101 protein-coding genes, 2 pseudogenes and 1 riboswitch are annotated in these 115,343 nt (G+C 71.6%); of the genes and pseudogenes, 47 read left to right on the forward strand and 56 right to left on the reverse strand.

The annotated features are described in order from the left end of the window. The 4 genes and pseudogenes from ABGB14_RS30460 to ABGB14_RS30475 all read right to left on the reverse strand — a co-directional run. A pseudogene (locus ABGB14_RS30460) lies at positions 1–226 on the reverse strand (cytochrome P450); the annotation flags it as partial. A 357-nt stretch (positions 227–583) separates the two neighbouring features. Beyond that, entirely contained in the window at positions 584–1,777 is a 1,194-nt protein-coding gene (locus ABGB14_RS30465; RefSeq protein ID WP_347647267.1) for a cytochrome P450, read from the reverse strand. Positions 1,778–2,084: 307 nt separating this feature from the next. Continuing rightward, the gene (locus tag ABGB14_RS30470) at positions 2,085–2,759 is read right to left on the reverse strand and encodes a YoaK family protein (RefSeq protein ID WP_347647268.1); all 675 of its coding nucleotides are present in this window, start codon (positions 2,757–2,759) and stop codon (positions 2,085–2,087) included. A 121-nt stretch (positions 2,760–2,880) separates the two neighbouring features. Further along, positions 2,881–3,513: a TetR/AcrR family transcriptional regulator gene (locus ABGB14_RS30475; protein WP_347647269.1), complete on the reverse strand. Its 633-nt coding sequence runs from the start codon at positions 3,511–3,513 to the stop codon at positions 2,881–2,883. A gap of 101 nt (positions 3,514–3,614) precedes the next feature. Between ABGB14_RS30475 and ABGB14_RS30480 the strand changes: the two genes are divergently transcribed. After that, positions 3,615–5,336, forward strand: a complete 1,722-nt coding sequence (locus ABGB14_RS30480) for an ABC transporter ATP-binding protein (RefSeq protein ID WP_347647270.1) — start codon at positions 3,615–3,617, stop codon at positions 5,334–5,336. Further along, positions 5,333–7,180, forward strand: coding sequence for an ABC transporter ATP-binding protein (locus tag ABGB14_RS30485; protein ID WP_347647271.1), 1,848 nt, complete (start codon positions 5,333–5,335; stop codon positions 7,178–7,180). The genes ABGB14_RS30480 and ABGB14_RS30485 overlap by 4 nt, the downstream gene beginning before the upstream one ends. Before the next feature lie 87 nt (positions 7,181–7,267). On the opposite strand, the gene ABGB14_RS30490 is transcribed toward ABGB14_RS30485, so the two are convergent. The 3 genes from ABGB14_RS30490 to ABGB14_RS30500 form a co-directional block, all read right to left on the reverse strand. Next, complete coding sequence (locus tag ABGB14_RS30490; protein ID WP_347647272.1) at positions 7,268–7,954, reverse strand: CHAP domain-containing protein; 687 nt, start codon at positions 7,952–7,954, stop codon at positions 7,268–7,270. Between the two features lie 12 nt (positions 7,955–7,966). Continuing rightward, positions 7,967–8,103: riboswitch (cyclic di-AMP (ydaO/yuaA leader) on the reverse strand. A gap of 117 nt (positions 8,104–8,220) precedes the next feature. Next, complete coding sequence (locus ABGB14_RS30495; RefSeq protein ID WP_347647273.1) at positions 8,221–9,174, reverse strand: Gfo/Idh/MocA family oxidoreductase; 954 nt, start codon at positions 9,172–9,174, stop codon at positions 8,221–8,223. 19 nt (positions 9,175–9,193) lie between these two features. Next, positions 9,194–10,015: an aldo/keto reductase gene (locus ABGB14_RS30500; RefSeq protein WP_347647275.1), complete on the reverse strand. Its 822-nt coding sequence runs from the start codon at positions 10,013–10,015 to the stop codon at positions 9,194–9,196. Between the two features lie 97 nt (positions 10,016–10,112). Between ABGB14_RS30500 and ABGB14_RS30505 the strand changes: the two genes are divergently transcribed. Both ABGB14_RS30505 and ABGB14_RS30510 read left to right on the forward strand, forming a co-directional pair. After that, entirely contained in the window at positions 10,113–11,069 is a 957-nt protein-coding gene (locus ABGB14_RS30505) for a hypothetical protein (RefSeq protein WP_347647276.1), read from the forward strand. Further along, the gene (locus ABGB14_RS30510; RefSeq protein WP_347647277.1) at positions 11,066–12,256 is read left to right on the forward strand and encodes a DUF6716 putative glycosyltransferase; all 1,191 of its coding nucleotides are present in this window, start codon (positions 11,066–11,068) and stop codon (positions 12,254–12,256) included. The genes ABGB14_RS30505 and ABGB14_RS30510 overlap by 4 nt, the downstream gene beginning before the upstream one ends. Positions 12,257–12,276: 20 nt before the next feature. On the opposite strand, the gene ABGB14_RS30515 is transcribed toward ABGB14_RS30510, so the two are convergent. From ABGB14_RS30515 to ABGB14_RS30535, 5 genes are all read right to left on the reverse strand, one after another. After that, positions 12,277–13,521, reverse strand: coding sequence for a polysialyltransferase family glycosyltransferase (locus ABGB14_RS30515; protein WP_347647278.1), 1,245 nt, complete (start codon positions 13,519–13,521; stop codon positions 12,277–12,279). Next, a complete protein-coding gene (locus tag ABGB14_RS30520) occupies positions 13,518–14,516 on the reverse strand; it encodes a glycosyltransferase family 2 protein (protein WP_347647279.1) in 999 nt (332 codons plus the stop codon). The genes ABGB14_RS30515 and ABGB14_RS30520 overlap by 4 nt, the downstream gene beginning before the upstream one ends. A gap of 12 nt (positions 14,517–14,528) precedes the next feature. Next, complete coding sequence (locus ABGB14_RS30525; RefSeq protein WP_347647280.1) at positions 14,529–16,565, reverse strand: N-acetylneuraminate synthase family protein; 2,037 nt, start codon at positions 16,563–16,565, stop codon at positions 14,529–14,531. Positions 16,566–16,868: 303 nt separating this feature from the next. After that, the gene (locus ABGB14_RS30530; RefSeq protein ID WP_347647281.1) at positions 16,869–18,212 is read right to left on the reverse strand and encodes a HAMP domain-containing sensor histidine kinase; all 1,344 of its coding nucleotides are present in this window, start codon (positions 18,210–18,212) and stop codon (positions 16,869–16,871) included. 53 nt (positions 18,213–18,265) lie between these two features. Then, a complete protein-coding gene (locus tag ABGB14_RS30535; RefSeq protein ID WP_347647282.1) occupies positions 18,266–19,771 on the reverse strand; it encodes a glycoside hydrolase family 13 protein in 1,506 nt (501 codons plus the stop codon). A 304-nt stretch (positions 19,772–20,075) separates the two neighbouring features. Here ABGB14_RS30535 and ABGB14_RS30540 point away from each other — a divergent pair, with 304 nt between their 5' ends. Together ABGB14_RS30540 and ABGB14_RS30545 are read left to right on the forward strand one after the other, a co-directional pair. Then, on the forward strand, positions 20,076–21,323 hold the full coding sequence (locus ABGB14_RS30540) for a right-handed parallel beta-helix repeat-containing protein (RefSeq protein WP_347647283.1): 1,248 nt from the start codon (positions 20,076–20,078) through the stop codon (positions 21,321–21,323). Positions 21,324–21,358: 35 nt separating this feature from the next. Continuing rightward, the gene (locus tag ABGB14_RS30545; RefSeq protein WP_347647284.1) at positions 21,359–21,658 is read left to right on the forward strand and encodes a hypothetical protein; all 300 of its coding nucleotides are present in this window, start codon (positions 21,359–21,361) and stop codon (positions 21,656–21,658) included. Between the two features lie 6 nt (positions 21,659–21,664). On the opposite strand, the gene ABGB14_RS30550 is transcribed toward ABGB14_RS30545, so the two are convergent. Further along, positions 21,665–22,231, reverse strand: a complete 567-nt coding sequence (locus ABGB14_RS30550; RefSeq protein ID WP_347647285.1) for a TetR family transcriptional regulator — start codon at positions 22,229–22,231, stop codon at positions 21,665–21,667. Between the two features lie 55 nt (positions 22,232–22,286). Here ABGB14_RS30550 and ABGB14_RS30555 point away from each other — a divergent pair, with 55 nt between their 5' ends. Next, positions 22,287–25,409 (forward strand): cytochrome P450, encoded by a 3,123-nt coding sequence (locus ABGB14_RS30555; RefSeq protein ID WP_347647286.1) that lies wholly within the window; start codon positions 22,287–22,289, stop codon positions 25,407–25,409. A 63-nt stretch (positions 25,410–25,472) separates the two neighbouring features. On the opposite strand, the gene ABGB14_RS30560 is transcribed toward ABGB14_RS30555, so the two are convergent. Next, a complete protein-coding gene (locus tag ABGB14_RS30560; protein WP_347647287.1) occupies positions 25,473–26,552 on the reverse strand; it encodes a serine hydrolase domain-containing protein in 1,080 nt (359 codons plus the stop codon). Positions 26,553–26,754: 202 nt separating this feature from the next. On the opposite strand from ABGB14_RS30560, the gene ABGB14_RS30565 reads away from it, so the two are divergent. The 6 genes from ABGB14_RS30565 (at position 26,755) to ABGB14_RS30590 (ending at position 32,875) form a co-directional block, all read left to right on the forward strand. Continuing rightward, positions 26,755–27,378: an amino acid-binding protein gene (locus tag ABGB14_RS30565; RefSeq protein WP_347647288.1), complete on the forward strand. Its 624-nt coding sequence runs from the start codon at positions 26,755–26,757 to the stop codon at positions 27,376–27,378. Positions 27,379–27,428: 50 nt separating this feature from the next. Beyond that, positions 27,429–27,941, forward strand: a complete 513-nt coding sequence (locus tag ABGB14_RS30570; protein WP_347647289.1) for a MaoC family dehydratase — start codon at positions 27,429–27,431, stop codon at positions 27,939–27,941. Between the two features lie 36 nt (positions 27,942–27,977). After that, positions 27,978–29,141 carry an acyl-CoA dehydrogenase family protein gene (locus ABGB14_RS30575; RefSeq protein WP_347647290.1) on the forward strand — a complete coding sequence of 388 codons (1,164 nt, stop codon included), beginning with the start codon at positions 27,978–27,980 and terminating at the stop codon, positions 29,139–29,141. A 57-nt stretch (positions 29,142–29,198) separates the two neighbouring features. Beyond that, entirely contained in the window at positions 29,199–30,512 is a 1,314-nt protein-coding gene (locus ABGB14_RS30580; protein ID WP_347647291.1) for an acyltransferase, read from the forward strand. Between the two features lie 425 nt (positions 30,513–30,937). After that, positions 30,938–32,131 carry a hypothetical protein gene (locus tag ABGB14_RS30585; RefSeq protein WP_347647292.1) on the forward strand — a complete coding sequence of 398 codons (1,194 nt, stop codon included), beginning with the start codon at positions 30,938–30,940 and terminating at the stop codon, positions 32,129–32,131. Between the two features lie 99 nt (positions 32,132–32,230). After that, entirely contained in the window at positions 32,231–32,875 is a 645-nt protein-coding gene (locus tag ABGB14_RS30590) for a Uma2 family endonuclease (protein WP_347647293.1), read from the forward strand. A 59-nt stretch (positions 32,876–32,934) separates the two neighbouring features. Here the strand turns inward: ABGB14_RS30590 and ABGB14_RS30595 are convergent, their stop codons facing one another. After that, complete coding sequence (locus tag ABGB14_RS30595; RefSeq protein ID WP_347647294.1) at positions 32,935–34,215, reverse strand: ATP-binding cassette domain-containing protein; 1,281 nt, start codon at positions 34,213–34,215, stop codon at positions 32,935–32,937. Positions 34,216–34,445: 230 nt separating this feature from the next. Between ABGB14_RS30595 and ABGB14_RS30600 the strand changes: the two genes are divergently transcribed. From ABGB14_RS30600 to ABGB14_RS30620, 5 genes are all read left to right on the forward strand, one after another. After that, positions 34,446–35,915, forward strand: a complete 1,470-nt coding sequence (locus ABGB14_RS30600; RefSeq protein ID WP_347647295.1) for a glycoside hydrolase family 13 protein — start codon at positions 34,446–34,448, stop codon at positions 35,913–35,915. After that, positions 35,912–36,937: a LacI family DNA-binding transcriptional regulator gene (locus tag ABGB14_RS30605; protein WP_347647296.1), complete on the forward strand. Its 1,026-nt coding sequence runs from the start codon at positions 35,912–35,914 to the stop codon at positions 36,935–36,937. The genes ABGB14_RS30600 and ABGB14_RS30605 overlap by 4 nt, the downstream gene beginning before the upstream one ends. Continuing rightward, the gene (locus tag ABGB14_RS30610) at positions 36,934–37,809 is read left to right on the forward strand and encodes a PfkB family carbohydrate kinase (protein ID WP_347647297.1); all 876 of its coding nucleotides are present in this window, start codon (positions 36,934–36,936) and stop codon (positions 37,807–37,809) included. The genes ABGB14_RS30605 and ABGB14_RS30610 overlap by 4 nt, the downstream gene beginning before the upstream one ends. 20 nt (positions 37,810–37,829) lie before the next feature. Further along, positions 37,830–38,741 carry a dihydrodipicolinate synthase family protein gene (locus tag ABGB14_RS30615; RefSeq protein WP_347647298.1) on the forward strand — a complete coding sequence of 304 codons (912 nt, stop codon included), beginning with the start codon at positions 37,830–37,832 and terminating at the stop codon, positions 38,739–38,741. 62 nt (positions 38,742–38,803) lie between these two features. Then, the gene (locus tag ABGB14_RS30620; RefSeq protein WP_347647299.1) at positions 38,804–39,517 is read left to right on the forward strand and encodes an FCD domain-containing protein; all 714 of its coding nucleotides are present in this window, start codon (positions 38,804–38,806) and stop codon (positions 39,515–39,517) included. A 53-nt stretch (positions 39,518–39,570) separates the two neighbouring features. On the opposite strand, the gene ABGB14_RS30625 is transcribed toward ABGB14_RS30620, so the two are convergent. Further along, positions 39,571–40,899: an MFS transporter gene (locus ABGB14_RS30625; protein WP_347647300.1), complete on the reverse strand. Its 1,329-nt coding sequence runs from the start codon at positions 40,897–40,899 to the stop codon at positions 39,571–39,573. 106 nt (positions 40,900–41,005) lie between these two features. Between ABGB14_RS30625 and ABGB14_RS30630 the strand changes: the two genes are divergently transcribed. Together ABGB14_RS30630 and ABGB14_RS30635 are read left to right on the forward strand one after the other, a co-directional pair. Next, positions 41,006–41,758, forward strand: coding sequence for an IclR family transcriptional regulator (locus ABGB14_RS30630; RefSeq protein WP_347647301.1), 753 nt, complete (start codon positions 41,006–41,008; stop codon positions 41,756–41,758). Beyond that, complete coding sequence (locus ABGB14_RS30635; protein WP_347647302.1) at positions 41,755–42,660, forward strand: D-isomer specific 2-hydroxyacid dehydrogenase family protein; 906 nt, start codon at positions 41,755–41,757, stop codon at positions 42,658–42,660. Before ABGB14_RS30630 ends, ABGB14_RS30635 begins: the two co-directional genes overlap by 4 nt. 274 nt (positions 42,661–42,934) lie before the next feature. Here the strand turns inward: ABGB14_RS30635 and ABGB14_RS30640 are convergent, their stop codons facing one another. The 8 genes from ABGB14_RS30640 to zwf all read right to left on the reverse strand — a co-directional run bounded on the left by ABGB14_RS30640 (position 42,935) and on the right by zwf (position 52,891). After that, a complete protein-coding gene (locus tag ABGB14_RS30640; protein WP_347647303.1) occupies positions 42,935–43,447 on the reverse strand; it encodes a DUF4352 domain-containing protein in 513 nt (170 codons plus the stop codon). Further along, complete coding sequence (locus ABGB14_RS30645; protein WP_347647304.1) at positions 43,429–44,865, reverse strand: protein kinase; 1,437 nt, start codon at positions 44,863–44,865, stop codon at positions 43,429–43,431. The genes ABGB14_RS30640 and ABGB14_RS30645 overlap by 19 nt, the downstream gene beginning before the upstream one ends. A 152-nt stretch (positions 44,866–45,017) precedes the next feature. After that, on the reverse strand, positions 45,018–46,163 hold the full coding sequence (locus ABGB14_RS30650) for a cytochrome P450 (RefSeq protein WP_347647305.1): 1,146 nt from the start codon (positions 46,161–46,163) through the stop codon (positions 45,018–45,020). A 219-nt stretch (positions 46,164–46,382) separates the two neighbouring features. Continuing rightward, positions 46,383–47,201, reverse strand: coding sequence for an IclR family transcriptional regulator (locus tag ABGB14_RS30655; protein ID WP_347647306.1), 819 nt, complete (start codon positions 47,199–47,201; stop codon positions 46,383–46,385). A 196-nt stretch (positions 47,202–47,397) separates the two neighbouring features. After that, positions 47,398–48,012 (reverse strand): bifunctional 4-hydroxy-2-oxoglutarate aldolase/2-dehydro-3-deoxy-phosphogluconate aldolase, encoded by a 615-nt coding sequence (gene eda, locus ABGB14_RS30660; RefSeq protein WP_347647307.1) that lies wholly within the window; start codon positions 48,010–48,012, stop codon positions 47,398–47,400. 113 nt (positions 48,013–48,125) lie between these two features. After that, positions 48,126–49,091: a glucokinase gene (locus ABGB14_RS30665; RefSeq protein WP_347647308.1), complete on the reverse strand. Its 966-nt coding sequence runs from the start codon at positions 49,089–49,091 to the stop codon at positions 48,126–48,128. 147 nt (positions 49,092–49,238) lie between these two features. Next, entirely contained in the window at positions 49,239–51,182 is a 1,944-nt protein-coding gene (edd, locus tag ABGB14_RS30670) for a phosphogluconate dehydratase (protein WP_347647309.1), read from the reverse strand. Positions 51,183–51,355: 173 nt separating this feature from the next. Continuing rightward, a complete protein-coding gene (zwf, locus tag ABGB14_RS30675) occupies positions 51,356–52,891 on the reverse strand; it encodes a glucose-6-phosphate dehydrogenase (protein ID WP_347647310.1) in 1,536 nt (511 codons plus the stop codon). Positions 52,892–53,032: 141 nt separating this feature from the next. Here zwf and ABGB14_RS30680 point away from each other — a divergent pair, with 141 nt between their 5' ends. Continuing rightward, on the forward strand, positions 53,033–54,238 hold the full coding sequence (locus ABGB14_RS30680; protein WP_347647311.1) for an ROK family transcriptional regulator: 1,206 nt from the start codon (positions 53,033–53,035) through the stop codon (positions 54,236–54,238). On the opposite strand, the gene ABGB14_RS30685 is transcribed toward ABGB14_RS30680, so the two are convergent. Next, positions 54,235–55,809: an ATP-binding cassette domain-containing protein gene (locus tag ABGB14_RS30685; RefSeq protein ID WP_347647312.1), complete on the reverse strand. Its 1,575-nt coding sequence runs from the start codon at positions 55,807–55,809 to the stop codon at positions 54,235–54,237. The two genes, ABGB14_RS30680 and ABGB14_RS30685, sit on opposite strands and share 4 nt — an antisense overlap. Before the next feature lie 74 nt (positions 55,810–55,883). Here ABGB14_RS30685 and ABGB14_RS30690 point away from each other — a divergent pair, with 74 nt between their 5' ends. After that, the gene (locus ABGB14_RS30690; protein ID WP_347647313.1) at positions 55,884–56,564 is read left to right on the forward strand and encodes a TetR/AcrR family transcriptional regulator; all 681 of its coding nucleotides are present in this window, start codon (positions 55,884–55,886) and stop codon (positions 56,562–56,564) included. A 134-nt stretch (positions 56,565–56,698) separates the two neighbouring features. Here the strand turns inward: ABGB14_RS30690 and ABGB14_RS30695 are convergent, their stop codons facing one another. Continuing rightward, on the reverse strand, positions 56,699–57,724 hold the full coding sequence (locus ABGB14_RS30695; RefSeq protein WP_347647314.1) for a hypothetical protein: 1,026 nt from the start codon (positions 57,722–57,724) through the stop codon (positions 56,699–56,701). An 83-nt stretch (positions 57,725–57,807) separates the two neighbouring features. After that, positions 57,808–58,509 (reverse strand): DUF2470 domain-containing protein, encoded by a 702-nt coding sequence (locus tag ABGB14_RS30700; protein WP_347647315.1) that lies wholly within the window; start codon positions 58,507–58,509, stop codon positions 57,808–57,810. A 79-nt stretch (positions 58,510–58,588) separates the two neighbouring features. On the opposite strand from ABGB14_RS30700, the gene rpsD reads away from it, so the two are divergent. Further along, on the forward strand, positions 58,589–59,203 hold the full coding sequence (gene rpsD, locus ABGB14_RS30705; RefSeq protein WP_347647500.1) for a 30S ribosomal protein S4: 615 nt from the start codon (positions 58,589–58,591) through the stop codon (positions 59,201–59,203). A gap of 1 nt (position 59,204) precedes the next feature. Here rpsD and ABGB14_RS30710 read toward each other — a convergent pair whose 3' ends face one another. Further along, positions 59,205–59,993 carry an ion transporter gene (locus ABGB14_RS30710; RefSeq protein ID WP_347647317.1) on the reverse strand — a complete coding sequence of 263 codons (789 nt, stop codon included), beginning with the start codon at positions 59,991–59,993 and terminating at the stop codon, positions 59,205–59,207. Between the two features lie 112 nt (positions 59,994–60,105). On the opposite strand from ABGB14_RS30710, the gene ABGB14_RS30715 reads away from it, so the two are divergent. Next, positions 60,106–60,408: a DUF4190 domain-containing protein gene (locus ABGB14_RS30715; RefSeq protein WP_347647318.1), complete on the forward strand. Its 303-nt coding sequence runs from the start codon at positions 60,106–60,108 to the stop codon at positions 60,406–60,408. On the opposite strand, the gene ABGB14_RS30720 is transcribed toward ABGB14_RS30715, so the two are convergent. Next, a complete protein-coding gene (locus tag ABGB14_RS30720) occupies positions 60,405–61,040 on the reverse strand; it encodes a TetR/AcrR family transcriptional regulator (RefSeq protein ID WP_347647319.1) in 636 nt (211 codons plus the stop codon). The genes ABGB14_RS30715 and ABGB14_RS30720 overlap by 4 nt on opposite strands. A gap of 67 nt (positions 61,041–61,107) precedes the next feature. Here ABGB14_RS30720 and ABGB14_RS30725 point away from each other — a divergent pair, with 67 nt between their 5' ends. Together ABGB14_RS30725 and ABGB14_RS30730 are read left to right on the forward strand one after the other, a co-directional pair. Beyond that, positions 61,108–61,863: an ATP-binding cassette domain-containing protein gene (locus ABGB14_RS30725; protein ID WP_347647320.1), complete on the forward strand. Its 756-nt coding sequence runs from the start codon at positions 61,108–61,110 to the stop codon at positions 61,861–61,863. Then, positions 61,863–62,588: an ABC transporter permease gene (locus ABGB14_RS30730; protein ID WP_347647321.1), complete on the forward strand. Its 726-nt coding sequence runs from the start codon at positions 61,863–61,865 to the stop codon at positions 62,586–62,588. Before ABGB14_RS30725 ends, ABGB14_RS30730 begins: the two co-directional genes overlap by 1 nt. 46 nt (positions 62,589–62,634) lie before the next feature. Here the strand turns inward: ABGB14_RS30730 and ABGB14_RS30735 are convergent, their stop codons facing one another. After that, a complete protein-coding gene (locus tag ABGB14_RS30735) occupies positions 62,635–63,993 on the reverse strand; it encodes a S8 family serine peptidase (RefSeq protein ID WP_347647322.1) in 1,359 nt (452 codons plus the stop codon). A 183-nt stretch (positions 63,994–64,176) separates the two neighbouring features. Here ABGB14_RS30735 and ABGB14_RS30740 point away from each other — a divergent pair, with 183 nt between their 5' ends. From ABGB14_RS30740 to ABGB14_RS30760, 5 genes are all read left to right on the forward strand, one after another. Then, entirely contained in the window at positions 64,177–66,216 is a 2,040-nt protein-coding gene (locus ABGB14_RS30740; protein WP_347647323.1) for a spermidine synthase, read from the forward strand. 130 nt (positions 66,217–66,346) lie between these two features. Further along, positions 66,347–66,589 carry a hypothetical protein gene (locus ABGB14_RS30745; RefSeq protein WP_347647324.1) on the forward strand — a complete coding sequence of 81 codons (243 nt, stop codon included), beginning with the start codon at positions 66,347–66,349 and terminating at the stop codon, positions 66,587–66,589. Next, entirely contained in the window at positions 66,586–68,688 is a 2,103-nt protein-coding gene (locus ABGB14_RS30750) for a hypothetical protein (RefSeq protein ID WP_347647325.1), read from the forward strand. The genes ABGB14_RS30745 and ABGB14_RS30750 overlap by 4 nt, the downstream gene beginning before the upstream one ends. Before the next feature lie 9 nt (positions 68,689–68,697). Then, the gene (locus tag ABGB14_RS30755; RefSeq protein WP_347647326.1) at positions 68,698–69,282 is read left to right on the forward strand and encodes a hypothetical protein; all 585 of its coding nucleotides are present in this window, start codon (positions 68,698–68,700) and stop codon (positions 69,280–69,282) included. A 109-nt stretch (positions 69,283–69,391) separates the two neighbouring features. Continuing rightward, complete coding sequence (locus ABGB14_RS30760) at positions 69,392–70,609, forward strand: cytochrome P450 (protein WP_347647327.1); 1,218 nt, start codon at positions 69,392–69,394, stop codon at positions 70,607–70,609. 19 nt (positions 70,610–70,628) lie between these two features. Here the strand turns inward: ABGB14_RS30760 and ABGB14_RS30765 are convergent, their stop codons facing one another. Both ABGB14_RS30765 and ABGB14_RS30770 read right to left on the reverse strand, forming a co-directional pair. Next, a complete protein-coding gene (locus ABGB14_RS30765) occupies positions 70,629–72,035 on the reverse strand; it encodes an LCP family protein (RefSeq protein WP_347647329.1) in 1,407 nt (468 codons plus the stop codon). Positions 72,036–72,345: 310 nt separating this feature from the next. Continuing rightward, entirely contained in the window at positions 72,346–73,371 is a 1,026-nt protein-coding gene (locus ABGB14_RS30770) for a neutral zinc metallopeptidase (RefSeq protein WP_347647330.1), read from the reverse strand. Positions 73,372–73,990: 619 nt separating this feature from the next. On the opposite strand from ABGB14_RS30770, the gene ABGB14_RS30775 reads away from it, so the two are divergent. Continuing rightward, complete coding sequence (locus tag ABGB14_RS30775; RefSeq protein WP_347647331.1) at positions 73,991–74,860, forward strand: LysR family transcriptional regulator; 870 nt, start codon at positions 73,991–73,993, stop codon at positions 74,858–74,860. 341 nt (positions 74,861–75,201) lie between these two features. Here ABGB14_RS30775 and ABGB14_RS30780 read toward each other — a convergent pair whose 3' ends face one another. Beyond that, positions 75,202–76,548 (reverse strand): HAMP domain-containing sensor histidine kinase, encoded by a 1,347-nt coding sequence (locus ABGB14_RS30780; RefSeq protein ID WP_347647332.1) that lies wholly within the window; start codon positions 76,546–76,548, stop codon positions 75,202–75,204. Further along, positions 76,541–77,215: a response regulator transcription factor gene (locus ABGB14_RS30785; RefSeq protein WP_347619003.1), complete on the reverse strand. Its 675-nt coding sequence runs from the start codon at positions 77,213–77,215 to the stop codon at positions 76,541–76,543. The genes ABGB14_RS30780 and ABGB14_RS30785 overlap by 8 nt, the downstream gene beginning before the upstream one ends. Positions 77,216–77,359: 144 nt before the next feature. On the opposite strand from ABGB14_RS30785, the gene ABGB14_RS30790 reads away from it, so the two are divergent. The 3 genes from ABGB14_RS30790 to ABGB14_RS30800 are packed head-to-tail and all read left to right on the forward strand — an operon-like array spanning position 77,360 to position 80,485. Continuing rightward, positions 77,360–78,508, forward strand: coding sequence for a DUF2092 domain-containing protein (locus tag ABGB14_RS30790; RefSeq protein ID WP_347647333.1), 1,149 nt, complete (start codon positions 77,360–77,362; stop codon positions 78,506–78,508). Then, a complete protein-coding gene (locus ABGB14_RS30795; protein WP_347647335.1) occupies positions 78,505–79,491 on the forward strand; it encodes an ABC transporter ATP-binding protein in 987 nt (328 codons plus the stop codon). The genes ABGB14_RS30790 and ABGB14_RS30795 overlap by 4 nt, the downstream gene beginning before the upstream one ends. Then, positions 79,478–80,485: an ABC transporter permease gene (locus ABGB14_RS30800; protein ID WP_347647336.1), complete on the forward strand. Its 1,008-nt coding sequence runs from the start codon at positions 79,478–79,480 to the stop codon at positions 80,483–80,485. Before ABGB14_RS30795 ends, ABGB14_RS30800 begins: the two co-directional genes overlap by 14 nt. A 112-nt stretch (positions 80,486–80,597) precedes the next feature. Here the strand turns inward: ABGB14_RS30800 and ABGB14_RS30805 are convergent, their stop codons facing one another. After that, positions 80,598–81,326 (reverse strand): YcnI family protein, encoded by a 729-nt coding sequence (locus ABGB14_RS30805; protein ID WP_347647337.1) that lies wholly within the window; start codon positions 81,324–81,326, stop codon positions 80,598–80,600. A gap of 43 nt (positions 81,327–81,369) precedes the next feature. Then, the gene (locus ABGB14_RS30810) at positions 81,370–81,909 is read right to left on the reverse strand and encodes an MFS transporter (RefSeq protein ID WP_347647338.1); all 540 of its coding nucleotides are present in this window, start codon (positions 81,907–81,909) and stop codon (positions 81,370–81,372) included. 130 nt (positions 81,910–82,039) lie between these two features. Between ABGB14_RS30810 and ABGB14_RS30815 the strand changes: the two genes are divergently transcribed. After that, entirely contained in the window at positions 82,040–82,513 is a 474-nt protein-coding gene (locus ABGB14_RS30815; protein WP_347647339.1) for a hypothetical protein, read from the forward strand. On the opposite strand, the gene ABGB14_RS30820 is transcribed toward ABGB14_RS30815, so the two are convergent. The 3 genes from ABGB14_RS30820 to ABGB14_RS30830 are packed head-to-tail and all read right to left on the reverse strand — an operon-like array spanning position 82,510 to position 84,867. Next, positions 82,510–83,259, reverse strand: coding sequence for an ATP-binding cassette domain-containing protein (locus ABGB14_RS30820; protein ID WP_347647340.1), 750 nt, complete (start codon positions 83,257–83,259; stop codon positions 82,510–82,512). The two genes, ABGB14_RS30815 and ABGB14_RS30820, sit on opposite strands and share 4 nt — an antisense overlap. A 2-nt stretch (positions 83,260–83,261) precedes the next feature. Next, positions 83,262–84,050: an ABC-2 family transporter protein gene (locus ABGB14_RS30825; RefSeq protein ID WP_347647342.1), complete on the reverse strand. Its 789-nt coding sequence runs from the start codon at positions 84,048–84,050 to the stop codon at positions 83,262–83,264. Further along, positions 84,043–84,867, reverse strand: a complete 825-nt coding sequence (locus ABGB14_RS30830; protein WP_347647343.1) for an ABC-2 family transporter protein — start codon at positions 84,865–84,867, stop codon at positions 84,043–84,045. Before ABGB14_RS30830 ends, ABGB14_RS30825 begins: the two co-directional genes overlap by 8 nt. A 157-nt stretch (positions 84,868–85,024) precedes the next feature. On the opposite strand from ABGB14_RS30830, the gene ABGB14_RS30835 reads away from it, so the two are divergent. The 3 genes from ABGB14_RS30835 to ABGB14_RS30845 all read left to right on the forward strand — a co-directional run bounded on the left by ABGB14_RS30835 (position 85,025) and on the right by ABGB14_RS30845 (position 88,674). After that, positions 85,025–86,002, forward strand: coding sequence for an alpha/beta hydrolase (locus ABGB14_RS30835; RefSeq protein WP_347647344.1), 978 nt, complete (start codon positions 85,025–85,027; stop codon positions 86,000–86,002). Positions 86,003–86,097: 95 nt separating this feature from the next. Next, on the forward strand, positions 86,098–86,934 hold the full coding sequence (locus ABGB14_RS30840; protein WP_347647345.1) for a siderophore-interacting protein: 837 nt from the start codon (positions 86,098–86,100) through the stop codon (positions 86,932–86,934). A gap of 192 nt (positions 86,935–87,126) precedes the next feature. Continuing rightward, on the forward strand, positions 87,127–88,674 hold the full coding sequence (locus ABGB14_RS30845; protein WP_347647346.1) for a serine/threonine-protein kinase: 1,548 nt from the start codon (positions 87,127–87,129) through the stop codon (positions 88,672–88,674). 100 nt (positions 88,675–88,774) lie between these two features. Here the strand turns inward: ABGB14_RS30845 and aceA are convergent, their stop codons facing one another. Both aceA and ABGB14_RS30855 read right to left on the reverse strand, forming a co-directional pair. Further along, positions 88,775–90,064 (reverse strand): isocitrate lyase, encoded by a 1,290-nt coding sequence (gene aceA / locus ABGB14_RS30850; protein ID WP_347647347.1) that lies wholly within the window; start codon positions 90,062–90,064, stop codon positions 88,775–88,777. A 254-nt stretch (positions 90,065–90,318) separates the two neighbouring features. After that, entirely contained in the window at positions 90,319–92,256 is a 1,938-nt protein-coding gene (locus ABGB14_RS30855) for a hypothetical protein (protein ID WP_347647348.1), read from the reverse strand. 394 nt (positions 92,257–92,650) lie between these two features. Here ABGB14_RS30855 and ABGB14_RS30860 point away from each other — a divergent pair, with 394 nt between their 5' ends. From ABGB14_RS30860 to ABGB14_RS30880, 5 genes are all read left to right on the forward strand, one after another. Further along, entirely contained in the window at positions 92,651–94,642 is a 1,992-nt protein-coding gene (locus tag ABGB14_RS30860) for a PQQ-binding-like beta-propeller repeat protein (RefSeq protein ID WP_347647349.1), read from the forward strand. A 180-nt stretch (positions 94,643–94,822) separates the two neighbouring features. Next, on the forward strand, positions 94,823–96,262 hold the full coding sequence (locus tag ABGB14_RS30865; RefSeq protein WP_347647501.1) for a helix-turn-helix domain-containing protein: 1,440 nt from the start codon (positions 94,823–94,825) through the stop codon (positions 96,260–96,262). A 33-nt stretch (positions 96,263–96,295) separates the two neighbouring features. Beyond that, a complete protein-coding gene (locus ABGB14_RS30870) occupies positions 96,296–97,222 on the forward strand; it encodes a glucosyl-3-phosphoglycerate synthase (protein ID WP_347647350.1) in 927 nt (308 codons plus the stop codon). 76 nt (positions 97,223–97,298) lie between these two features. Then, entirely contained in the window at positions 97,299–98,507 is a 1,209-nt protein-coding gene (locus ABGB14_RS30875) for an acyl-CoA dehydrogenase family protein (RefSeq protein WP_347647351.1), read from the forward strand. A 519-nt stretch (positions 98,508–99,026) separates the two neighbouring features. Further along, positions 99,027–99,191, forward strand: a complete 165-nt coding sequence (locus ABGB14_RS30880) for a hypothetical protein (RefSeq protein ID WP_347647352.1) — start codon at positions 99,027–99,029, stop codon at positions 99,189–99,191. A gap of 278 nt (positions 99,192–99,469) precedes the next feature. On the opposite strand, the gene ABGB14_RS30885 is transcribed toward ABGB14_RS30880, so the two are convergent. Then, on the reverse strand, positions 99,470–99,946 hold the full coding sequence (locus ABGB14_RS30885; protein WP_347647353.1) for a CHRD domain-containing protein: 477 nt from the start codon (positions 99,944–99,946) through the stop codon (positions 99,470–99,472). 165 nt (positions 99,947–100,111) lie between these two features. Here ABGB14_RS30885 and ABGB14_RS30890 point away from each other — a divergent pair, with 165 nt between their 5' ends. Next, positions 100,112–100,375, forward strand: a complete 264-nt coding sequence (locus ABGB14_RS30890) for a transposase (RefSeq protein WP_347647354.1) — start codon at positions 100,112–100,114, stop codon at positions 100,373–100,375. Positions 100,376–100,385: 10 nt separating this feature from the next. On the opposite strand, the gene ABGB14_RS30895 is transcribed toward ABGB14_RS30890, so the two are convergent. From ABGB14_RS30895 to ABGB14_RS30910, 4 genes and pseudogenes are all read right to left on the reverse strand, one after another. Beyond that, entirely contained in the window at positions 100,386–100,982 is a 597-nt protein-coding gene (locus tag ABGB14_RS30895) for a hypothetical protein (protein WP_347647355.1), read from the reverse strand. Positions 100,983–101,689: 707 nt separating this feature from the next. After that, positions 101,690–102,625, reverse strand: a complete 936-nt coding sequence (locus tag ABGB14_RS30900; protein ID WP_347647506.1) for a hypothetical protein — start codon at positions 102,623–102,625, stop codon at positions 101,690–101,692. A 155-nt stretch (positions 102,626–102,780) separates the two neighbouring features. Further along, positions 102,781–102,918, reverse strand: a pseudogene (locus ABGB14_RS30905) (helix-turn-helix transcriptional regulator); the annotation flags it as partial. A 1,160-nt stretch (positions 102,919–104,078) separates the two neighbouring features. Continuing rightward, complete coding sequence (locus ABGB14_RS30910) at positions 104,079–104,225, reverse strand: hypothetical protein (RefSeq protein WP_347647356.1); 147 nt, start codon at positions 104,223–104,225, stop codon at positions 104,079–104,081. A 242-nt stretch (positions 104,226–104,467) separates the two neighbouring features. On the opposite strand from ABGB14_RS30910, the gene ABGB14_RS30915 reads away from it, so the two are divergent. Next, a complete protein-coding gene (locus ABGB14_RS30915; protein ID WP_347647357.1) occupies positions 104,468–104,758 on the forward strand; it encodes a hypothetical protein in 291 nt (96 codons plus the stop codon). A 126-nt stretch (positions 104,759–104,884) separates the two neighbouring features. Here the strand turns inward: ABGB14_RS30915 and ABGB14_RS30920 are convergent, their stop codons facing one another. From ABGB14_RS30920 to ABGB14_RS30935, 4 genes are all read right to left on the reverse strand, one after another. Then, complete coding sequence (locus tag ABGB14_RS30920; protein ID WP_347647358.1) at positions 104,885–105,460, reverse strand: hypothetical protein; 576 nt, start codon at positions 105,458–105,460, stop codon at positions 104,885–104,887. 580 nt (positions 105,461–106,040) lie between these two features. Further along, positions 106,041–106,589, reverse strand: a complete 549-nt coding sequence (locus tag ABGB14_RS30925; RefSeq protein ID WP_347647359.1) for a hypothetical protein — start codon at positions 106,587–106,589, stop codon at positions 106,041–106,043. A 112-nt stretch (positions 106,590–106,701) separates the two neighbouring features. Then, positions 106,702–107,322: a TetR/AcrR family transcriptional regulator gene (locus tag ABGB14_RS30930; protein ID WP_347647360.1), complete on the reverse strand. Its 621-nt coding sequence runs from the start codon at positions 107,320–107,322 to the stop codon at positions 106,702–106,704. A 4-nt stretch (positions 107,323–107,326) separates the two neighbouring features. After that, entirely contained in the window at positions 107,327–108,310 is a 984-nt protein-coding gene (locus ABGB14_RS30935; protein WP_347647361.1) for an aldo/keto reductase, read from the reverse strand. 147 nt (positions 108,311–108,457) lie between these two features. On the opposite strand from ABGB14_RS30935, the gene ABGB14_RS30940 reads away from it, so the two are divergent. Further along, on the forward strand, positions 108,458–108,988 hold the full coding sequence (locus tag ABGB14_RS30940; protein WP_347647362.1) for a pyridoxamine 5'-phosphate oxidase family protein: 531 nt from the start codon (positions 108,458–108,460) through the stop codon (positions 108,986–108,988). Between the two features lie 22 nt (positions 108,989–109,010). Here ABGB14_RS30940 and ABGB14_RS30945 read toward each other — a convergent pair whose 3' ends face one another. The 6 genes from ABGB14_RS30945 to ABGB14_RS30970 form a co-directional block, all read right to left on the reverse strand. Continuing rightward, positions 109,011–110,003, reverse strand: coding sequence for a magnesium and cobalt transport protein CorA (locus tag ABGB14_RS30945; protein ID WP_347647363.1), 993 nt, complete (start codon positions 110,001–110,003; stop codon positions 109,011–109,013). 18 nt (positions 110,004–110,021) lie between these two features. Beyond that, positions 110,022–111,026, reverse strand: coding sequence for an NAD-dependent epimerase/dehydratase family protein (locus ABGB14_RS30950; RefSeq protein ID WP_347647364.1), 1,005 nt, complete (start codon positions 111,024–111,026; stop codon positions 110,022–110,024). A gap of 89 nt (positions 111,027–111,115) precedes the next feature. Further along, a complete protein-coding gene (locus tag ABGB14_RS30955; RefSeq protein ID WP_347647365.1) occupies positions 111,116–111,787 on the reverse strand; it encodes a response regulator transcription factor in 672 nt (223 codons plus the stop codon). Further along, positions 111,784–113,169, reverse strand: coding sequence for a sensor histidine kinase (locus tag ABGB14_RS30960; protein WP_347647366.1), 1,386 nt, complete (start codon positions 113,167–113,169; stop codon positions 111,784–111,786). Before ABGB14_RS30960 ends, ABGB14_RS30955 begins: the two co-directional genes overlap by 4 nt. Next, positions 113,153–114,325, reverse strand: coding sequence for an acyltransferase (locus ABGB14_RS30965; protein WP_347647367.1), 1,173 nt, complete (start codon positions 114,323–114,325; stop codon positions 113,153–113,155). The genes ABGB14_RS30960 and ABGB14_RS30965 overlap by 17 nt, the downstream gene beginning before the upstream one ends. Before the next feature lie 37 nt (positions 114,326–114,362). Further along, entirely contained in the window at positions 114,363–115,316 is a 954-nt protein-coding gene (locus ABGB14_RS30970; RefSeq protein WP_347647368.1) for an alpha/beta hydrolase, read from the reverse strand. Positions 115,317–115,343: the final 27 nt, after the last annotated feature.

A 115,343-nucleotide genomic window follows, 5' to 3' on the forward strand; every position in this document is an offset into this window, starting at 1 on the left:
GATAGCCGTCATTGCGCCGGTCGGAGGAGAAGCGGGGGTCGGCGAGGACGGCGCGGGCCTCATCGTGCCGGGACACCCACCACGCCTCGCCGCCGCTGGTCAGGCGGACCTTGCTGATCGGCGCCTGCTCGCGCAGTTGCTCGTAGGCGGGGGGCGGGGCGAACGGGCAACCACGCTCGACCGGCAGTGCCAGGTCGGTGGGTTCGCCGGTAACGCTGTTCGGCACGAAGGACCTCCTGGCTGAAGATCTGGCTGAAAGTGTTCGGGGATGAAGCCCGGCGCGATGTCCGGTCAGGTGGCTGTTCCGTCGCCGTGTTCAACGCGATAGCAGGTTGCGGTGGGCGAGGAACGCCTCGGTGGCCGAGCCCATCCGGCCGCCACCAGCCATCGGCTCGGCCGCGCCCGTCGTTGCGTCCCCGCGCTCGTCCATACCTGACTCCTCGCCTGCTCACCCGCGATTCCGGCTCTATGCACAAGACGCCGGAGCCCACCACTGTGTGACACCTGAGACCGGTGACACACGTCATATGCCCGCACGATCCGTTCATCGTCGCGGGCGGTGTCAACCTCAAGACCCGTGGGTTCACCAGGTCACCGGCAGCGTGTGCACGCCGTACACGAGGCTGAAGGCGCGGAAGTCCACCTGCTCGTACGGATCGGCCAGGGCGAGGCCGGGGAAGCGGCGAAGCAGCGCGGGGAAGGCGATGCGCATCTCCATCCGGGCCAGCGGCGCCCCGAGGCAGTGGTGCACGCCATGGCCGAACGCGACGTGGCCGGCGGCTTGCCGGGTGACGTCGAGGGTCTCGGGATCGTCGGCGAAGGCGGGGTCGCGGTTGGCGGCGGGGAACGAGCAGATCACGAGCGAGCCCGCCGGGATGGCATGCCCGGCGATCTCCACCTCCGTCGTGGTCGTGCGTGGCAGCAGCGACTGCACGACGGACAGCCAGCGCAACAGCTCCTCGACGGCGGGCTCGACCTGGGCCGGATCCTCGCGGATCATCGTCAGCTGGTCAGGGTGCCGGAGCAGGGCCAGGGTGCCCAGGCCGAGCATGTTCGAGGTCGTCTCGTGCCCGGCCAGCAGCAGCAGGCTCGCGATGCCGATCAGCTCGTCGGTGCTGAGATCGTGGCCGTGCTCGCGTACCAGCATGCCGAGCAGGTCCTCGCCCGGGTCGGCCTGCGCGCGGCCCACCAGGCCGGCCATGTAGGCGCGGTCCTCCCGCTGCGCCGCGACGCGCTGCTCCATCGGCAGGGAGGTGTCCAGCATGCGGGCGGAACGCTCCTGGAACTCGTCGCGGTCGGCATGCGGCACGCCCAGCAGCTCGCAGATCACCAGCGAGGGCACCGGCAGCGCGAAGTGCGCCACCAGATCGGCCGGCTTGCCCGCCCGCTCCAGGTCGTCCAGAGCCGCCTCGACGATCTCGCTGATCCGCGGCTCCAGCCGGCGCATCCGCCGTACCGTGAACTCCGGGGTGAGCATCCGGCGCAACCGCGTGTGCTCGGGCGGGTCGAATCCCATCAGCTGCCCGGCCTGCATCTTGGCCAGCTCGTCGGCGTTCATCTGCCCCGATCCGGGGAACGGCGTCAGGGCGCTGCTGAACCGGGCCGGATCCGCCAGCACCCGGCGCACCTCCTCGTGGCGGCAGACCAGGTACGCGGGCAGGCCGAACGGCGTCTCCACCCGCACCACACCCTCGCCGTCGCGAACCCGGGCCAGTTCCTCGACCGGGTCAAGCCCGTTCCGCCGCATGTGCAGCGGCAATTCCAGCGCTTCCGTCATCGTCCGTCTATCCGTCCTGTGATTGGCACTCAGCGTCTTTGCGCGGTTGGTGGAACGCTCCGCCAGGCGTTCGGTCCCTCGAACACGCCGTCCAGCTTCCGGGGCAGGATCCGCGCGGCGTGCGCACCGACCAGGCGAGCGTTGACCCGGTCGTCGGCCTTGGCCGCGGTCGGGGCGGAGCGTGGCTGTGCCACCCGCGCGGAAGGCCAGAGAAGTTGTCGCTCATATCCAGGTGACGAAGGGGCGGTTTTCCCGGGGGACACCTCGGACCCGGGAAACAGAGCTGTTCGAGCCGGCTGACGCTCGCCTAGCGGGCCGCGAAGGCGACGACGGCGAGCAGGACGGTGGCCGCGGCCAGCGCGGGCACGGGCCCGGCGGCGACGTGCAGCGCGGCACCGCCCAGCGCCCCCAGGAACATCGCGGCGATACCGGCGGCCCGGCGCCGGGCCGCCCGCCCCGGGCCTTCGGCGAAGAGCGCGGTGAGGGTGGTGGTCAGAACGTTCGTGTTCATGTCGGGCACCGCCAGCTCGCGTACGGACGCGCTCTGTATGCCCATGCCGCCGGCGAGCAGCGCGATGAGCGCCGCCTGCGCCGGCGGCTCGCGGAATCCGGCCAGCTGGGCCGTCACCAGGGCGACCGCCACGAGCAGCGCGTGCACGGCGGTGAGCAGGACGAACGCCCGGCTCTGGTCCGTCACCCGCCCGGTCGCTCGTCCCGTGGCCCAGGCGCCCGCCGTGAAGGACAGCAGGGCCACCGGCGGCCCCCACAGGGACAGCCGCTCCTCCCCGGCCAGGGCGAAGCCCACGAAGACGATGTTGCCCGTCATGTTGGCGGCGAAGACGCCGTGCAGGCCGAGAAAGCTGACGGCGTCCACGATCCCGGTCACGACGGTCAGCAGGACCAGCAGGGCGGGCACGGTGTCGTGCGGGTTCGCGCCAGGAGGGAAGAGCCGGTCGGCGAACCACCGCAGCCCTCTGCTCACCCGCTCGCCCCGGCCGGCCGGCCGGGGGTCTCTCTCGTGCTCGTCGCCGGGGCGGGACCTCTCGACTCCGTCACAGTTGGATACTCTCCGTAACCGCGCGGCTCCCGCAAACCCGACACGCTCAGGAGCGTGACGGCGTCGTGCGATAGAGATCGTCGACGGCCGCCAGGACACGCTCGCGGGCCGCGCCCGCGGGGACGACGTCGATGAGCACGTACGCGGCCAGCCCTTCGGCCAGCGCCACCAGGGCGGGCGCGGACCGGCCGGCGTCCACGGCGGCGGCGATGCGCCCGGCCCTCTGGTCGGCGCGGATGAGGTCGGCCATCTGGCGGTGGAAGCCGTCGTACAGCACCCGCAGCCGGGCCGCGATGCCCTCCTCGGCGAACGCGAGCGCGTGGAAGGACTGCCGCACGCGCATGTGGGCCTCGGTCGCGGGGTCGTGGGGGATGAGCTCGGTGAGCACGGTGACGAGCACGACGCGCGGCTCGGCCGCGTCGAGGTCCTGGCCGACCCGCCGCCTGATGCGGGCGCTGCTCTGCTCGTTGCCGCGCTCGAAGGCGGCCTCGACGAGCTGGCGCTTGGCGGGGAAGTAGTGCTGGACGCGGCCGGGCGAGATGCCGGCCTGGGCCGCCACCTCGCTCAGCGACACGGCGGCGAGGCCGCGGTCGGCGACGATCGCGAGGACGGCGTCGGCGATCTGCCTGCGCCGCTCCTCGTGCTGAGCTCCTGGTCCACGGGTGCGCCGGTGTGCCATGCCATCCCTCTTATCGATGTGATCACATCGGTTTGACCGGTTCAGTGTAGCCGGGTTACGGTCGTGCGCATGGCAGATCAATGCGATCACATTGGATTGGTGTGAGGGCGGTCCGGCTCGCCCGACTGCTGCCGCTGGCCGGCTCCCGCCGCCTGCTCGCCCTGGGAGTGCTCAGCGCGGGCGCGGCGGTGCTCGGACCGCTCAGCACGATCCCGCTCGGCCTGCTGATCGACCACGGCGGCGCGGCGCAGGTGATCGCGCTGCTGCTCGTGCTGCTGGGGCAGGAACTCTGCACGGCGCTGCGCGAACCGGCCGGAGCCGCCGTCGCCCGGCACGTCGACGGCGTGCTGCGCGCCAGGGTGCGCGCCGCCGCGACGGCCATGCCGCTGGCGCGCCTGGAGCACCCGCGGGTGCAGGCCGACGTGCGGCTGGCGCTGACCGGACACCGCGGGCGGACGGCGGGCACGGCGGCGGTGGCGCTGGCCGGCGAGGCGAGCAGGGCGACGTCGGCCCTGTTCGGCGCCGTGGTGCTGGCCGTGCACGTGTGGTGGATGGCCCCGGTCGCGCTGGCCCTGTCGATCGCGCAGAACCGGCGCATCACCGCGATGCTGGTCGGCCCCGGCGGTGCGGAGTCGCTGGCCGACAGCCCCGAGCAGGTCATGCGTCTGCGCCGGGCCGGCTACCTGGCCGAGCTCACCGGCGGTCCCGGCGCAGCCAAGGAGATCCGCGTCTTCGGCGTGGACGGTTTCCTCATCGGCCGCTACGTGGCGGCCATGCGCGAGTTCCTGACCCCGCAGGCGCGCGGGCGCCGCGCCGTCGTGCGCGGGTACGCGGCCGTGCTGGGGCTGCAACTGGCCGGGGCCGCCGCGACGTTCGGGACGCTGGCCTGGCTGACCGCCGCGGGCGCGCTGGGGGCCGCCGCCCTGGCGCAGAGCGTGCTGGCGGCCCTGCTGGTCTTCGCGTACGGTGCGGGCGGCCACCAGATGTTCGAGATCGCCCACGGGAGCAAGCCGTACGAGGCGACCCTGCGCCTGCTCCACCCCCCTCTCAGCGCCACGCCGGCGATCGCCGGGCCTGCCGACCGCGACGGCGAGGGGCCCGGGCTGGTCAGGGTGACGTTCGCCTACCCCGGCCGCGCGGAACCGGTGCTCAAGGAGCTCGACCTGCGGGTGCGGCCGGGGGAGCGGCTGGCCGTGGTCGGGCTGAACGGCGCGGGCAAGACCACCCTGGTCAAGCTGCTCACCGGCCTCTACACCCCCCAGAGCGGCACCGTCAGCGCCGCCGGGGACGCCGCCGTGGTCTTCCAGGACTTCGCCCGCCACCCGCTGCCGCTGCGCGACAACGTCCGCCTGGGCGCGCCCGCGTACGCGGGGACGGACGCCGACGTGCTCGCCGCGCTGGCCGCGGTCGACGCGCTCGACCTGCTGGAGGTGCTTCCCGGCGGGCTGGACACGCCGCTGTCGCGGTCGTTCACCGGGGGCCGTGACCTGTCCGGAGGGCAGTGGCAGAAGGTGGCGCTGGCCCGGGCCGTGTACGCGCTCGACGCGGGCCGGCGGATCCTGATCGTCGACGAGCCCACCGCCCATCTGGACGCGCGGGCCGAGCAGGAGGTGTTCGAGCGGCTGCTGGACCGCACGCGCGGGCGCACCCTGGTGCTCATCTCGCACCGGTTCGCCACCGTACGGCGGGCGGACCGGATCGTCGTCCTCGACGGCGGCGCCGTGGCCGAGCAGGGCGGTCATGCCGAACTGCTGGCTCTGGGCGGCCGTTACGCGCGCTGGCACCGCCTCCAGACCGCCCTGATCGCGCAGGCGGGCCGGTGACCGCGACCCTCCGTACGCTGCTGACCCTGGCCTGGCGCACCGACCGGCGGGCCTTCCTCGCCCTGGCCGCCTTCCTCGCCCTGGGCGCCGTCAGCCAGGGCCTGGTCGGCGTCTTCCTGCGGGCGCTCACCGACGCCGCCACCGCCGGCCACGGCGCGCAGGCGTCCCTGTGGGGCCTGGCCGCCGGGGCCGCGCTGGCCACCGGTGTGGCCCTCGGCCGCGCGGAGCTGGCGCTGATGGAGGAGCTGGCCGAACGCATGGGCCTGTCCGTGCAGGAGGAGATCCTCACCCTCACCTCGGGCGTGCCCACCATCGAGCACCTGGAGCGGCCCGCGTACCTGGACAAGCTGGCGATGTTGCGCGACGAGAGCCGCCAGCTGTACTTCGCGGTGTGGGCGCTCGCGCTGGTCGCCGAGCACGCCGTGCAGATCGGGCTCGGCGTCGTGCTGATGGCCGCCGTGCATCCGCTGGTGACGCTGCTGCTGGGCGGCGCCGTGCTGCCGTCGCTGCTGGTACGCGGCCGCGCGGCCCGCCACGTCGACGCGGCCACCGGGCGCACCGCCGAGACGGCCCGGCTGGAGCGGCACCTGTCCGAGTCCGTCACCACGCCGAGGACGGCCAAGGAGATCCGGATCAGCCGCGCCGCGCCCGCCCTGGAGGCGATGGCCGCGCACCGGTGGGAGGAGGTGTCGGCGGGGTTGTCGCGGGCCGGGGTCCGGGCCGCGCTGCTCACGTTCGCGGGGTCGGGCACGTTCCTGGCCGGGTACGTGTCGGCGCTCGGCTGCGCGGCCTGGCTGGCCGCCCAGGGACGGGCCACGGCGGGCGACGTGGTCCTGGTGGCCACGGTCGGGGTGCAGTTCGTCACCCAGGCCTCCCGGCTGGCCTTCCACCTCGGGTCGGTGGCCGCGGGCCTGCGCGCCGCCGCGCGGCTCGCCTGGCTCCGCGCCTACGCCCGCACCCACGACCCGGCCTTGGCGGAGTCCGGCGACGACGCACTCCGCGCCGGGACGAGGGCGCCCACGAGTGACCACGGCCGCGAACGCGTCGCCCGCGGGGCCGAGCCGCCTGAGAGCTTCGCGCGGGGCATCACGCTGCGGAACGTGACGTTCACCTACCCCGGCACCACCCGGCCGGTGCTGCGCGGGATCGACCTGAGCCTGCCCGCCGGCGCGACCGTCGCGCTGGTCGGGTCGCACGGCTCGGGCAAGACCACCATGGCCAAGCTGCTGTGCGGCCTCTACCAGCCCTCCGGCGGCGAGATCCTGCTGGACGACGTCCCGCTGCGGGACGTGCCGGCCGTGCGCTGGCGGCGCAGGATCAGCGCCGTGTTCCAGGACTGGGTGCCGTTCGAGCTCACCGCCGCCGAGACCGTCGGCATCGGCGACCTGCCCCGTATGGACGACCGCCCCGCCGTGGAGCAGGCGCTGGCGCGGGCCGGCGCCGCGGACGCGGTGTCCGATCTGCCCAGGGGCCTGGACACCGAGCTGGGCGACAGCTTCGAGGGCGGCGTGACGCTGTCCGGCGGGCAGTGGCAGAGCCTGGCCCTGGCGCGCGCGTCGATGCGGGAGGAGCCGCTGCTGCTCGTGCTGGACGAGCCGACCGCCTCCCTGGACGCTCCCGCCGAGAGCGCCGTCTTCGCCCGGTACGCGCAGGCCGCCCGCCGCCACCGCGCCGCCATCACCCTGCTCATCACCCACCGCTTCCCGACGGTGCGCATGGCCGACCTGATCGTGGTGCTGGACGGCGGGCGGATCGCCGAGCAGGGCGCTCACGGCGAGCTCATGGCCCGCCAGGGCCGCTACGCCGAGTTGCACGCCATCCAGCGGGCGGCGGCGGACGGTTAGGCCGCCGGCCGCCCGGGTGGCCGGCGGCGGAAACGCGAGCGAGCGCGCGTTCCGCACGGGATGCGCGCTCGCTCGCGGTGATCGGGGTCAGGCGGCGTACTCGGGGTAGCCGTAGCCGACGACCTGGGACTTCGGACGGGTCCGCTCCTCGACCTTGCCGTTGCCGGTGTTGCCTTCGATCGTGGAGATGGTGCCGTCGCCGTTGTCCTTCACGACGAAGCCGACGTGCTGGATGTCGGTGATCTTCTTGCCGCCGTCCCAGGAGAAGAACACCACGGCGCCGGGCTTGGCCTTGGTGCCGAAGCGGTCGTTGGCGGCGAACCACTTGGCGTGGGTGACGGTGTAGGCGTCCCAGCCGATCTGCGGGCGGGCGCCGGTCTGCTCGCCGACCCAGGAGACGAACATCGAGCACCAGGCGGCGTTCAGGTACGCGGCCCGGTTGCCGCCGTCGCGGGCGATGGTCTCGGCGGCGCGCTGCGAGTCGGCGTACCACTTCTGGTACGGGGTGCCGCCGCCGGCGGCGTTCTCGGAGGTGCCGACCTGGGACTTGGCGAAGTCCAGGACCTGGGAGGCGGTCACGTTGACCGTGGTCTCCTTGGCCGCGCGCTTCTTGGAGTCGGTCACCGGGGAGACGGCGGCCGGCTTGTCCGCGGGCGGGGTGTCGGCGTTGGCCGCGGCGACGTTGACGCCGAGGGCCGAGGCGAGGACGCTGGCGCCGAGCGCGGCGCAGGTGATGGTTCGCTTGGGGATTGCGGTAAGACGGAACGTGGCCATCGAGGGGGTAACTCCTTGCTTCCATGCCGCTTACCGGGTTAGCTGACGGGTTCGGGCGTGGAAGCTGCCCTACGGCACCGGAGTGCCGATTCACCCCAAAGGACTTGGGTCCCCGGTTCCGCGTGATGCGGATTCAGCGGTCACAGGACGATCCTGTGATCTATCGTGCGATGGTCAGACATAGCCGGACAAACCGGACGTATGCCGTAAGATGCCCCACAAGGTAATACATGAGGCAAGAGGATTACAACTGCATAAAGGCCCAGCTAGGCGAGTTGCCGGCGAGCGTCGGCCAGAAGCCCTGACATGGCAAGGGATTCGTCAAGGGGCATGATCGGGGATTCGGTCCTGCCCTCGGCCGTGGCGGCGCGGACCTCGCGGAGCTCACCGGCGTATCCGTTGTCGGCCGGATCGAGCACATGCTCTTCCGGCTCCATGGAAGGCCCGGTGAGGACGATCCGCTCCGGCGCCCAGAACGGCGCGTGGATGTCCGCCCGCATCCGCGTACCTACAACACAGGCCTGGTTCGGGTAATTCCCCAGCAAGGAGGTTTCCACGAAAGCCCGCCTGCCGCCGGGATAGAGCAACACCCCGCCCGCCTCCGCGTCAACCCCGCTCGGCGCCAGGGAGCCCGTCATGCGCAGGCCGGTGGGCATGCCCAGAAGCAGCTGGGCCAGGCCGAACGGGTAGACCCCCAGGTCGAGCAGCGAGCCCCCGCCCAGCTCCGGGGCCCACAGCCGGTGCGCCGGATCGTACGGCATGGCGAAGCCGAAACTGGCCTGCACCGACCGGATGTCGCCGAACCGCTCGTCGGCGGCGATGAGGCGGATCAGCGGGTTGAACCGCATCCACATGGCTTCCATCAGGAACACGCCCGCCTCGCGCGCCAGGCGTACCATCTTCTCCGCGTCGTCCACGGTCGCGGCCAGCGGCTTCTCGCACAACACGGCCTTGCCCGCGGCGATGGCGGCCTGCGCGACCCGCAGGTGCTCGGTATGCGGCGTCGCCACGTAGATCGCGTCCACCGCAGGGTCCGCGCACAACCGCTCATAGGAGCCGTACGCCGACTCCGCGCCCAGCGCGGACGCCAGGGCCTGCGCCCGCCGCAGATTCCTGGAGCCGACGGCGCCCACCCGCATCCCGGGCTCGGCCACGATCGCCGCTCCCACAGTCCGCGCTATGACGCCCGTCGCCGCGATGCCCCACGTGAAGTCCCGCACGCGGAAGATGCTAGACGCATCAGATCAAATTGAACGTGTCAGGATCGCCTCCGATGCGAAGGCCCCTGTTCAGCGCGCCGACGGCGGCCATGCTCTCCGGATCGAGGATGAAGTCGAACACGTCGACGTTCTCGGCGATCCGCGACGGCGTCACGGACTTGGGAATGACGACGTTGCCGAGCTGCAGGTGCCAGCGGAGCACGATCTGCGCGGGAGTCTTGCCGTGCTTGTCCGCCAGCACCGCGAGCGCCGGATCCTCGAGCAGCCCCTTGCCCTGGCCGAGCGGGCTCCACGCCTCGGTGAGGATGCCGTTGGCCTCGTGGAAGGCCCGCATCTCCCGCTGCTGGAAGTACGGGTGGAGCTCGATCTGGTTGATGGAGGGTGTGATGTCGGTCTCGTTCATGAGCCGGGTGAGCGTGCCGACGGTGAAATTGGACACGCCGATGGCCCTGGCCCGCCCGTCACGGTAGATCTTCTCGATCGCCTTCCACGCCTGTACGTACTTGTCCTGCTTCGGCACCGGCCAGTGGATGAGATAGAGATCGACGTAGTCGAGCCCCAGCCGGGCCAGGCTCTCGTCGAAGGCCTGCTCCGTGCGGGCGTGGTCGGCGTTGCGCAGCTTGGTGGTGACGAACACCTTCTCGCGGCGCAGGCCGGACGCGCGCACGGCACGCCCCACGCCCTCCTCGTTCTCGTAGGCGGCGGCGGTGTCGATGTGCCGGTAGCCGGCCTCCAGCGCCGTCGTCACCACCTGCTCGGCCTCGCCGGCAGGCACCTGCCAGACGCCGAAGCCGAGTTGCGGGATCTGCACGCCGTCCGTGTTGAGCATGAGCGAGTTCATGGTCTCCATTGTTCACGCACCGTTTCTGGCCGCTTAAGGCGGCCGGGCTAGCTTGAAGCGGTCGTGAACGCGCCATCACCCGGCTGGGAGGACTGGAGTGGTCGAACAGGCGTCGGCCTGGGTGGAGTCACCGCTCCAGATGCTGTGCGCCGTCGAGGCCCACCACGCCGGGCTCCTCGGGACCGCCACGGCCGTCGTGCCGCGGGCGGGGCTGCGCCCGCTGACGGCGACCCGACGGGAGCTGCGTGCTCTCGGGCTGCCCGACGGGCTCGAACTGGCCGAGCCGCGCGAGAACATGCCGAGACGACTGCACGCCGTCGGCGACGCCTTCTCCGGCAAGGTCCAGCTGCGCTGGCTCACCTCCGGCACCGGCATCACCTCGGGACGCATCGTCATCGTCGACGACGGCCTGGCCACGCTCCGGCTGCTGGAGCTGCTGGCCGCCGGGCCTTCGCGGCCGCTGCTGCGGGCCCGCGCCAGATCCACCGTGCCGCGCTCGGCGCTCGGCCTGGCCGCCGCGCTGCGGCTGCGCATGAGCGAGGTCTCCGTCTTCACCGCGCTGCCCGTGAGCGGCGAGCTCGCCGCCGCCGTCCGCCGTGCCGGTGTCGACCTCGTACGCCACGACTTCGCCTGGTTGCGCGCCCAGCCGCCCAGCGCGGAAGGGCCGGACGAGCGCACGATCGTGCTCGGCACCTCGCTCGTCAGGAACGGCCTCGTGCACCGCGACCACTACCTGCGCTGGCTGAGCGAGCTGGCGGCGCGGGAACCGCTCGCCTACTACCCGCACCGCCGCGAGGACCCGGTGGACGTGGCCCTGATCCGGGAGCGTCCCGGCATCACCGTGCACGACGCGGGCGTGCCCGCCGAGCTGGCGTTGCGCGGGCTGGACGCGGGCCAGCGCGTCCTCAGCCTCCCCTCGACGGCGATCACCTCGCTGCGGGTGCTGCTCAGCCCGCGCGGTGTCGCCATCGAGCCCGTGAACGTTCCCGATGACTGGTGGACCAGCAGGGCGGAACCTGCCCTGCGCTCGCATTTGACTGGAGTGTCTGGGTGAGAGTGCTGGCGGTTGCCGACTCCGACTCGTACCTGAAGTGGGCGGCCTGCCTGCTCGGCGACCTGCCCACCGGGAGCGTGACGGAGCTGGCGGTGGTGCGCACGCCGATCGCGCCCTCGCCCGAGCAGATCGCCGCGGCGGTGAGCGGCTCGACAGAGGGCCGGGCGGGCCGGGGAGACGCGCCGCCGGTGCTGTCGGCGCGGTCGGTGCGCAGGCTGGCCGAGCGCACGCAGCCCGACGTGATCCTCGTCGCCTGCACGGGCCCGGTCGTGGACGTGCTGGTCTCCGAGGTGTTCGCGGGGCTGAGACCGAGGCCCGTGTTCGTCGGCGGGCTGCCGGGCATCTCGGTGCCGGCCACGGAGAAGGCGTGGGTGTTCCGCAGCGGCTGCGACCTGTTCGTGGTGCACAGCGAGCGGGAGGTGGCCGAGTTCCGCGACATCGCCGGCCGGCTCGGCGGGGGAGGGGCGCTCGGCCTGGCCAGGCTGCCCTTCCTGCGTCCCGATGCCGTGGCCGAGGGCGGGAACCGGATCGTGTTCGCCACCCAGGCCAAGGTGCCGCGCCCGCGCGAGGAGCGCGAGCGCGTCCTGCTGGCGCTCGCCGAGCTCGCCGGGCGGCGGCCGGAGCTCGACGTGGTGGTCAAGCTGCGCGCCCTGGAGGACGAGCGGCAGACGCACAACGAGCGCCACCACTACCAGCGGTTGTGGCGGGAGATGGGCGAGCCCGGGCGGCTCGCCTTCGCCGCCGGGCCGATGCACGACCACCTCACGCGGGCGGCCGGGTTCGTCACGGTGAGCTCGACGGCGGCGCTGGAGGCGATCGCGCTGGGCGTGCCCTCGCTGGTGCTGAGCGACTTCGGCGTCAGCGCCGAGATGATCAACCTGGTGTTCGAGGGCAGCGGCCTGCTGGGCACGCTGGACGACCTGGCCAAGGGAGACTTCCGCACCGCCTCGGCCGAGTGGTGCGCGGCCAACTACTTCCACCCGCCGGAGCGCGACGCCTGGGCGGGGCTGCTGGCCGGGCTGGTGAGCGACCGGCCGGGCACGCCCGCCCGGTCGCTGCTGGACGGGCCCGAGCACGCCGCCGCCCGGCGCAGGGCCCGGCTGCGGGTGGAGGTCCATCCCACGATGTTGCGAGCGGGCTACCGCGCCAAGCGCCGCATGCGCCGCTATCTGAAGGCCCTGTCCTAGCAGCGCTGTCCTAGCCGGGCTCAGATCGTTGATCTGAGCTTCCTGCGCAGCCTGGTCAGCGCGCCGGACCTGGCGGGAGGGGCCACCAGGTCCAGCGCCTCGAGCCGCCTGCGCTTGAAGTAGCGGGCGTCGAACGTGATGGCGTCCGGCCGCAGCTCCGGATAGGTGCCTGCCTGCATGCAGTAGCCCACGGCACGCACGAGGCCGGGCAGGTCCACGGCGGGCGGCTCTTCGATCACGCCCTCCGCCGACAGCCGGGGCAGCAGCGCGTCCACGATCGTGACCGGGACCCTGTTGCTGTTCTCGTACGGCGTCAGCCGCTCCAGCACCATGCCGGTGCCGTACGACGCGACCCGCAGCCCGAAATAGCGCCGCGCTGTCACCAGCCCGGTCGAGAAGCAGCCCACGACCAGCTCGGGCCGCAGCGCCGCGAAGCACACCTCGGCGGGCACGCTCTCGGCGGCCACCGACAGCTCCACCCCCAGAGGCCCGGCCGCGGCACGCAGGAGCCTGGCGTGCCGGCGCCCGGCGGCAGGGTGCGGTTTGAACACGACGTGGGTGCAGCCGCGGGCGGCCAGCGCCGCCAGCATCGTCTCGTGCAGCGCGGCCTCCTCCTCCGGCGTGACGATCTCCAGCGCCGACAGGTACTGGCCGAGGATCATCGCCTGTCCGGCGGGCGGCCCGGGCGCGGCGGCGGCCACCTCGTCCAGCACCGACAGGAAGCGCTCGCCTGGCAGGAGCTCGGGCGCGACGCCGTACTCGCTGAGCAGCAGCGGCGTCAGCCCCGGCACGAGGTCCAGGTGGAGCAGCCGCCCCACGCGGCGGAAGATCTCGGCGGGCAGCGGGTCGCGGGTCGGGCCGTAGCTCATCAGCCCGTCGGAGTAGACGGTGATCGGGCAGTCGCGCACCAGCCCCGCGATCGTGCGGGCGGGCGGCACCGCGATCGACTCCACCACCAGCTCCTCGACTCCGTCCAGCCCCCAGCGGGAGCGGATCAGACGCTCCATCATGGGCACCTCGACGACCCGCGCCCGCCAGTCGGACGGATGCAAGGGGGCGATGAGCTCGTTCCACGAGACGACCTCGTCGAAGCGGCCGCGCAGCGGCGCGAAGCCGGGCGCCCCGTCGAGCGGCGTCGCCACCTCGGGCACGGCCGCGTTGTTCGACACCACGAGCACACGCCGGCCGGTTCCGAACCGGCCGTCGTCGACGGCGGCGGCCAGCGACATCGCCCCGAACAACGTCGAGGCGTAGAAGACCTTCACGGGGGCTCCTCCCGGTCATGGCGGACCCGGCTGTGCCGGCTGAAGGGCGGGCTGGGGGGCAGGCCGGGCACCAGCGCGCGCAGCAGCGCCTCGCGGTCGCGGGCCATCCCCGCCACCGATTCCGCCACCAGTTCCGGGGGCAGCCCGCCCACCATCCCCGCGCCGCGCTCCTCGAAGCGGGCGCGCAACTCGGGCGTGAACCGGTCGCCGATGTCCAGGTGGTGGGCCAGCAGCGCGCAGAAGTTCCGCACCGCCTTGGGCAGGAACTCCGGCTCCACGTCCTTGAAGACCAGCTCGAACGCGTCGAAGAAGTGCAGCTGGCGCTCGTCGCCCACCTGCGTCAGCGACCCGGAGACCATGCGCCGGTAGAACACGCCGGCCAGCGACACCACCGCGAACGTGGCCGCCTCCCTGTGCAGCCGCCAGATCCACGGACGGTCCTCGGCGGTGTGCAGCGAGCCGGGGAAGTGCAGCAGGTCGCCCAGGGAGCGCCGGTAGATCCCGGCCCACGCGTACGGGTAATCCACCATGGTCCGGACCCCAGCGGGCATGATGGCGCCGCGCGCGTCGAGCACCGCGCCCCTCGGGGTGGCCAGCGGGGCCCGGTGCACGACCCGCTTGCGGCCCTCGACCTGGACGTGGTCGGTGCGGACGAAGTCGCACCCGAGCCCGTCGACCACCTCGACGAGCCGCGCCAGGTAGCCGGGGGCCAGCCAGTCGTCGCCGTCCAGATACGTGACGTACCGGCCCGACGCGGCCGACAGCCCCGTGTTGCGCGCGTCGGCCAGCCCGAGGGGAGCGCGGTTGCGCACCAGGCTCAGCCCGGGCAGATCGAGGAGGAAGTCCTCCACGATGTCGCCCGTGGCGTCCTCGGACCCGTCGTCCACGACGATGAACTCGAAGTCGTGCCGGGCGTTGCGGCGGAGCGAGGCGAGCGCGTCGGCGATGAAACGCTCGCCGTCCCGCACCGGCACGATGACGGAGAGAGTGATCACTGAGGGGACCGGTCAGACGGTCACCCGGCGCAGGCGGGCCTTGGGGGCCTGCTCGCCGGGGAAGACGCGCTTGACGCCGTCGCCCATGGCCTGCTCGATGATGCGGATGTCGCGTACGAGGTGCTCAAGGCCCGCCGGCTCCAGGGAGGCGGCGTGGTCGGAGCCCCACATGGTCCTGTCGAGCGTGATGTGCCGCTCGACGCAGACCGCGCCGAGCGTCACGGCGGCCAGCGAGATCTGCAGCCCGCGCTCGTGCCCGGAGTAGCCGACGGGCACGCCGTAGCGCTCCTTGAGCGTGGTGATCGTGCGCAGGTTCGCCTCCTCGGGAGGCAGCGGGTACGTGGACGTCGCGTGCATCATGATCAGCTTCTCGGTGCCGAGGATCTCGACGGCCCGGTCGATCTCCGGCAGCGTCGACATGCCGGTCGACAGGATGACCGGCTTGCCGGTGGCGGCCAGGACACGCAGCAGCTCGTGGTCGGCGACGCTCGCCGAGGCCACCTTGTGCGCCAGGACGTCCATCTCCTCCAGGAACTCCGCCGACGGCACGTCCCATGGGGAGGCGAACCAGTGCAGCCCTCGCTCGTCGCAGTATTTCGCGATCTGGCGGTACTCGTCGTGGCCGAACTCGGTCCGCTCCTTGTACTCCAGGTACGTCATCTCGCCCCACGGCGTCTGCCGGATCTGGCCCTTCTGCTCCTCGGGCACGCAGATCGCCGGGGTGCGCTTCTGGAACTTGACCGCCTGGCAGCCCGCGTCGGCGGCCACGTCGATGAGGCGGCGGGCGAGGTCGAGGTCGCCGTTGTGGTTGATGCCGATCTCGCCGATCACGTAGACGGGCTCGCCGTCGCCGACCGGCACGTCACCGATCGCCACCGGGCCGAGCCTGCGCTCGGTTCTCGCCTCGGCGACGGGTGCCGCGGGGCGGGCGGCCACGACCCGGTCGCACAGCTCGCGCACCGCGCCCGACCCGCCGGGCCTGGTCAGCACCACGCGGGCGGCGGCGCGCACGCGCGGGTGCGCGTCGGGCGTCGCGACGGGCCAGCCGACCTCGGCCATCGGGCCGAGGTCGTTGACGTCGTTGCCGACGTAGGCGACCCTGGCCGGGTCGAGACCCTCGATGTTCAGCCAGTCGCGCAGCACGGTGCGCTTGTCGGCGAGCCCCTGCAGCACGGGCACGCCCAGCTTGCGGGCGCGGGCCGCCACCACCGGGTTGCGCTCGGTCGACATCACCAGCACCTTCACACCCGAGCGCCTCAGCAGCGACACGCCCATCCCGTCGGAGCGGCTGACCAGCACCATCTCCCGGCCCTCCGAGTCGACGTAGGCGCGGTCGTCGGTGTGCACGCCGTCGAAGTCGGTGATGACCGCGTCGACGTCGATCGGCTCCGGCTCGTCGAGGAACGGGGCCAGCGCACGGACCAGCTCCAGGTCCTCGGGGTCGTCGATCTCGACGGCGTGCTGCGGCGGCACCGGCTGCACGGCGACCTCGCCGAAGAAGCGGTGCCCGCGCTCGCGCAGGCCGGAGGTGCGCATGACGTAGAAGGCGCCGTTCTCGCGGAACTGGGGTTCGCGGTCCTGGCGGCGCGGCCTGACGGCGGGGTCGTGGTTGACGCCCCCGCCGGTGGCCGTCCAGAGGAACTCGTGCGTCGGCAGCCCCGACACGACCGAGTCGGCCTGGCCGTCCAGCACCTTGCGCACCGCCGCCGACAGGTCGGCGGGGTCGATGAACGCGCTCGTGCACTGGACGAGCACCACGACCTCGGGGTCGGCGCCGAGGGCGTCGAGCGCGTGCAGCACCGCCGACTCGCTGGAGGCGGTCGAGCCGCTCAGCTCCTCGGGCCGGTCGACCACGGTCGCCCCCGCCTGCCTGGCGGTCTCGGAGATGCCCGCGTGGTCGGTGCTGACCACGACCTCGTCCACGAGCTCGGCGCGCAGGCACGCCCGCACGGCGCGGGTGACCAGGGGCACGCCCCCGACCAGGGCGAGGTTCTTCAAGGGAACGCCCGCCGAACCTCCGCGGGCGGGAATGACGGCCAGGACTCGCACGGTGGGTCTCCTCGGTACGTCGGATTGCACCCAGAAGCTAGAAGGCCGGGTTGAACGGCCAGCGTCACCGTCATTAACTTTCCATGGGGATCCGGTGGAGCAACTCTGGCCTGCCCACACCCCCGTACCGCGGCCCGCAGTTCCACAGTCCCCAGCGCCACCGCCTCCTCGGTACGGCCCCACTCCACCAGCGTGATGACCGTGTGCAGCCGGTTGGCCGCCTCGTGCGCGGCCGAGCCGCAGGAGCCCAGGTCCGCCCGCACCGGGCCGCCCGCACCGGGCGGTCCTGGCCGGGGCGCGCCGTCACTGCGCGAGCGGAAGCCGCAGGACGAACCTCGCCCCGCCCGCGCGCTCCTCGACGGCGATCCGGCCGCCGTGCGCCATCGCCACGTCCCGCGCGATGGCCAGGCCCAGCCCGGTGCCGCCCGCGTCACGGCTGCGCGCCGCGTCCAGGCGGGTGAAGCGTTCGAAGATGCGCTCGCGGTCCTGCACGGCTATCTCCATCCCGTCGTTCTCGACGGCCAGCACCGCCATGCCGTCCGCGCGGGAGACCGTGACCAGGACCCGGGACTCGGCGTGCCGCTGCGCGTTGTCCAGCAGGTTGGTCAGCACCCTGCCGAGCTGGACGCGTACCCCTTCGACCACCACCCCCTCCGCCAGCTCCACCTGGACGGGCACCTTGTCGGAGCGGGTGGCCAGCTCCTGGCGCACCAGCACGGCCAGGTCGACGTCCTCCTTGGCGGCGTCCACCTGGGATCCGATCCTGGCCAGGAGCAGCAGGTCGGTGATGATGGCCTCAAGGCGGTCGGTGTCGCGCAGGCTGCCGCTCACCAGCGACTCGACGTCGGTGTCCTCCGGGTAGAGCTGGGCGCTCTCGAGCTGGGCGCGCAGCCCGGCGATGGGGGTGCGCAGCTCGTGCGAGGCGTCGGAGGCGAACCGGCGCTGCTGCTCGGCGGAGCGCTCCAGCCGGGCCAGCGTGTTGTTGACGGACCAGGCCAGCTGGGCCAGCTCGTCGTCGCCCGGCGGCTGCGAGACCCGGTGGCTCAGGTCGCCGGCGCGGACGGCGTCCAGCTCGGCTCGCATGATCGCCACCGGCCGCAGCGCCTTCCCCGTGACCAGCCACGTGGTCCACGAGGCCAGCGCGATCAGCACCGCGACCTGGACGAGGACGATCACGTCGAGAACGCGGGTGTCGAGCACGTCGGGACTCCTGCGGCCGGCGTACACGACGGGGGAGTCGGCGAAGATGGTCACCCGTACCGCCGACAGGTGCACGCACTCGCTCGGCAGGCAGTTCGTGGTGCTGATGTCCTGGGTCTCCTGCGTGGGGCGCACGTCGCTGAGCGGCGGCAGGTTCCTGGCCGCGTCGCTCGTGGCGAGGACCTGCCCGTTGGGGCCGACGACCTGGATCAGGTCGACCGACGGGTCGACCACCGGGATGGCGGCGCCCGCGGGGAGCGCGCCGCCGCGCATCTCGGCGGCGATGCGCTCGGCGGTGTCCCTCGTCGACTGGAAGACGCTCGCCTCGATGACGGACCTGGCCACCACGATGCCGACGATGGCGAGGGGGATGAACACGAGGGCGGCAACGGCCGTCGCGATGAGGGTCACGCGTCCGCGCAGGGACCTGGCCCACCAGGGTGCCATCCCCTGAGGTTACCGAGCGTGATTGCCGCTATATGTCGGGTTAAGACAAAGATTCACCCAACCGTGGAGCGCTGGATCCAGACCGTGGTGTCCGGCGGGACGGAGCCGTCGCGCGGCAGCGGCCCGCTGGACAGCAGCACCTCGCCCGTCACGTCGGGACGCACCGGCTCCTCGCCCGTGTTGACCACCACGACCAGGCCGGGGTCGCGCTCGATGGCCAGCACGTCCTCGGGGGAGTCGAGCCACGCGAGCGTCCCGCCGCCGAGCGCCGGGTGCTCCTTGCGGATCCGCAGGGCGGCCCGGTAGAGGTTCAGCGTGGAGCCGGGGTCGTCCTCCTGGGCCTGCGCCGACAGCGCCGCCCACGAGGCGGGGATCGGCAACCACGGGTCCGTCCAGCCCATGCCCCCGGTGCCGGTCCACGGGATCGGCACCCGGCAGCCGTCGCGGCTGTCGCCGCGGCGCAGGAACGCCGGGTCCTGGCGCAGCTCGTCCGGCAGGTCGAGCACCTCGGGCAGGCCGAGCTCCTCGCCGTTGTAGAGGTAGGCCGAGCCCGGCAGGGCCAGCATGAGCAGCGTGGCCGCCCGGGCGCGGGCCAGGCCGCCGTGGCGGGTGACGTGGCGCGGCTTGTCGTGGTTGGACAGCACCCACGTGGTGGGCGCCCCGACCAGTTCCGCCTCCTTCAGCGACTTCTCGATGACCGTACGGAACGACTTGGCGTGGAAGTCGGCCAGCATGAAGTCGAAGTTGAACGCCTGGTGCAGCTCGTCCGGGCCGATGTAGCGGGCCAGCCGCTCCGGCGAGGACACCCACGCCTCGGCCACCGCCATCCTGCCGCCCGGGTAGGAGTCGAGGATCGGCCGCCACTCGCGGTAGATGTCGTGCACGCCGTCCTGGTCGAAGTACGGCACCTGCTCCCCGCCCAGCATCTCGGCCTGGCGCCCGTCCTTCGCTCCCACGTCGGGCAGTCCGGGGGCCTTGACCATGCCGTGCGCCACGTCGATGCGGAAGCCGTCCACGCCGCGGTCGAGCCAGAACCGCAGGATGCCCGTGAACTCGGCGCGCACCTCCGGGTTCTCCCAGTTGAGGTCGGGCTGCTCGGGCGCGAAGAGGTGGAGGTACCACTGCCCGTCCTCGACCTGGGTCCAGGCGGGGCCGCCGAAGATCGACTCCCAGTCGTTGGGCCGGTCGCGGAAGATGTAGCGGTCGCGCAGCCCGGCCTGGAACCACGGGTGCCGGTCGGAGGAGTGGTTCGGCACGAGGTCCACGATGACCCGGATGCCGGCCTCGTGCGCGCCGGCGACGAGCGCGTCGAAGTCGCCGAGCGAGCCGAACATGGGGTCCACGTCCCGGTAGTCGGCCACGTCGTAGCCGCCGTCGGCCATCGGCGAGGTGTAGAAGGGGCTCAGCCAGATGGCGTCCACGCCCAGGCGCGCGAGGTAGGGCAGCCGGCCGCGCACGCCTTCGAGGTCGCCGACGCCGTCGCCGTCGGAGTCGGCGAAGCTGCGGGGATACACCTGGTACACGACGGCGTCGCGCCACCAGTCGTCATTGCCGAGCATGTCTGTCCTTCCCCCGGATGTCCCGAGATGTCGGGATGGTCTGGTGAAGGATGCCGCGATCGTTCTCCGGCGGTCAAGTGCAACTTGCGGAAAGTTGCAGAGATCACCGTCCCGCGCTGGAACGGCCGGTCGCGAGGTCAGAAGGTGTGGGGATCCCGTCGCGCATTGCGCAAGTTCTTGCGGTCCCGGCGGAACCTCCAAGGAGGCTGCGGATGTCAGCGCGCATGTGGCATCCCGCCCCTTGATCACGCTACGGTTGCCCTCTGCCGTGGTCAGCATTTCAACTAGATAGTGGTGTGCTCGCATGAGGGTGTTGCCCGTAGCCGTCATCGTCTCGCTCCTGCCGGCCGCGCCGGCAGCGGCTCAGGCCCACGCCGGAACGACGTATTACGTCGACTCCCGGTCGGGCGACGACGCGGCCGCCGGCACCAGCGCGAGCACCGCGTGGAAGTCCCTCGACCAGGCGATCTCCGACCTCAAGCCCGGCGACACCGTCAGCGTCAGGCGCGGCAGCGGCTTCACCGCCCCCATCACCCTCACCGCCAGCGGCACGAAGGCCCAGCCGATCACCATCACGACGTACGGTTCCGGGGCCAGGCCCAGGATCAGCGGCTCCGGCGGCGACTGCGTCGTGGTCGAGGGCCATCACTGGCGCATCAGCGGCCTGCGGGCCTCCGCCTGCCGCTGGGCCGGCTTCCGGCTCGACGGCGACGACAACGAGCTGATCGGTGTGCAGGCCGACAAGAACATCGCCGGCGCCTTCGTCACGCCCTCCGGCGCCCGCAACACCATCCGCGACAGCGTCTTCACCGACAACAACCGGATGAGCGTCAACGACAAGGGCGGCGACAACGACTCCGGCGCCTTCGGCGTGCTGCTCAACGGCGACGACAACGTGGTGACCCGCAACACCATCACCGGCAGCTTCGCCAGGAGCGAGGACTACGGCACCGACGGCGCCGCCGTCGAGGTCTTCGGCGGCGACCGCAACCGCGTCACCCACAACACCGCCAGCAACAACGAGACGTTCACCGAGCTCGGGGCCAAGAAGGGCAAGACCGCCACCGGCAACGTGTTCGCCTTCAACGTCGTGACCTCCTCCCGCAAGCGCGGCTCCTTCCTCATCACCCGCGGTCCCCGCCACATCGTCGGGCCGGTCAAGGGCACGGTCGCCGTGCACAATTCGGTCTACCTGCCGGCCCGCGACACCGTCGGCTGGTCCTGCCACGACGGCTGCGCGCCGTCCATCCTGAAGCTGCGCAACAACGTGATCGTCGTCGGCGGCGAGACCGGATTCGAGGACGGCAAGGGCGCCGACGAGGGCGGCAGCGTGTACAAGGGCCGCAAGGCCAGGTTCAAGCTGGGCCCGAAGTCGGTCATGGCCGATCCGAAGTTCACCTCCCGCACCGACCTGCGCCCTCGCGCCGGCTCCCCGGCGCTCGGCCGCGGCATCGTCCTGCCCCCGTCGTGGTACGGCGGCAAGGCCTTCACCAAGGACATGAAGGGCAAGGCGCTGACCGGTTCGCCCGACGCGGGGGCGTACCAGCGCTGACCCGCGCCCCCGGCGCCGGGTCTAGAGTGAGCGACGTGCTGCACGATGTTCGCGGGCCTCTGGTGAGGCAGCTCGCCGAGTCCGGCGCTCCACGCCACTACTGGCACATGGGCGACGAGGACGGTCGGGCCTGGTTGTTCGAGAGCGTCGAGGGCGACGGCGAGCACTGGGCGATCAGGCAGGTGGAGGTGGGCGCCGACCGGGCGGCCCGCCGCTACTGGTGGCGGCGGCTGCAGGACGACGACGGCTTCCTGACCGACCAGCCGCTGGAGATCTGGGAGCTCACCGAGATCACCGAGGCGGCGTTCGAGGCCGTCTGGGCCGCCGCCGGCTGAGCCCGCCTACCGGGCGGAATAGCTCGCCAGGCCGTTGATCATCAGGTGGACGGCCGTGTCGAGGGTGCGGGCCGTCTCGTCGGGGTCGTCCGGCACGTGGCCCTGGATCTCGGCCGTGATCAGCCCTGTGACGAACGCGTGCAGCACGTCACTCGTCCTGCGCAGCTCGGGGTCCGGCACCCCGGCCTGCCGCAGGATGCGGTAGAGGGTCGTCCAGATCACCAGCGTCCTGTCCTCGATGATCTCCGGGTGGGCGTGCAGATGGGTCCACATGGCCGGGTGGCTGCGCGCGTGCCGGTAGTAGGCCAGGGCCAGCGTCCTGAGCTGGCCCTGCCAGGAGGTGCCGTCGTCCGGCGGGAGGTGCACGCGCTGCTGGATCGTGGCGCAGATCAGCCGGATCAGCGCGTCCTTGCTCGCCACGTGGTGGTAGAGCGACATCGGGTTGACATCGAGCTCGGCCGCCAGCTTGCGCATGGACAACCCCTCCACGCCGCCCTCGTCTATGAGGCGGAGCGCCGTCGAGCTGATCTCTTCCAGTGTCAGGGGCGTTCCTCTGCGCGCGCTCACAGCCATACGCCGTATGGTAGCGTCCGCCATACGGTGTATGGCTACTCAAGGGAGCTCTCTCATGGCACGCATCCCCGCCCCGCCGGGCCTGCCCGTCGTGGGCAACACGCTGCAGATCCCCTCGCACTCGCCGGTGGAGCACTTCGTCAAGGTCGCCTCCCGGTACGACGAGGGCATCTTCCAGCTCGAGATCGCCGGTCGCACGCTCGTTCTCGTGTACGACCCGGATCTCGTCGCGGAGGTGTGCGACGAGAGCCGGTTCGTCAAGCGCATCGGGCCGCCGCTGTCGATCGTGCGCGACTTCGCCGGCGACGGGCTGTTCACCGCCGACCGGGACGAGCCCGTCTGGGGACAGGCGCACCGCATCCTGATGCCGGCCTTCAGCCAGCGCTCGATGAAGGCGTACTACCCGCAGATGCTCGAGGTCGCCGAGCAGCTCGTCGCGTCGTGGGCCGGCCGCCAGGGGGAGGACCTGCCCGTCGCCGACGACATGACCAGGCTCACCCTGGACACGATCTCGCTCACCGGCTTCGGCTACCGCTTCCACTCGTTCGACTCGCCCGAGCTGCACCCGTTCCTCACGGCCATGGGCGGCGCGCTGACCGAGGCCATGCTGCGCAACCAGCAGCTCCCGTTCGTCACCAAGCTGCAGCGCAGGCGCGAGGAGGCCTACCGCCGCGACATCGCCACCATGCAGGAGCTCGTCGACGACGTGATCAGTCAGCGCCGTTCCGGGAGTTCGGCGGGCTGGAAGGACCTGCTCGGGCTCATGCTGGAGGCGTCCGACCCGCGCAGCGGCGCCCGCCTGTCCGACGAGAACATCCGCGACCAGGTCCTCACCTTCCTGATCGCCGGGCACGAGACGACCAGCGGCCTGCTCTCCTTCGCCCTGTACAACCTCCTGCGCGAGCCCCACACCCTGGCCCGCGCGTACGAGGAGGTGGACCGGCTGCTGCCGGACGACGAGCCGCCCTCCTACGAGACGATCATGAAGCTCGACGTGATCCCCCGCGTCCTGGAGGAGACGCTGCGCGTCTGGTCGCCGATCCCGCTGTTCGCCGTGAGCCCGATCGGGAACACGGCCGAGAACACCACGATCGGCGACTACACCCTGCCCGAGGGCGCCAGGGCCGGCGTGCTGCTGCCGGCCTTGCACCGCCACCCCAAGGCGTGGGACCGGCCCGGCGAGTTCGACATCGACCGCTGGCTGCCCGAGCAGAAGAAGGACCACCACCCGGCGGCGTACAAGCCGTTCGGCAACGGCGAGCGGGCCTGCATCGGCCGCCAGTTCGCGCTCACCGAGGCCAGGCTCGCCCTGGCGCTGATCCTGCGACGCTTCGCCGTGTCCGACCCGAGCGTCTACCGCATGAAGATCAAGCAGACGCTCACCCTCAAGCCGGACGGCTTCACGCTCAGGGTCCGCGAGCGCCGCGCCCACGAGCGGGCGGTCGTGGCCGTTCCGCAGGAGCGGCAGAGCGAGCAGCAGGAGATCGCCGTCACCGGCGTCCCCCTCACCGTCGCGTACGGCTCCAACCTCGGCACCAGCGCCGACCTCGCCGAACGCCTGGCCGAGCGGGCGGGGCGGGCCGGGTTCGCCACGACGCTGACGGCGCTGGACGAGCTGACGCCGCCGGGCGAGGGCCTGCTCGTCGTGGTCGCCTCCTCTTACAACGGCAAGGCCCCCGACAACGCCCAGCGCTTCGACGCCCTGGAGTCGCTGCCCGACATGTCCGGGGTGCGGCTGGCCGTGCTGGGCTGCGGCAACACGCAGTGGCCCACGTACCAGGAGTTCCCCAAGCGGGCGTACGAGAAGCTGACGGCGGCGGGCGCCGTGCCGCTGATCGAACGCGGCGAGGCCGACACGGACGGCGACTTCGACGGCGACGTGTCGGCGTGGACGGCCCGGCTGTGGGAGGCGCTGGCAGCCGAGTACAGCGCCCCCACCGCGGGCGCCGGCCCCCGCTACGAGATGGAGGTGCTCAGCGAGACCGAGGTCCGGCCGGCGGTCGTGTCCGAGCGGGCCTTCCCGCTGACCGTCGTCTCGACCGGGGAACTGACCGGCGACCCCGCGGGACTCTGGGACTTCTCGATCGAGGCGCCCCGCCCCGGCGTGCGCTCCATCGTGGCCAGGCTGCCCGAGGGCGTCACGTACACGGCGGGCGACCACGTGGCCGTCTTCGCCAAGAACGACCCCGAGCTGGTGGAGTGGGCGCTGGGCCGCCTGCGCGTCCCCCGGGACCGGGTCGTACGGCTGCGCGCCGCCGGAGCCACCCACCTGCCCGTCGGCACGCCGGTCACGGCGGGCCTGCTGCTGACCGAGTTCGCCGAGTTGCAGGAGGTGGCCACCAGGTCCGACCTGGAGGCGATGGCCGCGCACACCGGCTGCCCGTGGACCCGCGGCCAGATCGCCGAGCTCACCGCGAGCTACGCCGACGAGATCCTCGCCAAGCGGGTCTCCCCGCTTGCCCTGCTCGACCGCTTCCCGGCGATCGAGCTGCCGCTCCCCGCCTTCCTGGAGATGGCCGGGCCGATCAGGCCGCGCTACTACTCGGTCTCCTCCTCGCCGCTGGCCGATCCCGGCCTCGTCCGGCTCACCGTCGGCCTGGTCGAGGGGCCCGCCTGGTCCGGCTCCGGCACCTACCACGGCATGTGCTCGGCCTACCTGGCGGGGCTGAAGGAGGGCGACGTCTTCTACGGCTACGTCCGGGTCCCCGCGCCGCCGTTCCGGCTGCCCGAGGACCCGGCCACGCCGGTGATCCTCGTCGGCCCCGGCACCGGGTTCGCGCCGCTGCGCGGCTTCCTGGAGGAGCGGGCGCTGACCGGTGCGACCGGGCGGGCCACGGTGTTCACCGGCTGCCGCCATCCGGACCACGACCAGCTGTACGCGGGCGAGCTGGCAGCCTGGGCCGCGTCGGACGTGGTGACCGTGCACGCCGCGTACTCCGCAGTGCCGGGGCATCCGTACCGGTTCGTGCAGGACGCCATCGCCGCGCGCGCGGACGAGGTGTGGGAGCTGCTGGAGCAGGGCGCCCACGTCTACGTCTGCGGCGACGGCCTGCGGATGGCGCCGGCCGTGCGGCAGGCGCTGCTGGACGTCCACCGCCGGGCGACCGGCCGCGACGGCGCGGCGTGGCTGGCCGCGCTGGAGGAGGGCGGGCGCTACCAGCAGGACGTCTTCGCCTGACCCCCGGCTCGGTGGCGCGCTCCGGCTCCGCGTCCGCGCGCCGACGCTCCCGAAGGCCCTCGGTCAGCAGAACGCGGTGTCCAGGGCCTTCTGCAGGGCGTCGGCGGAGGCCGTCTCGCTGTAGGGGTTGCCGGACATCACGAGCGTGCGTCCGTCGTCCGAGCGCAGCGCGTACGTGATGTAGCCGAAGACGCCGCCGCTGTGGCCGTGGACGCTCTTGCCGCACGTCAGGTCGAACTTCTGCAGGCCGAGCCCGTACCCCATGCCGTCGGCCACCGGCTGCGTGGTGCGCATCTGCTTGAGCGCGGACGTGCTGGTCAGCTTCCCGCCCAGCAGGGCGTCGAGGAAGCGGGCCAGGTCGGCCGTGGTCGAGATCATCTCGCCTGCGCCGTACTCCAGGGACGGGTTGATCCGGGTGGCGTCCACCACCTTGCCCTTGTGGACGGCGTAGCCGCGGGCGTGCGGCTTGGGCATCGACTGGCGGTGCCCCGGCAGGGACGTGCGGGTCAGGCGGAGGGGTCGCAGGATCCTGGCGGTGATCGCGTCGGCGTACGAGCCGCCTGTCAGCTTCTCGATCAGCATGGCGGCCACCACGTAGTTCGTGTTGGAGTAACGCCAGCCCTTGCCCGGCTTGAAGTACGGCGGCTTGGACAGCCCGACCGCCAGCAGTTCCTCCGGCGTCTGGTCGTAGCGCGACTCGACCGGCCGGAAGTCGCGCACCGACCAGCCGGGGATGCCCGCGCCCGCGTAGTCGAACAGCCCGCTGGTGTGATTCAGCACCTGCCGCACCGTGATCGGGCTGCCCTCGGGCAACGCGCCGGGCAGGTGCTTGGAGATCGGGTCGTCGAGTGACAGCTTGCCCTCGTCGGCGAGTTGCAGCACGACGGTGGCCACGAACGTCTTGGTCACGCTGCCGATGCGGAAATGGCCTTCGGGGTCGGCCGGTTTGCGCGAGACCACGTCGCGGTATCCGGCGGCGGCCGTCCAGTCCTTTCCCTTGTCGCTGACCCGGACCAGGGCCGCCGACAGGGCCTTGGCCTTCACCAGGTTGTCGAGCTGTCGTTCGAGTGACGCGAGACGGTCGTCCGCGGGTGCGAGCGAGGTCAGGACGAGCGAAAGAGCGGCTATCTTCAGGGAAATCATGGGGACGACTGTAGAAATCAGGGGAGGACCCGGCCATGCGGTCCGCCATACGATGACCTGCGGAAAACCGCAATACGCTTTATCGACAATCCGGACTTAACGCTGCATGCTGGGATATAAACCGCAGCATGTGCGACACATCCGTGGAACATGCCCGACATCTCTCCACGGCACTGTGGGAGCCTCTGGAAAGGGGGGCGCGATGCTGCTGCGACTGAGGGTGTCTCTTCCGGACAGGCCAGGCGGTCTGGGGCAGATCGCCAAGGCGCTGGGGGCGCTGGGAGCCGACATCCTGCAGGTCGTCGTGCTCGAACGCGAGTGCGGCCGCGCCGTGGACGACTTCACCGTCTCCTGGCCGGGCCCGATCACTCCGTGCGAGGCGAGCGAGCGGCTGTCCTCCATGCCCGGCGTACGCGTGGAAGGGGTCTGGCAGACCAAGGAGATGCCGGGATCCGCCCCCGACTACGACCTGTTGATGCACGTCGCGGCCGAGCCCGCACGAGGGTTCGCCACGCTGGTGGACGCGCTGCCCGGGCTGTGCGGGGCGGAATGGTCGGTGGCCGTGGCCGACGGCGCCGTGCGGCACGCCTCGCTGGCCGCCCCCGCCGAGTTCGACCCGCCCGAGCGCCCGCCGCGGGCCATCACCGTCGACGCCCGCGAGCTGCGGCTGATGTTGCTCCCGGTGCTCACCCAGGGCCTGCACGTGGTGGTCGCCAGGTCCGGCGGGCCGGTGTTCCACCGCGCCGAGGTCGAACGCGCCGCGCGCATCGTGGACGTGGTCGCCACGCTCGCCGCCCGGCCCACGTCCGTACGCGCGGGTCATTGACCGGGCGATCACCTCGTCACTAACGTGATCGGTGCGAACAGGAGCCGCTCTTGACCGTTCACGAGCCCAGCATCGGCCGCTACTACGAAGACTTCACCGTCGGGGACGTCTACCAGCACCCCATGGGCCGCACGATCAGCGAGGCCGACAACACCTGGTTCACGCTCCTGACCATGAACACCAACCAGAACCACTTCAACGCCCACTTCGCCGCCAGGGCCCCCACGGGCAAGATCATCGTGAACTCCGGCCTGACCGTGGCCATCGTGCTCGGCCTCTCCGTCATCGACGTCAGCCAGACCGCGATCATGAACCTCGGCTGGGAGGGCATCCGGCTCACCCATCCCGTGTTCGTGGGCGACACCGTCTACGCCGAGTCGAAGGTCACCGCGAAACGGGAGTCGGGATCGCGCCCGTACGCGGGCATCGTCACCTGCTACACGCGCGGCCTCAACCAGGACGGCGACGAGATCATGTCGTGGACGCGCACCGTCATGGTCTACAAGCGCGGCGCGCCGCACGACAAGGACTACTTCCCGCGGGCCAGGAGCGGCCCTCTCTGACGGCCCCTTCGACGGCCCCTTGACGGATCGAGAGCCATGGACTTCGAGCTGACGGACGAGCAGAAGGCGTTCCGCGAGACCCTGCGGGCGTTCGTGGACAAGGAGATCCAGCCGGTGGCCATGGAGTGGGAGCACTCCGGCCGATACCCGGCCGAGATCATCGAGAAGATGAAGCAGATGGGGCTGTTCGGCCTCAGCGTGCCCGAGGAGTACGGCGGGATGGGCGCCGACATGGTCTCCTTCGCCCTGGTCTTCGAGGAGATCGCGCGCGGCTGGATGGGCGTGGCGGGCACCATCGGCTCCCATTCGCTGGCCTGCTGGATGATCGCCCGCCACGGCACCGAGGAGCAGAAGAGCCGCCACCTGGCTGACTTGGCCGGCGGCGTCCGCCGCACCGCGATCGCGCTCACCGAGCCGGGCGCGGGCACCGACCTGCAGGGCATCCAGACGCGTGCCGTGCGCGACGGCGACCACTACGTCGTGACCGGCACCAAGACGTGGATCACCAACGCCCGCCACGCCGACCCGCTGCCCGTGCTCGTCAAGACCTCGATCGAGGAGCCCGCCCACAGGGGCATGTCGGTGCTGCTCGTCGACCCCTCAGCGGAGGGCTTCAGCGTCAGCCGCGACCTGCCGAAGCTCGGCTACAAGGGCACCGAGACGTGCGAGGTGGTGCTCGACGCGGTGCGCGTGCCGGTGTCCTGCCTGCTCGGAGGCGTCGAAGGGCGCGGGATGCAGCAGGTGCTCGGCGGGCTGGAGATCGGCCGCGTCAACATCGCGGCCCGTGCCGTCGGCGTCGCCCAGGCGGCCTACGACGCGGCGCTCGCCTACGCCCGGGAGCGGACGGCCTTCGGGCAGCCGATCGCGGACTTCCAGGCCATCCAGCTCAAGCTCGCCGACATGGCCACCGAGATCCAGGCCGCCCGCCTGCTCACCTACTGGTCGGCCGCGCGGGCCGACAGGGGGGAGCGGGTGGACATGGAGGCGGGGATGGCGAAGTACTTCGCCTCGGAGGTGGCGCTGAAGGCCTCGCTGGAGTCGATGCGGATCCACGGCGGGTACGGCTACTCGCAGGAGTTCGTCGTCGAACGGCTCTACCGGGACGCGCCGCTGATGGCGATCGGGGAGGGCACCAACGACATCCAGCGCATGGTGATCGCCCGCGCGCTCGTCTCCGGCAAGGGCCGCCTCGGCTGGTGATCCAGGGAAGCGTCCCGCGGGCGCATCTCTTGGGCTGATACGGGTATGTTGGTGCGGGTGTCTGCAGCCGCCCCCGCCTCCGCGCCCCCTCACCCGCTTCCCTCCACCCGGCTCGCCTGGCTGGACGCCCTGAGGGGCATAGGTGCGATGGCGGTGGTGGCCGAGCACATGCTGCCCTGGTTCATCCCCCAGATCCGGCCCTACTTCTTCAACATCGGTGTCTACGGCATCCTGGTGTTCTTCCTGGTCAGCGGCTACATCATCCCCGTCTCCCTCGAACGCCACGGCGACGTGCGCACGTTCTGGTTCAGCCGGTTCTTCCGGCTCTACCCCCTCTACCTCAGCGTGATCGTCGTGGTGCTGGCCCTCGCCTGGTGGGTGCCGGTGCGCGAGGCCGTCCCCCGCGACGCGAGCGCGGTCGCCGCACACGCGACCATGCTGCTCGACGTCGTCGGCGTCGGAGGCATCGCCGACACGATGTGGACGTTGTCGTACGAGATGGTGTTCTACCTGCTGGTCACGGCGCTCTTCCTGCTGAGGGGTCACGGTCACAGCGGGCTGCTGGCGATGGTGTTCGCGGCCGGCGCCGTCGTGGTCGGACTGGTGACGTCGGGGGCGGCCATGGCGGGCGTCTGGCCGGCGTACGTGTCGTGCGCGGTGTTCGCCGTCGGGCTGGCGTGCGTCGTCACGGGTCGGTTCCGCACCACCGCCGCCTGCGTGCTCGGGGTGATGGCGCTGCTGTTGCTGCTGCTGAGCAGCCGGGTCCCGTGGCTGGGGGTGGCGGTGGTCGCGGTGATGTTCGCGGGCACGGCCATCCACCGCTGGGAGCGCGGCGACGGGCGGCTGTGGCCGGTGGCGGTCACCACGGCACTGGTCGTGATGGCGCCCCTGTGGGCCGTGACCAGCGGCTGGTGGTGGGTGCAGGGTGACGTGTGGCTGACCACGATCGTGCTGACCGGTCTCACGTTCGCGGGCGGCATGGCGCTGCGCGGGCGGCGGCTGCCCAAGGTGCTCACCTGGCTCGGGATGATCAGCTACTCGCTCTACCTGGTGCACCACCCGCTGCTGAAGTACTTCGTGGCGGTCACCGGCGACCTGCGCAAGGCGGCGCTGCCGGTGCAGATCGGCATGACCGTGCTGGTCCTGGCCCTGATCCTGGCCGGCAGCGCGCTGACCTACCGCTTCGTCGAGAAGCCCATGCAGGAGCTCGGCCGGCGCCTCTCAGGCAGGGGCGGCGACCGGCTCGAGAGCCCGGGCGATCTCCGGGCGCAGCCGGAGCGCGCGCGCGACGACGGCGTCCTCGGCGAGGAGGAGGGCCAGGTGCCTGACGGCGTGCGCGACCACGTGGGCCAGAGCGACGCGCTCAGGTGACGGCGTCGCGGGCGCCCGGCCCCGGGCGATCTCCAGCACGGGCAGCTCGGCCGCGGGCAGCCACGGCTCCGGATCGGGGCACACCGCGTACGTCAGGATGATCTCGCCGGCGGGGTCGTAGCGCCAGCTCGTGGAGTGCACGACGGTGGCCGGATCGGCGGCGGTGACCCCGCTGATCCGCCGGGCGGCCTCGTCAGGGCTTTCGCCGTGCTCCGGCTGGGTACGTGCATGCCGGTAGGACCAGCGATCGTCAGAGCCCACCCGGAGCATGAGCGTCTCAACCGAGACCATGTGTCTTCCCGTCACCGCCACCAACTTACTGCCATCCACGTGCAGATGCGTCACATGCGCATATGCGTCCCGCTCTTGAACAGCTCGGCCGTTCCGGCTGGAGTCGATGAGGTGCGAGAGAGAGGCCGACAGGCATGCCCGGTTCGCTGGTGCTGATGGGGTCGGGGGAGACGAGCCCGACCATGGTCGAGATCCACCGCGCCGCGGCGCGTACCCTGCGCGCGGGGCCGCGGGCCGTCCTGCTCGACACCCCGTACGCCTTCCAGGAGAACCGCGCCGACATCTCCGCCCGCGCCCGACGCTACTTCGCCCGCAGCGTCGGCCTGGACGTCGAGGTGGCGGCCGGCGTCACCGGGGCCGACTGGGTGTTCTCCGGCCCCGGCAGTCCCACCTACGCGCTCGACCGGTGGGCCGCCTCGGGGGTGGCCGGAGACCTGCGGGCGCGCGTACGCGCCCGCCAGGGGGTGACCGTGCTGGCCTCGGCGGCGGCCTGCACCGCGGGCCTGGCCACCGTGCCGGTCTACGAGATCTACAAGGCAGGCGCAGAGCCCCACTGGCGTGCGGGGCTCGACCTGCTGGAGCCGCTCGGCCTGCGGGTCGTGGTGATCCCCCACTTCGACAACGCCGAGGGCGGCACCCACGACACCCGCTACTGCTATCTCGGCGAGCGGCGGCTCTCGCGCATGGAGCGCGAACTGCCGCCCGGCACGGCGGTGCTCGGCCTCGACGAGCACACGGCGCTCGTCATCGACCTGGACGATGAGTCCGCGCACGTGGCGGGCCGCGGCGGCCTGACCGTCCGGCGGCCGGGCTCACAGGCCGTCCTGGCCGCGGGGACGCGCACCGACCTCGCCGAGCTCCGCCGCCTGGCCGAGGGCCGCGCCACCGTCTCCCGGCCGGCCGAGCCCGCGCCCGGGGCCGAGCCCGCGCCCGCCGGGGCGACGCTGGAGGAGACCGCGCGCGCCTGCGAGAAACGTTTCAACGCCGCCGTGACAGAACCCGACATGGTGGTGGCCGCGCAGGCCGTCCTCGACCTGGAGACCGAGATCGTCAGGTGGGCCGCCGACACCGAGGAGGACTCCGGCGGGGTCGACCAGGCCAGGGAGCTGATGCGGCTGCTCATCGCCCGGCTCGGCGAGCCGGCCTCGACGGCTCGCCTGCGCTCCCTGGGGCTGGGCGCCGTGGTGGAGCCGCTGATCGCGCTCCGCGCCAGGCTGCGCGACGAGGGACGTTACGAGCTCGCCGACTCGCTGCGCTCGGCGCTGCTCGAAGGAGGCGTGGTCGTGGAGGACACCCCCGGCGGCCCCCGCTGGACCTCCGCGTCGTGATGACGCGGCAGGTAAAGGCACGGTAAGGTGACTTCGTCACTCCGGGTGATTGTTCGACCACGCTTGGCGCTGTGCTACGTGCGTGCGAGACTCGAAACCATGGAAGGTGATGAGGACATGACCGCACTGCCTGCGGACGGCTGGCTCGAGTCCCATTCGCCTCCCCGGCGTGCGCGGCTGTTCTCCCTGCCGCCGACCGGCGAAGATTACACCGTCGAGGACTGGCTCAAGCTTCCTGAGACAGGGGAGCGGATCGAGTTGATCGACGGGAGTTACGTCGTGAGTCCCATGCCCGGCTACAATCACGCGATTGCGGCGAAACGCCTCGTCCGCATCCTTGATGACGCCCGCACCGGGGGCTACGAGGTCGTTGAGACGGGAAATCTCGAGATCGGTGACGACGGGTTGATCCCCGACATCGTGGTGGGGCACGCCGAGGCGATGCTGGCCGGGGTGGCCAAACTCGCGGCTGACGACGTCGTCTGCGTCGTGGAGATCGTCAGCCCTGGCAGGGGCAGCCACCGCCGCGACTACGACGTCAAGCCGCCCAAATACGCCGCAGGAGGCATCCCCGTCTTCATGAGAGTGGAGCTTCTGGGTGACGGGGCACCTCGCGTCGAGGTTTTCCGTCTGGCAAGCCAGGGTTACGAGTTGGCAGCGGAGGCCAAGGCGGGCGACACGCTGACGATCAGCGAGCCGTTTCCCGTCTCCTTCGACCCCGCCATCCTCGCCGGGCCACGATAGCTTCGGCCGACAGGTCCCGGCGGTCAGCGCGCGGACTCTCGCATGCCCGCCGGAGCGGGCTAGCGTCGTGGGGGGTCGATGCGGGCGCCGTCCAGGGTGAAGATCATGACACGGCTGAGGTCGACGCCCACCTTGGCGGGGTCGCCGGCACGCCAGACGGGACGGTTGCCCAGCCGGACGATGAGGTCGGAACGGCGGTGGATGCCGCTGTTGGGGTGCTGCCCCACCCGCTCCTGCTCCTGGTGCTGCTCCTGCTGCGAGAACAGCCGCTTCACCAGCCCTGTCAGCCTTCCTGATCCGTTCTTCGAGCCGTTGACGCGCCGGGCGGGGTCCGGCGGCTCGGGCACCGGCGCGAACGACATCCCCGACTCGAGGTAGGCGAGCCACTCGTGCCCGTGATATTCCAGCGCCCGCACCCGCCCGTAGAACGAGGGCCCGTCGTACGTCTCCGGCACCGGCGCCAGCCCGTCGGGGCGCAGGCCGACCAGGACCTGCCCGCCCGTGTGCTGGGAGATCGCGTACGCCCTGGGATCGCTCCACGGCATGGTCAGCCGGTGCGGGCCGAAGTCGAGCATGACGTACTGGTTCTGCGGTGTCCTGACGTTGGCCGCCAACAGGTTGAGCTGCTGGGAGTTGAGGAAGGCCGCCACGAAGGCTGTGGCTGGATCGTTGTAAATCTGGGCCGGGGTGCCGACGTCCTGGAGGACGCCGCGGTTGAGGATGGCGATCCTGTCGGCCAGGGTCAGCGCCTCGACCTGGTCGTGGGTCACGTAGATGGTGGTGACGCCGAGCGATCTGACCAGGGCCGAGATCTCCATGCGCAGTTCGGTGCGCATGCCCGCGTCGAGGTTCGACAGGGGCTCGTCCATGAGGAACAGCTTGGGCTGGCGGACGATGGCCCGGCCCATCGCGACGCGTTGCCGCTGGCCGCCGGAGAGGGTGCCGGGGCGGCGCTCGAGCGTCTCGTCGATGTGCAGGGCCTTGGAGAGTTCGGTGACGCGCTCGCGCACCATTCCCGGGTCCGCCTTGGCGATCTCCAGGGGAAAGGCGATGTTGCCGCGTACGGTCCTGTGCGGATATAAGGCGCCGTTCTGGAACACCATGGCGACGTCACGATCGCGCGGGGCCAGATGGTTGGCCATCTGGCCGTCGAGCCAGAGCTCGCCTTCGGTGATTTCCTCCAGGCCGGCGATCATGCGCAGCAGCGTGGACTTCCCGCACCCGGAAGGGCCGAGCAGGACGAGAAACTCGCCGGCTTCCGCCTGCAGGCTGAGGCGGTCGACTGCGAGGTAGTCGCCCGGATACACCTTGGTCACTTTGTCGAGAACGACCGAGCTCATGGGCCCACACCTTGCGCGCGTGTCACCTGTGACGGGGGCTGATTGATGAGGTAGTACATCGCGCCTTAACGGTACATGTCCACCCTTGATGTAAAGAATCTCGTTCAGTTGCGTTTCGGTCGGGGGTTATGGGCATCCGTAGGCATTGATTTCCGGTTATTAGGGGTGTGGAAGGGCTTGCGCAAACTTGCGGAAAGAGCTTTCATGGTCGAAACGTACCGGGGGAGACTATGACCGCATGGTGGCGCGACGCCGTGATCTACCAGGTTTACGTACGCAGCTTCGCCGACGGCAACGGTGACGGAGTCGGCGACCTGATCGGCGTTCGCGATCGCCTGCCGTATCTGGCCGGGCTCGGCGTCGACGCCGTCTGGCTGACCCCGTTCTACACCTCGCCGATGGCCGACTTCGGCTACGACGTGGCCGACTACCGCGACGTCGACCCGCTGTTCGGGACGCTCGCGGACGCGAAGGCGCTCATCGACGAGGTGCACGCCCTCGGGATGCGGGTGATCGTCGACGTCGTCCCCAACCACACCTCCTCGGCCCACCCCTGGTTCCAGCAGGCGCTGCGCGGCGAGGGCCGAGACCGCTACATCTTCCGCGACCGGCCGAACGACTGGGAGTCGATCTTCGGCGGTCCGGCGTGGACGCGGGTCGAGGACGGGCAGTGGTACCTTCACCTGTTCGACCCCGCCCAGCCCGACCTCAACTGGGACAACGACGAGGTGCGCGGGGAGTTCGAGTCGATCCTGCGGTTCTGGCTCGACCTCGGCGTCGACGGCTTCCGGGTGGACGTGGCGCACGGCATGGTCAAGCCGGAAGGGCTGCCCGACATCGGCCGCGGCAACCAGGCCACGATGGTGGGCAGGGAGCCGGTGCCGTTCTTCGACAACGACGGCGTCCACGAGATCCACCGTTCGTGGCGGCGCGTGCTGGACTCCTACCCCGGCGAGCGGATCGGCGTGGCCGAGGCGTGGGCCCCCACACCCGAGCGGCTGGCCCGGTACGTCCGCCGGGACGAGCTGCACCAGGCGTTCAACTTCCACTACCTGTTCGCCCCCTGGGACGCGGCCGAGCTGCGCGAGGTGATCGACTCCTCGCTGGCCACGGCCGGCTCCGTCGGCGCCCCCACCACCTGGGTGCTGTCGAACCACGACGTCAAGCGGCACGTCACCCGCTACGGCAGCCTGGCGAGAGCCCGCGCCGCCGCGCTGCTCACGCTCGCCCTGCCCGGCTCGGCGTACGTCTACCAGGGCGAGGAGCTCGGCCTGCCGGAGGTGCTCGACCTGGCGCCGGAGCTGTGCCAGGACCCGCAGCGGCTGCGCGACCCCGACAGCGGCCGGGACGGGTGCCGCGTCCCGATGCCGTGGACGCGCGAGTCCGGCTGGACGCTCCCGTGGTTGCCCATCCCCGACGAGTGGGGGGAGCTGAGCGTGCAGGCCCAGCAGGGCGTGGCCGGCTCGACACTGGAGCTCTACCGTACGGCGCTGCGCCTGCGGCGTGACCTCCGCGGCGAGCTGACCTGGCACGAGTCGCCCGCGGGCACGCTGGTCTTCTCCAGGGGCGCGTTCGCCTGCACGGTCAACCTCACCGCGGACCCCGTGGACTTCGAGGTCGACGGGGAGCTCCTGCTGGCCTCCGACGTCCCCGGCGCGGCCGATTCGGCGGCGTGGTGGAAAGTAAAGTGTGAGGCATGAACGGTCACGCTCGCCTAGCCGACATCGCCGCCCAGGCCGGGGTGAGTGAGGCCACGGTCAGCCGGGTGCTCAACGGCAAACCCGGCGTCTCGGCCGCCACCCGCCAGGCGGTCATGACGGCGCTCGACCTCATGGGCTACGAGCGGCCACCCCGGCTGCGGCAGCGCAGCAACGGGCTGATCGGCCTGGTGACGCCCGAGCTGGACAATCCGATCTTCCCCGCGTTCGCCCAGGCCATCGAGAAGGCGCTGACCCAGCACGGCTACACGCCGGTGCTGTGCACGCAGCTTCCTGGCGGCGCCCCCGAGGACGAGTTCACCGAGCTGCTCGTGGATCGCGGGGTCAGCGGGATCGTCTTCGTGTCGGGCCTGCACGCCGACACCACCGCGCGGATGGACCGATACACCCGCCTCACCGATCGCGGGCTGCCGATCGTGCTGGTCGACGGCTACAGCGAGCACATCGACGCCCCCTTCATCTCGCCCGACGACCGCCTGGCCGCGCGGCTGGCCGTCCAGCACCTGGTCGACCTGGGCCACGAGCGCATCGGCATCGCGCTGGGGCCCCACCGGTTCGTCCCCGTGATCAGGAAGATCGAGGGCTACAAGCAGGCCATGGCGCAGCTGCTCGCCACCTCCGACGTCGACGAGCTGATCGCGCACTCGCTGTTCTCCGTCGAGGGCGGGCAGGCGGCCGCCACGCAACTGCTGGCCCGCGGCTGCACCGGCATCGTGTGCGCGAGCGACCTGATGGCGCTGGGCGCGATCCGCGCCTGCCGGCAGAGGGGGTTGTCGGTGCCGGGTGAGGTGTCCGTGGTGGGGTTCGACGACTCGCCGCTGATCGCTTTCACCGACCCGCCGCTGACCACCGTGCGCAAGCCGATCGGCGCGATGGCCTCGGCGGCCGTGCAGACGCTGCTCGAAGAGGTCAACGGCGCCCCCGCCAGACACGTCGAGCTGATCTTCCAGCCGGAGCTCGTGGTCCGCGGCTCCACCGGCTCGGGCCCCCTGGTCAACCGGTGACCCGCGACATCCTCGTCCTCGGGGGCGCCGGGGTCGACACGACGGTCTACGTGCCCGAGCTGCCGCTTCCCTACCGCGACACCTACCAGGTGCCGCCGGTCGTCGACCGGATCGGCAACACCGGCGCGGGCGTGGCGCTGGGCTGCCACGCGCTCGGCCTCGCAGTCGCGTTCGCCGACCTGATCGGTGACGACCCGCAGGGCGCGCTGGTCCGCCGGGCGCTGGACGCGGTCGAGTGCCGCTGGGGGCACGCCGAGGCGGGCACCCGGCGCAGCGTCCTGCTCGTGGGGCCCGACGGCCGCCGCACCTCGTTCTACGACGCGAAGGTCACGCAGGGCGAGCGCCTGGCGCGCGAGCTCTACGCGGACGTACGCCCCCGGCACGTGCACGTGTCGATCATGGACTTCTGCCGCCACGCCCTCGACGACTTCGACGGCGTCCCGATCTCCACCGATCTGCACGACTGGGACGGCGCCGCCGACTACCACAAGGACTTCGCCTACCGCGCCGACCTCGTGTTCATGTCGGAGGCCGCCCTGCCGGATCCGGCCGCGGCCATGCGCGACCTCATCGCGCACGGGCGCGCTCACACGGTCGTGTGCACGCGCGGCGCCGGCGGTTGTCTCGTCCTCACGCGCGGCTCCGGCGTGCGCGCCTTCCCGGCCGCGCCGCTGCCCGGCCCGGCGGCCGACAGCAACGGGGCGGGCGACGCGTTCGTCTCCGGCTTCCTGTACGGCACGGCGCACGGCAGGCCGCTGGAGGAGTGCGTGCGGCTGGGCTCGATCGCCGGGGCGCACGCCTGCACGGTCACCGGCACGCACGAGTCGCCGATCACGGAGGCACTGCTGCTCGCGAGAGCCGCTCCTCAGTAATGTGATAGTACGATTGAGCCGTGCTCGATCTCGTACGCGGTGTCTCGCCCGTCCTGGAGGTGCCCTTCCACGACGACGGCGCCCTCGATCCCGACGGCTTCGCCAGGGTGGCCGCGGAGGTGCTGGCCACGGGCGTCACGTCGGTCATGTTCCCCGGCTTCGCCGGCGAGTTCCACAAACTCGACGACGCGGAGCGCGAGCTGCTCACCACCCTGCTGCTCGACGTCACCCGCCCGCGCGACGACGTGGCCGCGATCGTCTCGGTCCCCGACCACGCCACCTATCACGCCGTCGCGCAGGCCGTACGCGCCGCCGAGCGGGGCGCCGACGCGATCAACCTGCTCCCGCCGCACTTCATGAGCCCCTCCCGCGAGGCCGTGCTGGCGCACGTGCGCGCGGTGCTGGCCGCGGTGGCGCCGCTGCCGGTCGTGCTCCAGTACGCCCCCGCCCAGACCGGCACCGCGCTCGACGCCGGCACCCTGCACCGGCTCGCCGCCGAGCACCCCAACCTGCGCTGGGTGAAGGTCGAGTCGGCGCCGCCGGGCCGGATGGTCGCGGCGCTGGCGGAGGGAGAGCGGCCGCTGCCCGCCCTGGTCGGCTACGCCGGGCTGCACCTGCCCGACGCGCTGCGCCGCGGCGCGGTCGGTGTGCAGCCGGGCTGCTCGTTCACCGACCTCTACGTGGAGTTGTGGCGGCGCTGGGAGAGCGGCGACGAAGAGGGGGCGCTGGCCCTGCACACCCGCATGCTGCCCTACCTGTCCTACTGGATGCAGGGCGTGGAGCTGATCGTCGCCGCGGAGAAGGAGATCTCGCGCCGGCGCGGCTGGATCGGCTCGGCGCACTGCCGGGCCCCCGGCCACCGGCTCGACGAGGAGGAACACCGGATGATCGACCGGTTCGTCGAGGAGTTCGGGCTGGCGCCCGCGGCATGATCGCCGGCGGGCCGGCCCGCGTCCCTTCACATGAGCGACCTTTACCAGCGACGGAGAGCGGCGTGGAGCTACAGGGCCTGCACGGGCAGGTGGTCGACAGGATCGGCGGTTCGCTCGCGGCGGGTGAGCTGCGCGCCGGTCAGGTGCTGCGCCTGGAGGACGTCCAGGCGCGGTACGCCGTCTCGCGCACGGTCGCCCGCGAGGCCGTGCGCGTGCTGGAGTCCAAGCGGGTGGTCACCAGCCGGCCGCGCATCGGCGTCACCGTGCGCCCGATGAGCGCCTGGAACCTCTATGACCCCCAGGTGATCCGGTGGCGGCTCGCCTCGCCGGGGCGCGCGGCGCAGCTGCGCGAGCTGGCCGAGCTGCGCGCCGCGGTGGAGCCCGCCGCCGCGGCGCTGGCCGCCGGCCTCGCGGGGCAGGGCGTGCGGCAGGAGCTGATCGCCCACGCGCAGGCACTGACGAGCGCGGCGCGCGACGGCGACAGCGAGGGGCTGGTGGCGGCCGACGCCGCCTTCCACCGCGTGCTGCTCGCCGCGTCGGGCAACGGCATGTTCGCCCAGCTCGCCGAGGTGACCGAGGAACTGCTCAAGGCCCGGCGCGACCTGCTGCTCCTGCCCGAGCGGCTCGACACGGCCGCCGTCAGGCGGCACCTCGACGTGGCCGAGGCCGTCGCGGCGGGCCGCAGGGCGGAGGCCGCCGAGGCGGTGCGCTCGATCGTGGAGTCAGCCCGCGACGAGGTCGAACGCCTTCTCGACGGCGACACCACGCTCGCTTAGCCAGAGCGCCGGCGCAGGCACGGACACGCCCGCGCGGGCGGGGTCGCGGGGGGTCAGGCGGGGTCGCGCTCGCTCGGGGCGGCGGTCTCGGCGGCCAGCCGTCCGGGCGCCGTGAACGGCGCCGACGCCATCGCCACGACCGCCCCCAGGAACATGGCCCCCGCGATGACGAGCAGGGGCGCGTCGAACGACCCCGTGGCCTCCTTGATCACCCCGATCAGCGGCGTGACCGCCAGGCCCGCGATGTTGGCGACGGAGTTGATGAGGGCCACCCCGGCCGCCGCGGCCACGCCCGTCATGAACGACGTGGCGCTGCCCCACAACGCGGGCACGGCCGACCACGCGGCACCGGTGGACAGCGCCAGCAGCGCGAACCCGAGCACGCCCGGCCCGGCCAGCACACTGCCCACCAGCATCACCCCGGAGGCCGCCATCGGCACCGCCATGTGCAGCGCGTGCCTGCCCCGCCGGTCGACGCCGCGCGCCACGAGCACCATCGCCACCACGGCCAGCGCGTACGGCACCGCGGTCAGCAGCGCGCTCACGAAATCGCTCGGCTCGCCGAACCCGCCCTGGATCACCTGCGGCATCCACAGAGTCAGCCCGATGCTGTTGAAGGAGTACAGGAAGAAGAACAGCGCCAGCAGCAGCACCCCCGGGCTGGACAGCGCCTGCCGCACGGAGACCGTCCGCTGGCCGTCGATCTCCGCCTGCTCGCGCGCGAGCCGCTCGACGAGCCACGTGCGCCCGCGCTCCGGCAGCCACCCGGCCTCGCGCGGCTCGTCGGTGAGGAACCTCAGCACCACGAACCCGAGCGCGACGGCGGGCAGGCCCTCGATGACGAACAGCCACTGCCATCCGGCGACGTCGAGGAACCCGTCCATCTTCATGATGAAGGCGCTGATGGGCGCGCCGATGACGGTGGCCAGCGCGGCGCCGACGTAGAAGCGGCCCATCGCCCGCCCCCGGTGGCTGGCGGGGAACCAGCGGGCCAGATACCAGATGATGCCCGGGGTGAACCCCGCCTCGGCGGCGCCGAGCAACAACCGCACGATGATGAACGACTTCTCGCCCTGCACCAGGGCCATGCAGGCCGACACGATCCCCCAGCTGATCATGATGCGCGCGATCCAGCGGCGGGCGCCGATCCTGGCCAGCACGATGTTGCTGGGCACCTCGAAGATCACGTACGTGACGAAGAACATGCTGACCCCGAGCCCGAACTGCGCGGCGGTCAGCCCGATCGCCTCGTTCATGCTCAGGGCGGCGACCGAGACGTTGGACCGGTCGATGTAGGCCACGATGTAGCAGACGACGATCAGCGGCATCAGGCGGCCGGTCACCCGGCGCATGGTCTCTCGCTCCAGCTCGCCGACGCTCATCCCGTGACCTCCTGTGCAACATATGCACACTGCGAATTAATGGTGATACCATTACCCTGCTGCAGGTATTCGGTCGTGTCAACACCGTTGTAAAGGGCAGAGCCTGATGTCGCAGACCGTGAGCAGGGCGACCACGATCCTCCAGCTGGCGTGCGACGGCCCGCGCAGCCTCGCGGAGATCGGCGACCGGCTCGGCGTGCACCGCACCACCGCGCTGCGCCTGCTCCACACGCTCGCCGAGGCCGGCCTGGTCCGGCGGCTGCCTGACGGCACGTGGGGCGCGGGGCGCGGGCTCGCCGCGCTGGCGGCCCGCGCCGGCGGCCAGTTCGGGCTGCGCGACCTCGCCCACCCGCACCTCGCCGCGCTGCAGGAGTCGACCGGCCACACCGTCCACCTGGCCGCCCTGCGCGAGAGCACGATCGTCTACGTCGACAAACTCTCGCCGCCCGGCCCCGTCCGCATGTACGCCCGCATCGGGCGGCCCGTCCCCCTGCACACGGCGGGCGTGAGCAAGGCGATCCTCGCCCACCTGCCCGCCGCCCACGCCGACGAGGTGCTGGAGGGCTGGGAGTTCACCCCGTACACTCCCGCTACGCTGATCACGAGGGCCGCGCTCGACCAGGAGCTGCGGGCCGTGCGTGAGCGGGGGTGGGCGGCCGATGAGGGGGAGTTCGAGGAGTTCGTCCACTGCGTGGCCGTGCCCGTGCGCAACGCCTTCGGCGACGTGACCGCGGCGGTCTCGCTGACCGCGTTGCGCGCCCAGGCCGATCGCGCCGCCCTGCACGCCCTGCTCCCGCCGGTGCGCCGGTGCGCAGGCGCCATCTCCGAGCATCTCGGCTATCAGGAGGATCCATCATGACCGTCGCCGTCCACGTCGGCCCCGAGCCCGTGCCCGTCCTCATCGAGGCCGTGGAGCGGGCGGGCGGCAAGGTCGTGCCGCTGGAGCGGGCCGAGGCGATCGTCTACTACGGCAGCGACGAGCCCGCGGAGATCCGGGCGATGATCCACGGCGGCGTCCGCTGGGTGCAACTGCCGCACGCGGGCGTCGAACGATGGGCGGCCGCGGGGGTCATCACCGAGCATCCGGTCTTCACCGCCGCCGCGGGCGCCTACGGGCCGGCCGTGGCCGAGCACGCGCTGGCACTGATGCTGGCGGCCGCGCGCGGCCTGCACCGGCACGCCAGGGCCACCTCGTGGGGGCCCAACACCTCGAAGGAGTTCGCCGGCTCGACGGTCTCGATCGTCGGCTTCGGCGGCATCGGGCGGGCGCTCATGCCGATGCTGGAGCCGTTCGGCTGCCGGGTCCTGGCGGTCACCGACAGGGGAGAGGCGCCGGGGGCGGCGGAGATCGTGCCCCGCGCCCGCTACCGCGAGACGCTGCCCGAGGCCGGCTACGTGGTGGTCGCGGCGCCCGCCACCCCGCAGACCCGCGGGATGTTCGGGGCGCGCGAGTTCGGCCTCATGCGCTCGGACGCCTGGCTGGTGAACGTCGCGCGGGGCGGGCTCGTGGTGACCGAGGACCTGGTGGACGCGTTGCGCGCGGGCCACATCGGGGGCGCCGCCCTCGACGTCACCGACCCCGAGCCGCTGCCGGACGGGCATCCGCTGTGGGAGCTGGACAACGCCCTGATCACACCGCACTGCGCCAACCCGCGCGAGGCCTACTGGCGCGGCCTGGCCGAACGCGTCACCGCCAACGTGCGCCGCTTCGCCGAAGGCGCCCCGCTCGAAGGCGTGGTCTCCCCGTCCCAGGGCTTCTGACCCCTCCACCGGCGTCGCCGGGCCGCATGACCGCGGTCCCGCCATGGCCGCCCTCGTCCAGCGGCGATCGAGGTGAGTGACCACCGATGCCGCCGTCCGGCCTGCCACGCGAGGGGGAGCCTCCGGCGGACGACGGAGCTCGGCCGGCAGGCGGTGCCGGCGCAGGCGAGCGCGGGCGCTTCCGGCACATGGCGCGGGCTCGTTCTCCGGACGGTGCGCGGGCGTCGCGGTGCGGTCGGGTCCGGCAGCGGTGCGGGCTCGTGAGGCGGGCGGGTCAGGCGGGCGACGGATGGTGACGGGTGCCGGGGGCGGCGGCGTCGGGCCGGTCGCGCAGGTTGATCCGCGCGCCCGCGCTCAACCCCGAGTCGTGCACCTCGAGCCCCACGGGCGTGCGCCCCTTGGCCAGCTCGAACACCAGGGCGCCGGTGAACGACCGCCCGGCCTCGATCCGGACCGGCGTGATCTCCTTGCCCGCCTCGTCGAGCAGCCTGATGCCGGGGTGCGACGCGTCGTCCTCGTCGATCAGCTTCTGCTGCCCGGGGTAGAGCACGCGGGCGTCAGGGCCGACGTTGTCGATCGTCACGCCGATCCGGCAGACCCGTTCGGCCGCGGACTTCGCGGGCTTGGAACACTTCGTGCTCGTCACGGCGAACTTCAGCTTGCCGTCCTGCACGGGCCCGTCCGCACCGGCCGCGGGAGGAGGGCGGAACACCCAGGCGAGCACGGCCAGCAGCAGGACCAGCAGCACCGCCGCGACGACCAGGACGGTCAGGCAGCCGCCGAACACGCTGCGCTTGCGCTCGGGCGGCCGGTAGCCGGGCAGCGGGCCCTGCCCGGTCCCCGTGCCGGTGACGGGGCCGGTGAAGGTGTGGTGCGGCGGCGCCTGGCCGGTCCGGTGGTGCGGCAGCGGCCCGCGTCCGGTGGCGAGCGGGCCGGTGTGCTCGGGATGCGGCGCCTGCGGACCGCGTGGGGTGTGCGGCAGCGGCCCCACGCGGTCCGCTCGGGATGCGGCAGGTGGCCCTGGCCGGTCGCCGTGGGTCCTGTGCGTTCGGGATGCGGCAGGTGGCTCTGCCCGGTCGCCGTGGGTCCTGTGCGTTCGGGATGCGGCAGGCGGCCCTGCCCGGTCGCCGTGGGCCCCGTGCGCTCTGCCGGCGGCGGTTGCGGGCTTCGGCTGGAGCCGGGGGTGGGGCCCGTCCGCTCGGCGGGCGGGACCTGCTGCGGGCCGCGGCGGGCGGCCTCGGGATGGCGGTGCGGAGGGGGCGATCCCGGCGCGGCACGGTCGGGCGGCGGGCGGTGCGGAGCCCGCGGCATCAGCGGCCCGAACTCCGACGGGTTCCACGCGTTGGTCAGGTGCTTGGTCGCGGCCAGCTGCGCGGCCGGCTCGTCGGCCGCCTCCACCAGCTCCAGCAGCAGCTGCCTGGCCGCGGGCCGCCGCGCCGGGTCGGGATGGATGGCCGCCGCCACCAGCCGGTCGAGCGGGGCAGGCAGCCCCCGCAGGTCGGGAGGCGCGGTGCGGGCCCTGGCCGCCATCACGTAGGCGTCGCCCTCGCCGAACGGGTGCCCGCCGAGCCCCGCGTACGCGATGAGGGAGCCCCAGGCGAACACGTCGCCCGCCGGGCTCGTGCGCCCCTCGAAGACCTGCTCGGGAGCGATCCACCCGGGCGTGCCCATCACCATGCCGGCGTTGGTGTGCCGGGAGTCGACGTGCGTCGAGCGCGCCAGCCCGAAGTCGATCACCCGCGGCCCGGCCAGCGTCAGCATCACGTTGGCCGGCTTGAGGTCGCGGTGCACCAGCCCGGCAGCGTGGATGGCGGTCAGCGCGGCGGCCACGCCGACGGCCGCGGCGTGCAGCACCGACGGCGACAACGCTCCGTGCTCGATGAGGTGGTCCTCGAGGGAGATGCCGTCGATGAACTCGGTGACGAGATAGAGGCGGCCGCGGTCCTCGCCGTGGTCGAGCACCCGCGCCGTGCAGAACGACGCCACCTTGCGGGCGTTGGACACCTCTTCGTGGAAGCGCGCGCGATAGACCGGGTCGGCGGTGAAGTCGCGCCGGATCGCCTTGAGCGCCACCCGTGACCCGTCGGCGGCCTTGGCGAGGTAGACCACCCCCATGCCGCCGGAGCCGAGACGGCTGAGCAGCTCATAGGGGCCGATCGCCGGCGGATCGTCCGGCTTCAGCGGAGAGCCAGCGGAGCGCCCCAACGTCGCCGTCCTCTCGCCGTCGTCATCCCGTCTCAACCCGACCCGATCCTCCGCCCCGGCCGGTCGTCATGCCGCGACCCGCACCGTTCAGCCGCACGGCATCCCGTTTGTACCCCAAGACTCTAACGGAGGAAGGGCCTACTCGTCGGCCACTAGGCGTGAGCGGGCTTGCGGCGCGCGGGGATCATCGTCACCCGCAGCCGTGCGAGATCGAGCGTGTGGGGCAGCGGCCGGTGCGGCGAGACGAGCCGCCCGACCGGCTTGGGCCGCGAGCCGCGCAGGATGCCCGCCAGGAAGGCCGTGCCGACGACGAGGGTCAGGTGCACGCCCTCGCAGCCGGGTCTGGCCCACCACTCGCTCGCGGCGGTGCCGTCCAGCCAGATCTCGGGAGCGAAGGTGTTCGCGTACGGCAGGCGCGGACTGCGCTGGTGGACGGCCATCGGCACCATGACGGTGGTGCCCGCGGGCAGGGCGGCGCCGTACCAGGAGGTCTCCACCGTGGTGAGGCGGGTCAGCGCCGGCACGGGCGGCCACAGGCGCAGGCCCTCGCGCAGGCAGGCGCGCAGATGGCAGGGGTCGGTGCGGGCCGCCTTGCGGTGTGCCGGGTGTGCGGCCAGCAGGGCGAGGGTCTGCATCAGCCCGGGCGCGGTCACGCCGAGCCCCATCAGCCAGAACGCCGCCTGCATGAGCCCTCGCGACTCGGCCTGCCCGGGGGTCTCGGCGATCAGCCCGGCCAGGCTGCCGGGCTCGGCGCGGCGCAGGTGGTCGATGATCCGGGCGTCGTAGCGTCCGGACAGGAGCTGCTGGCGCCGCCTGGCCCGCAGCCGTCCCGCCCGCGTGAGGTCCGCCAGCAGCCGCGTGAGCTCCTCGTCGCCGGCCGCGCCGTCCCCGTAGACGCAGCGCCGGGCGACGCGCTGCCAGCGGCCGTTGAGCCGCGCGTAGTCCACCACGCCCTCGGTCAGCTCCTTGGCCTCCTCGCGGGCGATCTCGATGAACGCGGGGCGCAGCACGTCCGTCGGCAGGCCCAGGGGGCGTGTCTCGACGGCCGGTGCGTACGCCTCGTCGTCCTCGGCCAGCACGCGCAGCGCGTCGCGCTTGGACATGATCAGCAGCGCAGGGCCGCGCGGGCCGCGGACCAGGACGGGGCGGCCGCCGTACCGGGCTTCGAGCTCCGACAGCAGTGTGCGGGAGCGCAGCAGGTCGCGTCCGGGCGTGAGGTGGGGCGTGCCGGGCGGGACGAGGGCGGCCTTGAGGCGCAGGCTCTCCAGCGCGGTGGCCCTGGGCAGCCCTCTAGGCACGCGCGGCCTCCCGGAGCCCGGCCGGCGCCCGCGAGGTCCGGGCCTGGTGGGCCCTCGGCCCTGAGCCCGCGGGCGCCTCCTGGATGGCCGGAGCGGGGAGGAAGTTCATATGCCGATGTGATCGCCGCGGGGCCCCGTTCGCAATCCGGGGTTTCGGTCAACGGAACGCCTGCCGCCGCGTGCGCCGGAGGTGTTCCGGTGACCGGAACGCCTCCGGCCTCACGGGACGCGCGGCGGCCAGGAGCAGCTGGAGGGGGAGAGCGCGGCCGAGATGGCCTGGGCGGCGCCGCGCACGGAGATGCCGAGCCTGGCGAGCTGGGCCGCGTGCGCGGGCGCGGCCACGCCCAGCGCCATGCACACCGTGCCCGCGGGCCCGAACACGGGCGCGGCCACGCAGGCCACGCCCTCGGTGTACTCCTCCTGCGCGTACGCCACGCCGTGCCTGCGGACCTGGGCCAGCTCGCGTTCCAGCGCGGTCAGGGTGGTGACGGTGCGGCGCGTCCAGCGTTCGAAGGGGCCGCGCGCGATCAGCTCGTGGCGCAGCCGGGGATCGAAGGCCAGCAGCGCCTTGCCCACGGCCGTGCAGTGCAGCGGCGCCCGGTCGGTGCCGTCGGAGCGCGAGCCGACGCGGTTGTGACCGTAGAGGCGCTCGACGTAACGGGCCTCCAGGCCGGCCGGCACGGCGAGGTTCACCGTCTGCCGGGTGGCCTCGTACAGGTAGAGCAGGTACGGCAGCACCACCGCGCGGGTGCCCGGCACGAGGGCGCGGGCGGTGCCGGCCATCGTCTCCAGCAGCTCGCCGGGCACGTAGCCGTTGCCGACCCGTCGAGCCAGCTCGCGGGCGCACAGCACGCCGAGGATGCGGTGCGCGGTCGACTTGGGCAGCCCCGTGCGCCGGCACAGCTCCGACAGGCTCACCGGGCGGGCGGCCACGCTGAGCGCGAGGAGGATGTCGATCCCGCGTTCCAGGCTGCCCGGTTGCGCGGCCCGGCGGTCGTCCGTGACGTGCTGCCCGTGACCGGCCGTCTGTGTCGGCATGACTGTCCTTTCGCTTTCCGAGGAGCGAAAGGGGCTTCCCGGGGGCCGCGATTGTGCATCCTTGACCTACCCGGTTGACCACTCGTTGATACCCGGTCAACGTGGTCTGATGATCTTCGCGGATCCGTAAATGTCCACGTCACAGCGGTTTCAGGTCTTTGGTCGGGCCTGCGGGCGTACGCCCGCTTCCGGGGCGCTACCTCAGCGCGGCGGCCTCCGACGCGAGCTTCTCGATCCGGCCCCAGTCGCCCGCCGCGAGCGCGTCGGCCGGGGTCAGCCAGGTGCCGCCGACACAGCCCACGTTGGGCAGCGCGAGGTAGGCGGCCGCCGTGTCCGCCCGGATGCCGCCCGTCGGGCAGAAGCGCACGTCCGGCAGCGGCCCGCCCAGCGACTTGAGGTAGGGGACGCCGCCCGCGGCCTCGGCGGGGAAGAACTTGAGCTCCTTGATCCCGCGTTCGGCCAGCGCCATCGCCTCCGACACGGTGGCCGCGCCGGGCAGGTAGGGGACGCCGCTCGCGTCGAGCGCCTCGACCAGCGACAGGGTGGTGCCCGGCGAGACCAGGAACCTGGCCCCGGCTGACACCGATGCTGAAATATCGGCAGAAGTCCGGATCGTTCCGGCGCCCACGGTCGCCTCCGGCACCTCCGCGGCGATCCTGGCGAGCGCCTCGCGGGCGGCCGGCGTGCGCAGGGTCACCTCGATGACCGGCAGCCCTCCGGCGACCAGGGCCCTGGCCAGCGGCACGGCGCTCTCCGCGTCGTCGATCACCACGACGGGGATCACCGGGGCGAGATCGAGCAGGCTACTCATACGTTCTTCTCCTCGTCGGCCCCGCATGGGGACCTTCCGTACTGATATTTCCGGACTGATGCTTCCGGCCCGCGCTTCCAGCGAGGCCGTCCGAACCCTCGGGGGATACGGCCTCAACCCACCGGTTCCCTGCGCGCGCGCCGGCTCAGCCAGGCCGCGGCGCCCGTCAGCGCCGGCTGCGGCGCGACGATCAGCGCCGTCCCGATGGCGGAAAGGTAGTCCGCCATGTCGGGATTGGCGGTGAACCGCGTACGGAAGCCGCCGGCACGCACGCGCTCCACGATACGGGGCAGCACTCCGCCGCCCAGGTAGACCCCGCCCCTCGCGCCCAGGGTCAGCGCCACGTTCCCCGCGAAGCCGCCCAGCATCCCGCAGAACACCTCGACCGTCTCGGCGCACAACGAGTCGTCGAGCCCGGCCACGATGTCCGAGGCGGTCAGCTCGGGCGCGGCGACCCCGTTCACCTGGGCCAGCGCCCGGTGCAGCCGGACCAGGCCCGGCCCGGACAGCACGTGCTCGGCGACGACGTGCGCCAGCCCCTGCGACTGGAGGACCCGTACGATCTCGAACTCGCGCCGCTCCACCACCGGCACCGTGACGTGCCCGCCCTCGCCAGGGATCGGCGTCCAGCCGCCGTCCGAAGGCGCCAGACCGCCCACGCCCAGCCCGGTGCCCGGCCCCAGCACGGCCTTGACACCGTGGCAGAGGCCGGGGCCGCCCAGGTGCACCAGGTCATCGCCCTCCAGGTGCGGCAGCGACACCGCCAGCGCCTCGAAGTCGTTGAGCAGCCGCGCGTACGGGACGTCGAGGTCGCGCACGGACCCCGCCCACGGGGAGTTCGTGAGCCGGTAGCGGTCGCCGTCGACCGGCCCCGCCACGGCCAGGCAGACCGCCCCCGGCCGCGCCCCGGCCGCGTGCTCCGCGAGATAGGAGTCCACGGCTTCCGGCAGCGTGGCGTACGCCGACCCCGCCAGGACCGCGACGTTCGACGGCCGCGCCCCCATCGAGGTGACCAGGCCGAACCGGGCGTTGGTCCCCCCGATGTCGGCGACGAGCCAGGGAAGGTCAAAGGCACTCACGCATACCTCCGGCGTCCACGGGCGGCGTCAGGATCGCTCGCCTCACCCGGCGGGATGCCACGGCCTTCCGCGCCGGCCCTGACGGCCGCGCGCCCTTCACCGTCCCGCTTCCGCCGTCCCGTACGGTCGCGCGCCGTCGCCGGCGCGTCACCGGGCCAGTCCGGCGGGGCGGGCGGCCACGGGGGCGCCGGCCTCCAGGTGGGAGGAGCCCGCCTCGGCGGGGAACCCCAGCCCGGGGCCGTGGTGCGGCGACTCGGCGCCGCTCACCCCGAAGATGCCGGCCCCCTGCTCCGCGTGCCCCGCCATGCGGCGGAAGGCGGCGAACAGCTCGCGTCCCGTCCCCACCCACTGCGCGTCGCTCAGCGGCCGCCCCTCCGGCGTACGACCGGCCAGCTCCTCGGCGGGCACCAGCAGCTCCAGGACGCCCGCCGCCGAGTCGAGCCTGACGACGTCCCCGTCGCGCACCAGCGCGATCGGCCCGCCGTCGGCGGCCTCGGGCGACAGGTGGATGGCCGCGGGCACCTTGCCGGACGCGCCGGACATCCGCCCGTCGGTCACGATCGCCACCCGCTGCCCCCGGTCGAGCAGCACGCCCAGCGGCGAGGTCAGCTTGTGCAGCTCGGGCATGCCGTTCGCGCTGGGCCCCTGGTAGCGGATGACCGCCACGAAGTCCTGCCCGTCCAGCTCGCCCGCCTCGAACGCCTTCAGCAGATCGAGCTGGTCGTCGAAGACCTTGGCCGGCGCCTCGATCACCAGGTGCTCCGGCTTGACCGCCGACACCTTGCTGACGGCGCGGCCCAGGTTGCCCTCGACCATGTGGATCCCGCCGTCCGCGGCGAACGGCGCGGCGACGGGACGCAGCACGTCCAGGTCGGCGCTGCCGCCGGTCACCGGCGACCAGAGCAGCTCGCCGTCCACCAGGACAGGCGCCTCGCGGTAGCGGTCGAGGCCGCGTCCGGCGACGGTGAGCACGTCGGCGTGGAGCAGCCCTTCGTCCAGCAGATCGCCGATGAGCACCTGCATGCCGCCGGCGTCGCGGAAGTGGTTCACGTCCGCCTGGCCGTTCGGGTAGATCTTCGTGAGCGACGGCACCACCCGCGACAGACCGGCCAGGTCGTCCCAGGTCAGCACGATGCCCGCGGCGGCCGCCATGGCCACCAGGTGCAGCGTGTGGTTGGTCGAGCCGCCGGTCGCCAGCAGGGCGACGCAGGCGTTCACGATGGCCTTCTCGTCGACCACCTCGCCGATCGGCGTGTACTCCCCGCCGTGCGCGGTGATCCGCACCGCCCTGCGTCCCGCGGCCCCGGTCAGGGCGTGGCGCAGCTCGGTGTGCGGGTTGACGAACGTCGAGCCCGGCAGGTGCAGGCCCATGACCTCCATCAGCGCCTGGTTGGAGTTGGCGGTGCCGTAGAAGGTGCAGGTGCCGGGGGAGTGGTACGACTTGGCCTCGGCGTCGAGCAGCTCGTCCCTGCCCACCTTGCCCTCGGCGAACAGCTGCCGGGTGCGGGCCTTGACCTTGTTCGGCAGGCCGGAGGTCATCGGCCCGGCCGGCACGAAGAGCGCGGGCAGGTGCCCGAAGTGCAGCGCCCCGATGAACAGCCCCGGCACGATCTTGTCGCACACGCCCAGCAGCAGCGTCGCGTCGAACATGTCGTGCGACAGCGCGATCGCGGTGGCCATGGCGATCACGTCGCGGCTGTAGAGGGACAGCTCCATGCCGGGCCGCCCCTGCGTGATGCCGTCGCACATCGCGGGCACCCCGCCCGCCACCTGCGCAACGCCCCCGGCCCCGCGCACGGCCGCCTTCAGCTCCTGCGGGTACGTCTCGTACGGCTGGTGCGCGGAGAGCATGTCGTTGTAGCTGGTCACGATGGCCACGCCTGGCTTCGCCGTGCCGCGCAGGGCGGGCTTGTCCTCGCCCGGCGCGCCCGCGAAGCCGTGCGCCAGGTTCGCGCAGCCGAGGTGCGCCCGCGCGGGCCCCTTCGCCCGCGCGGCCTCGCCGTCACGGCGGATCCGCGCGAGGTACGCGGTCCGGCTGGCGGCGCTCCGCTCGGCGATCCGGTCGGTGATCTCCTGTATGACGGGGTTCATGCACGCTCCTTCGTCGGGCCGGTGAACCCGAGGTCGCTCCGTGTGATGACCGGCCCGACGACGGGCCTGCTGACCGGCCCGATGACCGGCCCGATGGCAGACCAGGTGGCCGGCCGGATGGCGGGCCCGCTGAACCCCGAGGACCGGTCCGGTGGTCGGCCCGCCGCGCTCGTTCACGCGTCCTCCTCGTGCCACGCACGACCGCTGCGGCCGAGCAGCTCGTGGGCTCCCGCGGGGCCGGTCGTCCCCGCGGGGTAGGGCTCGGGCACGTCGGCCTGCGACTCCCAGGCGTGCAGGATCGGGTCGATCCAGCGCCAGGCCGCCTCCACCTCGTCGCGCCGCATGAACAGCGTCGGGTTCCCGGCCAGCACGTCGGTCAGCAGCCGCTCGTACGCCTCCGGCACCCGCGTCGTGAACGTCTCGCCGAAGCTCAGCGACAGCGGCACCGGCTTCGGCGTCACCTCGCCCGCGCCCGGCTCCTTGGCCATGATGTGCAGCCGGATGCCCTCCTCCGGCTGCAGCCGCAGCACCAGGCGGTTCGGTGCGCCGCCGGGGTAGATGGAGTGCGGCACGTCCTTGAACTGCACCACGATCTCCGAACGCCGGTACGGCATCCGCTTGCCGGTGCGCAGGTAGAACGGCACCCCCGCCCACCTCCAGTTCTTCACCTCGGCCCGGATCGCGGTGAACGTCTCCACCCGCCGCGACGCCTCGGTCGGCGGCGTGGAGGCGGGCTCGTCGAGGTAGCCGGGCATGCCGTCCGCGCCGACGTACTGGCCGCGCACGGTGAAGCGGTCGACCTCGGTGCCCGTGATCGGCCGCAGCGCCTGCAGCACCTTGACCTTCTCGTCGCGTACGGCCTCGCGGTCGCTGCGGGCCGGCGGCTCCATCGCGGTCAGCGTGAGGAGCTGGAGCAGGTGGTTCTGCACCATGTCGCGCAGCGCGCCGGCGTGGTCGTAGTAGCCGCGCCTGCCGGGCGTCCCGACGGTCTCGGCCGCGGTGATCTGGACGTGGTCGATCCACAACGAGTTCCAGATCGGCTCAAGGAAGGCGTTGGCGAAGCGCAGGACCAGGAGGTTCTGGACGGTCTCCTTGCCCAGGTAGTGGTCGATGCGGAAGATCTGGTGCTCGTCGAAGATGGCGCCGACCTCGTCGTTGATGCGCTGCGCGCTCGGCAGGTCGTGGCCCAGGGGCTTCTCCAGGACCACGCGCGAGCGCGGCGTCACCAGCCCGGCCTGGTCGAGCTCGCGGCAGAACGGTCCGAACGTGCGGGGCGGGCTGGCCAGGTAGAACACGCGATCGCGCTGCTCGTGCCCGGCCAGCAGCGCGGTGAGCGCACCCCAGCCCGCTCCGTCGGCCCCGCCGGCGTCTCTTCCGGTGCCTGCGCCGACGTCGACCGAGACGTGGTGCAGGCGGCCCAGGAACCGCTGCCAGCCGGCCTGGTCGTCGGCCGGCACCTGGTCGCGCACCTCGGCGTCCACCTTGCCGCGGAAGTCGGCGTCGGTCAGCCCGCCCCTGGACATGGCGATGATGCGGGATTCATGGGAGAGCCGGCCGTCCCTGTCGCAGTGGTAGAGCGCCGGGATCAGCTTGCGCATGGACAGGTCGCCGGTCCCGCCGAAGACGACGAGGTCGGCGGTGTGCGCACTGGCGTGATCCGCGGGCTGATCTGTAGGGCGATCTGCGGGTGAGGTCGAGAGGGGGGACACGGTTGAGAGCTCCATGATCTACCAAGCAGGGACAGAACGGACAATAACCAGAGTTTGGTGCATACACAAGCGGAGTTTTGGCATCTTAGATAAAAAAGTCTCGACTTTTCATTACCTAACCCCATGTGGTTCACTTAGCCGATGCCTCGACGTACTGCCGCGAGCCTCGCCACAAGTGGTGAGGTGCTCCGCCTCATCCGCTCCGGAGAGGCCGTGACACGCGGAGATCTCGGCCGGGTGACCGGCCTGTCGCGTCCCGCGGTGCAGTTGCGCGTCGGCGAGCTGCTGGAACGCGGCCTGGTCGTGGAGCGCGCCGACGCCCCGTCCACCGGCGGGCGGCCGCCGGTCCGGCTGGAGTTCAACGCCTCGGGCGGGGTGGTGCTGGTGGCGGCGCTCGGCGCGAGCCGCACCAGCGTCGCCGTCTGCGACCTGGCCGGGCGCCAGCTCGACGGCCGCGAGTTCGCGATGGACGTGGAGCAGGGCCCCGACATGGTGTTGCCGCTGCTCATGGACACGTGGGACGAGCTGCTCGGCGGCCGTCCCCGCTCGATGGTCGCGGGCGTCGGCATGGGAGTGCCGGCGACGGTCGAGTTCGCGCAGGGCCGCACGGAGAGCGCCCGCGTGATGGCCTCGTGGACCGGCGTGGTGATCCCGCCGATCATCCGCGAGCGGTTCCCCGTCCCGGTGCTCGTCGACAACGACGTCAACGTGCTGGCCATCGGCGAGCACCGCGGCGCCTACCCCGAGCTCGACGACCTGATGTTCGTGAAGATCTCGACGCGGATCGGCGCGGGCGTCGTCGCCGGCGGCGGGATCCTGCGCGGCGCGCTGGGCGCCGCGGGCGAGATCGGGCACATCCCCGTGCTCGACGGTGGCGACGTGTTGTGCCGGTGCGGCAACACCGGCTGCGTCGACTCCGTCGCCAGCGGCACCGCGCTGCTGCGCGACCTCCGGGCGCGCGGCAAGGACGTCACGACGATCGCCGACGTGACGGCGCTGGTGCGGGCGGGCGACGCCGAGACGATGGCCACCGTGCGCGAGGCGGGGCGCAGGATCGGCGAGGTGCTCGCCGGGGCGGTCAACATCCTCAACCCGTCGGTGGTGGTGCTGGGCGGCGACGTCGCCGAGGCGTTCGGGCCGCTCGTGTCGAGCATCCGCGAGGTCGTCTACCGCCGCTCCACCGCCCTCGCCACCCGCAGGCTGCGCATCGAGCCGAGCCGGCTCGGGGCGGGCGCCGGCATCAGCGGGTGCGCGGTGATGGTGCTCGACCACGTGCTGTCGCCCGAGGCCGTCGACGAGGCGATGACGGTCTCCGCCCTGCGCCCGGAGCGCGCGGCCTCCGGCTAGAGGTCCCAGCGCGGCCGGGAGCTGTCCTCCACGCCCCCGTCCGCGCGGAAGATCAGGTGACGGTCGAGGTCGGCGGCGAACCACCGGTCGTGCGTGACCACCAGCACCGTGCCCGCGAACCCTGACAGCCCTCGCTGCAACGCCTCCGCGCCGGCCAGGTCGAGATTGTCGGTCGGCTCGTCGAGCAGCAGCAGCGTCGCCCCCGACAACTCGAGCAGCAGGATCTGCAGCCGGGCCTGCTGCCCGCCCGACAGCGTCTCGAACGGCTGGCCGCCCGCCGGTGCCAGCTCGTAGCGCGCCAGCGCCGCCATCGCCTCGTTGCGGGTCATGGCGTGCTCGCGCATCACGACGTCGGCCGCGGCCCGCCCGCGCAGGTCGGGCCGTTCGTGGGTCTGCGCGAAATGTCCCGGCGTGACCCTGGCGCCCAGCCGGGCGACGCCGGTGTGCGCGATCGGCTCGCCGGCCAGCAGCCGCAGGAAATGGGACTTGCCGGTGCCGTTCGCGCCGAGGACGCCGACGCGCTCGCCGTACCAGATGTCCGTGGAGAACGGCCGCAGCAGCCCGCTCAGCTCAAGGTGCTCGCACATGACCGCCCGCTTGCCGGTGCGGCCGCCGCGCAGCCGCATGCGCACGTTCTGCTCCTTCGGCGCGCGCTCGGGCGGACCGGCCCGCTCGAACCGCTCCAGCCTCGTCACCGCCGACCGGTACGCACCCGCGAGCGCGTCGTTGTTCGCCGAACGCTGACGCAACGTGTGCACCAGGCCGCGCAACCGGGCCCGCTCGTCCTCCCAGCGCCCGCGCCGCTCCTCGAGCCGCTCGGCGCGGCGCCTGCGGGCCTCGGCGTAACCGGCGAACCCGCCGCCGTGCACCCACGCCCCGCGCCCTTCCACCGTGATGATCCGGTCGGCCGTCTCCGCCAGCAGCCACCGGTCGTGCGAGACGAGCAGCAGAGTCTTGGACGACTGCCTGATCGCCCGCTCCAGCCACTGCTTGCCCCGCACGTCGAGGAAGTTGTCCGGCTCGTCGAGCAGCAGGATCTCGTCGGGCCCGCGCAGCAGCGCCGCCAGCATGAGCCGCTTCTGCTCCCCGCCGGACAGCGTGCCCACCCCTCTGTCCCGAACCCGTGAGTACGGCAGCCCCAGCGCCTCGGTCGTGCACACGTCCCACACGACCTCCAGGTCGTAACCGCCCGCGTCGGCGTAGTCGGCGACGGCCTGGGCGTAGGCGAACTGGCGTGGCTCGTCGTCGCGCAGCACGATCGCCGACTCGGTCGCGTCCAGCGCGGCGGCCGCCTCTCGAACGCTTCGCGGCGCCACGCTCAGCAGCAGGTCGTGCACGGTGCCCGAGCCGAGGAACTGCCGCATCACGCCGATGCCGCCGCTCCCGGAGATCCGGCCGCCGGCCGGGACGAGCTCGCCCGCGATCAGCCGCAGGAGCGTGGTCTTGCCCGCGCCGTTCGGCCCGACCAGCGCCGCCTTGGCGCCGTCGCCCACCTTGAACGACACGTCGTTCAGCAGCGGCCGCCCGTCAGGCAGCAGATAGGCCAGCCCGCTCACCTCGATGTGTCCCACCCGGACCTCCACTCGACCAACGTTCTACAACTAGACCATCGATCCGGTATCCCGTACAACGTATTATCTCCCGGGTGGACACCGTGTGGTCGCGCCCCCCGAAGGCGCCCAGGCAGACGCTGACACCCGGCAGGATCGTGGCCGAGGCGGTGGCGCTGCTCGACGAGGAAGGCGTCGGCCGGCTGACCATGCGCCGCCTGGCCGAGCGGCTCGACACCGGCTCGACCACCCTCTACTGGCACGTCAAGACCAAGGACGACGTTCTCGACCTGGCTCTCGACGCCGTCTTCCACGAGGTGCGGCTGCCCGGCCGCGAGGGCGGGTGGCGGGCGGCGGCGCACGAGCTGATGAGCGGCTGGCGGGGCGCGCTGCTACGCCATCCCTGGTCGGCCACCATCCTCGACCGGCCGCTCCTGGGCCCTAACGCGCTGGAGCGCACCGAGTTCCTGTACGAGACCCTGGCCGAGGCGGGCTTCCCCGCGCCCAAGATCGCCGCCTACAGCCTGGCCAACTACGTCATGGGCTCGGTCATCATGCAGGTCACCTGGCAGCGACGCGACGAGGGCGGCACGGGCGCCTTCCTGAAGGAGCGCGCCGACCTCTATCCGTCCCTCGCGGAGCACGGTCTCGACTTCCCCGGCGGGCCCGCGCACGATCCCTCCACCGAGTGGGACACCACGTTCGCCGAAGGTCTCGGCTACCTCCTCGACGGGATGGAGCAGGCCGAGCAGGCGCGGCGTCGCGGGCCCGGCTGAACCGGCTCGTCACGAGCAGGGCGGAACGCTTCATGCCGGAGGTGCGGGCGGAGGACTGCTCGCGATACGGGTGACATGTCGCCACGGCGCACGGCCGGCAGGGCGCGCCGTCACGGCGAGCAACCCGTCGGCCTTCACGACCGGCCAGGAGGGGCGGTCACGGGGGGCGGCGCGTGCGGTGCCGCCGGCCTGCCGTAAGGGGAAGGGCTCGGCGCGGGCGCGGACGGCGACCAGGATGCGGTGGAGCGCGAGCCGGCCCCAGGCCCGGCGGTGTCCGCCCTGCCGGCCCCGAGCCCGGCGGTGTTTGCGCTGCCGGGCCTGGGCCCGGTGGTGTCCGCGCTGCCGGCCCGGAGCCCGGCGGTGTCGGCGTTTCCGGCCCGTGGTGTGGCGGATCCGGCCACGGCGCGCCGCGACGGGGTGGATCGCGCCGCTTCGGCCCGGCCGGCGGCGGATCCCGCCGAGCCGGACCGCGGCGCGGTGGACCTCGCCCTGACGCGCTGCGCCGAGGCGGAGCGCGTGGCTGTCAGCTGGGAGGCGACGGACCGCGCGACGACGGGCTGGGCGGGCGGGGCGGCGGCGGGCGGGGCGGCGCGGGAGACAAGCCGGGACGTACGCGCGCCAGGGTGTGCGGTGCGGGCGTCGAGCCCGGTGCTGCGCACGTCAAGCCGGGAGGTGTGCGAGCCGGGCGGGGTGGCGCGCGAGCCAGGCCGGGAGGTGCGCGAGCCGGGTGGGGTGGTCCGCGTGTCGGACCGGGCGACGACGGGCTGGGCGGGCCGGGCGGCTTGCTGGGCGGGCCGGATGGCATGCCGGGTGGAGGCGGGCGGGGTGTGCCGGGTGGAGGCGGACCGGACCGGCTCGGCGGAGGCGAGCTGGGTGGAGGCGGCCGGCGTGCCGTCCGGTGACGGGGTGGCCGTGCGGGTGGCGGTGGGACGCTCCGTGACCGGGGGGAAGGGCGGGACGTCGCCGGGGACGCGGTCGGAGACGGCGGGCCAGTCGAGCGGGTCCAGGTCGCTGGGGTACGGCGTACGCACCACCAGGACGGCGGCCGCGATCAGCATGACCACGCCGAGCAGGACGCCGGTGACCATCAGCGCCCGCCCGCGCCACCCGCCCTCGTCGTCGGGCGCGGCGGGCCCAGGTGCACGGCGCGGTCCAGTCATCCCTCACATGCTAGAGATGTGGCGCGCCGATCGGGCAATGTGCTGGTAAATCACTAAAAATCCAGGGATGTCCGGTAGCGAGCTCAGCACGTGCACAGCAGCCCGCGCAGCGCCGTCTCCAGGCACAGGCCGGAACGCGCCGGGCGCGGCCACGGGAAACGCACGAGCGATTCGTCCACCCGTACGGTCGCCCCGAACCGGTCCAGCTCCCACAACCACACCTCGCCCGCCTGCTCGCCCAGCTGCCTGGACACGCCGGCCGTGAGCTGCGGCCGGTGCGAGGCGTTGACATGGGCGAGCACCCGCTCGGCCGTCTCGGCGAGCGGGTCGGGCGCCGCGCCCAGGTAGTCGTCGGCGTCGAGCATCCCCGACTCCTGCCCGGTCAGGTAGACGACCTGGCCGACGTCCAGCCGCAGCAGCCGGGGCGCGTCCGGCCGCCCGAACCCCTCCAGCGCCTTGAACAGGCTCTCGTCCGGGCAGTGCGTGGCCACCGCGACCGCCGACGAGCGCGCCTCACCCTCGGGGACGGCCTCCGCCCAGCCCTGCACCTCGATCAGCCCGCGCGGGTGGGTGGCGGAGCCCAGTTGCCGCATCGCCGTCAGGTTCACCGCCACGACGGCGTCCTCGCGCAGGCCGTGCAGCGTCTCCCCGGGCAGCACCAGGAGCACCGGACGCCCGCGCTCGTCGACTCCTCCGCGCGCGGGTGACGGGGCGCCGTCGACGGACAGCTTGGCGACGCCGGCGGTCGCGGCGAGGGTGCGGACCCGCTCGGGGATCGGCAGCATGACGCCTCCTTGAGGGCGGAAATCGTGTGTTAGGTTAGGCAAGCCTAAGTAAGGAATACCTAATCACATCGAGGTGAACGTGCGCTACACCGGTCCGAAGGTGCGACTGTCACGTCGCGCGGGCGTCCCGCTGACCAGGAAAGCCGTCCGCTACTTCGAGCAGCGCCCCTACCCGCCGGGCGAGCACGGCCGCAAGACCAACCGCCGCAACACCGGCGACTACGGCCTGCGGCTGATGGAGAAGCAGAAGCTGCGCTGGTACTACGACGTGTCCGAGCGGCAGTTGCGCCGCTACTGGGACCTCGCTCTGCGCAAGCCGGGCGCGTCCGGCGCCGAGCTGGTCACGCTGCTGGAGACCCGCCTGGCCTCGCTCGTGCTGCGCGCCGGGCTGGCTCCGTCCATCTACGCGGCCAGGCAGTACGTCAACCACGGTCACATCGCCGTGGACGGCCGCAAGGTGGACATCCCCAGCTACCTGGTCAGACCGGGACAGGTGGTCACCGTCAGGGAGCGCTCGCGCAGGATGCAGCCGTTCGTGGCCGCCGCCGAGGGCGTTCACGCCGACGATCGCATCGCCCCCTACCTCGCGGTCGACCACGCCGACCTCCGCTTCACGCTGACGCACCAGCCGGAGCGCGAGCAGATCGACATCCCCGTGGACGAGCAGCTCGTCGTGGAGTTCTACTCCCGCTAGCTCAGTCCAGGGCCCGCTGCGCGCGCAGCTCGGCCAGCTCCTTGCGCAGCTCGGCGAGCTCGTCGAGGATGCGCTGGCTGTGATCGCCGGTGTTCTCCCTGGCGGCGCGCTCCTCGGAGTTCTCCTCGTCCATCGCGCTGACCACGACGGCGAGGAACAGGTTCAGCACGACGAACGTGCACACCAGGATGAAGATCGTGAAGAAGATCCAGGCTGACGGATGACGATCCATCACCTCTTTGGCGATGTTGCCCCAGTCGTCACCCGTCATCGTCTGGTAGAGGGTGAACAACGACGTGGGCAGGCTGCCGAACCTGGTGGGGGCGGCCTGCCCGTACAGTTTGGTGGCCATGACGGCGGCCACGTAGAGCACCAGGGAGAGCAGCACCACGATCGAGCTCATCCCCGGCAGCGCGCGCAGCAGCGCCGAGACCACGCGGCGCAGGCTCGGCACGACCGACAACAACCGCAACGCGCGCAGGATGCGCAGGGAGCGCAGCACCGACAGGCCGCCGGTCGCCGGGACGAGGGCGATGCCGACGATCACCGCGTCGAAGATGTTCCACGGGTCGCGGACGAACGCCGAACGCTCGACGTAGACCTTGGCCAGCAGTTCGACGACGAAGATGTAGAGCGCGACATGGTCGACGAGAATGAGGAGGTCGCCGTGGCGCTCGACCACCTGAGGGAAGGTCTCGAGTCCCAGAACGGCCGCGTTGGTCAGGATGACCGCGATGATGAACCGCTGGAGGTGCCGGTGGGCGAGGAAGTCGCGCATGCGTTCACGCACGGGGGTAGGCTCCTAAGGCAATGATCGTTTGCCCCACCATGATGGCGCAAGATGATCAAGCAGGAGACTGTGGCGTGACCCACACGACCAGGCAGGGGAGTTGCCGGACGACATGTCCTATCCGCATCACGGCTCTTCCTTCTACGGTCCGCCCCCTCTGAGCCACCCCAACGGCACCGTCATCCTCGTGCTGGGCATCCTGGGCCTGGTGGTCTGCAGCCTCCTCGGGCCCTTCGCCTGGGTGATGGGCAACAGAGCGCTGCGCGAGATCGACGAGAGCGGCCATTACTACGAGAACCGCGGATCGATCCAGGCGGGGCGCATCTGCGGCATCATCAGCAGCGTCCTGATGATGCTCACGTTCGGCTTCATCTTCTTCGTGCTGGGGATGGCGTTCCTGACCAGCGGCCTCTAGCGCCGCCGGCCGTAGTCGCCGAGGCCCGGCTCCAGCAGGTCGAACGCCGTCTCCGCCTGCGCTCTGAGGTCGGGCTCGATGCTCTCCCACCCCTGCCCGGCGAGCCTCCTGCTCACCGAATAGTCGGTGAGCAGCCGCGTCGTGGTGAGAATGTGCGCCGCGACGAGCCTGGGTCGCAGGTCGCCGGGGCCGGCGTCGAGCTCCTCGGCGAGCGCCCGGGTCAGCGCCTGCTCCCGCTGCTCGTGCATCTCGCGTAGCCGGGCGACCAGCGCCGGGCTGGCGTTCACGATCCTGGCGAACACGTCGGCGCCCAGGTTGAACCCGTAGCGCCAGTGCCGGGTGCCGATGGCGTCGAGCACGTCGCGCCGGAAGGCGCGCACCACGCTCTCTCCGGGCTCGCGCTCCCGGATCACCCGCACGGGGTGGTCCACGGCCAGGTCCTGCCGGTCGGCGAACAGGTCCTCCTTGGTGCTGAAGTAGTTGAACACCGTGTTGACCGACACGTCGGCGGCCCGCGCCACCTCGGCCACGGTCACGTTGTCGAACCCCTTGGCGATGAACAGGCCCATCGCGATGTCGGCGATGCGCTCCCTGGTCTCGCGTTTCTTCCGCTCCCGCAGCCCCTCACCCATGTCACCATCGTACCGAAATTGCAGTCACTCTAATTTTGTGGTTACCTCAATTTTGGAGGCGATGAAAATGATCACGACTGTAGGTCTGAGCAAGACCTTCGACGGCGGCGTGGAGGCCGTCAGAGACCTCGGCATAGCGGTGGAGCGCGGTGAGATCGTGGGTTTCCTCGGTCCGAACGGCGCGGGCAAGACCACGACCATGCGCATGCTGACCACCCTGCTGCGCCCCACGTCCGGCGCCGCCACGGTGGCCGGGCACGACCTGCGGGCCGATGCGAAGGAGGTGCGCAGGCACATCGGCTACGTCTCCCAGGGCGGCGGCATCCTGCCGACCGTGCCGCTCAAGGGAGAGCTCGAGCTCCAGGGCATGCTCTACGGGCTGAGCCGCCGGGAGTCCGCGGCCAAGGCCGGCGAGGTCCTGGCCAGGCTGGACCTCGCCGGCCTGGAGACCAGGCTCGGCGGCGCGCTCTCCGGCGGCCAGCGCCGCCGCTTCGACATCGCGTTCGCGCTGCTGCACGACCCGGCGCTGCTCTTCCTCGACGAGCCGACGACCGGCCTCGACCCGCAGAGCCGGGCCAACCTGTGGGGCCACATCCGCGCGCTGCGCGAGGAGAAGGGCATGACGGTGTTCCTCACGACCCACTACCTCGACGAGGCCGACGCTCTCTGCGACCGGCTGCTGATCATCGACCACGGCCGGATCGTGGCCGAAGGCGCCCCGGCCGAGCTCAAGACCGGCGGACGCACGCTCGACGACGTGTTCCTCGACATCACCGGCAGGTCGCCGCGCGAAGAGAGCGCGCTGCCGGGGAAGGGCGTCTGATGCTCCGCGACACCTGGGTGCTGTTCCGCCACGGCGTGGGCGCCACGCTGCGGCAGAAGGTCGGCGTCGTCTTCGGCGCGGTCCAGCCGCTGCTCTTCCTCGTGCTGTTCGGGCCCATCTTCGCCACGTTCGGCACCTGGGAGACGCTCGTGCCGGGCCTGATCATCCAGCTCGGCCTGATGAGCATGGGGCTGGCCGGGTTCGGCATCGTCTTCGAGAAACGCTCCGGCGTGCTGGAACGGATGCGCGTCACCCCGGCCAGCCGGCTGTCGCTGCTGCTCGGTCGTGTGCTCACCAACGCGGTCACGCTGATCCTGCAGACGCTGCTGCTCCTGGCGGTCGGCTTCGCCTTCGGCCTGCGCGCACCCGCGCTCGGGCTGGTGGCCGGGTTCGTGCTGGTCGTCGTGCTCGGGCTGAGCCTCGCCGCGCTGTCGTACGCCGTCGCCCTGACGATGAACGAGCAGCTGTTCGCGCCGGTGATGTCCACGGCGGTGATCCCGCTCGTCCTGCTGTCCGGCTCGTTCCTGCCGATGTCGATGGCGCCGGGCTGGCTCGACGCCCTCTCGCACGTCAGCCCGTTCCGGTATGTGCTGGAGGCGCTGCGCGACCTGTTCCACGGCCACTACCTGACGGGCACGGTCGGCGCCGGCGTGGCGGTGACCGCGGTGTTCGCCGTGGTCAGCCTCACCATCGGGACGCGCGTGTTCAACCGGGAGAACGCGTAAGGAGCGCGGCGTGGCCGGACCGCGTTCCGGCCACGCCCGCGAGGGGTCAGGCCGCGCTTCTGGCGCGGCGCTGAAGGGCCGCGATGACACCCGCCGGGTCCACGATGCCGTAGCCGTAGCCGTAGTCGAACCCCACCTCGCTGCGGTCCTCCGCGGTGCGCCGCAGCAGCGCGCGCAGCTGGGCGGGCGACAGCCTGTCCGCCGGCCACATGGTGCGCACCGCCGCCACGAGCCCCGCCGCCACCGGCGCCGCCGCCGACGTGCCCGAGTCGGGCGAGCCGGGGCCCAGCGCCTGGGACCCGGAGAAATGCGTGTACGCGCAGAGGTCCGGCTTGCGGGCGGTCAGCCGTCCCGGCCCCTGCGAGGAGTAGCCCACCCGCTCGCCGTTGACGTCGATGCCGCCGATCGACAGGGCCTTCGGATGGGAGTTGGCGCCCACGATCGGCCGGGAGGGGAAGGCGCACCGGCCGTCGGGGCACTCGCGGCCGCAGTTGCCCGCCGCGAACAACACGTCCGCGCCCGCCCGGTCCAGGCCGGCCACCATCAGGTTGAACGGGTGGGCGGCGTTGTCGGAGTAGTTGCCGGGATGCCCGACGGGAAAGTCCCACTCGGGCGAGAACGATCCCCACGAGTTGCTCACCACCAGCGCCCTGGACCCCGCGGGCTGGGCGTCGAGCACGTTGCGCAGGTGCGCGAAGGCCGACACCGCGTCCGACAGCAGCCCGTCCATCGCCGAGCCGCCAGGCCGGGTGGACAGCAGCACCGGGATGTCGATGAGCGACGCGTGAGGGGCCGCGATGAGGGCGTCGAAGGCGCACATCGTGCCGTGGTCCACCTCGAACTCCCCCGGCGCGCCCGACACTCCCGGCGGGCTCCAGGAACGCTCGGCGTCCAGCGTGACGGCCCTGCCGAGCTGCCTGGCCGTGTGGGCGGCGTTGATGCCGTTGTCGAGCACGGCCAGCGCGACCCCGGCGCCGTCGAGGCCCTCGGCGTGCAGCCCGGGGACGTGCAGCAGGCGTTCGACGTCGTGCCAGTCGCCGGCCGGCGGATCGCCCCCGCACACCGGCGCCGACCCGATGACCGGATCGGCGAAGATGCCGACCACGTCGGTCCTGATGCCGGGAAGCAGCGTGACCCTGGAGGCCAGCTCGTCGTCGGAGATCGTCCCCCGGACCAGGACCGACGCGTCCTCGGCGGCCAGCGAGAAGTCGAGCGGCTGGTTGAGCGAGAGAGGGTCGCCGCCGGTCGAGGGGACGGGCCTCGGCACGGCCACGGGCACGAACGCCGAGTCGAGCTCGACTCCGGGCAGCCCGTCGGCGACGTCGGCCGTGCTGGCGGCCTGGCCGGGGTCGGCGACGGCCGCGACCAGGTCGGGAGAGGGACGGAGCTGGATCAGGACCCGCATGTGTCACCACCAACGTGTGTGGGGGAGCGAACGTCCCAACATTCCTGCATCCGCCCGCCCGCGTCCAGCGGATCGCACCGGTTTTGACCTGCGGAAATGCACTAATCGCCGCGAAGTGGACGACTTTTGTCCGCGGCTCGCCGGACTTCCGTGCCGGCGATCTTTTCACTACGGTGAGGCAGCATGACGCTGGAGGCCAGGAAGCCGGTCGACGACGGGGAGAAGACTCACTGGCTGGCGGTGCGGCCGAGGCTCATCCTCGCCAGCGCCTTCATGCTCTTCCTCGAGCTGGCACTGATCAGGTGGACCGGATCCAACATCGTCCACCTCAGCTACTTCACGAACTTCGTGCTGCTCGGCTCGTTCCTCGGCATCGGGCTCGGCTTCCTGCGCGTCGGCCGGTCGCGGCGGCAGCCCTACTACTCGCCCGTCGTGCTCGCCCTCCTGGTCGTGGTCGTGCTGACCTTCCCGGTGACCGTCGACAGGAACACCGAGGGCGTCCTCTACTGGACGAGCCTGTCCACCAGCGGCCCGCCCGCGTGGCTGATCCTGCCGGTGATCTTCTGCGCCGCGGCGCTGGTGCTCATGGGCCCCGCCGAGCTCGTCGGACGCTGCTTCCCCGAACTGCCGCGCCTGGAGGCGTACCGCTACGACCTGATCGGCAGCCTCACCGGCATCGCCGCGTTCACCGCGCTGTCCTTCCTGAGCGCGCCGCCGGTGTTCTGGGGGCTGATCGCCGCGGCCTGCTACGCGCTGCTGCTGGTGCCCCGGCCACGCGCCCTCTACGCGGGGCTGGTGGCCGTGCCCTCGCTGGCCGTCGTCGGGCTGCTGCTGGCCGAGACGCTGACCGCCGGGGCCATCTGGTCGCCCTACTACAAGGTCACGTTCAGGCAGCTCCAGCAGCTGGGCGTCGCCGTCACCGACATCGCGGTCAACGGCATCCCGCACCAGCAGGCCGTGCCCGCCGCCGCCCGGTTGCAGTGGGAGCGCCAGTACGGCCTGCCGTACGAACGGACCACGAAACCGCCCAAGGACGTGCTCATCGTCGGCGCCGGCAGCGGCACCGACGTGGCGATCGCGCTGTCCAAGGGCGCCGCCCGCGTCGACGCCGTCGAGATCGACCCCAAACTGCGCGAGCTCGGCGGCTCCGTCCACCCCGACCGGCCCTACGACGACCCGCGCGTCACCACCCACATCACCGACGGCCGTGCCTTCCTGGAACGCACCGGCGAGAAGTACGACCTCATCCTGTTCGCCCTGCCCGACTCGCTCACCCTCGTCTCCGGAGCCAGCTCGCTGCGCCTGGAGAGCTACCTGTTCACCGAAGAGGCCATGCAGGCCGCCCGCGAGCACCTGAAGCCGGGCGGCGCCTTCTCGATGTACAACTACTACCGCGAGAGCTGGCTCGTCGACCGCCTCGCGGCCACCATGCAGAGCGCCTTCGGCCACAAGCCGTGCGTCGACGTCGTCAGCACCGCCGGCCAGCAGGCCGTCATCACCGCCGGCCTGAGCGAGGCCGACCAGCGCTGCGGCACCGCCTGGGCCGGTGCCGCCCCCGGCACCCCGGCCCCCGCCGACGACGACCGCCCGTTCCTCTACCTCAAGGACGCGACGATCCCGCCGATCTACATCATCACGCTCGGCCTGATCCTCATCGTCAGCCTCCTCGCCGTCCGCGTCGTCGCGGGCCCCTATGACCGGATGCGGCCGTACGCCGACCTGTTCCTGCTGGGCGTGGCGTTCATGCTGCTGGAGACGAAGAGCGTGACCGGTTTCGCGCTGCTGTTCGGCACGACGTGGGTGGTCAACGCCATCGTCTTCGCCGGCGTGCTCGTCGCGGTCCTCGCCGCCGTCGAGGTGACCCGCCGCTTCCGCACCCCGCCGCTGCCCGTCATGTACGGCGTGCTGCTCGCCGGACTGCTGCTGGCCTGGCTGGTGCCGAACGCGTGGCTGCTGTCCCTGCCGCTGCCGCTGCGCGCGGTGGCCGCGGTGACCGTGGCCTTCCTGCCGATCTTCGCCGCGAACATCGTCTTCGCCAAGCGGTTCGCCGACACCGCCGACGCCACCACGTCCTTCGGCGCCAACCTGCTGGGCGCCATGGTGGGCGGCTGCCTGGAGTACGCCGCGCTGATCATCGGGTACAAGGGCCTGCTGATCGTGGCGGCCCTGCTCTACATCGGGGCGCTGGTGCTGCTGCCGAGGAAGAAGGCCGCGCTGGTGTGACCAGAGGGGCGCGCGGTTCACGCCATAGACGTTCGGCATGGTCCGTGCTCCCGCCGACGCCCTTGCGGTTGACTGGCGTGGAGAGGCGCGGCGAGTGCCGCCCGCTCTTCGGGAGCCTCGGAGGAGCGAGATGCCTGAGCCCGATCGCGAGGCGGTGCAGGCGGCCGTTGCCCGCATCCAGCGGCTGTCCGACGAGCACTGGTGGACCCTGCACCAGGTCTGCGGGCTGATGCGGGACAACGCGTGGGTGGGTCCGACCGGGCGCAGGTTCGGCGAGGAGGTGCACGCGGCCGAGCGCGGGCTGCGGGAGATGCTCGCCAAGGCCGTCGCCGACGCCAGGCGGAAACTGAGCGGCCTCCCGGAGCGGCCGTGAGCCCCGACCCTGACTTCACGGGCGTCAAGCGGCCCCAGTTCGACACGATGGCAACCCAGCACACCGCCGCCGCCGAACGGCTCGCCGACCTCGCCACCCGGCTGCACGGCGAGCTGACGGCCGCGGGCCTGGACACCATGCCCGCCACCCGCATCCGCGAGCTGGCCAGGCAGGCCCAGACCCAGGCCGAGGATTTGCGGCGGCGCCGGCAACTGGTCGACGAGCTCGAACGCAAGAAGGTCGTCTTCGGCGCCTCCACCGCCGCCGGCACGTTCCTGCCGCTGCCCGACAGGCTGGAGACCGGCCAGGCGATGCTGGACGGCACCGCCGCCGCGGACGCGGCCATCGCCGCCTACACCAGGCCGCCGCGGGGCAAGGTGCTGCCCGAGCAGCTCGCGGTCGTGCAGCGGTACGCCGCCAAGGCACACGACCCGGCCTTCGCCAAGGCGTTCATGAGCAGGCTCGGCGCCAGGGGCGTGACCGACCTGGCCCACGCCATCCGGCTGGAGCAGGCCTCCTGGGAGCGCGCGGGAGACCATGACGGGGCCAGACGGGCGGCCGCCCAGGGCGATCACGTCCTGCGGATCCTGAGCACGACGCTGGCCGCGGCCACCGACCCGGCCGGTCCCGCCTACCTGGGCGCCGGCTTCCTCCAGCGGCTCAAGGCCGCGGGCCGCACCTCCAGAGGCATCCACAGCGTGACGGGAGGGCGGCCCACCGCCTACCACGACCTGGCCGACGTGCTCGGCGCCCACCCCGGCGAGCCGCCGTACTCGGCCGAGTTCATGCGCACGGTCGGACGCGACATGATCGCGCTCGACCGCGAGGTCCACGACGCCCTCAAGAACGGCGACGGCACGAAGGTCATGGACGACATGCGCACCTTCGTCCCCGACCTGCTGCGGGCCGCCGCCTCCAGCCCCGCCGCGGCCCAGGCGCTCCTCGACCACACGCCCGCCGGCCGCACCTCCACCAACCTCAACTACCTGCTGCACGACCGGGTGGCCTGGTGGACCGACAACCCCAACTCCACGACGGACGACCGCGACGCCAGGGCGCTCGGCGCGGCGATGGAAGCCGCGATGAAAGGCTCCGACCCGGTCTCGCTCCGGCTGACCGCGGAGACCCTCAAGATCCTCGGAGCCGACCTGCCCGGCCTCTACGCCCGCAACTCCGCCGAGAAACTCCAGCTCGCCGACCAGGCCGGATTCGACCAGCGCGCCTCCCTGCGGCCCGCGCTCGGCACCATCCTGTCCGCCCACATCGACGCTCTCGGCCGGATCATCGACGGCCGCAACGTGCTCAAGTCCGGCGTCGGCGCCACCCTGAAGGACCAGTCGGTCAACCGGCGCGACATCGACTACGCGCTGCTCCTCGCGACCAGCGACGACGCCGTGTTCGGCCAGATCGCCAGGGCACAGGCCGAGCACACGCGCGTGGAGATCGACCGGATCTTCCCGCTCACCGACAAGGGGCCGCGGCTGGCCGACCCCATCGCCCGGGAGAGCAAGACCTTCGGCCACCTCCTCGGCGCCCGCGAGCAGGCCCTCTACTCGGTGGGCAGGGCCAACGAGGCCGCGGCCAAGGAGCTCGAGTCCATGGTGCGCTCCGCCATCGGCATCGTGCCCGTGCCCGGCAAGGAGTTCGCCGGCAAGCTGGCGGAGCAGGCGTTCAAGGGCATGCGCCTGGAGGGCTTCGCCAAGGAGGTGGCGGGCGAGGCAGGCGGACGGCCGGGGACGTACGCGTTCGACAAGGGGGCGAGCTGGATCGCCGGATTCTTCAAGAACGGCAAGATGCTGGACGAGTCCTACGCCACGGCGACGGAGAACCGGGAGCTGGTCAACCGGTTGATGGAGCAGATGGTGGCCACGGCCACGGTCGCCCACGGCCAGCACGACGGCCAGGGCCTCGAGGGACGGTCGTTCACGGACAAGAACGCCGCCATGAAACCGATAGTGGAAATGACGCCTGCCGAGTATGACGACTTTCTCAACTGGGCCTCCTACCACTCACAATTCAGCAGCCTCAAGGCCAAGGGGCAGGGAGTGATGAACGACGGTGCCGAAGAAGCTCGCCGGAGCTTCGGGATTGCGGATTAGAGGAAGTTTGTGATCAAGCAACGCTGGCTGGTTGTTTCCCTGGTCGTGACGATTCTCGGCGTCTCATCATGCGCCGGGGGCGAGCCTGTGCAAACGTCCGCCGTGCCGGATCTTCGTCCGGTCGTTGATCAATCACCCTACTGGTGCGAGTTTATTTCGCACGAGTCCTTCCGACGTGTCGCGGGGGACGCCAGGAGCTACACCGACCGTAAGGATGGACCATGGCGGGACGACGGCGGATGCGTAGTGGAAGGCGGTGGCAACGGCGATCCGGCAGCCGTGTGGTGGTCCAGAATCGATGACAGTGCCAAGCGGCTGGAGCTTGCTCACGAGAACTGGGACGAATTCCGGCCGACCGCCCTGCCGGCTGAGCTGGGGGAGGGATTCGCCGTCTACGCGGGCAATGACATGCTCGGTGGCCGGCCCTACTTCGTGATCTCGCGCTTCTCCTGCGGAGGCGAGAAGCCATGGATCGGAATGGATCTCAAAAAGGTGGCCAAGGGGCGTGATGCCATCAAGGACCTGACGGAACTGATGCGGGTCGCGCAGCGTCGTTATGGCGTGCTGCACGATTGTGTCCCGGGTCCTGTCTAGTCGTTCGGGGCAGGTGTCGCGGCGGCGGCTCGACGTTATGCGCGCCCTGGTCGAAGGCGCGCGGCCGGGGTAGACCGGGGACAGGAGCGGGCCGACCTGTGGGGGATGGATGCTTGAGGAGATGCTGCCCGACGACGACGGCGTGCTGGCCGACCCCTATCCCGCCTACGCCCGGTTGCGGGAGTCGGGTGTGCCCCACCGCGTGACGCTGCGCAGCGGCCTGTACGGCTGGCTCGTGACCCGCTACGACGACGCTCGTGCCGCGCTGGCCGATCCCCGGCTCAGCAAGGACCCGCGCAACGCGCCGCCCGACTGGCAGGAGGCGGGCCGCGGGCGGCCGCTGGAGGACCGTTCGGGGCTGGGCACCCACCTGCTCACCACGGACCCGCCCGAGCACACCCGGCTGCGCCGCCTGGTCGCCCGCTACTTCACGCCGGCCAGGCTGGCGGCCCTGCGGCCGCGGGTCGAGGAACGGGCCGGCGCGCTCATCGACGGGTTCCGCGCGAGGGATCGAGCCGAGCTGATGGGGGACCTCGCCTCGCCGTTGCAGTTCGCCACGATCTGCGACGTGCTCGGCGTGCCGGCCGGCGACCGTACGGACTTCCAGCGCTGGACCAAGGCCGTCGTGAGTTCGGGGGAGGGGCGGGACGGCGAGGCCAGGCCCGAGGCGCTGCGCCGTCTGGGCGCGTACGTGGGCGAGCTGGCGGCCGCCAAGCGGCGCGAGCCGGGGGACGACGTCATCAGCGCGATCACGGTGGCCGCGGAGGAGCAGGATCGGCTGTCCGAGAGGGAGATGCTGTCGATGATCTTCCTGCTCCTCGTGGCGGGCTACGAGACGACCGTCGGTCTCGTCGGGCTGGGCACGTACACGTTGCTGCGGCATCCCGACCAGCTCCGCCGGCTGCGGGAACGGCCGGAGCTGATCGACCGGGCGGTGGAGGAACTGCTGCGGCACGACAGTCCGGTCGAGTTGGCGACGTGGCGTTTCGCGCTGGAGCCGCTGAAGATCGGCGGGGTGGTGGTTCCCGCCGGGCAGCCGATCCTGGTGGCGCTGGGAGCGGCCAACCGCGACCCGCGCCGCTTCCCCGGCCCGGACCGGCCCGACCTCGCCCGGGAGGACAACGCCCACCTGAGCTTCGGCCACGGTCCGCACTACTGCCTCGGGGCGATGCTCGCGCGCATCGTCGGCAGGGCCGCCCTGGCCGCCGTCACGGGCCGCCTGACCGGGCTGGCCCTGGCGGTGCCGCCCGAGACGCTGAGCTGGCGCGCCAGCCTGACGGTACGCGGCCCGCAGCGGCTCCCGGTGACCTTCGACGCCGTCACCTGAGCCGCGCCCGCCCGGTCTCTCAAAGGCCGCAGAGTTCCTCGAGGGACTTGGCGTCGTCCCCCTTGCGCTTCTGGCTGTTCCTCGTCGGCGTCTGCGTCGGCTGGGCGGCCTGGGTCTTCACCGAGTTGGACGTGGTGGTCGGCGAGGCGCCGACATGGGCCGTCTGCGCCTGCTTGGCCGGCCGGAGCGAGGAGGCGATCGCCTTGCGCGCCGCGGTGCGGATCTTCGCCCACTCGGGGTTGCCGGGCCAGAACTGCGGCGGCACGAACTGCAGGCTGGTGATCTTGGCGTCCTTGACCTTGACGGCCAGCTCCACCAGCGGCTGAACGAGGTGCTTCGGGATGTTGGTGCGCGCCAGCCGCTTGGCCGCACCGGCGATCTTGGTGAAGTTGGTGAGGATCACGGCGGGCGTGGCCTGCTGGGCGAAGGCGCCGATGACGCAGCGCTGGCGGCCCATGCGGGAGAAGTCGTCGCTGTTGACCCTGGACCGGCCGTACCAGAGGGCCTCCTCGCCGCTGAGCCGCCGGTAGCCGGCCTTGATCGTGCCCGCGGTGCCGTAGTGGCCGCCCCACTTGACGTCCTGCTCGACCCGGATCTTGAGGCCGCCGATGGCGTCGACCAGGTCCGCGAAGCCGTACATGTTCATCATCGCGTAGTAGTCGATCTTCAGGCCGAGCGTGTGGCCGATGGCGTCCATGAGGGCCCGCGGGCCCTTGTTCTTGCCGCCCATGATCTCGGGATGGTCGTTGGCGTACTGCCACACCTCGTTGAGCAGGCCGCCGTTGGGAAGCTCGGCCAGGTAGCCGTTCGGGAACTGGTCGTGCAGCGGCGACGAGGCGGGGAAGCGTACGTGCTGCAGGTTGCGCGGGAGGCTGAACAGGACGGTGGCGCCGCTCTTGATGTCCACGCTGGCCACCGTCATGCTGTCGGTCCGCACGCCGGTACGGTTGCTCGCCGCGTCGCCGCCGATCAGCAGGAAGTTCACCCGTTCCCTGCCGTGCCAGGGGTCCTCGCCCTCCTTGGCCGCCGGTGGCACGTCGGAGTCGTCCGACGAGGGGAAGATGCCGTTGATGGTGCTGCGGAACGTCATCACGGTGTTGGCGGTGAGGGCGAACGGCGACATGACGGCCACGCACAGCACGCCGACCACGATGCCGGTGATCATCTGGCCCTGCTGGTTGAGCTTGCTCGGGCCGAGCGCGATGTACGAGGTCACCAGCAGCGCGAACCACGCCAGCGCGGCGAGCGAGGCGAGGACGACGATCGTCACCAGCATGCCGTCGCCGACGAGCGCGGCGGCGTTCCCCAGGTTGCCGGCGATGCTCAGCCCGTAGGCCAGGGCGGCGAGCACCAGCACCGCGTACACGCTGACGAGCACCAGCCCGATACGACGCTGCCCGGCCCGCAGGTGTGCGGCGCCGGGCACGATGGCGGACAGTGCGGTCCACCCGAGGACGGAGGCGGGGGTCAGCGGCTTGGCGAAGCGCGGCGGGACATTGCGCGGTGTGGAGCCGGAACCGCGAGGGGAAGCGGGGCGTGGGCGGCGAGCGGGGCGCCGTTTCCTGCCTCCTGGCACGGTTGCTTCCCCATCCCGATTGCGCACACCCGGCTCCCTACTCGCCTACCAGGCAAAACTGACGTTTGCCCCCCAATGGCCACAAGATTGCCAGGATTCTAGTCCCCATACCTGGACAACAACGACATGTGCCCAACCTGAGATGAATTCCTCGTTGACTTCAGGAGGTCGTTGAGGACGACGCCATCCACGTGTTGCACTGGTACGCCTTGTTCTTCGTCCAGCCCTGCCTGAACCAGCGGTGGTTGTTGATCGGCTTGCCGTGGTCGCGCGGATAGCCCGGATGGTCGCCCACCTGACCGTAGAACGCGAACAGTCGGCTCCGGTTGGACGTGCTCACCGGGTACGACGACGCGACCGAGCGCATCCACATGCCGCCGAAGCACGTGGCCTGCAGCTCCAGCCGCCTGCTGAGGGCGAGCTTGGCGTTCTTGTTCGAGGTGTCCAGGGTCGAGCGCCACCACGAGTTCATCAGGCCCGTGATGTTCTGCACGTGGTGACCGTACTCGTGGGCCATCATGCTGATGATCCCGCCGTGCCAGGAGATGATCTGCCCGTAGCCGCGGGCGTTGCCGTTACCCCTGGCCATGGCCGAGGTGGAGGCGTAGATCGTGTTGTTCTGCGGGCAGTAGTACGGAACGATGTTCCCCGGCGACGGGTAGTCGCCGCACGCGCCCCTGCCCCGTCTGGCGGCGATGGCGTAACCCGGCGGGCTGAACGTGATGCCCTGCTTCTCCAGGATGGGCTTCCACGCCCGGTCCATGCACTTGCCGGTCTTCAGGATGAGCGCCTTGAGCTGGCTGTGGCTGAAGATGCTCGCGTTGCCCGCCGGGCATCTGAGCCTGGGCAGGATGCCCGCACGGTACATGGTGTTGTTCTTCAGGCTCGTGTTGAGCGTGACGGTCCGCCGCGGCTCCTGCTCCGCCTCCTCCGTCTCCCGTTCCGTCGGCCGGCTCGTGGGCTCGCTGGTGCTGGGCTCCTCGGTCGGCTCCTGGCTGCGCGTGCGCTCGGGGAACGGCTCGTCGTCGTCGGTGGCGCGTTCCGAGGGCTCGTACGTCGGGATCGCGATCGGCCTCGAGGTCTCCGACCGCGACGTGCCCTTGAAGAACGCCGCCCCCACGACGATCAGCACGAACAGCGCCGCCACCGAGCCGAGCACGGCGCCGATCACCCCGACGGCGCCCATGCCGGACTTCTTGCGCGGCGGCGGGTGCGGCCAGCGCAGCGTCGGCGGCAGGGGAGGCGGTGGCGGGGGCGGGGGCGGAGGGGGCGGCTGCCGGTGCGGCGGCTGCCCGTACGGTGGCTGGTGCCCGTACGGGGGCTGCTCGCCGTACGGGGGCTGCTGCCCGTACTGCTGGCCTCCCTGCGGCGGGCTCTGGTAAGGGGGGCCCTGAGGAGAGCGCTGAGGAGAGCGCTGAGGGGAGCGCTGGGGGGAGTGCTGCGGGGGATGCTGAGGCGGCGGTGGCGCTTGCGGCGGCGGGTACGGGCCGCCCCCCTGCGGCTGCGGCTGGCGGTAGCCCGGTGGCGGCCACGGCAAGGACGGTGGCCGTTGTGGCTGCCCTGGCCCTTGTGGCGGGGGTGGATACTGCCCGTTCCCTGTCACCGTGTCTCCCCGTTCACGTGGTTGTCTGCTTTCAGTGGCTTTGCGCCGCGACTTGGCGGACCTTTGCCAAATTTGGGGCAAAAGCATACTGATTTCTCACCCGTCACGGATGTAGCGGTACTCGGTTACGGTCCGAAATCATTCGAGGTGATCTCCGCTATCTTTCGGTCCCGACGGCGGGTGGTGTCCTAGCTTCTTTGGCATGAATCTCCAGCAGCTCCGCTATGTGGTCGCGACTGCGGAGCACCGCACCATGACCGACGCGGCAAGATCGCTCTACATCGCGCAACCCGCGCTCTCCCGCGCGATTCGGGATCTGGAACGAGAGCTCGGCATGACGCTCTTCGCTCGCTCCGGCCGCGGCGTGGTCGTCACCGCGCAGGGTCGCCGGGTGGTCAAGCTGGCAAGGGAGGCACTCGACGCGGTTCACGAGATCGAGGGACTGGCCAACCAGGCCGGGACCACCGAGGCCGAGCTCCGCATCGCCGCCACACCCAGCCTCGAACCCGGTCTCGCAGGGCGGTTGTTGCCCGCCTACGCGGCTCACCACCCGGGAGTGCGCGTGCACATCGTCCGCTGCGACGGCCGTGACGGCGTCGTCAGCGCCATCAGGGATCAGCGGGCCGATCTAGGGCTCACCGATCTCCCCGTGCCCACCGACCTCATCACCCATCCGCTCGAACGCCAGGAGATCGTGCTGATCTCCCCGCCCGGGCTCGACCTCCCCAACCCCGTGCCGATGGGCAAGCTGAACGGCATGCGCCTGGCGCTGCCCGCCCGCGGCAGCCTGCGCCGCAGGGAACTCGACGCGATGTTCGGCAAGTTCGCCGTGACGCCCGTCGTCGTGCTCGAAACCGACGAGCGCAACGGCTGGCTCAACGCGGTACGCGCCGGCCAGGCATCCCTGCTGTGGTATCGCGGCATGGCCGAGCAGGCCGGTCGCGCCGGCCTGGTGGTGCGCTCGCTCGACCCCGCCGTGCGCCGGGTCATCGCGGTCGTCCACGCCCGCCGCCGGCTGCCGCTCATCGCTCAAGACTTCCTGACCACCGCAGAGAAGGGGACCGCCGCCTGACCACTTTCGGAACGCTCCATTTCCCTCCACGTCCATCCGACAGGGCCCGGATCATCCGAGCCCGGGGGCCCGGCGAGCACACCGCGCCATTGCAGGGCCCCTGCAGGCCGCAGACGACGTCGTCGCCGGCCCTTGACCCCCCAGCACCTCCCGGAACCCCCGCCGGCGTGTGCCTTCCTGGCACGTGACAGACGCCGTCCAGGCAGTCCCCGGCGAAGCCCGCCTGAAGCGAGCGTCCTCGCGTACGACGCGGCGCAGGGCTCCGGCAGGACCACCCGCGTCGCCTGACACGCGCACCCGGCCCGCCAGGGCCGCGGCCGCTCAGGTCCGGCCGGCCAGGCCTAGCGGGACACCGGCAGCCGTACCACGGCCCGCAACCCCGGGCCGGCGTCCTCCAGCGAGACCGTGCCGCCATGCGCCCGCACGGTCTCGCGGACGATCGCCAGCCCGAGGCCGGCGCCGCCCTCGTCGCGGCTGCGCCCGGAATCGAGCCTGGTGAAGCGGTTGAACACCCGATCGCGGTCCTGCTCCGAGATGCCGGGGCCGTCGTCGGTCACCGTCAGCACGCCGTCGGCGGTCAGTGCCACCTCGATCTTGGAGGTGGTGTGGCGTACCGCGTTGTCCATCAGATTCGTCAGCACCCGGCTCAGGTCGAGGGCGTCGCCGCGCACCACGACCGGGTCGCACACCGTCAGCCGCGCCTCGCCGTACCGGTCGACGACCTGGCGCACCACCTCGTCGAGGTCGACCGGCTCGCGCCTGGCGGGCACGCCGCCGCGCTCGTCCAGGCGGGCCAGCGCCAGCAGGTCCTCGGCCAGCCTGGACAGCCGCAACGTGTCCTCGAGCACGCCCTCGGCGGTCTCCTGCCAGTCCTGGCCGTCCGGATGTCCGAGCGCCACCTCCAGCTGCAGCCGGATGCTGGCCAGCGGGCTGCGCAACTCGTGCGCGGCGTCGGCGACCAGCGCCCGCTGGCGCTGCTCCGCCTCCTCCAGCCTGGCCAGCATGTCGTTGAGCGTGGTGGCCAGCGAGTGCACCTCGTCCCGCGACTGCGGCACCGGCAGCCGCCGCGACCTGGCCGTGTGCGTGACCTCCGAGGCGCCCCTGCGCAGGGCGGCGATCGGCTGCAGCGTCCGGCCGATCATCAGCCAGCTCGCCACCGCGAGCAGCACGACCAGCGCGGGCGTGCCGACGAACAGCACCCTGGCCGCCGTGCCGAGGCTCGTCTGGATCTCGCTGACGGGCCTGGCCGCCACCACGGTCTGGCCGCGGTCCGCGCGCAGCACGATCACCCGCAGGAACCCCGGGATCGCGTACGGCCGCCCGTCCAGCAGCGTGGCCTGCCCGTCCGCCAGCACCTTCTCCCTGGCCTCCGCGTCGAGCAGCGGCACCAGCCGGTCCGCTCCGTACGTCACGTGCGTGATCCGCTCGCGGTCGTCGATGACCTGCACGATCGTGCCGTCGTGGGTCGTGATCGGGCTGGTGAGCGTCCCGGCGTCGGCCGCCACGCGCACGGCCTGCGCCTGCGCCCTGGTCGACTCGTCCACGGTGTCGATCAGGGCCCGGTCGAGCACGCTGAGCAGCACCGACGCCGAGACCGCGAGCGCCAGCGCCAGCACCGCGGCGGCCGCCACCGTGAGGCGGAAGCGCAGCCCCTGCCGCCGCCACCAGTCCAGCGGCGAGTCAGCCACCGTCGCCCGCCAGCCGGTAGCCGGCGCCGCGCACGGTCTGCAGCGCGTTCCTGCCGAAGGGGGCGTCGATCTTGCGCCGCAGGTAGCCGACGTACACCTCGACCACGTTGGGGTCGGTGTCGAAGGTGTCCCACACGTGCTCGAGGATCTCCGACTTCGACACCACCTCGTCGCGCCTGCGCATCAGGAATTCGAGCAGCGCGAACTCCCTGGGCGTCAGCTCGACCGGCCGCTCCCCCCGCTCGACCCTGCGCCGCGCCGGGTCGAGCGACAGGTCGCCCGCCACGAGCACCGACGGCCGCCGCCCCGAGTCGCGCCGCAGCAGCGCCCGCAACCTCGCCACCAGCACCACGTACGAGAACGGCTTGGTCAGATAGTCGTCGGCGCCCAGGTCGAGCCCGTCGGCCATGTCGTACTCGCCGTCCTTGGCCGACAACATGAGAATGGGCACCCAGTTCTCCTCGGCGCGCAGCCGCTTGCACACGTTGTAGCCCGACAACCTCGGCAGCATGATGTCGAGCACCACGACGTCGTAGTCGCCGTGCCGGGCGGCGTGCAGTCCCTCCTCACCGTCGTGGGCGAGGTCCACGGCGAACCCCTCCGCCTGGAGCCCCCGCTGGAGCGCGGCGGCCATCCGCCGCTCGTCCTCGACGACAAGCACTCTCATGTGGCGATTCTCCTGTCCTCGGCTGAGACGGCGCTGAGAAGGCTGAGAGCCGTCTCAGAAAGTCTCAGGTCCGCCTAAGGATGCATGACGCAGGCTCTGAGCATCGACATACGGTAAAGGAGTGAGATGCGCAGAGGAACGTACGTGAGGTGGGGGGTCCCGGTCGCGGTCGCGGCCGTCATCGGAGCCGCGATCGGCGCCGGCCCCGTGATCGCCGCCGTGAGCGGCGATCCCGTGCTGCCGGAGCGCTCGGCCCAGCAGCTGCTGGCCGACGCGGCGGCGGCCAACAGCAAGGCGGGCGGCGTGCCGCCGATGTCCGGCACCGTCCAGCAGACGGCGTCGCTCGGCCTGCCCGCGCTGCCGCAGACCGCCGACACCTCGCCGCTCAGCCTGCTGTCCGGCTCGCACGAGGTGAAGGTCTGGTACGGCGCCCACGACAAGATGCGGGTGGCCATCCCGACCCAGCTGAACGAGACCAACCTCATCCTCAACGGAAAGCAGGGCTGGTACTGGGACAGCTCGACCAACACCGCCACCAGGCTGACGGTCAAGGAGGGCGCCAGTCAGGAGCACGGCCAGGAGCACAGGACGCCGATGCCCCAGCCGAGCGACCTGACGCCGCAGCAGGTGGCGGAGCGGCTGCTGGCGGACGCCGAGAAGTACACCGACGTCCGGGTGATCAACACGGCGGAGGTGGCGGGCCGCCCGGCCTACCAGCTCGTGCTGGCGCCCAAGGCGGAGGGCTCGCTGGTCCAGGAGGTGCGCATCGCGCTCGACGGCGAGACGTACGTGCCGCTCCAGGTCCAGGTGTACGCCAAGGGTTCGGCTGAGCCGGCGTTCCAGGTGGGCTTCACGCAGGTGACGTTCACGCCGCCGGCGCCCGAGAACTTCGCCTTCACCCCGCCCGCGGGCGCCAAGGTGGAGGAGAAGACGCTCGGCGAGCGGTCCGGCGAGCACGCGGAGGAGCGGGCCGAGAAGGCCGAGGACGTCAAGGACCGCGTGAAGGTCGTCGGCGACGGCTGGGCGAGTGTGGCGGTCCTGCCGTTCGACCAGAGGGACCTGGCGGCCGAGGCCGCGCAGGCGCCGGAGGACGGCGAGCGGTTCGGCGGCGACGCCGACCCGGGCGCGCTGCTCGACAGCGTGCTCAGGTCCGCCACGCCGGTGAGCGGCCCGTGGGGCTCCGGCAAGCTGATCAGGACCAAGCTCGTCACCGCCCTACTGACCGACGACGGCCGCCTCCTGGTCGGCCCGGTCACCCCGGAGGAGATCACCAAGGCGGCGGGCATCAGGTGACCGCCGTCACGCAGGAAGCGGGGGCGCCTCTCGGGGCGGCCCCGCCCCCGGGGGACGGCTCCGGGGAGAGCGCCATCGTCACGCGCGGCCTGACGAAGCGTTTTCGCGGGGGCCAGGTGGCCGTGGACGCGCTCGACCTGGCCGTGCCCCGCGGCTCGGTGTTCGGCTTCCTCGGGCCGAACGGCTCGGGCAAGACCACCACGATCCGCATGCTGCTCGGCCTGGTCGCGCCGACGTCCGGCGACTCCTCCGTGCTCGGCCTGCCCCTGGCCCAGGCGCTGCCCAGGGTCGGCGCCGTGGTCGAGGGCCCGGCCTTCTACCCGTACCTGTCGGGTGAGGCCAACCTGCGGCGCTTCGACGCCGCCGACCCGACCGCCCGCGGCGGCTCCGCCGGGCGGCGCATCGCCGAGGCGCTGGAACGCGTGGGCCTGTCGGCAGCCGCGGGCAAGCGCTACCGCAACTACTCGCTCGGCATGCGCCAGCGCCTGGCCATCGCCGCCGCCCTGCTCGGCCCGCGCGAGCTGCTCATCCTGGACGAGCCGACCAACGGCCTCGATCCGCAGGGCACGCGCGAGGTCCGCTCGCTGGTCAAGGAGGTCGCCGCGGACGGCACCACGGTCTTCGTCTCCTCCCACCTGCTGGCCGAGGTCGAGCAGATGTGCACGCACGCCGCGATCATGCGGACCGGCAGGCTCGTGGCGCAGGGCACGATCGCCTCGCTCCGCAGCGGCCTGGTCGCCCGCGTCCGGGTGGAGACGCCGGACGCCGACGACGCGGCGCGGGTGCTCGGCGCGCTGGGCCTGGCCGACGTGCGGCGGTCCGGCGCGGAGGTCACGGCCGAGCTGGACGGGCGCCCGCCGGAGCAGATCAACGCCGCGCTGGTGGGGGAGGGCGTGGCCGTGCGCGGGCTGGCGGTGATCCGGCCCAGCCTCGAGGACGTGTTCGTCGGACTGACAGGGGAGGGCTTCGATGTCGACGGCTGAATCGACCGCCGAGTCGACCGCCGAGTCGACCGCCGAGTCGACCGCCGAGGCGGCGACCCGGACGGCGGCCGGGTCGCCGGCCAGGCGCACGCCCGGGCTCGTGCCGGTGAAGGAGACCCTGCGCAGCGCCGAACGCCGGCCGCGGCATCCCGATGAGCCGGGCACGCCGCCCGCCCGGACGCCGTGGTCGTTCTGGCGGCTGCTCCGCTCGGAGCTGGGGCTGACCTTCCGCCGCCCGCGCAACCTGCTGATGCTGGCCGCGCTGGGTGTCGTGCCGGTGGTCATCGGCGTCGCGCTGCGGGTCGTGGCCGGCGAGGACGGCATGGGCGGGATCATCGAGGACGTCGCGGGCAACAGCCTCATGCTGACGTTCGTCTCGTTCTCGTTCCTCGTGCTGCTGCTGATGCCGGTCGTCGTCAGCGTGGTGGCGGGCGACTCGATCGCGGGGGAGGCGGGGGCGGGAACGCTGCGCTACCTGCTGGCCGCGCCGGCCGGGCGCACCCGGCTGCTGGCCGTCAAATATCTCAACGCGGTCGTCTTCGCGTACGCCGTCACCGCGGTGGTGGCGCTGTCGGCGCTGGCGACCGGGCTCGCTCTCTTCCCCGCCGGTGACGTGACGCTGCTGTCGGGCACCACGATCCCGATGGGCGAGGGGCTGCTGCGCATCCTCATCGCCGTCGGTTACGTGGGCGCGGGCATGGCCGCCCTGGCCGCCGTCGCGCTGGCCCTGTCGACCTTCACCGAGGTGTCCATCGGGGCCATCGCCGCCACCATCGTGCTGATCATCGTCTGCCAGGTGCTGCGCGCGATCCCGGAACTCGGCTCGATCACGCCGTACCTGCTGCCGACGCGGTTCACGAACTTCGACGCGGTGCTGCGCAGCCCCATCGACACGGCGGCGCTGGGGGAGGGGCTGCTGGCGTTCGGGGCGTACATCGTGTTGTTCGGCTCGATCGCCTGGGCCAGGTTCTCCGGCAAGGACATCACCTCCTGAGGCCCGCGCCCGGCCCGGCCGCTCGCGCGGGCCGGGCCGAGCACGTGCGCCGGGCGGCCCGCGGAGAACGGCCGGCCGGTCCGCGGGCGGAGGGGACCCGCGGACCGGGCCGCTAGGCGGTGGGGCGGCGGCGCAGGCCGAGGAACCCGATCACCACGCCGGCCACGCCGGCCACCAGACCCGCGCCGCCCAGCAGGCGGGCCGTCCCGTCGGACGGCGACGCGGCCGCCACGGGGGCGACCGACGGCGTGGCGGCGGCCCCAGCGGTGGATGCCGCCGCGGACGGCGAGGCGGAGGCCGCCCCGTCGCCGGCTGCGGGCACGAGCTTGAGCAGCGGGGCGGGGTGCTCGGCCTCGGTGCCGTCGGCCTTGGGGGCCTCGGACCAGTCGACGACCTCGCCGCCCGAGTAGGTCTGCTTCGTCGGGAACATCAGGGAGTCGGTGCCGGTGGGCAACTGACCCATGGACACCTCGAACTCCTGGAACTGGCCGGGCTCGATCTTGCCGCCTGACCACACGACCTTGGTGACGGCCTCCTCGAGGTCGCCGTATTCGGTCTTGACCGGCGCGGGCAGCTTGCCCTCGGTGACCTTGACGTCCCACCCGGGCACGGGCTTGACCGACACGAAGGCCAGCGGGTGGTCGGTGGGGAAGGAGACCTCGATCTTGGTGGTCGAGGCGTCGTCGCGCTCGTTCGGCACCCGGAAGGCGACCTTGGTGAACGAGCCCTGCTCGGCGGTGCCGGGCTGGACGGTGACGTGGGCCAGCGCGGGCAGGGCGAGGCCGGCGGTGAGAGCGGTGGCGGCGGCGAGCACGGTCGCCGCACGGCGTGCGAAGGACATGCGGAATCTCCACTCGGTCGGAAGGTGATAAGGCGTCAGACGGTCAGGCGGGAAGTGGAGGACCACGCCTGGCCACGCAGTGCCGGAAGCCCGGCTGGAGCGGCACCACCCGGCTGCGGACGATCGGTGCGGCGGGCCGCGCGGAGGGCGCGGCGGCGGGGGCGAGCAGCAGCACGAGCCTGCGGCCGATGCGGCGCAGCAGCGACCAGATGGCTGCCTCGCCACGCGAGAGCCACAGGCCGGTGATCAGTGTGGCCGTCAGGTGCGTGAGCAGCATGCCGGTGCCGACGGCCAGGCCGCCCTGGGCGTGGCCGTGCACCGAGACGTAGGAGGCGCCCTCGCCCGCGAACAGCTCGTGCAGCCCGAGTTGCGCGCCGACGAGCACGAGGTTGATCGTCGGGGCCGAGCGCTCCCTGCCGCACAGCGCCAGCCCCAGCGCGGACACGCCCGCGAGCCCGAGCGCGGCGGTCCACGGCGCCGGGGCCGCGCCACCGCCCAGCACGTGGGCCAGGGCGGCGAGGGTCACGCAGACGGCGGCGAAGGCGGCCGTCCGCGCGAGCCTGAGGGGAAGTCGCGCGCGCATGAGTGTGCCCCATGTTCTCACGGGGCAGGGGCCTATGAGGCCCTGAGGCCGAAGCTGTGCAATGCCTGGGCCGAATATGGCTTTTGTCGCTAGGGTCGTGCCCACCACGTCGACATTGAGGTGAGATACGTTGCGGCACTTAGCTGGATTGCTCATCGGGCTGGTGGTGACGGCGGCTGTGCTGGCCGGCGGGGGATGGGCCGTCCAGCAGGCGGCCGGAAGCTCCGTGGCGACCGCACCCGACAGCCAGACGTTGTGGATCGCGCTGGGCTCGATGGCCGCGGTCGGGCTGGTTGTCGGCCTCGTGGTGGCGGGCCGGGTCTCGCCGCTGGCGACGTTCTTGCCGTCGATGGTGCTGCTGGCCTGGACGGTCGTCTACGCGCTCGACGTGAACAGGGCGCTGTCGTTCATCCCGGCCGAACCCTCGATGCACCAGCTCGTCAGGGAGGCCGGCGCCGGCGCCAGGACGCTGCTGACGACCGGAGTGTTCGCCCTCCTCGGCGTGGCCCTGTTCATCCCCGTGCTGATGCCGTCGCGCTGGTCGAGGCAGGACGACGACCTGGACGAGGAGTACGAGACCACGCCGGAGAGCAGCTACTACTAGCCGGCGCCGCTGCCGGTGTAGAGGCGGGCGACCACGTCCTCGATGCTGGACTGGTCGGGGGCCGTGGCCATCAGGTCGTCGAGCGTCCCGTCGAACGCCAGCCGGCCGTGGTCGATCAGCATGACCCGGCGGCACAGGCGCTCGATGTCGCCGAGGTCATGCGTGGTCAGCAGCACGGTCGTGCCGCGTTCGGCGTTGAGCCGCTTGAGGAAGTCGCGGATGCCGGCCTTGCTGACCACGTCGAGCCCGATCGTCGGCTCGTCGAGCACGAGCACGTCGGGCGCGTGCAGCAGCGCCGCCGTGAGGTCGCCGCGCATGCGCTGCCCGAGGCTGAGCTGGCGCACCGGCGTGCGGATGAACGCGCCGAGGTCGAGCGTGTCGGCCAGCTCGGCGAGCCTCGAACGGAACGCGTTGCGATCTACTTTGTAAAGGTGCCGGATCAGCTCGAAGCTGTCGGCCAGCGGCAGATCCCACCACAACGTCGTACGCTGCCCGAACACCACGCCGATCCGCCGGGCCAGAGTCGTGCGCCTGCGCGACGGATCCAGGCCCGCCACCCGCACGGTGCCCGAGGTCGGCGTGAGGATGCCGCACAACATCTTGATCGTGGTGGACTTGCCGGCGCCGTTGGGGCCGAGGTAGCCGACGAACTCTCCCGGCGACACGGTGAACGACAGGTCGCGCACGGCGTGCACGAGCTTTCTCCTCACCTTGAACGAGCGCCCTGCCCGATCAAGTTCGATCATGGTCAACTCCCCGTGGATCGGTAGTGCCTGATGCCCTGCCGCCAGGCCAGCGCGGCCGCCAGGGCGAGGGCCAGCGCGGCGGCCGGCCCGAGAAAACGCATGAACTCGGGCGTGCCGAGGGGGTCGCCCCTGTCCAGGACGTACAGGCCCGGCTGCCAGTTGACGAAGGCCATCGGCAGCGCGTACGTCACGCCTCTGACCAGGTCGCGGCCGTAGACGCTGAACGGGTACTGGGTGAGCTGCTGGCCGCCGTAGGTGAAGGCGTTGGCCAGCTCCGGCGCGTCCGTGAGCACGAACTGCGCCGCGCCGGCCAGCGTCCAGAGCGCGGCGAAGATGGCGAACCCGGTGACCACCATGACGGGGATCATCCAGGCGCGCCGCCACTCGAGGCCGAGCGCCGCGACGGCGTAGCCGAGCACGAGTCCCGCCTGCAGGACGCGGCCGATCCTGTTGGCGTTGAACCGGTCGGCGGTGAGCTGCAGCCACGTGCTCACCGGTCTGATGAGGAACGTGTCGAAGGTGCCGGCCTTGATGTGCTGGCTGACCCGGTCGATGTTGCTGACGAACATGTCGCTGAGGGCGAAGGACACGCCCGCGGCGCCGTACAGGAAAAGTACCTCGTCGCGGGAGAATCCGGCGAGGGTGGTGGTGTTGGCGAAGATGATCAGGACCACGGCGAGTTCGAGCCCGGTCGTGACGAAGCCGAGCACGGTCATAAGCGCGAACGAGGCGGGATATGCGGCGGCGGCGCGGGTCCAGGTCCAGGCCAGCCGGACGTAGGTGCTAACCACCCTGGATCACCACCTTGTGGCGGATCGCCCTGGTGGCCAGCGCGCCGAGCCCGAGCAGGACCGCCGCCCAGAACGCCTGGAACGCGAGCGTCTCCATGACGGGGGCCTTGCCGAGGTAGAGGTCGGTGGGCAACTGGACCATGGCGGCCCACGGCAGGGACCTGGCGACGTCGGCCAGCCAGCCGGGGAAGATGTGCAGGGGCACCATCATGCCGCTGAAGAAGGTGGTGAGCACCATCGACAGCACGGCCACGCCGCGGTCGTCGATGAGCCAGCAGACCGACAGCGCGATCAGGTAGCGCCAGCCGAAGCTGACGACGACGGCGAGCGCGAAGCCGGTCATGAAGGCCGCCCACCTGCCGGGGTCGCCGGGGACGACGACGCCGAACACGGCCGCGCCGACCAGCATGGGCGGGATGCCGCGGACGAGGAAGAGGTAGGCGGCCCTGCCGGCGTCCTCGGCGAGGGTCCAGGCCTGGAGCGGGGCGGGGCGGACGAGGTCGAGCGCGATGTCGCCGCTGCGGATGCGTTCGGGTATGCCGAGGCCGCCGCCGAACAGCTGCATCGGCGCGATGAACGCCTGGGTGACGAAGCAGTACGTGATGGCGTCGGCGACGTCGTAGCCGGCCAGGCCGGGGCGGGCCTGCCACAGCGCGATGAGGATGTAGGCGCGCAGGATGCCGAACACGCTGTTGGTGAAGGCGCCGGCGAGCGCGGCCGCGAGGTAGGTGGCGTGTTTTCTGAAGCCGTACCGGACGAGCCGGGCATAGAGCGGTATGGTTTGGCACCTCCGGGGGGTGATGGCACGGTGACACACCGTGCCCGGACCCGTGCACGGGTCTGCTGGTGAGAAGCAGGAAATTATCCGTCGCGGCCCGGGTGGCCCGCAACGCGTTTTAGCGCTGCGGGGATCTGTTGCTTACTGGCCGGTAGGAGCGGGTGAGAGGGGGAAGGGGGCGTACTGGAGGACCGATATGCGGATCGACGGGGACGTAGTTCCTGAATACCCTCTGAGCTGGCAGGCCCGCGCGCTCACCGGTTTCATGCGCGGCACGTTGAAGCCCGCGTCCCTCCTGTTCATGCGCCATCCGCTGGCGCTGGTCTGCGCGGCCAGGCTCGGGGATCTCGCGCGGCTCGTGCAGATGCCCTATCCCGAGCATGTCGCGATCGCGCCGGCGACGCTCTCGTCGTGCGGCGGCGAGTGGGTGCGCGGCGGGGAGGGGCTCGACGAGCGCAAGGTGGTGCTCTACTTCCACGGCGGCGGATACTTCTCGTGCTCGCCGGGCACGCACCGGCCGATCACGTGGCGTCTCTCGGCGGCGGCTGGGCGCCCGGTGCTGGCGCTCGACTACCGGCAGGGGCCCGTGCACACGCTGGCCGACTCGCTGGCGGACGCGATGGGCGCCTACGACTGCCTGCTGCGGCGCGGGCACGAGGCCGGGGACATCGTGCTCGCGGGCGACTCGGCGGGCGGTCACCTGACGCTGGCGACTCTGCTCGCGCTGCGCGACCAGGGGCTGCCGCTGCCCGCGGCGGCGATCTGCCTGTCGCCGTGGACGGACCTGACCGACGCTCCGCGCCACGCGAACCGCTGGCAGGACCCCATGCTGCCGGCCGGCCGGGTGCGCTGGCTGGCCCGCAGATGGACCGCGGGGCTTGATCCGCGGGATCCGCTGGTGTCGCCGGTGCACGGCGACTTCACGGCGCTGCCGCCTCTCATGATCGTGACGGGGTCGACGGAGGTGCTGCGCGACGAGGGCAAGCGTGTCGCCGAGCGGGCGCGCCAGGCCGGGGTGCCGGTCAGGTACGAGGAATGGGACCGCATGCCGCACGTCTTCCCGATCCTGGCGGACGTGCTGCCGGAGGCGCGGCTGGCATTCCGGCACATGGCGACGTTCCTGGGGGCGGTGGCCGGCCGGCCGGGTTCGCTGGGGGATACGGCGGCGGCTTGAATAGTGCGTGTCCCTTTTCCGGCGATCGGCATGCGGCGGCAGATCGACACCATGTAAGGTTAGGTATGCCTAACATGAGTCAGGGGGCTGTGCGAATGGCTGAAAAGCCCACAGATCATCATAAAGGCGTCGTCCTGCGGACCGAGTGGATCTCGCGGCACATGGTCCGCGTCGTGCTCGGGGGGGACGGGTTGTCCGGCTTCGCCACCACGGGGCTCACCGACCACTACGTGAAGCTGGTCTTCCCGTACGACGACGTGGACTATCCCGAGCCGTTCAGCGTGAAGGCGTGCCGCGAGACCATGCCGCGCGAGCACTGGCCACGGCTGCGCACCTACACCGTGCGCGCCTGGGACTCCGACGCGCGCGAGCTGACCCTCGACTTCGTCGTGCACGGTGACGAAGGGCTGGCCGGGCCGTGGGCCGCCGCGGCGAAACCGGGCGACGTCCTGCTCATGCTCGGCCCCGGCGGCGGCTACGCGCCCGACTCCGAGGCGGGCTGGCACCTCCTCGTGGGCGACGAGAGCGCGCTGCCCGCGATCGCGGCCTCGCTCCAGGCGCTGCCCGAAGGGGCGCTCGCGCACGTCCTGGTGGAGGTGGACGGGCCCGGCGACGAGCAGAAGCTCGACACCGCCGCCGACGCGCGGATCCTGTGGCTGTATCGGAGCGACCGTCCCGTGGGCCACGCGCTGGTGCGGGCGGTGCGGGAGCTGGACTTCCCCGAGGGCGACGTGCACGCGTTCGTGCACGGGGAGGCGGGGTTCGTCAAGCAGCTCCGCCGGCACCTGCGGCTCGAGCGGGGCGTCCCGCTGGACCGGCTCTCCATCTCCGGCTACTGGCGCGCGGGGGTGGACGACGAGGGCTGGCGGGCGGTCAAGAAGGACTGGAACCGCCAGGTCGAGGCGGAAGAGGCGGCTGCGATCGCCTCCTGATCACCAGGGGCACGACGCCACTCCCGTCACACGGCTTCCTCACCTCGGAGGAACGAACGCCTTACCTCTGATACCGCTTGCGCAAGACATGCGGAAAGCCTGCCTGGATGCGGTCACAGTGTGCTGTGCCGTGTTCCAGACAGGAAGGGCGAAACCCGGATGGCGCGTGGTGCGAGCGACCTGCCTGCCGGCGTGCGACCGCTTACGGTGGGCGACCCGGTCATCATCGGGCGATACCTGCTGCTGGGCCGCCTCGGCGCGGGCGGGATGGGAATCGTCTATCTGGCCGAACACCCTCGGGGTGGCCTGGTGGCGCTCAAGACACCACATACGGTGCATCTCAACGATGCCACGTTACGCGCCCGCTTCGCCGAGGAAGTGGCCTTCTCGCGCAGACTGGTGCCGTTCTGCACGGCGGCCGTCGTCGAGGACGGCGCCGACCAGGGCCGGCCCTACCTGGTCACCGAGTACATCCCGGGCCCCGCGCTCTCCCAGGTCGTCCTGGCGCGGGGACCGCTGACGCCCGACCGCGCCTACGGTGTGGCGCTCGGCGTCGCCGCCGCGCTGGTCGCGGTCCACGAGGCCGGACTCGTGCACCGGGACCTCAAGCCGGGCAACGTGCTGCTGTCCACGAAAGGGCCGCGGGTCATCGACTTCGGCATCGCCCGCGACGTCGACACGCTGTCCGCCCACACGCAGGCCGGGCAGGTCATGGGCAGTCCCGGGTGGGTGGCGCCGGAACGGCTGACGGGCCGGCCGGCGGGCATGGGCGCGCTGCCGGCGTCCGACGTGTTCGCGTGGGGGTGCCTGGTGGCGTTCGCCGCCACGGGGCACCACCCGTTCGGGAGCGGGGAGGCGGATGTGCTGACCCGGCGCATCCTGTTCGAGCCGCCGCGGATCGAGGGCGTGCCCGCCCTGCTGCGGCCCGCCGTCGAGGCGGCGCTGGCCAAGGATCCCGCCGGCCGGCCCGGGGCCGCCGACCTGCTGCGGGTGTTGCTGGCCGCCGGCGGCGTGGGCGATCCGTGGGATCTGCGCCGGGCGGTCGACGAGGTGCTGGCAGAGATCTGGACCCCCGTGCCGTACCCGCCAGGAGGGGGGCGGGCAGGGCACGGGGGCGCCGGGACAGGGCCCGGCGCGCTCGCCGCCGAGGCAGGGCTGGAACGGTCCCGCAGGCGCCGGAGGGCGAGGGCCGGAGCGAGCCTGTCGCACGCCAGCTTCGCCGCGCTGGCCACGGTCTCGATCGCGGCCATCACCGTGATCGCGGCGTCCGGGGCGGACGGCGCGCCCGTCGGGGGCGGCTCGCTGCTGTCCGGTGACCCGCCGGCCGCCGTGCGCTCGGAGGTCAGCGGCGCGTCCACCGCGCGCCCCGCCGCCACCCCGGCAGGGCGCGTGCCGCCCACCCGCACCGCGCCGGCGACGGCGCCCGCCACGCCCACGGTGTTCGTCACGCGCACCCGTACGAAGGAGGACGTGCGCAGCCCTTCGCCCCATCGGCGGGACACGTTCCGGCCGCCGGGCGGCCACCCGTCCGGCGTCGCCAGGCCGGAGGAGCCCCGCGAGGACGGCCCCGGCGCGTGCGCGGACCCGGCCGGCAGGAGGCGCGGCCCCATGGCCAGGCGGCCCTGCCCGCGGCCGTCATCGTCGATCACCACGATCCCCCAGGACGGGCCCGGCGAGCCTCCGGGTCCCTCCACGCCCGGCCAGGACACCCCGACGCCGACGCCCACAGGCCCCTTATGAGGAAAGGCCGCGCCAGTGCCGGGGAGGACTGGCGCGGCCTTTCCTTCGAGACGCCGGGGAACCCTCGCATGCCCTGGAGGTGGCCGGCGCGTTCAGACGCTCAGCGGGCGAACTGCTCCTCCTCGGTGGAGCCCTTGAGCGCGGTCGTCGAGGAGCCGGGGGCCACGGCCGTGCTGACCAGGTCGAAGTAGCCGGTGCCGACCTCGCGCTGGTGCCGGGTCGCGGTGTAGCCGCGCGCCTCGGCGGCGAACTCCGCCTCCTGCAACTCCACGTACGCCGGCATGCCGTCGCCGGCGTACCCCTGGGCCAGGTCGAACATGGAGTGGTTGAGGGAGTGGAATCCGGCGAGCGTGATGAACTGGAACTTGTACCCCATGTGCCCCAGTTCCCGCTGGAACTTGGCGATCGTGGAGTCGTCCAGGTGCTTCTTCCAGTTGAAGGACGGCGAGCAGTTGTAGGCGAGCATCTGCTCCGGGTGCTCGGCCTTGATCGCCTCGGCGAACTCGCGGGCCACCTGCAGGTCGGGCGTGCCGGTCTCCATCCAGAGCAGGTCGGAGTACGGCGCGTACGCCAGGCCGCGCGCGATGCACGCCTCCAGGCCGTTCCTGACCCGGTAGAAGCCCTCCGCGGTGCGCTCGCCGGTGGTGAAGGCCTGGTCGCGCGGGTCCACGTCACTGGTCAGCAGCGTCGCGGCCTGGGCGTCGGTCCGCGCGATGATCAGTGAGGGGACGCCGCAGACGTCGGCGGCGAGGCGGGCGGCGTTGAGCGTCTTGATGTGCTGGCCGGTGGGGATCAGCACCTTGCCGCCGAGGTGGCCGCACTTCTTCTCGGAGGCGAGCTGGTCCTCCCAGTGCACGCCGGCGGCGCCGGCCGCGATCATGCCCTTCATCAGCTCGAAGGCGTTCAGCACCCCGCCGAACCCGGCCTCGGCGTCGGCCACGATCGGCGCCAGCCAGTGCGGGCTCTCGACACCCTCCGACCAGGTGATCTGGTCGGCCCGCAGCAGCGCGTTGTTGATCCGGCGCACGACGGCCGGCACGGAGTTGGCCGGGTAGAGGCTCTGGTCCGGGTACGTCTGCCCGCCCAGGTTGGCGTCGGCCGCCACCTGCCAGCCGGACAGGTAGATCGCCTTCAGGCCCGCTCTCACCTGCTGGACGGCCTGGTTGCCGGTCAGCGCGCCGAGGGCGGCGACATAGTCCTCGGTGCGCAGCAGGCCCCACAGCCGTTCGGCGCCGAGCCGGGCCAGCGTGTGCTCCTCCTGGACGCTGCCGCGCAGCCGGATCACGTCGCCGGCGTTGTAGGTGCGCTCGATGCCCGCCCAGCGCGGGTCTCCGTCCCATTCGTCCTGCAGCTGCTCCGCAGCTCCCTTGAGGCGATCCGTCATGATCACTCCTTCGTCGTCCCCTGGGGCTTACGCCGAGTCTCTGCCCCCGGACACCCGGTCGAAAGTCGGTGACAACGATAAGATTCGAGGAAATTTCCAGAATATGCACTACTTGCCAGTATTCTGCGGAGAAAAATTCACGAGTTTTCGCCGAACCGGTCTCCTCGTGATCGTTCGCCGTCTCCGGTGTCGCGGCGGACACGAGAACGGCCACCACGCGCCCGGTCAGAGCCGGATCACGTGGTGGCCGATGGCCGATGTCACCCCTTGCCGCTGATGGCGATGCGCACCAGGTTGCGGCCCTTGACTCCGTACAGGGCGCGGCGGGACGGGTCGAGGGCCAGCTTGGGCTCGCCGCCGAACCACTGACCCGCCAGCCCGGTCACGATGGCCTTCGCGGTGAACCTCGCCAGGTCGATCTTGTACACCTTGTCGCCGTCGCCGCAGTACGCCACCCGGCCCACGACGAACAGGTCCCCGCCCTTCGCGCCGACCTGGAGCGTACGGGTGACCTTCCGGGTCCGCAGGTCGAACTCGAAGACCACGCCCGTGCTCGCCATGCCGTACACGTGCCTCGGGCCGAGCGCGAGCGCGGAGAGGTAGCGGGCGCCGGGGACGGGCTCGACCTCCCACAACAACGCGCGCGCCGACAGGTCGTAGGCGGCCAGGCGCGCGGTGGAGGTGACCGGCGGCAGGCCGAGGCCCTCCTGGGTGAGCGTGCCGAGATAGGCGATGCCCTTCCGGGTGACGACCGAGTAGACCGTCTGGCGCTCGACGGCGGGGCGCTGGGTGACGTACTCGCCGGTGCGCGGGGAGTAGAAGGACAGCGCGCCGTTCATGTGCCCGGGCTCGGGCTGGGTCGGCATCACGAGCACGCCGGTCCGGTCGTCGTAGGCGAGGTCGCGCGGCCGGTCCTGCTGGTTGCCGGTGCGCGCGAGCAGCTTGGCCTCGGCGTCGCCGGCGCGGTGGGAGTAGAGCGCGGCCTGCGTGTAGACGCCGAGATAGGTGGTGCCCGCGACGGTGAGCATGGTCTTGGGCTCGCCGGGGATGGACAGCCGGGTGACCGCGCCGGTGGCCAGGTCGTGGATGTCGGCGCCGCTCTTGCCGCCGACGTAGACGCGCTCGCCGTCGGAGTGCACCGACATCGGCTCTTCCGCCGCCGCGCGGAAACCGCGCTGCACCAGGTTGCGGTACTCCAGCGCGCCGCTCGCCGGATCGTAGACGAACACCGCGTTGTCCTGCACGCCGTAGATCCGGCCCTCATGGGCCAGGATGCGGTGGGTGGCGGCCTCGAAGTACGGCACGCCGAGGACCTCCAGCTCGCCGGTGTCCAGCCGGCAGCGGTAGAAGGTGCCGGTGGGGCGCCCCGCGAAGTAGACGTGGCCGTCGTGGATGAGGACCGAGACGATGTACTTCTCGCCCGGGGCCGTGGCCTTGACGACCCTGTGGTCGGACGGGTCGGCCTTGTTCAGGATGATCAGCTCGGCGAGCGAGTTCATGCCTCCGGCGATGTGGGTGTCGGAGACGCTCATGCTCGACACCCAGTCGCGGTCGGCCAGCTCCGACGGCAGCAGGTCGCGCCGCTCGCCGGTGGCCCGGTCGATCGCGATGAGATGGGCGTTGGCGCCGACGCCGGCGTAGACGTGCGTGTCGTCGGCCTGGATGGCGCGTACGTACGCCTCGCCCGGCACGGCCTCGCCCAGGTCGCGGACGGTTCCGGTGGCGGGGTCGTACTCCTTGACCTTGCCCGGCTCCGAGGTGCCCAAATAGACCTTGCCGTCGGGTGCGGCGGCGAGCGTCCAGATGAAGTGGTCGGGGACGGAGGCGACCTTGGTGACCGAGCCGGCCACCGTGTCCAGCTTGTACAGGTCGGACTTGGCGTGGGTGCCGACGTAGACGTCGGTGCCGACCCTGCACATCGCCCATACCCCGATGCCCGTGGGGATGTCGAAATGGGCGGTGACCGAATCCTCGGCCAGGTCGTAGGCGCCGACCACGTTGGGCGACAGCCCGCGCGATCCGGCGTAGAGCACGCCGCCGACGAACTCGGCGTTGCCGAGAGGGCTGGCGACGCTGGCGGGGCCCAGGTCGGTGAGCGTGCCTTCGGCGGGTGGGGCGGCGTGGACGGCTGTTGCCGGCAGGCCGGAGGCCACCGTGGCGACGGCGGCAGCCTGCAGGAATCGACGACGGGGGATCATGTGCGGCTCCCTGGTGCGGTTTCGCCGCACGTTATAACGGCCTGGGCCGTAATGTCCAGATCGTAAACGTGCCCCGCGGCTCGCGCCCCGCGGCCTCGATCCCGGGCCGGTGCGAAGGCATGGGCGAATCGGAGCCGGCCGGCCCGGTCCGGAAGGCGTGACCCTTTCCGGGCCGGAGGGGCGAGCCCGATCCGGCCGCCGGGATCGGTTCGGGCCGTCGGATGGAGATTCGGCCGAGACCGTTATCAAGCGTGTCCGGGGAGCCGAGGATCGTGCATCGGGTCCGTGCGGACCACGTCGTGCGGGTCGGCGGCGGTCGGCCCGTTGACGGGAGATGCTCACAAGGTTACGGTCTGGACCAAAATAAGGCACAAATGAACGAGAGGCCCTGGGCATGCTCCGATCCCTGCTCGTCGTCGTGGCGGGCCTGTTACCCGCTCTCGTCTCACCCGCCGCCTCGGCAGCCCCCTACGCCGCCCCCTCGCGGTGCGGCGGGCAGGCGGTCACCACGTACGGACCGGCCTCGGTGACCGGGGCCGTCGTCGGGGCCGCCGTCCACGAGGGCCGCGCCTACGTCGTCACCCGCGGCCCCAAGCCGCCCGTGCTCGCCGAGATCGACCTGAGCACCCGCGAGGTGGCCAGGAGCGTGACGCTCCCCGACGGCCCGGCCGACGGCGAGCCCGAGGGCGGCTGGGCCGTCGCCGTGTCCGGCGGCAAGGTCTACGTCGGCACCTATCCCGTACCCGACCTGTACGCCTTCGACATCGCCACAGGAAAGGTCGAGCACCTGCACTCCTTCGGCGGCGCCGGCGGCTTCGTCTGGAGCCTGGCCGCGGCCCCCGACGGCACCCTCTACGCGGGCACCTCCCCCGACGGGCGCGTGTGGGAGTACGTCCCTGAGACCGGCGCGGTCCGCCGCTACGACGTGCCGGCTCAGGGCGAGCACAACGTGCGCGCGGTGGCGGCCGACGACCGCTACGTCTACGCGGGCCTGCTGGAGAAGCAGCTGCTCGTGCGGATCGACCGCGAGAGCGGCGCCGTACGGCAGCTCGCGGCCGGCGGAGCCGCGATCGGCGTCGTCGCGCTCAACGGTGACCGGGTCCTGGCCGCCGCCGGCGGCGAGCTGATCGACGTCCGCAAGGACGGCACGGACCTGCGGCGGATCACCGTCGAGTCCGGGCTCCTGGACGCGCTGACCACCGCCGCGGACGGCTCCGTCCACGCCGCCTCCCGCCCCGACGGGACCGTCTACCGCTACCGGACCGGCGACACGGCGCTCACCAGGGTCATCGCCCCGCCGTCCTACGGCGACGAGACCCGCCTGCTCCACGTGACCGGCGAGAACACGCTGCTGTCCGTCGCCGGCAGCGGCGGGTTGTGGTCGCTCGACGCGGGCACCGGCGCGGCCGAGTTCACCGACCTGATCGACGCGGGCCTGCCGCCCGGCGCCGAGCGCACGCAGAGCATGCTGCTCGTCCCCGGCCGCGCGGTGTACGCCGGCGGGCACTTCGCCATGGAGATCCGCGACCTGCGCACCGGCGAGCGGCGCAGGATCCGGGTGCCGGGCGAGCCCAAGGCCATGGTCGGCAACGGGAACAAGGTCTACGCCGCCATGTACCCCACCGGCGAGATCATCTCCGTCGACGTGCGCACGGACGAGGTCCGCAGCCTCGGCTACCTGGGCCACGACCAGAAGCGGCCCTGGGACATCGAGTACGACCCCCGCTCCGGCAAGCTCCTGGTCGCGACCGCGTCGTTGTCGGCGAGCATCAGCGGCGCGCTGTCGGTGGTCGATCCGCACACCGGCGAGACGGACGTGTACCAGGGGGTCATCCCCGGCCAGAGCCTCATGAGCCTGACGCTCGACGCCGAGCGGGGCGTGGTCTACCTGGCCGGGGACGTGTTCGGCACCAGCGCGCCGTCCGCCTCCATAGCCGCCTTCGACCTCGCCCGCCGTACCGTCCTGTGGCAGGACGAGCCGGTGCCGGGCCAGCGCACCTTCCAGGACGTCAAGCTGCACGGCGGGCTGTTGTACGCGTCGTACAAGCGCGACTCGGGAGCCTGGATCGCCTGGGACCCCGAGACCCGGCAGGTCGTCCGGCAGGGCACGCTGTCCGGCTACGGCGAGCTGACCGTGCACCGGGGCCGCCTGTTCGCCTCGGTCTTCCGGGGTGGCGGCAACGCGTACGAGCTCGACGCCGAGCGCGGGGCCACGCTGCTGGCCACCGGGATGGGCGACGAGTGGCACACCAACCCGCAACTCCACTTCGAGCCCGGATCCTGGAACGCCTGGGCGATCGCGGGCCGCGACCTGGCACGGATCCGGCTGGACCCGCGCTGCCCGCCCGTGACCGTCCCCGCTCCCGGGGCCAAGGTTCCGGCCTGAACCGGAACGTTGCATGGGCGCCCGCCGGCGGATCGGCGCCGGGCCGATCCGCCGGCGCGGAAGGCGTGCGTGAGCCGCCCGCGCCGGGCTCGCGGCAGCAAGGCGAAGGCTAGAAAATGGCTCGTTTTTCTGCCTAAGATGCCGCATATGGGGCCGTTGCTCGGTGAAGAACCGCTGTCTTTGACGCAGGAGCTGGATCTGATCGCCTTCGGCCAGCGCCTCCGCCACCTGCGTAAACAGCGTGGCCTCACCCTGTCCGACCTGGGATCGCGCGTCGGCAGGGCGCCCAGCCAGCTGTCACTGCTGGAGAACGGCAAGCGCGAGCCCAAACTGTCGCTGCTCAAGTCGCTGGCCTCCGCCCTCGGCGTCCCCGTCGAGGAACTGCTGCGCCGCCAGCCGCCCAACCGCCGCGCCCAGCTCGAGATCGCGCTGGAGGAGGCCCAGCGCGACCCCATCTACGCGGGGCTCGGCCTGCCGCGGCTGAAGGTCTCCGCGCGCGTGCCGAACGACGTGCTCGAACACCTCCTCGGCCTGTACGGCGAGCTGCGCGCCCGGCAGGCCCGCGGCACCGCCACCCCGGAGGAGGCCAGGGTCGCCAACGCCGAGCTGCGCCGCCGCCAGCGGGAGGTGGGCAACTACTTCCCCGACATCGAGAAGGCCGCCGCCCAGGCGCTCGACGCCGTCGGCTACCGTACGGGCGCCCTGTCCCAGAGCATGATCCAGGGGCTGGTCACGCACTTCGGGTACACCGTGCACACCGCCCAGGACCTGCCGCGCTCCGTGCGCTCCATCACCGACCTCCGCCACCGCCGCATCTACGTCAAACACGAGCAGCTCGGCATGCACACCCCGCGCACGATCCTGCTCCAGACGCTCGGCCACCTCGCACTAGGCCACGACAAACCCCGCGACTTCGCCGACTTCCTGCGCCAGCGCACCGAGGCCAACTATTTCGCCGCCGCCGTGCTCGTCCCCGAGCGGGCCGCCGCGCCCTACCTCCAGGAGGCCAAATCGCAGCGGGCGGTGTCGGTGGAGGACCTGCGCGACGTGTTCGCGGTGTCGTACGAGATGGCCGCCCACCGCTTCACCAACCTGGCCACCCACCACCTGGGCCTCGTCTGCCACTTCGTGCGCAACGACGCCGGAGGCATCATCTACAAGGCGTACGAGAACGACGGCATCGTCTTCCCCGCCGACGAGCAGGGGGCCATCGAGGGGCAGCGCATGTGCCTGCAGTGGTCGGGGCGGCAGGTGTTCGCCTCCCCCGACCGGTTCTCGGTGTACTACCAGTACTCCGACTCGCCCACCGGGACCTACTTCTGCGTGGCCCACGTCGATCCGTCGCGCGAGCGGGACTTCGCCATCACGCTGGGGGTGCCGTACAAGGAGTCGCGCTGGTTCCGGGGGCGCGAGACCACCAACCGCACCCGTTCCGGCTGTCCCACCGGTGACTGCTGCCGCCGCCCGCCCGCCGGGCTGGCCGAACGGTGGGAGGGGTACGCCTGGCCGTCCGCCCGCGCCAACTCCCATGTCCTGGCCGCGCTGCCGCCGGGGTCGTTCCCCGGCGTGGACGAGGCGGACGTCTACACCTTCCTGGAGCGCCACGCCACCACCCCCTAAGCTGAAATGTGGGGATACGGGGGGAGGGGTCGCATGCTGCCTGAGGTGCGTGGATGGTTGCGACGCCGTACTTCGTGCGTCACGGACTGGCCGCTCGGGGACCTGGTGGCCGCCAAGGGTGCGACCACGGTGAGCGTGGTGCTCCCGGCTCGCGACGAGCGGGAGACCGTGGGGGAGATCGTCACGGTGATCCGGCGGGAGCTGGGCGCGCTCGTCGACGAGGTCGTGGTCATCGACTCGCGTTCCACCGATGACACGGCCCTGGTGGCCGCGCGGGCCGGCGCCACGGTGCACGCTCAGGACGAGATCCTGCCGCAGCTCAAGCCGCTCGACGGCAAGGGGGAGGCGCTCTGGAAGTCGCTGGCGGTCACGTCGGGGGACGTGCTGGTGTTCGCCGACGCCGATATCCGGAAATTTCATCCTTCACTGGTTTTCGGGCTGCTCGGACCGATCCTCGCCGACCCGAGCGTGGTGTACGCCAAGGCCTGTTATGACCGTCCCCTGAACGGGTCCTCGAACGGCGGCGGCCGCGTCACCGAACTGGTCGCCCGCCCGCTGATCAACCTCCACTGGCCGCGGCTGGCCGGGTTCGTGCAGCCGCTGGCCGGCGAGTACGCCGGCCGGCGCTCCGCCCTGGAGCGGGTGCCGTTCCTGACCGGGTACGGCGTGGAGCTCGGGCTGCTGATCGACCTGCTCGAGCTGGCAGGTCTGGACGCGTTCGCGCAGGTGGACCTGGGCTCGCGGGAGCACGCACCGCAGTCGACGGAGGCCCTGGGAGGGATGGCGTCCCAGATCATGCTGGCCGCGTGGTCACGGCTGGAACGCCAGGGCAAGATCGAGGCGTGCCACGTGCCGTCGCTCCGGCTGGCCCAGTTCCGCAGGGCGGCGGACGGGCACGACGTCCTGCTGACCGACATCGGCATCGCCGAACGCCCGCCGATGATCACGATGGCGGCCTGAGCCCCTGATCGACGGCTTCCTGATCGGTCTACCCGCCGGTAGGGTGTTACCGCCGGTAACGAGCAAGGGGTCCCGCATGAGCGCTTTCTGTCCCGAGCCCAGCGACGACGTGGCCGAGGTACGCGACTGGGTGCACGCGTTCGCCCGCGACGTGATCCGCCCGGCGGGCGCCGAATGGGACGAGCGCGAGGAAACCCCGTGGCCGGTCATCCAGGAGGCGGCCAAGATCGGGCTCTACTCGCTCGACTTCTTCGCCACCCAGTGGTTCGAGGAGAGCGGGCTGGCGCTGCCGCTGGCGTTCGAGGAGGTCTTCTGGGGCGACGCGGGCATCGGCCTGTCCATCGTCGGCACCGGGCTGGCGGCCGCGGCCCTGGCCGGCAACGGCACGCCCGAACAGGTGGGGGAGTGGCTGCCGCAGATGTTCGGCTCGGAGAGCGACGTCAAGCTGGGCGCCTTCTGCGCGTCGGAGCCCGACGCCGGGTCCGACGTCGGCGCCATCCGCACCCGCGCCGTGCCCGACGGTGACGACTGGGTGCTGGACGGCGTCAAGGCGTGGGTCACGAACGGCGGCATCGCCAACGTGCATGTGGTCGTCGCCTCGGTCGACCCGTCACTCGGCACCCGCGGCCAGGCCTCCTTCGTCGTCCCCCCGGGCACGCCCGGCCTGTCGATGGGACAGAAGTTCCGCAAGCACGGAATCCGCGCCTCGCACACGGCCGAGGTCGTGCTCGACCGCGTCCGCGTACCGGGCTCGTGCCTGCTGGGCGGCAAGGAGAAGCTGGAGGCCCGGCTGAGCCGGGTGCGCAACGGGGAGCGGGCGGGGGAGCAGGCGGCGATGCGCACGTTCGAGACCACCCGCCCGGCCGTCGCCGCGATGGCCGTGGGCATCGCGCGGGCGGCCTTCGAGTACGCCAGGGACTACGCGCGCGAGAGGGAGCAGTTCGGCCGCAGGATCGGATCGAACCAGGCGATCGCCTTCCTGCTGGCCGACATGGCCACCCGCGTCGACGTCGCCCGCCTGCTGACCTGGCGGGCCGCCTGGATGGCCAGGAACGGCAGGCCCTTCGAGCAGGCGGAGGGCTCGATGTCGAAACTGGTGGCGGGAGAGACGGCGGTGTGGGTGACCGAGCAGGCCGTCCAGATCCTGGGCGGCGCCGGCTACACGCGCGACCATCCGGTCGAGCGCTTCCACCGCGACGCCAAGATCTTCACCATCTTCGAGGGCACGTCGGAGATCCAGCGCCTCATCATCGGCCGGGCGGTCACCGGCCTGCCGGTCCACTGAGAACGCCGCACGTCGAAGGGATGGCGTGTCCGCAGGACCATCATCGCGGCACACCGCCCCTGACCGATCCCTCGCCGCTGTGTGACTTGCAGTTCTGTCTCAGTTCTGTCTCAGCGGCTTCGGGTGGCCGGAACTGTCGGTCAATGGCCTCGCGGACGCGGTCGTGCGACGAAGGCAGCATGTGAGCGCAGACACGGAGAGTAAGTGCCGGGTCGGCGTGGCCCTAGTACTCGGAGAGATCCTTGATCGTCACACCACCTGCCAGAGTGACGCTGGCGAAGTAGTGACGGAGCTGGTGTGTGCCCTGCTGCCGGGTGGTGAGGTACCGCCGACGGAAGGGTGTACGGCCGTGGGGCGTGGGCGTCGATCGCGGAAGTGCGTGGTGCGAAGCCGCGCGAGATTCAGGAGGCTCTGGGTCTTGAGTCGTTCGAGACGACTCTGATCTACCTGCATTCTCGGGACCAACTGGAAAGAGATTCTTCCCAGTTGGTGGCGTCGGCGATCGAGTAGGAGGTTGGCGTGCCCAGGTCGAGATCGAGCGCGCTGGACAAGGCGGCGTGGATGCACCACTGCGGCGCGATCAACCTGGGCACGTGGACGGGCCGCGCGGTGTGCGGTGGGTGCCGGTTCAGTGTGGACCATGCCGAAAATGTCGAGCAGTACCGGCTCGTCCGCGCTTGGTGATCAGGGTATGGGGATTCTTCGCATGCGTCGCGCGTCTGCGCATTCGAAACGCTGGTCACGCTAGATTCACAAGTCCCAGCTGCACACTGACGCGTGATCGCTTCGGTCCGAGCGTCATTTGGATAGGTCCGAATGTTGATCTTGTTAGCGTCAATCTGAGACGTTTCCGCTGGTAACGACATAATGACAAGGCCTGAGAGCCGGTGAACCGTCGCGTCACCGGCTCTCTGCTACGCCCCCGCTCATCCGTTCTCAGCGCCACGCACGTGACGCCCGCCTCAGTAGAGCTGGCCGCGGATGGCGCCGTCCGGGAACTCCTCGTTGTGGACGTTGGCGTAGAACTGCCTCGGACTGTGGGCGATGGCCTTCAATTCGCCGAAGGTCAGAGTGGTATCGGCGTTGTCGGCCGTCTGGCGTTTCATGGCGCGGATGCACTCGCTCGCGAAGCCTTCGCTGGGCGCCTTCAGCGTCACCACGATCGGACCCGCCACCCCTTCCCTGCCTCTGTGGATGTGCGCCGCGGTCGCGGGCTCGATGTTGTGTGCGGTGATGACATAGCAGAGCGACGATCCGATCACCTTCCAGGCGAAGGTGCCGACACCGTCCGGATCGCCGGGGCCGGGAACCTCTTGTTCTCCGGTCATCTCGACGAACCGGAAGGGCGGCGGAGTGTGGCTCGTGGTCGCGCTGGCTGTACCGGGAAATACGGCCATTGCTGCGGCGAGTGCCGGAAGTAGGACGAATGACCTGATCAAGACAAGCCTCCTTGATAGCTATATGTAGTGATTGATTACGCTCTGTAGTCACTCTTTTCCGAGGTCTACCGGATCGAACCGCGCTGTGATGACCGGGTTTCCTAAAGAAAAGCGTGATCACAACCGATTTATGGCTATATGCCCAATTCGGCGTAGCCTCCTGTCGTGAACGTCTGGCGCGGACCCTGCGGCATCGAAGTAGAGGTCATCGTGCTCGACCAGTCCCCACGCTTCCGCGTCACGCAGACAGTGTGTGGCCGCCGCTACCTGGTCGCCTACTGCTCCCGCGTCCAAGAGGTCGCCGAGCACGTCAACTTGGCCGACCTGTGCGAGGTCATCGACTTCTCGGCCAAGCGCGACAGAAGTGTTGCTGCTCGAACCGGGGCACTTTCTTGTACCGGTCGCGGACGACCTCGACCGGAGGGCTGAGTCCATGGAGTTAGGCCCGGCCAAGAGGGACGGGCCCTCCGCATACGACGGGGCGTGACCGACTATGCGGGCGGATCCACGCGATGGGTGAATCAGCGCCAAGGCGTACCCACTGCCGTTCCGGCGTCACGGTGAAGGTGAACGCCGACATGTGCGGTCTACCGGCGTCCAGCCACGTGCCCAGCGCCCGCTCCACCCGGCCCCACAGCCGATGCGGCCCATACTGGTGGACCTCCCACCCGCTCGGCTGCGAGGGCCGGACGTCGGCGTGCGAGCCCGACTCCACGTCGTGTAGCGCGAGGATCTCCCCCGCCCAGGCGCGCTGCGCCTTGGGCGCGGCAAGCTGGGCGACGAGCAGGCCCGTTTCGTCGTTCAGCAGCGCCGGATCCGTGGTGGTGTGGCTCTCCTCCCCGCCGCCGAACTCCATGGTGTCCAGCGGCGGGGCGGCGTGCGGCCTGGCCGGCATGAAATACACCGGCTCCGGAAGGAACCCGCCGTGCGCAGTGCCGTCGTCGGCGACCACCAGGTGCGCGAGCGCGGCGCCGCCGGTCCAGCCCAGCATGGGAGTGGTGATGGTGCCGCCGGGCCGGACCTGCTGCAGCCACATCTTCGGGATCGTCCGTACCGCGCAGGTGGCGTGAGGTCGGCCCGAGACGCCCTGCCGGTGTTGCCACCGGTGGGTTTCCTCGGGCCGCCTCCCGAACCCGCCGTGCCTGTCTCCAGGCAACGGGCTCTCCGCAAGTCCCGATGGGCATTCAGTTACTCATGCAGTGGTCCGCCAGGGAGTGGGGATTGCTGTGCCCCGGTATCGGTACCGTGTTGTTCGTACCTTTCCCGGGTCGAACAGCGCCCGCTTGTCCGAGGCAGGCCATGTTCCGCCCGCGCAATAGCGGCGGCGGAAGTCTTTCCATCTGAATCTGGTTCCTCCTGTCCGCGATCAGGAGTCAGGCCCTCGGTTTTGTGGCGGGTTGCCGAGGTGTCCCTTCGTGTGCTCGCGGCGTCCTTCTCCAGTAGCGTGCGTAGCGTCGAGATGTCTGGGGCCGAATAGGCACGGTCGCGCTTCGTGACGTGCTCCGCGACCCAGTCGCCATGGCGGCCATCGGTGTCGCGTTCACGCCAGATGTGCCACTCGTGGAAATCCGCTGCGAGGATCTCCGCAGGGCTGGGTAGGGTCCCGAGGTCGTGCAACGGCTTGTCCGTGTCCATGCCGCACCTCCGACTGGGCTGAAGGTACGCGGCGGCTATGGTCGGAACCAGAAACGCGGCGCAGCCGTTTGGCTGCGCCGCGCCCGTAGGGGATGCGGAACGTATCCCTTAGTCGTCGAGGTGGAGGAAGTCGGCGAGTTCGCGCTGTTCGCTGCTGGGCATGCGGGTCCTGGACTCGATGATCTCTCTGGTCACGTCCCGGCCGGCCTGCTGGTATTGCAGCCACTCGGCGTGCGTGCGGCGAAGCCCGGTCATGACCTCTGTCGCTTGGTCGGTGTCGCCGACGCGCACGAGGGCTCGCGCTCGGTCGAGTTTGGCGCGGTTGAGGGTGGAGGCGTTGGTGCGGCCGACGTCGCGCGGCAGGTCGTCCATCACTTCCAGTGCCTTGTCGGGGCGGCCCTCGATCATCGCGTTCTCGGGCTCCAGCAGGGCGACCGTGAGCGGGCCGAATGCCTTTTGGCCGCCGAGGTCGTGCTCACGGCCGAGCCTGGCACCGGCGGTCTTGGCGAGCGTGAGGTATTCGTTTGCTTCCTCGGGCCGGTTGTTGCGGATCGCTCCGGCGCTGGCCCGCATGAGTATCCATCCCCACGCGGCCAGTTCGTCGGGGGTGGCCTGGGACATCTTCGGTTCGATCTGGTCGGCGGCTCGTGCGCAGAGCTGCTCTACCTCGTCGAAGCGGCCTTGCCTCAACATCGCCCACGCCTGGGAGGAGATGGCGGAGGCGGCGAGCGCCCGGTCACCTGCTGCGATGGCGTCGCGCGTGGCTTCTTGCAAAGTCATGAGCGCCAGGTCGTGCGCGCGGATCTGGATGAGGTAGCGGCCGGCGAGCCCGAGCACGGCTGAGCGGACCTTGTGGGCTTGGGTGCGTTCGGCTCCGTCGTCGAACCGGGCGACGTGGTAGTGCGCGGATCGGACGAGTGCGGGCAGCAGGTGCGCGAGGTCGTCGTACCGGTCGGCGTGGTAGGCGCGGTTGACGGCGGCCGCGGCGTCGATGAGGCGGGGGAGTGCGACGTCGTCGTGGTCGGCGGTGCCGATGACGGGCATGCCGTTGAGCCCGATCGGGGGATGAGCGCGGCCCGCATTTCGGTGAGTACGGTGTCGTCGCCGGTGTCCACGGTGGGGCGCGGTGACCCCGCCGCGACGAACCAGACGGTGGTGACGCCGAGGACCTTCGCAATCTGGCGGTAGGTCTCCATGCGGGCGGATCCGCCCTGCTCGATCTTTTTGATGACAGGTACGGAGAGGCCCGCGCGTTCGGCGAGATCTTCTTGCGTGAGTCCGCGCCGCTTGCGCAGCTCCCGTAGTCTCGCGCCGGGCTCCGTGCTAGCGTCGTGCATGGCCCTGCACCTCCTGAGTGTTCTACGCAAAGCTCAAGCTAAGTCGCGGGGCTCTTTCGTGCGAGACCTTCGGGAGTTAAGTTAAGGCCTCTTGATTTGCTGAGGGATTGTTAGGAGAAGTCTGGCCCAGGCGGTGTGGGGCTCGGCCAAGGAGGGCTCGAGGTCCATGGACCAGGCTCAACGGCATCGATTTCGTCCAACTTGGACAAGATCATATCTACTCGTCGTCGAATTTCCGCGTCAGGCACTATGCCTGCCTCAATGTCCTGCATGAGCAGTTCGATCCAGCGCTCCGCCGAAGTCAGTTCGCTGTGCTTCTGAGCTGCGACTGCTGCACGCTCTGGAGCTCGCAGTGCAGCTGCGCCTGCAGATACGGCGGTCGCGATAAAGGACACGATGATTACGGCAGTGCGGAATGCCGGGGAAAGATCCTCGTCGATCGCGACTGTCCCTCCGACTAATGCCGACCCAGCCGCAGCAATGACGGGAAGCCACTGGGCGAACCTAGACCATCGCTTCTGGTCTTTTGCGTGTCGGTCTCTTTGGGCCCTAACGTGCTCCCTGGCCAGTTCCAGTGCCCTGCGGAGTGGCTCGATCGATGTGGGCGTGGTCGGCATGGCGCTCCCCTGGACCGCTGTCAACGCTTACGCCCCCGAGAACCATATGGAAGCACGTCTCCTCGAGTTCGTACAGGCCTATATTGGATCGTTCCAGAATGCATGCATGCAGGTATGGGCCAATTGCTACTCAATGGGCCAAGGTGGTGGGAATCTGGGGCGAAGTGAGCGGCAGCAGCTGAAAGGGCTGACCGGTGTTGTTGTAGCTGATGCGGGTGATGTGCAGCAGGGGACTGCCGCGGCTGACCTTGAGTTTCGACGACTCTTCTTGGCTGGCTGGCTGGCTGGGCGGATGCGGGTGTGCAGGTCCACGACGCCGGACGGTCGCCGTGGCCGGCGTCGCCGGGTGGCTGTGGTACTCGGCTGCGCACTGGCGGCGTCACCGCCGCCTGCCGCTGCCCGGCCGTACGGACAAGCTCGACATCGAGCCGCCCGAGGTCGTCGTTGAGCAGGTGGAGTTGAACCCCGAGGTGCAGCAGATCATGAGGCGGTTCAACGAGCGGCTGGCCACCAAGGGCGGCCGGGCGCGCACATCGGCTACTTCTACGACCTGCAGCCCGCGCACTGGGCGTTCTTCACGAAGTCCGGCGGCATGCGGCACGGCATCATCGTCGGCGACTCCGAGGCGGGCAAGTTGCGGTCGGTGGAGACGCTGATCAGCCTGGCCCACCTGTCCGACCAGATCGCCACGGTGGCTGCTCGACCCGCAGGGCGGCAGCATGCCGGACTGGAACGGCCGCACCCACCGCTGCGCCCTCGGCGAGGACGACTGCATGGGCGAGCTGGAGCTGTGGCACTGGGTGATGCGCCGCCGCGTGCGCCACCTAGGATCCCGTGGGTGGACGAGGACGGCGACGAGCGGACGGGCAAGACGCACCTGGCGTCCGGTGACCCCGACGCCGGCGGCATGACCGGGATCTTCTTCGTCCTGGATGGCCGCGATCATCGACGTGCTGGCGGATGCGGAGGGCATGGCGCTGGAGCTCGGGGAGCTGCTGCACCACGTGCTCAAGCGGCGGGTGGCGGCTCCACCGAGTGAGATCCACGCGCAGCTCAAGCGGCTCGTGAAGGACGGGCGGGTGTGGCCGGTCAAGGACGGAGGAGAGGCGTACGCCCTGCCTGAGAAGATCCTGGAGCGTCTGGAGGCGAAGTCGTCATCGCGGCCGGCGCGGCCCTGGTGGCGCTGGAGAGGCTCGACGGGGGAGTGGTCGGCATCGCGCTGACCGTCGTCGTGGTCTGGATGTTCTCGGTCGCTACGTGGGGCCTGCCCGGAGGCTCGGTGCTGCTGGTGTCGGGCCTGGCGGTTCCGGTCGCATTCGGTCATCGCGGTAGATGAGGCTGGCTGATCCTCAGGCGCAGGAAGACACCTTCCTCGCTCCACGTCCTTGGAGATAAATCTCCGGGGCAGTGACTTCCTCCTGCTGCCACGGAAGCCAGGTCTCGACTATTCGGGCTTGTTCCCCCGGGGCTGGCACGGACCAGAGGCGACCGTCGATCGTGTTGTGAAGACCGAACCTGATTCTCTCATCTTGCAATGCCGGGTCGTCTGGCAATGGGACCAAAAAGTCCACCTCGGTGCACGCGGGGATGGTAAAAGGCGAGAGGTACAGGACCAACCCCGGTCTCTCCCGCGGGAATATCCTGCCCTCCACGATCACGGGTACGGTGTTGCTGTTCTGCATCGTGTATGTGGTGGTGTAGCGGGGCTGCTCGTCCGCTACAGAACTCGTTGTTGCACTGTAGGCCGTTACACGATTGGCGAGCTGCTGCGCTGCCAGCGCTGCTTGCTGTTCGCTGATCTCTAGTGCGTTCAGGGCGATGAAGAGCGCTGGCACCGCCGCAACACCCGCCAGGACGGTGCCGACCGCAGTCCACACTTGAAGCGCCCGCCCTTCTCGTGGCTGGGCTTGCTTCGCTCTTCGCATGCGCGCTCGTTCGGCGGCACGAATGGTGGCCTTCGCGGTTGGCCGAGGATGCCGGGGACTGATACGCACGTGCACGGCCCGTCGAGGCGTCGAAGGCTCGGCGAGGCGGTGAAGGAAGCGGGCGAGGCGTCGGTGGATGGGCAGCATGCCCTCAATCGTGCCGCCCGCGTCAACCTGCGGGGCGTGTCCTTCTATGCGGCTCGACGGGGCCGTGGTCGGCATTGTGTTGACCGTCGTCGCGGCCTCGGCGTCTCGGCCGCCTCTAGGGTCTGGCAGGCGGCAGTGCGCTGGTGCTGTCTTAGCCATCTCATCCTTGATGCGCAAGACGCGTCTGACGCGTCATATGCTGCGTGACAAGTCATGGGGAAGCATGACAAATAACGGCTGAGGTTGAAGAGCGGCGGCTGGCTAACGGAGGGGCAATGGTGGCGGAGAAGCACCTGACTCCGGAGGACTTGGCGGAACGGGTGGGTGTGCCCATCTCGACGGTGTATCAGTGGAACTCTCATCATCGGCCGGGCGGTCACCGGTCTGCCCGTGAGGTAAGGGTCGCGCGGGTCCGAGTGATGCGCCGATCGGGTCAGCTGATGCTGTTCACCCAGATGCCGATGGGAATGGACAGGGCAGCCGACAGGAGCAGGCCGCTGAGGAAGAAGGCCCACTCCCGTCGTCGAGCGGCGCGAATGGTCTGCTTGGTCTCGCCGACGAGGATGGTGCGGATGTCCTCGGCTTGGTCCTTGTTGAGTTCGAGGAGCCGCTGCTGGTGCTCGGCTTCGGCGAGAAGCGCGTCGCGGGTCGCGCGTTGGGCTTCGAGGTCACGCTGGAGCTCGACCATCAGGGCGGCCGCTTCCGTGAAGGACGCGTTGACGGCCTGGATGCGTCGCGTCAGGCGTTCGCCGGGATCCTCCACAGCCTCTGCGAGCCGGGGAGGCCGGCTGGTCGCCATGAGATACCCGAACACCACCACCCCGGCTGCTTCGATCGAGATCAGAGCGATCACGATGGGGGTCGGCACGGTGAAGTCAGGGTAGGTCTTGGTCAGTTGCCCGACGCCATAGCCTGCGCCGATGAAGGTGACGGCAGCCAGCGTGCCTATGGCGAGTCCGATGACGAAACGACGGCGGTCCACTAGATCATTTCATCGTGCCGGTGGGTGCCGATGTCGGCTTGTGACCAGATTGCTACGTTGCGACCATTCGTCTGCTGGTAGCGGCCGTCCACGGGCTCCCGCCGGTCCAGGTTCAGCTGGTGAGGGAGGCGCGGCCGTCGATGAGCGCGAGCGTGGCGGCGGCCGCGCGTTGAACCGCAAGCTCCACGCCCTGCTCGCCGGTGCCGAACATGCCCAGGTGCAGGAGTTCCGCGTGGCCGTGCGCGGTGGCTGCGACGGCCAGCCCGAGCGCCTCGGCGGCCACCGGATCATCCGCCGACAGGGCCATGGCCCCTGCCTGGAAGGCCTCCTTCACGGGACGGGACGCCTGTTCCAGCTCCGGTTCACCGGCCGTCGACCACATGCCGAACAGCGTCTCGAACAGCGCCCGGTGCTTTGCGGCGAACCGCACGTATCCCCTGGCCACAGCGACCAGCCGATCCTGCGGTGCGCTGCCGCCGTGTTCCGCGGTGACGGCTTCGACCAGGAGGTTTCCTGCGCGCACGCCGACCGCGAGCAGCAACTCGTCGCGATCGGTGAAGTGGCGGTAGGGCGCGCTGAGCGCGACACCCAGCTGCCTGCTCGCCTCCGCCATGGAAAAGGCCTGCACGCCCCGCTCGGCCACCAGCTCCATGGCGGTTTCGATGAGCGCGGCGCGCAGGTCGCCGTGGTGGTAGCGGTCACGCTTGGTCGTTCGGGACACCTGTCGGGGCATGCACTCAGATTAACGACAGCTCATCCAGCGCACGGATCTCGCTCTCGGTCAGCCGGAAGCTCATCGTGCCCGCCGCCTCGGCCGCCTGCCCGGGTCGGGAGGCGCCAGGGATGGCCACGACGGTGTCACCGTACCGGGTGATCAGCCAGTTGAGCGCCACCTGGGAGACCGTGGCGCCGTGCTCCTCACCGATGCGGCGCATGGCGTTGATGAGCGGAGCGGTGCGTGCGAGCCCTCGGTCGCTCAGCTGGCTACGGGAGAAGATCCTGCGCGCCGGTGGCGCAGACCTGGCCAGGCTCACGTTGTCGTGGTAACGCCCGGTGAGCACCCCGCCCTCCAGAGGCGAGTACGCGATGAGCGTGACGCCCAGCTTTCGCGCGGCCTCCAGCACGCCGTCCCGCTCGATCTTCCGGTGCAGCAGGCTGATCCGCACCTGATTGGAGGCCAACGTGACGCCTTCGGCGGCCAGCACGCTGTGGGCGAGCACGAGCTGCCGGGCGGAGAAGTTGGAGACGCCGACCGCACCGATCGTTCCTTCCCTGAACAGTCTCGCCATGACCTTGAGCTGGGCGGTGATGCTCGACAGGCCCCCGCTGGGCGAATGGATCTGGTGCAGAGCGATGGGGTGGCCGCCCAGGTGCTTCAAGCGGTCACCGACGGTCGCGGCGATGCTGGCCGCGGTGCGCAGGTGCGGCGTCCACTTCGTCGCGACGCTGACCTGCCCGGGGGCGAGGCCACACTGCTGCAACGCGGTGGCGAGGGTCTCCTCCGAGCGGCCCCTGCCGTACATCTCGGCGGTGTCGAACCACGTCACCCCGTTGTCGAGGGCGGCGCGCACGACCGAGGTGGCCACCTCCTGGCCGATCGGGTTGATGATCAAGCGCGTGTAATTGGCTGTGCCGGCGAACTGCATGCACCCCAGTCCGATGGGGCTGATCTCGATGCCCGTCTCGCCGAGCTGCCGCACGTTGATGTGATTAGCATTCACATTGTGAAAGGCTATCACATTTCGACGTGATCAGCGGGTCCGGGGTTCGAGCCCTCCACGACGAGGCTGTTGCGGTCACGCCGCGGACCGTCAGAAAGCCCCACGCACCACCGATGAGTTCTGCTCCTCGCGTCGGTCTCATCGTGCATGAGCGAACAAGCACCCAGCGCGACCACGAACCTCGACCGTTACGGAGACGCGGAGCTGCCGTGGAGCCGTGCGCGGGACGCGCTCGCCGCCGAGCCGAGCCCCGACGTCACGTACTTCCTCGGTACGTGCCGCCCCGACGGAACGCCGCACGCCGCGGGCGTCGGCGCGCAGTGGCTGGGCGGCGACCTCTACTTCACCAGCAGCCCGGCCGCCCGCAAGGCTCGTGACCTGGCGGAAAACCCGCGCTGCACGATCTCCGTCCGGCTTCCCGGCATCGATCTCGTCCTCAACGGCAGCGCGGCCAGAGTGAGCGATCCGCAGACGCTGGAGCAGGTCGCCGCCGGCTATCGCGCGGGCGGCTGGCCCGCGGAGGTCGAGGGTGACGCGCTCACGGCCCCGTTCAGCGCGCCCAGCGCCGGGCCGCCGCCCTGGCAGGTCTACCGGTTCGCCTTCCACACGGTGGTCGGCGTCGCGACCGAGGAACCGTACGGCGCGACCCGCTGGCGTTTCGAACCTCAGCAGCCGTAACGCGGCGGGAGCGGGTGGCGCTTCACAGCCAGCCGCTCCTGCGCAGCAGCCGGTGGACGACGATCACGGCGACGACCATGAGGCACAGGCTCAGCGGGTAGCCGAGCGACCAGTGCAGTTCGGGCATGTGGTCGAAGTTCATGCCGTAGATCCCGGCGATCATGGTGGGGACCGCGATGACGGCCGCCCATGAGGAGATCTTGCGCATGTCGGCGTTCTGCTGCATGGCCACCTTGTTCTGGTCACGCCCGACCAGGGCCAGGTGAGCGCTCAAGGCGCTGGTGAGCAGTTCGTTGTGCTCGTCGACCTGGGAGTCCACGCGCAGCAGGTGGTCCAGGACGTCACGGAAGTGGTCGCGGGTGCCGTCGCACAACGACACCCGGCCCTTCACGATCTCCTCCAGCACGGGCACCAGCGGGTCCTGGGCGGTCCGGAACTCCAGGACCTCGCGCTTGAGCGAGTAGATGTCGGCGGTGACGTCGTCGCGCTCGCCGCTGAAGACGCGCCGTTCCAGCGCGATGAGGTCGAGCTCGACCTCGTGGGAGATCTCGGCGTAGGTGTCGACGACCTGGTCGCAGATCGCGTAGAGCACCCCGGCCGGGCCGGTCGACAGCAGGTCGGGATCGGCTTCGACCCGCCGGCGCACCCCGCCCAGCGGATTGGCCTGGCCGTGGCGGACGCTGATGACGAAGTCGCTCCCCAGGAAGAGGTTGATCTCGCCGACCTCGATGTCGGAGGTCTCCTCGACGTACAGCAGCGGCTTGAGCACCACGAACAGGGTGTCGTCGTAGCGCTCGAGCTTGGGCCGCTGATGGGCGTGGATCGCGTCCTCCACCGCCAGCGGGTGCAGCCGCACCTCACGGGTGATCAGATCGAACTCCTCCTGCGTGGGCTCGTGCAGGCCGATCCACAGGAAGCTGTCGCCTCTGGCCCGGGCGGCGCTGAAGGCTTCGCTGATGTCGCCGCTGACGGTCTCACGCACACCGCCGCGGTAGATGGCCTTGTCCACAATCATGGTGAGATTGTCGCGCGGTCACCGGCGTGCGGTCTCTCGGCCGAGGGCGTCGAGGAGCGCGCGCTCGCGCCCGGCGCTGAGGCCGGCGCGTCGTTCGCGGCCGAGGCCCTGCTCGCGTTCCCAGGCCAGCGTGGCGGACACCAGCTCGGCCCGGGGCCGATGGCGCAGCCCAGCCGCCTGCGCCGCGGCGCCGCTCCTGGCCGACCATCCTTCCCAGCCCGGTTCGACCAGCCACATCGGCAGCGACTCGGCACCCATGTACTGGGTCACGCCCTGCTCGAGCAGCCAGGCCGATCCGGCGGTGACGACCGGGCCGGTGTGCCCGCCGGCGGTGCGGCACAGCTCGATCCACTGGTCGAACGGGACGACGGGACCGACGGCGTTGTAGGTGCCGGTGGTGCCGCGCTCCGCCGCGTCGAGCAGCCAGGCGGCGAGGTCGCGTACGTCGATGACCTGCGTCGGCTCGTCCGGCGTGGCCGGAACCAGCATCGGCCCGTGCGGGTCGCGCGCGGCACGGGCCACCCAGTAGCCGGAGCGCCCGCTGTGGTCGCCCGGGCCGCCGATGAGACCGGCGCGGGCGATGAGGAGGCGGTCACCCACGGCGGCCGCCGACGCCTGCTCGCAGGCGACCTTCGCCTCGCCGTAGAGTGCGCGGTCGGCCTCGGCGCGGTCGGTCGGAGCCAGGAGGGGCGCGGACTCGTCCATGCCCGGCTCGGCGTGGGAGGCGTAGGCGTTGCCGGAGGAGACATAGGCCCAGTGGCGGGCCCGGCCGCCCAGCGCGGCGAGCGCCTCGCGCACGAAGCCCGGCTGCCACGACACCTCGATGACCGCGTCCCAGTCGCGGTCGAGCAGCGGCGCGTACGCCGAAGGGTCACGCCGGTCGGCGGTGACCAGGGCCGCGCCGTCGGCCACCGGCCCGCTCTCGCCGCGCGCCAGGCACGTCACCTTGTGCCCGCGCTCGATCGCCTGCCGGGAAACCTCCCGGCCCACCCACGCTGTCCCGCCCAGAACCACGATGTCCATCCCGCCACCCAAGCACCGCGAGCGTCCAGGCGCCCAGGCGGGTTCACCGACAGCGGACGGGGTTCGCTGTCAGCGCACGGTAGGCGCGCCTAGTAACCCGACGGGCGCACCAGCCCCGTCTCGTACGCGTAGACGGCCGCCTGGGTGCGGTCACGCAGCCCGAGCTTGACCAGGATCCTGCTCACATGGGTCTTGACGGTCTGCTCGGAGACGACCAGGCCCGCGGCGATCTCCGCGTTCGACAGGCCCTGGGCGATCAGCGACAACACCTCGGTCTCGCGTTCCGTCAGGTCGCCCACGCGCTCCTTCAGCGGGGCGCGCGGCGCGCCGCTCACCCGGGAGAACTCGGCGATCAGGCGTTTGGTGACGTTCGGCGCGAGCAGGGCGTCCCCGGCCGCGACCACCCGCACCGCGTGGGCCAGGTCGGCCGCCGACGCCTCCTTGAGCAGGAAGCCGGAGGCACCCGCCCGCAGCGCCTCGTAGACGTAGTCGTCCAGGTCGAAGGTGGTCAGGACCAGGACCTTCGCGGTCGCGTCCGGCTGCCCGGCGATGCGGCGGGTCGCCTCGATGCCGCCCAGCTCGGGCATCCGCACGTCCATGAGCACCACGTCGGGCTCCAGCTCGGCGACCTTCGCGACGGCGTCGAGGCCGTTGACGGCCTGGCCGACGACCTCGATGCCGGGCTCGGCGTTGAGCAGCACGGTGAAACCCTGACGGACCATCACCTGGTCGTCGGCTATGAGCACGCGGATGCTGGTCATGGGGTGGCCTCGATGCCTTTCTCCGCGTCTTCACCCGTGTCCTTCTCCGTGCCGACCGGCAGGAACACGCTGACCTCGTAGCCGCCGTCCGGCGTGGGCCCCGCGACGAGGTCGCCGCCCAGCATGGCCGCGCGCTCGCGCATCCCCAGCAGCCCGTGACCCGCCCCGGGCGAGGACGGGACCGGCGCGCCGGGCGCGGCGTTGACGACCCTGAGGCCGAGGGCGTCGGGCCGGTAGGAGAGCCGGACCGTCACGGGCGTGTCCGGCGCGTGCCGCATGGCGTTGCTGAGCGCCTCCTGCACGATCCTGAACGCCGACAGCTCCACCCCGGGCGACAGCGGGCGCGGCGTGCCCGCGATCTCGGTGGTGAGGGCCACACCCGCGCCGCGCACGTTCGCGAACAACTCGTCGAGCCGGTCGAGCGTGGGCTGCGGCGCCTCCCCGGGCGGGTCCTGCGCGCGCAGGACGCCGAGGACCCGGCGGAGCTCGGTCAGCGCCTCCACGGCGTTCTCGCGGATGCCCGCGAGGTTCTCCTTCAGCTCGTCGGACGGGTTCGTCACCAGGTGCGGCGCCACCTGCGCCTGGATGGAGATCACCGCCATGTGGTGCGCGACCACGTCGTGCAGCTCGCGGGCGATCCTGCTGCGCTCCTCCAGCAGCGTGCGGCGGGCCCGCTCCTCGGCCGTCAGCTCCTCCTGCGCCTCCAGACGGGTACGGGTGGTCCTGAGCGCGCGCACCCCCGCCCCGACCGCGACCGCGGTCGCGTCGACCACCGGGGCCACCAGCACTCCGCCGCTCCCGTTGCTCAAGGGCAGGAACACGACGCAGAGCGCGACCGCCAGCGTGGTGATCGCCAGCGCCTGGGCCGCGACGCGGGGGCGCACCCGCAGTGCCAGCAGGAACATCACACCGGCCTGCAGCGCGATGCCGGAGCCCGTCCACGGGTACGCCACCGCGTCGTGGATCACGGGCCTGACGAGGGCCAGCTCGTGCGAGGTGATCATCCAGGGGAAACTCTCGGTCCACGGAAGGTAGGTCATTCCCGTACGCGCCCCGATGACCATGACGGCGATCGACGCCCACCAGGCGGGCAGCGGGCGGGACATCGCCAGCACGAGGGCCGCCGCGTGGATCATGGCGAGCAGCGGAACCGTCGGGTCGATGCCCTCCCCTTCGGGGAACAGGCCCATGACCAGCGCGTAGAGGATGACGAGGACGTGCGGGAGGCGGGACAACCCGCGCGGGCGCGACATGCGGGGAAGGGGGTCGGAGCGGGTCGTCCACAGGTCCGCGCGTACGGCGCCGAGGGCTCGTCGTAGCCTGCCCACCTCGTCCACGCCCTCTCTGCCCTCAACCCGCCCCCGGTCAGGATGATCCAGCATGCGGGCGCTCCGCAACCGGTCCGGCGGGCGATCGTGCCCGCTCGTGTCGGCGGAACGCCGCGCAGCACACCAGCAGCGCCACCGCGAACGCCGGAAGCCAGGCCACCCGGGCGAGCACCCAGTCCGGCCCGTCGGGGACGGTGTGCAGCCCGGTCCACGGCGTCGTGCCCGCGGCGAGCAGGGCGACCGAGGCGACCGCGATCATCGCGGTCTGGTGCCACAGGAAGATCGTCATCGCCGCCAGGTTCGCCAGCGCCACCGCGGCCCAGGCGGCGGGGCGGCGCAGCAGCCGCCGCAGCGGGCCGAGCAGCAGCAGGGCCGCGCCGCTCTGGGCGATCCCGAAGGTGACGGCCGCCAGCGAGGGCGGGTCGAGGTTGGACCGCGGCGCACCCGGCACGCCGACCATGGTGGCGGGGTAGCCGCCCCAGCCGACGAGCGCGACGGCGGCGGCCCCGCCGCCGAGCAGCAGCGCCCACCCGGTCGCGCGCCCTTTCAGGCGGTCACGGGCCCGGGCCGCCCCGATGCAGTACGGCACCAGCCACCCGGCCGCCACGCTGACCCACCACAGCGAGCCGCCCACGAGCCCGGCCGGCGGTTCCTCCGCGAGACCGCCGAACCTGACCAGGTCGGCGCCCGCGACCACGGCGAACGGCCAGGCCGGGTGCAGCCTCGACACCAGCGGGGTCGCCGCGGTCAGCGCCGCGAACACCAGCAGGAACCACATCGGCGACAGCACGAGCTTGACCAGCGCCTGCACGCCCTCCAGCCGCGCCCCGCCGGCCAGCATCACCAGGGCCACCACCGCCCACACCGCCAGCACGACCACCGCAGGCCGGAACAGCCGGGCCACCCGCCCGGCGAGCCACCGCCCGTACGGCATGCCCTCCGCACGGGCACGGACGTGGGACCGCGTCCCCACCAGCCCGCCCACCAGGAAGAAGACCGCCAGAGTCTGGAACACCCACGACAGCGGCGCGAGCTGCGGCATGTGCCGCAGCGGGCTGGCGACCCGCACGGTCCCGCTCTCCACGACCAGCGCGGTCACCATCCAGTGCCCGGCCACCACGCCGAGGATGGCCAGGGCGCGCAGGGCGTCGAGGGCGCGGTCGCGGCCGGCCGGGGTCGCGGCGTCGATCCGCGTGGCGAGGTCACGCATCCGTGCGGGTCGCGCGGACGCGGTCCGTGCGGTGAGGTCACGCATCGGCGCCGGCCGGCCCGGACACGATCCGCGCGATGCTCTCCAGCGCCTTCGATCCGGATGCCAGGTAGTCGCTGTGCCCGCCCCCGCCCGCCGCGAAGATCCGGGCGCCGAACCGGGGCGAGACCGGGTCGGCGCCGAGCCCCACCGTGACGAACGGTAACGCGACCGACACATGCGGCACGCCCGCGACCCAGTCTCCGGCCGTGCGCCCCGCCCACACCGTGGCCGGGGTACGCATCGCGGCGGCGTCGGGCACGCCCGCGCCTGGGCTGCCGGACAGGACGATGCCGGCGACGTCCAGCCCCGGCGCGGCCAGGCCGCACACCGCGGAGCCGTAGGAGTGGCACAGGAGCGTGATCCGGGCGTCCGGCCTGGCCGCGCGCAGCTCCCGTACGAAGGCGCGCAGGCGGGGAGCGGCCTCGGCGGCGCGGTGCGGGGTCACCGCCTGGAGGCTCACGCTGCTCGGCGTGGGGTAGCCGAGCCAGGCGACCACGGCCGACCGGTCGCCGAGCGCGTCATGGAGGCGCAGCGAGCCGCCGCGCAACATCCCGTACTTGTCCAGGTCGACGCCGGCGCCCGGGACCATCACGGCGATCCGCTCGGCGGCGGCCAGGTCGCCGAGAACCTCCACGGTCCTGCCGCCGTCCCGGCCGTCGAAGGCCAGGAACCGCCGCGCGGGATCGGCCATCTCCCGTAGCCGGGCGGCCCGCCACCGGTGGCCGTGCCGGGCGGCCGTCCGTTCGGCGGCCAGGATCTCCGCGCGGGCGGACGCGTACCGCCGGGCGAGCTCGGACGGGGTCGCGGCGGCCAGCGGGGCCACGAAGGCGGGGGCGGGCGCCGGAACCGCGCCTGGGCGGGTCACGCCGCTGATCGGTCCCGCCACCGAGGCGGTGACGAGCGCGGTGAGCAGGACGCGGCGCAGGCTGCCTCGCCGGCGGGTCGCCATGGGCGGTGATCCTTCCGTGCCGGAGAC

The sequence above is a fragment of the Nonomuraea sp. B10E15 genome (assembly GCF_039871615.1).
Classification (GTDB): domain Bacteria; phylum Actinomycetota; class Actinomycetes; order Streptosporangiales; family Streptosporangiaceae; genus Nonomuraea.

Coding starts and splice junctions, on each gene's coding strand:
- ABGB14_RS30585 (WP_347647292.1), top strand. CDS start 30,938: ATGCCCGGTTCGCTGGTGCTGATGGGGTCGGGGGAGACGAGCCCGACC.
- ABGB14_RS30875 (WP_347647351.1), top strand. CDS start 97,299: ATGAGCGCTTTCTGTCCCGAGCCCAGCGACGACGTGGCCGAGGTACGC.
- ABGB14_RS30940 (WP_347647362.1), top strand. CDS start 108,458: ATGAGCGAACAAGCACCCAGCGCGACCACGAACCTCGACCGTTACGGA.
- ABGB14_RS30855 (WP_347647348.1), bottom strand. CDS start 92,256: ATGATCCCCCGTCGTCGATTCCTGCAGGCTGCCGCCGTCGCCACGGTG.
- ABGB14_RS30740 (WP_347647323.1), top strand. CDS start 64,177: ATGACGCTGGAGGCCAGGAAGCCGGTCGACGACGGGGAGAAGACTCAC.
- ABGB14_RS30465 (WP_347647267.1), bottom strand. CDS start 1,777: ATGACGGAAGCGCTGGAATTGCCGCTGCACATGCGGCGGAACGGGCTT.
- ABGB14_RS30840 (WP_347647345.1), top strand. CDS start 86,098: ATGGCTGAAAAGCCCACAGATCATCATAAAGGCGTCGTCCTGCGGACC.
- ABGB14_RS30655 (WP_347647306.1), bottom strand. CDS start 47,201: ATGCCGACACAGACGGCCGGTCACGGGCAGCACGTCACGGACGACCGC.
- ABGB14_RS30760 (WP_347647327.1), top strand. CDS start 69,392: ATGCTTGAGGAGATGCTGCCCGACGACGACGGCGTGCTGGCCGACCCC.
- ABGB14_RS30745 (WP_347647324.1), top strand. CDS start 66,347: ATGCCTGAGCCCGATCGCGAGGCGGTGCAGGCGGCCGTTGCCCGCATC.
- ABGB14_RS30960 (WP_347647366.1), bottom strand. CDS start 113,169: ATGCTGGATCATCCTGACCGGGGGCGGGTTGAGGGCAGAGAGGGCGTG.
- ABGB14_RS30605 (WP_347647296.1), top strand. CDS start 35,912: ATGAACGGTCACGCTCGCCTAGCCGACATCGCCGCCCAGGCCGGGGTG.
- ABGB14_RS30590 (WP_347647293.1), top strand. CDS start 32,231: ATGGAAGGTGATGAGGACATGACCGCACTGCCTGCGGACGGCTGGCTC.
- ABGB14_RS30820 (WP_347647340.1), bottom strand. CDS start 83,259: ATGATCGAACTTGATCGGGCAGGGCGCTCGTTCAAGGTGAGGAGAAAG.
- ABGB14_RS30625 (WP_347647300.1), bottom strand. CDS start 40,899: ATGAGCGTCGGCGAGCTGGAGCGAGAGACCATGCGCCGGGTGACCGGC.
- ABGB14_RS30955 (WP_347647365.1), bottom strand. CDS start 111,787: ATGACCAGCATCCGCGTGCTCATAGCCGACGACCAGGTGATGGTCCGT.
- ABGB14_RS30700 (WP_347647315.1), bottom strand. CDS start 58,509: ATGCTGCCGATCCCCGAGCGGGTCCGCACCCTCGCCGCGACCGCCGGC.
- ABGB14_RS30555 (WP_347647286.1), top strand. CDS start 22,287: ATGGCACGCATCCCCGCCCCGCCGGGCCTGCCCGTCGTGGGCAACACG.
- ABGB14_RS30630 (WP_347647301.1), top strand. CDS start 41,006: ATGTCGCAGACCGTGAGCAGGGCGACCACGATCCTCCAGCTGGCGTGC.
- ABGB14_RS30835 (WP_347647344.1), top strand. CDS start 85,025: ATGCGGATCGACGGGGACGTAGTTCCTGAATACCCTCTGAGCTGGCAG.
- ABGB14_RS30870 (WP_347647350.1), top strand. CDS start 96,296: ATGCTGCCTGAGGTGCGTGGATGGTTGCGACGCCGTACTTCGTGCGTC.
- ABGB14_RS30915 (WP_347647357.1), top strand. CDS start 104,468: ATGGCCGCGATCATCGACGTGCTGGCGGATGCGGAGGGCATGGCGCTG.
- ABGB14_RS30965 (WP_347647367.1), bottom strand. CDS start 114,325: ATGCGTGACCTCGCCACGCGGATCGACGCCGCGACCCCGGCCGGCCGC.
- edd (WP_347647309.1), bottom strand. CDS start 51,182: ATGAACCCCGTCATACAGGAGATCACCGACCGGATCGCCGAGCGGAGC.
- ABGB14_RS30800 (WP_347647336.1), top strand. CDS start 79,478: ATGTCGACGGCTGAATCGACCGCCGAGTCGACCGCCGAGTCGACCGCC.
- ABGB14_RS30490 (WP_347647272.1), bottom strand. CDS start 7,954: ATGGCCACGTTCCGTCTTACCGCAATCCCCAAGCGAACCATCACCTGC.
- ABGB14_RS30810 (WP_347647338.1), bottom strand. CDS start 81,909: ATGCGCGCGCGACTTCCCCTCAGGCTCGCGCGGACGGCCGCCTTCGCC.
- ABGB14_RS30595 (WP_347647294.1), bottom strand. CDS start 34,215: ATGAGCTCGGTCGTTCTCGACAAAGTGACCAAGGTGTATCCGGGCGAC.
- ABGB14_RS30785 (WP_347619003.1), bottom strand. CDS start 77,215: ATGAGAGTGCTTGTCGTCGAGGACGAGCGGCGGATGGCCGCCGCGCTC.
- ABGB14_RS30895 (WP_347647355.1), bottom strand. CDS start 100,982: ATGTGGCTGCAGCAGGTCCGGCCCGGCGGCACCATCACCACTCCCATG.
- ABGB14_RS30930 (WP_347647360.1), bottom strand. CDS start 107,322: ATGCCCCGACAGGTGTCCCGAACGACCAAGCGTGACCGCTACCACCAC.
- ABGB14_RS30770 (WP_347647330.1), bottom strand. CDS start 73,371: ATGGGCGCCGTCGGGGTGATCGGCGCCGTGCTCGGCTCGGTGGCGGCG.
- ABGB14_RS30950 (WP_347647364.1), bottom strand. CDS start 111,026: ATGGACATCGTGGTTCTGGGCGGGACAGCGTGGGTGGGCCGGGAGGTT.
- ABGB14_RS30680 (WP_347647311.1), top strand. CDS start 53,033: ATGCCTCGACGTACTGCCGCGAGCCTCGCCACAAGTGGTGAGGTGCTC.
- ABGB14_RS30715 (WP_347647318.1), top strand. CDS start 60,106: ATGTCCTATCCGCATCACGGCTCTTCCTTCTACGGTCCGCCCCCTCTG.
- ABGB14_RS30575 (WP_347647290.1), top strand. CDS start 27,978: ATGGACTTCGAGCTGACGGACGAGCAGAAGGCGTTCCGCGAGACCCTG.
- ABGB14_RS30970 (WP_347647368.1), bottom strand. CDS start 115,316: ATGGCGACCCGCCGGCGAGGCAGCCTGCGCCGCGTCCTGCTCACCGCG.
- ABGB14_RS30565 (WP_347647288.1), top strand. CDS start 26,755: ATGCTGCTGCGACTGAGGGTGTCTCTTCCGGACAGGCCAGGCGGTCTG.
- ABGB14_RS30730 (WP_347647321.1), top strand. CDS start 61,863: ATGCTCCGCGACACCTGGGTGCTGTTCCGCCACGGCGTGGGCGCCACG.
- ABGB14_RS30600 (WP_347647295.1), top strand. CDS start 34,446: ATGACCGCATGGTGGCGCGACGCCGTGATCTACCAGGTTTACGTACGC.
- ABGB14_RS30500 (WP_347647275.1), bottom strand. CDS start 10,015: ATGAACTCGCTCATGCTCAACACGGACGGCGTGCAGATCCCGCAACTC.
- eda (WP_347647307.1), bottom strand. CDS start 48,012: ATGAGTAGCCTGCTCGATCTCGCCCCGGTGATCCCCGTCGTGGTGATC.
- ABGB14_RS30695 (WP_347647314.1), bottom strand. CDS start 57,724: ATGACTGGACCGCGCCGTGCACCTGGGCCCGCCGCGCCCGACGACGAG.
- ABGB14_RS30920 (WP_347647358.1), bottom strand. CDS start 105,460: ATGCGAAGAGCGAAGCAAGCCCAGCCACGAGAAGGGCGGGCGCTTCAA.
- ABGB14_RS30725 (WP_347647320.1), top strand. CDS start 61,108: ATGATCACGACTGTAGGTCTGAGCAAGACCTTCGACGGCGGCGTGGAG.
- ABGB14_RS30720 (WP_347647319.1), bottom strand. CDS start 61,040: ATGGGTGAGGGGCTGCGGGAGCGGAAGAAACGCGAGACCAGGGAGCGC.
- ABGB14_RS30735 (WP_347647322.1), bottom strand. CDS start 63,993: ATGCGGGTCCTGATCCAGCTCCGTCCCTCTCCCGACCTGGTCGCGGCC.
- ABGB14_RS30805 (WP_347647337.1), bottom strand. CDS start 81,326: ATGTCCTTCGCACGCCGTGCGGCGACCGTGCTCGCCGCCGCCACCGCT.
- ABGB14_RS30775 (WP_347647331.1), top strand. CDS start 73,991: ATGAATCTCCAGCAGCTCCGCTATGTGGTCGCGACTGCGGAGCACCGC.
- ABGB14_RS30530 (WP_347647281.1), bottom strand. CDS start 18,212: ATGGCACCCTGGTGGGCCAGGTCCCTGCGCGGACGCGTGACCCTCATC.
- ABGB14_RS30550 (WP_347647285.1), bottom strand. CDS start 22,231: ATGGCTGTGAGCGCGCGCAGAGGAACGCCCCTGACACTGGAAGAGATC.
- ABGB14_RS30475 (WP_347647269.1), bottom strand. CDS start 3,513: ATGGCACACCGGCGCACCCGTGGACCAGGAGCTCAGCACGAGGAGCGG.
- ABGB14_RS30535 (WP_347647282.1), bottom strand. CDS start 19,771: ATGCTCGGCAATGACGACTGGTGGCGCGACGCCGTCGTGTACCAGGTG.
- ABGB14_RS30635 (WP_347647302.1), top strand. CDS start 41,755: ATGACCGTCGCCGTCCACGTCGGCCCCGAGCCCGTGCCCGTCCTCATC.
- ABGB14_RS30560 (WP_347647287.1), bottom strand. CDS start 26,552: ATGATTTCCCTGAAGATAGCCGCTCTTTCGCTCGTCCTGACCTCGCTC.
- ABGB14_RS30540 (WP_347647283.1), top strand. CDS start 20,076: ATGAGGGTGTTGCCCGTAGCCGTCATCGTCTCGCTCCTGCCGGCCGCG.
- ABGB14_RS30900 (WP_347647506.1), bottom strand. CDS start 102,625: ATGCCCGTCATCGGCACCGCCGACCACGACGACGTCGCACTCCCCCGC.
- ABGB14_RS30945 (WP_347647363.1), bottom strand. CDS start 110,003: ATGATTGTGGACAAGGCCATCTACCGCGGCGGTGTGCGTGAGACCGTC.
- ABGB14_RS30860 (WP_347647349.1), top strand. CDS start 92,651: ATGCTCCGATCCCTGCTCGTCGTCGTGGCGGGCCTGTTACCCGCTCTC.